We start from the raw sequence: 115,343 nt of genomic DNA on the forward strand, positions 1-115,343 counted from the left end.
CGCTTGGCGTAGGCGGTGACGTCGCCGGACGCGGTCGGCCGCAGCGGCGCCAGCAGGTGCAGCCCCTTGGATCCGCTGGTCTTGGCGTGCACCCGCAGCCCGTCCCGCTCCAGCCGCCGCCTGAGCCATCCCGCGACCCGGCAGCACTCCACGATCGTCGCGGGGCTCCCCGGGTCGAGGTCGAGCACCAGCCGGTCGGCGAGCCCGTACCCCTGGTCCTCCCGCCACATCGGCACGTGGAACTCGACGACCAGGTTGCCCGCCCAGATCAGCGTGGGCAGGTCCTGGACGAGCACCTGCCGCCCGGTGCGCCCCTCATGGCGCGGGACATCGGCGGTGGTCACCCAGCCGGGTGTGCCCGGCGGCGGGTTCTTGGTGAAGAACTTCTCCCCGTCGGGGCCGTCCGGATAGCGCAGGAACGCCAGCGGCCGCCCGCGCAGATGCGGCAGCAGCGCGTCCGCCGTCGCCGCGAGGTAGTGCAGCAGCTCGCCCTTGGTGGTCCCGGTGGCCGGATGGATGACCTTGTCGAGATTACGGAGGGCCAGTCGTCGCCCCTCCACCTCCGTGATCGGCGGCATACGATAAGAATCTCATGAAATGGTCATGAAAGGGATTGATGATGCGATCCATCTGGAATGGCACCATTTCATTCGGCCTGGTCAGCATCCCCGTCAAGATGTACGCGGCCACCGAGGAGTCCCACACGGTCTCCTTCAAGCAGATCCACACCGCCGACCAGGGCCGGATCCGCTACCGCAAGGTGTGCGAGCTGGAGAACGAGCAGGTCGGCACGGGCGAGATCGGCAAGGCGTACGAGGACGCCGACGGCAGCCTCATCCCGGTCACCGACGAGGACCTCGCCGCGCTGCCGCTGCCCACCACGCACACCCTGGAGATCGAGGCCTTCGTCCCGGCCGGCGACATCGACCCCCTCCAGATGGCCGACGCCTACTACCTGGGCGCCAACGGAGCCGCCGCGGCCAAGCCGTACGTCCTGCTGCGCGAGGCGCTCGAACGCGGCGGCAAGGTCGCGATCGCCAAGTACGCGCACCGGGGACGCGAACGGCTGGGCATGCTGCGGGTCGCCGGGGACGTCATCGCCGTGCACCGGCTGGTCTGGCCGGACGAGGTGCGCGACCGATCCGGCATGGCCCCCACCGCCAAGGTGACGGTGAAGGAAGCCGAACTCGATCTCGCGGACACCCTGATGGCGACGCTCGGCGAAGTGGACCTGGCGTCCCTGCACGACGAGTACTACGAGGCGCTGGAGGAACTCGTCGCCGCCAAGGTCTCCGGGGCCGCCCCGGCCGCCGAGCCCGCCGCCGCGCCCGGCACCGGGCAGGTGGTCGATCTGATGGCGGCGCTCCAGGACAGCGTCCGCAGCGCCCGCAGGTCCCGTGGCGAGGCACCCGCGGCGGGCGGGGCGAAGAAGGCCACGGTCACCGCGCTGCGTGGCCGCGGGGACGCGGACGAGGCGCCGGCCGGGAAGACCGCCGGAGGCACGGCCGGCAAGCGCACCGGCGGCGGGCGCGCGGCGGCCGGTACGGAGAAGGCGCCCGCGAAGAAGGCCGCGGCCGGGAAGACCGCCGGCGGGAAGACCACGGCGAAGAAGACCGCGGCCGGCAAGCCCGCCGCGGGGAAATCCGCCGCGAAGAAGCCCGCCGCCAAGAAGAGCGCCTCGGGCCGGAAGGCCAGGGAGGCGTCCTGAGCACCCGCCGGGGCCGGGCACCGGCCCGGCCCCGGCGACCGCGGCTCGCGGGCCTCACCGGCGGGCGGGTCGCCCCCGGCCGGATGCCGGCCGGGGGCGGCGCCGAGGCCGGCGGGCACCCGCCGGTACTCCGTCGGTTTCCGGCCAGGGCCGGCCGCGGCTCAGCCGAACAGCGCCGGACCGCGCTCGCCGGCCCACTGGGCGAAGGTGCGGCCCGGCCGGCCGGTGATCCGCTCGGTCTCCGGCGAGAGGGCGGCCGGGCGGTCGACCGACTCGGCGAACATCCGGAGCAGCGAGTCCGCGATCTCCGCCGTGAGGTGCCCGCCGACCATCCGCTCCAGCGCCGCCTCGGGCGGGATCTCCTCGTAGCGCAGCGGGCGGCCGATCGCCTCACCGACGAGGCGCACCTGCTCGGCCAGGGTCAGCGACTCCGGCCCGGTGAGCACCGGGGCGGAGCCGACGAGGTCGTCGGTGAGCAGGGCGCGGGCGGCGACCGCCGCGATGTCCGCCTCGTGGATCGGGGCCTGCTGGGCGCGGGCGTACGGCCCCCGGACCACGTCACCGGCGCGGATCTGGTCCGCCCAGCCCGCCGCGTTCGACGCGAACGCGCCGGGCCGCAGGTGCGTCCACTCCAGGCCGGACGCCTCGATGGCGCGCTCCAGTTCGCGGTGGTGGGCGCCGATCGGGTTGCCGCCGGGTGCGGGCTCGCCGGTGGCGGGCCCGGTGCCGGGCGGTTCGGTGACGGCGGACGACGAGAGGGTGACCACCCGGCGCACCCCGTGCCAGGCGGCCTGCCGCAGGAACTCCGCCGGGCCGCTCCCCCACACCACCACCGGGTTGAGGAAGATCGCCGCGACGTCGCACATCGGCAGGTCACCGGCGCGTACCACCTGCACCCCCGCGGGCAGTCCGGCGCGCTCGGGATCCCGGCTGAGGGCGCAGACCTTCACCCCCGCCTCGACCAGTTCGTCCACCAGATACCGGCCGACCGTCCCGGTGGCCCCGGTCACCACGATCATCACGTTCTCCCCGCTTGCAGTGCTTGGTAGGTCCCGACCATGGTTCAACCATCCGGATGAACTTGTCAAACAAATAGTTGGATAAGGAGATCAGGCGGTGGATGGCCCCGGCTACCCTGATCCGGTGACCGAAAGTCCTCGTATGCCGCAGCCGCCGAGGCGGCCCCGTCGCGCCCCCGCCCCCGAGGAGCGCAAGCTCGACGCCGAGCGCTCCCGCCGCCTGCTGCTGGAAGCGGCCAAGGACGAGTTCGCGTCGAAGGGGTACGCGGGCGCGCGGGTGCAGGACATCGCCGACCGGGCGGGGGTCAACAAGCAGCTGATCAACTACTACTTCGGCGGCAAGGAAGGGCTGTACCGGGCGCTCGCCCGGCTGTGGCAGGCCGAGGAGGAGGCGATCAACGACCCGGCGCTGTCGCTGGAGGAGGTCGTCGTCGCCTATCTGCGGCACTCCTTCACCGACCCGCGGGGGACGCGGCTCGCCGTGTGGCGGGCGCTCACCGGCGAGGCCTGGGAGGAGACGCGGGAGGACCTGAGCGACCTGCGGCGGCGCCAGGAGGAGGGCCAGGTCGGCCCGGAGCTGGACCCGGCCGCCGTGCTGCTGCTGCTCATGGGCGCCGTCTCGGTCCCGGTCACCATGCCGCACGCGGTCCGCCGGGTCTTCGGTCTCGAACCGGACTCCCCCGAGTTCCAGGAGCACTACACCGAGCAGCTGCGGCGCATCGTCCGCCGGCTGGCCCGGACGCCCCCGCCCGCCGGCCCCGGCCAGGACTGACACCACCGGCCGGGCCGGAGCCGGGGCCGCCGGCCCGGCCGGCCCGACCGGGGCCGGGACCACCGGACCCGCCACCCGGCGCCCGCCCGGGCGAGCCGCGCTCCGTCCGGATTCCGGTGATCGCCCGGCAGCCGGTGCCGCGGCTTTCGTAGACTGACCGGATGACGTCCCTGGACCCGGCAGCCGGCGGCCCCGTGACGAGTGACGCCTTGCAGGTCCTGCACCGCGTCTTCGGTTACGACTCGTTCCGCGGCGACCAGCAAGAAATCATCGAGCACGTGGCCGGCGGCGGCGACGCCCTGGTGCTGATGCCGACCGGCGGCGGCAAGTCGCTGTGCTACCAGATCCCCGCGCTGGTCCGGCAGGGCACCGGCGTGGTCATCTCGCCGCTGATCGCCCTCATGCAGGACCAGGTGGACGCGCTGCGCGCGGTGGGCGTACGCGCCGGCTTCCTCAACTCCACCCAGGACCTGGAGGAGCGCCGGCTGGTCGAGGCGGAGTTCCTCGCCGGAGAGCTGGACCTGCTCTACCTGGCGCCGGAGCGGCTGCGGGTGGAGTCCACCGTCGCCCTCCTGGAGCGGGGCAGGGTCGCGCTGTTCGCGATCGACGAGGCGCACTGCGTGGCGCAGTGGGGCCACGACTTCCGGCCGGACTACCTGGCGCTGTCCACGCTCCACGAGCGCTGGCCCACCGTCCCCCGCATCGCGCTCACCGCGACCGCCACCCAGGCCACCCACACCGAGATCGCGTCCCGGCTGAAGCTGCAGGACGCCCGGCACTTCGTGGCCAGCTTCGACCGCCCGAACATCCAGTACCGGATCGCGCCGAAGAACGAGCCCAAGCGGCAGCTGCTGGAGCTGCTGCGCGGCGAGCACCCCGGTGACGCGGGCATCGTGTACTGCCTGTCCCGGGCCTCGGTGGAGAAGACCGCCGCGTTCCTGGTGGAGAACGGGATCCCGGCGCTGCCGTACCACGCGGGGCTGGACGCGGCGACCCGGGCCGCGCACCAGGCCCGGTTCCTGCGCGAGGACGGTCTGGTGATGGTGGCCACCATCGCGTTCGGCATGGGCATCGACAAGCCGGACGTGCGCTTCGTCGCCCACCTGGACCTGCCGAAGTCGGTCGAGGGCTACTACCAGGAGACCGGCCGCGCGGGGCGCGACGGCCTGCCCTCCACCGCCTGGCTGGCGTACGGGCTGCAGGACGTGGTCCAGCAGCGCAAGATGATCAATGGTTCGGAGGGCGACGAGGCCCACCGCCGCCGGCTGACGGCGCACCTGGACGCGATGCTCGCGCTCTGCGAGACGGTCGAGTGCCGCCGGGTCCAGTTGCTGAACTACTTCGGGCAGCGCGGCGAGCCGTGCGGCAACTGCGACAGCTGCCTGACCCCGCCCGCGTCCTTCGACGGCACCGTGCCGGCCCAGAAGCTGCTGTCCACGGTGGTGCGGCTGAAGCGGGAGCGGAACCAGAAGTTCGGCGCGGGCCAGATCATCGACATCCTGCTCGGCCGGAAGACGGCGAAGGTCATCCAGTTCGACCACGACGCGCTGAGCGTCTTCGGCATCGGCACCGAGCTGGGCGAGGCGGAGTGGCGGGGCGTGGTCCGGCAGTTGCTGGCCCAGAACCTGCTGGCGGTCGAGGGCGAGTACGGCACCCTGGTGCTCACCGAGGCGAGCGGCGACGTGCTGCGCGGCGCGCGGGAGGTCCGGCTGCGCCGCGAGCCGGAGAAGCCCGCGCGGGCCGCGAAGGCGGCGAAGGCCGCCAAGGGGCGTCCGGCCGCCGACCTGCCCGAGGCGGCGGTGCCGGTGTTCGAGCAGCTGCGGGCCTGGCGGGCCGCGACCGCCAAGGAGCAGGGCGTGCCCGCGTACGTGATCTTCCACGACGCGACGCTGCGGGAGATCGCCACCACCGCCCCGGCCACCCTCGGCGAGTTGGGCACGGTCGGCGGGGTGGGCGAGAGCAAGCTGGCGAAGTACGGGCAGTCGATCCTGGACCTGCTCGCCGACGCCCCGGGCGCGGACCGGGAGCCGGACGGGGCCCCGGACGCGGAGCCGGAGGAGGACGACTGGGTGCCGCCGGAGGAGGAGCCGGACCCCTTCTAGTACCGCATCACGTTGCCGAGGGAGTGGTCGCCGACGTCGGCCACGAGGGCCTCCGGGCCCCGCTCCGCGAGGAGGGCGTCTCGTTTCGCGAAGGCGCCACCAGGGCGAACGTCGCCTGACGCGGCGGCCGGCCGCCTGACGCCCGGCCGCCGGAACGGCTTCGTGCGCCACTGACCCCGGTCAGACGCCCAGGGCACTCAAGTCGAGCCGCCAGTCGTTGGACTCCATCCAGGTGCCCTTGGGATATTCGAAAGAGTCCTTGCCGACCAGCTCGAACCCGGCCTTTCGGCATACCGCGTTCGACGCCACGTGGTCCACGTGGGGAAACGCGTGCAGGTAACGTCGTGCGCCACGCGCCGCCGCCCGATGCGCAACCAACCGCAGGGCCTCGGTCGCGTACCCGTGACCGCCGAACTCCGGGAAGATCCCGTATCCGGTCTCGTACACGTCCTCACCACCCCACTCCCGCTCCCAGTACCCGACCGAACCGATCGCCACTTCGCCGAGGCGGACGATCAGCATCTGGCCGCCCTCAAGACGCAGGTAACGCTGATGGCGATCGACGATCGCCTGCTCGGTCTCAGGCCCCCCGAGATGCTCGGTCATCTCGGGAGTGTTCTGGCGGTGCAGGATCTTCAGACCCGATTCGGACCATGCTTCCAGGTGCAGAGTGCTCATGGCGCGGACAATACGCTCTGCCACCGACATGATCGGCCGCACGGCCGCCCTGACTCACCGGGACGCACCCGCGCCACCCCGAGGTGAACGCCGGCTGACGCGGCACCAGGTGTCCGGCGGAGCGGTGGCAGGTCACACGGCCTGCCACCCCTCCACCCGACCGGACCTCGGCCCCCACCCACCCGCCCGACCGGACCTCGACCGCCAACCCTCCGCCCGTCCGGGCCTCGACCGCCGGCCCGCCGCCCGACCGGGCCTCCGCCGCCGGCCCGCCGCCCGACCGGGCCTCGACCGGCGGCACGTACGCTCACGCCTGCCGGAGACGGCTGACGGCCTTTCGGCGCCGGCTCCGGCGTGGGGAGTTCGCGGCTGACGGCGCACTCCCCGCCTTCCGAGTTGCCGGTGCCGCACGTACACTGCGCGCTCGCACGTCATGGACATGACCTTCCTAGGGAGTGCGCACCATGGACGTCACCACAGGAACAGCGGCCGGGTCCGACACCGCGACCGGGCCGGGGACCGACTCCGCCGCGGCACCCGGGGCGGCGGACGGCGCGGACGGCGCGGCTGGGCCCCGGGCGGCCGGCCGCGGCAGCCGGCGCCGGTTTCTCGCCGTCGCGGGCGGGGCCGCCGCCGCCACCGGCGCCGGCCTCGCGCTGCCCGGGCCGGCCGCGGCCGCCCCGCCCGCCCGGCGCCGCCGCGCGGCGGCCCGCAGCGTCGCGGTCTTCGGCGGCGGGGTCGCCGGGCTCACCGCCGCCCACGAACTCGCCGAACGCGGCTACCGGGTCACCGTCTACGAGCGGAAGCCCACCGGGCTCGGCGGCAAGGCGCGCAGCATGGACGTGCCGGGCACCGGCACCGGCGGACGCCGCCCGCTCCCCGGGGAGCACGGGTTCCGGTTCTTCCCCGGCTTCTACCAGAACCTCCCCGACACCCTCAGCCGGATCCCCTTCCCCGGCAACCGCAACGGCTGCAAGGACAACCTCGTCGACTCGACCGAGACACTGATGGCGCGCACCGGGGGCCGCCCCGACCTGCGGTTGCCGTTCCGGACCATCGACGCGCCACCCGCCCGGCTCACCCCCGAGGCGCTGCTGCAGATGATCACCGGGGCCCTGGGCACCCTGCTGCGGCTGCCCGCCACCGAGCTGGCGTACTTCGCGGAGCGGCTGCTGGTGTACCTGACCAGCTGCGAGCGGCGGCGCACGGAGCAGTGGGAGCGGGCCCGGTGGTGGGAGTACATCCGGGCGGAGCGGATGTCACCGGACTACCAGCGGCTGCTGGCCATCGGGCTCACCCGCAACATCGTGGCCACCAAGGCGGAGGAGGCCAGCGCGCACACGGTGGCGCACATCCTCGAGGCGTTCCTCTTCAACTTCCTGGGCCGGGGCAACGACGGCGAGCCCGACCGGGTGCTGAACGCGCCGACGAACGAGGCATGGATCGACCCGTGGGTGGCCCATCTGCGGTCCCTGGGGGTCCGGTTCGAGACCGGCGCGGCGCTCCGCGAACTCGGCTACGCCGGCGGCCGGATCACCGGCGCGGTGGTCGCCCCGCACCCGGCGGCCGGGGCGCCCCGTACCGTCACCGCCGACCACTATCTGAGCGCGCTGCCGGTGGAGCACGCGCGCGGCACCTGGGGCCCGGAGCTGCGCGCGGCCGACCCGCGACTGGCCCGCTGCGACGCCCTGCGGACGGACTGGATGACCGGCATCATGTTCTATCTGCGGGAGCCGGTCCCGATCGTGCACGGCCACGTCAACCACATCGACTCGCCGTGGGCGGTCACCTCCATCAGCCAGTCCCAGATGTGGCCGGGGCGGGACTTCGCCGCCGACTACGGGGACGGCACCGTCACCGACTGCTTCTCCACCATCGTCTCGGAGTGGGAGCAGCCGGGCATCCTGTACGGCAAGCCGGCCAAGCAGTGCACCAAGGAAGAGGTGGTGCGGGAGGTCTGGGCGCAGCTGAAGGCGGGGCTGAACGACCGCGGCCGCCCGGTGCTCCGCGACGAGCTGGTGCACTCGTGGTTCATGGACCCGGCGGTGGACGGGCTCGGCGGGCCCCACCCCACCAACGACGAGCAGCTGATGGTCCACCCGGCCGGCACCCTGTACGACCGGCCCACCGCCGGTACCGCGGTGCCCAACCTCTTCCTGGCGGGCGACTACGTACGCAACGACCTGGACCTCGCGACGATGGAGGGCGCCAACCAGACGGGTCGCGCGGCGGTCAACGCGCTGCTGGCGGCGGACGGTTCGGGCGCGAGCCGCTGTGAGATCCGGACGCTGTACCAGGCGCCGGAGCTGGCCCCGCTCAAGCGCCATGACGAGGCCCGTTTCCGGCTCGGCCTGCGCAACGTGTTCGACGTCGGCTAGCGGCCCCGCCGGACGTCCCGGGAGGCGGGTTCCGGAACCGGGCACGCCTCCCGCCGGACGCGGCGCCCGCCCGCCGCCACCGCGTCGCGGTCCCAGGGGCTCCCCCGCCACCGCGTCGCGGTCCCGGGGGCTCCCCCGCTACCGCGTCGCGGTCCCGGGGGAGCCCGCCGTTACCGCGTCGCGCTCCCCCGGGATCCGGCTCCGGCTCCGCCGTTTCCCGCCGGGTCGAGGACCGCGGCCGCCAGCCGGTCGCGGAACCAGCGGTGCGCCGGGTCGGTCGCGTTGCGGGGGTGCCAGGCCATGCCCAGGTCGAGGGGGGCGAGGTCCAGGGGGATGGGGAAGGTGCGCAGGCCCAGCGCGGCCACGGTGTCCGGGAGCCAGCCCGCCAGGCTGAGCGCCACCAGGTCGGTGTCCCGGGCGAGCAGCATCGCACTGGTGTGGCTGGGGACGACGACCGCGATCCGGCGGCGCAGGCCCCGTTCGGCGAGCGCGCCGTCGATGGGGCCGAGGCGTCTGCCGAGCCGGGAGACGCCGATGTGGTCGGCGGCGGCGAACCGGCGGGCGGTGATCCGCCCGTCGAAGAGCGGATGGCCCTCGCGGGCGACACCGACCACCGGCACCCGGACGAGCGGGCGGGTGCGGATCTCCGGGTCCAGGTGCCCGAGGACGCCCAGTTCGACGTCGATCGCGCCCTGCCGCAGCCCCGGACCTCCCTCCAGCGCCTCCGGCAGGAAGACCACGTCCACGTGCGGGGCCTCGGTGTGGATCCGGTCGGTCAGGGTCCCGGCCAGCTGGGCCAGCAGCAGATCGGTGGCCTGCACGGTGTAGGTGCGCTGGAGGTGCACGGGGTCGAAACCGGCGCCGGGCCGCAGGACCTCGTCGCAGCCCCGCAGCAACGCGCGCACCTCCTCCCGGAGTTCCAGGGCCCGCGGGGTGGGGACCATCCCCTGGCCCGCGCGGACCAGCAGCGGGTCGCCGACCGCGCGCCGGAGCCGGGCCAGGGTGCGGCTGACGGCGGCGGGTGACGTGCCGAGCCGCTCCGCGGCCCGGGTCACGCTGTTCTCCTGGAGCAGGGCGTCCAGGGCTCGCAGCAAGTTGAGATCCATCGACCCTCCTGAACTGCGTTTTTACGCTGGCGGCAAGGTATGGGTGCTGATTCTTGCATTGTCGCGGAGATCCTCGCGGACCCAGAGTGGAGGAGGCCGCGAGGCCAGGTGACGCCGTGTTCATCGGCCCACCCGTTGTCGCGCGCCCCGTTCCCCGGTGCGCCGCGCCACTCCGCGCACCCGCTCGACGGGGCGCACGGCCCGCACCGTTCACACCGTCCGCACCTTCCGCACCTTCACAGGAGTCCTCCATGCAGCAGTCCCCCCGCACCGGCCGGGAAGGCGACGTCCTGGCCGTGGTCAGCCAGAGCGGGCCCACCGTCTCGTTCTTCGACGCCGCCTCCGACCGGCTCCTCGGCACGGTGGACGTCCCCGCCGAGCCGCACGAGTTGTGCTTCGACCCGACGCAGCGGCTGCTGTGGTGCGCCACGACGTACCACTCGGGCTACTACCACGCGAACAGCGGCCGGCGTTCCGAGCTGGTCGTGATCGACCCCGACACCCGCCGCGTCGTCGAGGTCGTCGACCTCGCCCCGGAGCACGGGCCGCACGGGCTGGCGCTGGACCCGGCGCGGCAGCGCCTGTACGCCAGTGTGGAGGGGTCGGAGGACCGGCCCGGCGGGGTCGTGGTGATCGACACGGCGACCCGCCGGCCGCTGGGCAGGATCGACACCGACGCGCCCGGCCCGCACTGGTTCGCCATCGACCCGGCGGGCCGCACGGGTTACGCCACCAACAAGGAGGCGCCGTTCGTGTCGGTCGTCGACCTCGAACGGGGCGTCCTCACCGGGAAGGTGGCGGTACCGGGCAGCGAGGGGCTGGCCGTCTCCGCCGACGGCGCGCACGTCTACGTCGCGGCGCCCTACGCCGGCTTCTCCACCGCCGCCGAGGACCGGCCGGCCGCCGGGATCCGGGTCATCGACACCGCGACGGCGACGGTCGTCGACACCCTGCCCACCGAGCACGTCGTCCTGCCGGTGCACCTGACGTCGACCGGCCGGCTGCTCGCGGGCGAACTGCGGATGGCGCCGGACCCGGTGCACCGGCTCGGCCGCCAGGAACCGGGCCGCCTGTCGGTGTTCTCCGCCGGTACCCGGCGGCGGCTGGGCGAACTGGAGGTGGGGGCCGGGCCGCTGACCATCACCTCGTCGCCGGACGGCCGGATCGGCTACGTGGCCTGCGTCGTCTCCTCCACCGTCGAGATCGTCGACCTGGAGACGCTGCGGAGCCTGGGCCGGCTGGACATCGCCAAGCGCGGCGAACCCGGCGCCCACGGCCTGGCCTACCTGCCGCGCCCGGCCTGACCTCCCGCGCCCGGCCCCGCCCACGGGACGGTCAGGCGGCGCGGCACAGCGCCGCGGGGCCGGCCGGGGCGGAGGCCCGGGCCACGGCCGCGGGCACCGGACGGGCGGTGGCCGCGGCCTGCGAGCGGTTCCGCGCGAACACGACGAGGCGCAGCACCGCGAACCGGGCGACACCGGTGAGTGCCGAGGCGGACAGGTAGACGACCTGCTGGAGCACCGCGCCGGGCGCCGCCACCAGTTGCTCCAGCGCCAGCATCGCCAGGCAGGTCACCGCGTACGCCGCCGCCGCGGACCAGGCCGACTGCGCGTGCTGGCGCCAGGTCGCGCGCCCGCCCGCGCCGAAGGTGAAGCGGGCGTGCAGCTCGGTGGCGAGGAGCGTGGAGACCACCGTGACCAGGGCGTTGGCCAGGACCCAGGGGATCGAGGAAGCGAGGGCCGTCACGGCGAAGCTGGAGGCGATGCCCACCCCGCCGCCGCAGAGCACGAAGCGGGCGAAGGCGGTGAAGGCGCCGGGCGCCGCCTGCTCCTGGCTTCCTGCTGTCTCCATGGTCCGTCCCCCGTCGCCGGCTCACTCCGCGAAACGCGCACCCCTCGGCCGGTGAAACCGAGGAGTGCGCCGCCTGTGGCACCATCATGGCACACCCATGGCGCCACACGCGAGGCATTAATGGCGCCAGCCATGCCACCCACCGCGAAGGGATCCCCGAGCTCCGCGAAAAGGCAGCTCAGCGGCGAGGGTTCGGCTCCGGTGCGGGTTCGGGCAGAGCGCGGGTGGAGCCCCCGATGGCAGAACGGAGCACCCGGCGACCGCAGCACGGACGGCACTCACGCGGATAGTCCGTCGCCAGCGTGGGGGCATCGTGGCACCATCCGGAGCCATGCCGCACCGACTACGGTCGGGCGGGCCCGGGCGGGCCCGGCCGCGCCCTAGCGGCCCTCGACCACCGCGGCCAGCCGTTCGGCCAGGTGCTCCGCGATGGAGTCCAGGTCGGCACGGTCGGTCAGCAGGGCGTGCACCTCGGTTTGGATCAGCTTGGTGAAGGCCGCGTAGTACGGGGTGACCGGGCGCGGACGGGCGGCCGCCAGAGCCTCCCGGAGCGGGGCCGTGTACGGGGGCAGGCCGTCCGGTGCCCCGGCCGGGGCACCGGACTCATTGCCGCCCGTGCCGCCCCGGCCGTCGGCGTCCCCGCCCACGTCACCGCGCCCGTCACGCTCCTCGGGCAGCGAACAGCCGATGTCCGACCGGGTGTAGGTGGACTTGAGGACGGGCGCGAAGCCGGCGTCCAGCAGGCACCGCTGCTGTGCCGGCCCGGCCAGGTAGGCGAGCAGTTCCCGGGCCGCGGCGGCCTGGTCGCTGTGGGCGGTGATCGCCAGGTTCTGCCCGCCGAGGACGGACACCCCGGTCTCGCCGTCCTCCCGGCCGGGCAGTGGCACCACGCCGAAGTCGCCCTTCACCTCGGAGCCGGAGGCGTTGAGGAGGTTGTAGACGTACGGCCAGTTGCGCATGAAGGGGACCCTGCCGTCCCGGAAGGCGACCATGGCGGCGTGCTCGTCGGCGTGGCGCGCCGAGGACCTCGGCATGATCTGCCGGTACCGCCGGTACAGGTCCTCCAGCCCGTACTGCACCTCGGTGCTGTCCGCGGTGACCTCGCCGCCGGCGCCGACGAACTCGCCCCCGCGCGCCCAGACCGCCTCCTGGGCGTTGACCGTCAGCCCCTCGTACGGGGCGAGCTGGGTGATGTAGCCGTCCTCGAACGTCTCGGTGACACGCTCACTGGAGCGCGCCTCCTCCACGTACTCCTCCAACTGCTTCCAGGTGCGCGGCGGTTCCCAGTTCTCGTCCTTCCAGATGTCGGTCCGGTAGTAGAGCAGGCCGGCGTCGGTGTTGAAGGGCACCGCCCACGTCCTGCCGTCGTACCGTGCGGTGGCGGCGACGGACTCCCACATGTCCTCGGGCAGCCCGCCGGACAGCGGCCGGATCAGCCCGCCCATCGCGAACTCCGCGGTCCACGCCACATCGATGTTGATCACGTCGTAGTCGGCGCTGCCGGACTGCAGCGCCGCGGTCAGCTGGCTGCGCACCCCGTCGGCGGCGACCGGCAGCTTCACGATCTCCACGGTGTAGTCGTCCCGCTGCCGGTCCCAGGCTTCGATGAGCCGTTCCCGTACCGGTCCCACGGAGACGTCCGACGCGGTCGCCACCCGCAGCACCTGGCGCGTGGTGGCACCACCGGTGCCGCTCCGCGGCGGCGGCACGGCGTCCGGGCCGCCGGACCCGCCCGAGGTGCAGGCGGTACCGCACAGCAGCAGCATGGCGGCGGTGATCCGCCCGCCCCTCCGGCGTCCGCTCACCGGGCTCCCCCTCCTCGTACCTGACCGGCGATCTCGTCGGCCAGCAGCCGGGCGGCCTCCTCCGGGCGGCCGGCGACACAGACCTCCCCGCCCCGGTGGGCGAGGCGCCGGGTGACCGTCTCCGCACAGCCGGATTCGCGCACCGACAGCACCAGCACCTGCGGGGTGCTCGTGCGGTCCTTGGTCGTCTCCCAGGCGAGGTGCCGGTCGTCGCTGCCCGGCTCGGCACGCGGACGGTCGTCGCCGTCGGTGATGAGCACGATGAGCGGCTGGTCCTCGCCCCGCATGGTGGCGACGGCCTGCTCCAGCACCTCGTACACCGCCGCCCCCTGGGGGACCACCCGGTCCGGGGAGAGCGCCGCCAGCCATGCCTGGGCGGCGTCCTGGTCCTCCCCGCCGGTGCCGGGCGGCACCACGGTGCGCGGCGACTCCGGGTCGGCGGCGGACCCCGGATAGCTCCAGATGCCGTAACGGTCCTGCGGCCCCAGGGTCTTCAGCGCCCGGCGCAGCGCGGTGCCGGCCACCCCGAGCTTGCCGCCGGTCGCCATCGAGCCGGAGTTGTCGACCAGGAACAGCACCTGGCCCGGATCGAGCGTTTCGGCGTACGCGCCGGCGGCGGCGTCCGCGGCCGCGCCGTCGGACGGCCCGGGCACCACCGTCACCTCCTCCAGCACCCCGCTGTCCGGGTCGGCCCAGGCCTGGCCGCGCGGCTCCGCGGGCCGCTGCCCCGGCCCGACGCCGCGCACCAGCCCGTCCAGGAAGTACCGGCTGCCCGCGCCGGTCAGCCACCGGTGGAAGCGGTCCACGGCGGCGCGACGCAGCGGGCGGTCCCGCTCCCCCTCCCAGCGCACCTCGGCCAGCGGCAGGTCCAGGGCGGGCACCCCGGCCGGGTAGTAGGCGACCAGCCGTCCGCTGTCGTCGAGCGGCTTGTCGTTGTCGCAGGCCGAGTTGCGGCGCCGGCCCAGGTTGTAGTCCGCGACCGCCTTCTCCGACACCAGCGCGGCCGCCTCGCCCGGCCGGGGCAGCCCCGCCTCGCCGGTGTACTGCTCGCACAGCAGCGTGTCGGCGTCCCGTTGCAGCGGATGGCTGTTGTCCACCCGCGCCTCGGCCGGCTCCGGGTCGTGCGGCGGTCCACCGCTGAACTCGCCGTTCCAGGAGTGGTAGAGCCCGACGGTGTGCAGCAGCCCGGTGTCGGAGGACGCCGGGTCGGGCCGCAGCACCGGCAGCTCCGGGGCGGCCGCGTCCAGCGCCTCCAGCAGCTCCGCCCAGGTGCTGCCGGTCCGCCGGACGCCCTCCTTCCGCAGCTTCTCCTCCAGCCTCGCGGGCACCGCCAGCACCAGGGGCGAGTATCCGGCCGGGCCGAGCCGGGAGACCGTGACGGGCGCGCCGGCCCGCCCGACGCGGGTCTGGACGCGGCCGAGTTCGGCGCTGGAGCCCACCGCCAGGAGATCCGGCTGCGGACCCACGTCCTGCAGCGGCGCGTCCTGGCAGCGCCTCGCCTCCTCGTCCGGCCCGCCGTCCCCCGCCGGTCCGGCCGGCTCGTCCTGGGGTGTCTTCGGCGTCGCGTCGGCCGGGCAGCGGGAGCCCGGGCCCGGGGACGGGGAGGTGCCCGCCCAGGCGTCCGCCGCCGCGAACGCCTCGACGATGTCACCGGTCGGGGCGTCGTAGACGGTGAGGTTGGTCCGGCGGCAGCCCTCCGGCACCTCGTCGTCCGGTCCCAGCGGCTCCCGGTTGACCTCCGAGGCGGTGTACTCGGCGACCGCCCGGGCCACCGCCGCGCGGTTCTCGGTCGAGGCGAGCAGCCGTAACTCCAGGGGCGGGGGGCAGGCGGCGGCCGGCCGGCCGCCGGTGCCCAGCAGGTAGACGCCGGTGCCGGCCAGTACCGCGAGCACGGAGCCGACCGCCACCGCCGTCCTGGGCCGGCCACCCCACCGCCGGTCCCGCCACCACGCTGCCAGCCGGCCGGCGGGCGATCCGGCCCCGTCCACGGGTGATCCCCCGTCCGCGGGTGATCCGGCCCCGTCCGGCCCGGGTCCGTCCGGCCCGGGTCCGTCGGCGGGCCCGGCCGGACGCGGCCCGGCACCGGCCGCGCCGACCGCGGGTGCCGCTGCCGATCCGGCGGAGGCGGGCACCTCCGCCGACCCGGCGGGGGCGGGTACCGCTGCCGGGTCGGCGGGTGACCCGGCGGGAGCGGGTGACCCGGCGGGGGCAGGTGACCCGGCGGAAGCGGGTGTCGGCCCGCCGGGAGCCGGTGCCGCGGCCGACCCGGCGGGAACCGGTGCCGCGGCCGACCCGGCGGGAGCCGATGTGGTGAGCGGCTCGCCCGGAGACGCCGGGCGCCCGGTACCGGCCGTGCGCCGGGAGGCGCCGGGCACGGGCGGCAGGACCCGCGCGGACGGGTCCGGCCGGCCGGCGGGCGAGGGCGGTCGGCCGGCGGGCGGGTCCGCTCGCCCGACGGAGGGGTCCGCTCGCCCGGCAGGCGAATCCGGTCGCCCGGCGGACGGGTGCGCCGGGGCCCGGCCCACCGCACCATCCCCACTCGGGCCCGCGACCGGCCCTCCGGCACCGGCCGGCACAGCGGGCGGATCGTCCGGCGGGGCGGCGGTCGCCGAGCCGCCCTCACCGGACGGCACACCGTCATACGTGGCCCCCGAGCCGCCCCCGCCCGACGGCGAACCGCCATACGTGGTCGCCGGATCGCCCCCACCCGACGGCGAACCGTCAAACGTGGTGGTCGCCGGACCGCCCCCACTCGGGCCCGCGACCGGCCCTCCGGCACCGGGCGGTGGTTCGGCCGGGCCGCCCGCCGGGGGCGCCGGGGCGCGGGTGCGGCGGGTGAGCAGGATGTCCGGGCCGTCCCCACCGCTGCCGTTCCGGGGCCCCCACCCGTCGGTGACGTGCGGTGCGGGCCAGTCGCGCATCTCCTCGTCGAGCCGGCCGAACAGCTCGTGCAGGGTCAATCCGCCGCTCTCCGCCGACCCGCCCCGCCCGATCTCGGCCACGACCGCGTCGGTGAACGGGCTCCGCCCGTTGGGCAGCGGGTCCGAGGGCTGGGTGCGGGTGCGGGCGGCGGAGGCCAGGACGTAGTCGCCGCGCTCGCCGCTGCCGCCGTGTTCGTCGGCGGCCATCCCCGAGTAGCAGCAGTCCAGGATGAACACCGCCCGCCGCACCTTGAACCTGCGCACCGTGTCCAGCACCTGGGACCAGGCCAGCGCGGTCCCCCCGAGGTCCCCTTCCAGGTCGGCGCCCGGCGGCAGCAGGTACAGCGCGTTCTCCAGTGCGTGCCGGTAGCCGTGGCCGACGAAGTAGAACAGCAGCAGGTCGCTGGTCTCCCGGGCGGCCGTGCGCAGTTCCTCGTACCACTCACCGCGCTCCGGGGAGCGCAGCAGCCGGACCCGGTCCTCGGCGAGGACCGCGTGCGGGCCGGCGCACAGGGCGTCCCTGACCGCGTCGAGGTCGGCGTCCGTGTACCGCAGGCGCTCGAAGCCGCCGCCGCGCACCCACTCCACGCCGACGAGCAGCGCCCGCGATCCCGCGCGGTCCGGCAGCCTTCCGCCGGGCACCGCTCACTCCCCGCCGGACGTGGCGGCTTCCAGCTCCTCCCTGATCCGACGGACGAGGTCGGGCACCTTCTCAGGGGTCAGCCCGTCCTCGGTGATCTCCACCGGGTCCCGTCCCGGCACCCGGAGCACCACCACCGTCCGCTCTCCGCCGTCCAGCCGGGACCGGGTGCTCAGCCAGCCGGCCAGCGATCCGACGAGCGCCCGCGCCGCCTCGCCCAGCAGCGCCGTGGCGGCCACCAGGACCAGTTCCTGCACCACCCCGGCGGTACCCGGGGCCGGCGGTCTGGTGAAGGCCCAGTGGCGGGTGACGTCCTTCTCGTCCCGCAGCCAGCCCTCGACTCCCCGCAGTTCCGCGTCCTGGGCGTGCCCGCCCCGGACGTCGATCGTGATGCTGCTCTGTCGTGCCACAGCTCATCCCGTCCCGTCGCCGCGCACTTCTCCCCCGGCACGCGTCCGCACCGCCGATTTTCCGGCGGTGCGCGGCATTGCGCCAGGGGTCGGACGAGGCAGGGTAGCGGTCCGCACTCCGCCGGGCACATTCCGTGCCGTGCGCGGCCCGCCGGCGCACCGGGGCCGCCCGCGCGGGGCGGGCCCCGGGCCGGGCGGCCCGGTGGGCCGTCCGGTCAGTCGACCATGTCGTCCGGGCAGGGCGTGCCGCGCGGGAACTGGTAGGGCGCCGCGATCCGGTACGTGCCGGGGCTCGGGGCGTGCAGCACGGTCCACTCGTCCTCCGGCTCCCCCTCCTCGGCCTCCTGCACCTGCTTGGTCAGGCAGCCCCTGGTGTTGACCGGCGGTCCGCCGTCCACCACCGGCTTGGGGCCCTTGAGCCCTTCGCCCTCGGCATCCACCAGACCCAGCCACGGCGAGTAGGGGATGCGGATGAGCACCGGGCCCTCCGACTCCACGTCGATGACCAGCTCGTCGGCACCGGCGCGCCGCACGGTGGCGGGCGGGTCGGCGATCGGCGTCGGGTCGGCGACCTTGTACAGCTTCCAGTTGGAGTCCGACCAGACCTCGTGCAGATACGGCACGCCTGCGGTGAGCAGGTCCGCCTCCGGGTAGGCCCACACGTCCGGATCGTCCTTGGGCAGCACCACGTAGTGCACGGCCCAGCGGTGGAGCCAGTCGTGGTACTCGTCCGGGTCGAGCGGCTTGTCGTCCTCGTAGAAGATCGGGTTGCGCTCCAGGTCCGCCTGCCGGTTCCAGCCGCGGGCCAGATTGACGTAGGGCGCGAGCGCGGAGGCCTCGCGGTGACTGCGCACCGGGACCACCTCGACCCGGCCGCGGTTGGCGTCGACCCGGTCGAGCTGGTCGATCAGCGGGGCCAGCTCGCGGTTCCAGGCCGCGGCCGGCGTGGTGTGGATGATGTCGTCGACGGTCTTCACCAGCTGCCAGATGCTGATCATCGCCAGCGACAGCACCACCGCCAGCCACTTGCGGCCCTGCGGGGTGCGGCGCACCTCCTCGACGGTGGTGGGCCGCTGCTGGTCGACCAGCATGGCGCACAGCACCACACCGCCGAAGATCATGCCGAGGCGGGTGATGTTGGTGCCGATCTGCGAGGGGATCGCCCACACCAGCAGCACCCCGATGCCGTACAGCGCGGCACCGACCCGGATCGTGCGCCACTGCTTGGGCGCGCAGAAGAAGATGGCGGCGGCGGTCCAGCACGGCAGCAGCGTCGACCAGAAGATCATCGGCTGCTTCCCGGAGAACGGGAAGAGGTACGAGGACACGGCCACCACCAGCACCGGGGTGACGCCGATCGCGTACGCGGCGGGGCGGCGGCGGGTGAGCCACAGGGCGGCCGCCACCACACCGACGAAGAGCCCGGCCACCGGGCTGGACATGGTCGCCAGGGCGGCCAGCACGGCCGCCGCCAGGAACCGGCCGGCCTTGTGGCCCCAGTTCCGGCTGCGCCACTTGGTCGGCCAGGCGAAGATCACCGCGATCGCGCCCAGGCCGAACATGGTTCCCAGGCCGAAGGTGACCCGGCCGGAGATCGCGTTGCAGACCAGCGCCAGCGTCCCGTACAGGGCGGGCCACAGCGGGCGGGTGACCACCCGGGCGCGGACCAGCAGCAGCGCGAGCAGACCGGCGGAGATGGTGCCGGCGATCATCATCGTGGTCCGGACGCCCAGCACCGCCATGAGGTACGGCGAGATCACGCTGTACGACACCGGGTGCATGCCGCCGTACCAGGACAGGTTGTAGGCACGGTCCGGGTGCTGGAGGGCGAACTCCGCCCAGGCGTCCTGCGCCGCCAGGTCACCGCCGCTGTTGGCCAGCAGCGCGACCCACAGCACATGCAGCATCGCGGCGAAGATCAATGCGGCGGGCACAGGATGGAACACTACGCTCCGGATACGCCCCGGCCAGCCACGTCGGGCTTCGGTGCGCTGAGCCGCGGCCGAGGTCTCGCCGTCGGGTTCGCTCCCGCCGCTCTCCCCGTCCTGCCCCGATCTGCGTTGTGCGGGTACTCGTATTCGCCCGGCGGCGCCTTCCGCCCGGCTACCGCTCTTCTCGGCCCGTGTCGGCTCCACGGTCGTCACTGCGGCTCTCCCCGTCTTTCCCCGAGGTCTCCCCCACTGTTCAACGCTGGTCCGGTGCCCCGCGCGGACACCCGGCCGGCAGGCCGGGACGCACCAGGGGGACCTGGCGACGCTAGCACGCGTGGCGGCCCCGACGCTCCGCAGGGCGGCCTCGCCGGTGCCCCGCGGCGGGTGCGGCGTCGCCCCACCCGAGGCGGTGACCGCACGGATCCCGCAGGTATCACCCGTACGAGTGACCCTGCTCCCATCTGCCCGCGGAGTGCCGCCACGGCGGTCCGGGGAGTGGTCTCCCGGACCGCCGCGGCGGCACCGCCGGGCGGACGCGCCCACCGCGTCCCGGTCAGGAGATCCGCGTCAGCTTGGCGCCGAACGACGGCTCCGCCAGATCCTTCTGCAGCGCCACCGGCACGGTCGCCTTGCCGGGGCCGGTGCCCACGGTCAGGTGACCCACCACGGTGCCCGCCTTCGCCGAGTGCGGCAGCCCCTCGGGGCCGACCGTCAGCGTGAAGCCGGCCTTCAGCCCCGGCCACCCGGCGCCCGCCAGGTCCTTGGTGGCCACCACCGGGGTGGTGCCGCCCAGACCGTCGTCGACCTCCCCGACGACCTGGCCCTTCTTCACCAGGGTCGCGGCCGTCAGCGCCCCGCGCACCGCCCTGATCTGCTCCTCGGACTTGTCCAGGACCAGCTGCAGATGGGCGTTGGGGTCGGTGCTGCTGGTGTGCTGGTCCAGGGTGACGCCGAGCACCAGCCGGTCCTTCTCACCCACGGTGCGGTACGTCGCCCACATCAGGGCACCGCCCGCCGGGGTGCTGGACCCCGTCTTGATGCCGCGCACCACCAGGTCCGGGTCCGCCACCAGCTTGTTGTTGTTGAAGATCCGGCCCACGCCCGGGATCTCGATGTCCGGGGTCGCCACGATCTTCCGGAACGTCTCGATCTTCATCACCGCGCTGGCCAGCTTGAGCTGGTCGACCGCGGTGCTCCGGGTGGTGGACTTCAGGCCGCTGGGGTCGGTGTAGGTGGTGTGGGTCATCCCCAGCTCCTTGGCGGTGGCGTTCATCTTCTTCACGAACGCCGCCTCACTGCCCGCGTCCCAGCGGGCGAGCTGCCGGGCGACGTTGTTCCCCGACGGGATCATCGTCATCTCCAGCATCTGGCGGAGGCTGTACTTCTGCCCCTTCTCCACCGGCACCCGGGACTCGTCCTGCGCGTTCGACTCGCTGCCCGCCTGCGCGTCGATGGCGATGCTGGTGCCCTTCTCGTCCGGCTTCAGCGGGTGGCCCTTCAGCACCACGTAGGCGGTCATCACCTTGGTGACACTGGCGATCGGCACCGGCTTCTGCGGGCCGTACGCGCCCAGACTGCCCACCCCCTCGACGAGCGCCGCCGCCTGGCCCTCGCCCGGCCACGGCATCGCGAACGCGTCGCCCTCGAAGGTGAAGGAGGTCTGCCCCGCGGACCGCAGCTCCGGCTCCGGCAGCGGGCGCATCGCCTGCACCGTGCAGAAGACGATCAGCAGCAGCAGGACCAGCGGCGTCCAGATCTTGACCCGCCGGACGGCGGTGCGCACCGGGGTCTCCGGCGGCGGCGGGGTGTTGGTCAGCTGGGCCAGCAGATCCAGCGGCGCGGGCTCACCGGCGGGCGGCAGCGGCTGCTGCTTGGTCCGCTCGGACTCCGGCAGCGGCCCACCGGACGGCTTCCCGTCCGCCGCCGGCGCCGGCGCGGACGTCCCGGCCGCCGCGCCGGCCCGCTCGTTCCCGTCCGCCGGCTTCCGGCCGGTCTCCGGGTCGTCGGCCGACCGCAGCGGAACGAAGGTGCTGGGCCGGCCACCCGGTCCGGCGGCAGGTCGCGCGGGCTCGGCGGCGGAGCCGTCCGGGGTGCCCAGCGCCTTGAGCGCGGTGGTCGGCTGGTCGGCGGCCCGCTTCCCGGTGCCACCGGCCGCCTTGCCCGCGCGGTCCGTCGCCTTCTTGTCGTCGCCGGTGTCCCCGCCGTCCCGCCCGGCGGCCGCCTTGCCGACCGTCTTGCCGTCCGTGCCGCCCTTGCCGTCGCGGCCGGGGGCCTCGTCGGCGTCCTCGTCGGCACGACGGGTCTTCTCGGCACCGCGGTCGGTCTTCTCGGCCTGGGCCTTCTTCGCGGTCTCGGCCTTCTTTACGGCCTCGGCCTTGTTTGCGCCCCCGGCGTCGGCCTTGCCGCCGCCCGCGGCCTCGCCGTCCCGGTCGGCGGCGGACTCGCGGTCCCCGTCGGCCCGGTCGTCCCGCGCCGCCTCCCGCTTCCGGTCGGTGGTGCCGTCCCGGTCGGTGGAGGGCGTGCCGGTGCCGTCCGGGTCGCCGTCGCCGCCGGACCCGGGCTCACCGCCGTCCTCCGCCGGGTCGGGGGTGCGGGGCTGCCGCACCGCGCCGAAGAACGCCGTCGCCTGGTCGGTGGCACGCCGCGCGGCCGCCCCGTTCCCGGTCGTCCCGGTGGTCTCCGGTGCTTCCGCATCGGCTTCCGCTTCCGCGTCGGCCGGGGCCTTGGGCCGTACCGCGCCGAAGAAGGCGGTGGCGCGGTCCGCGGCCCGCCGCTCCGGCGAACCCGCCGCGGAACCGGTCTCCGACCCGGGCGTCCGCACCGTGCCGAAGACGGCCGTCGCCTGGTCGGCCGGGGGCTCGGCGGACTTCTGCCGCAGCGTCCCGAAGGCCATCGTCCTGGTGTCGTCACCCGGCGCGGCGTCAGCCGCCCGGGACGCCTCGGAAGGAGACGCCTCGGAAGAAGAAGAGGAGTCCCGGTCCGCCGTGGACCCGGATTCCGGCCGCTCGGCCGCGTTCCCACCCCTGGTCGACCCGTTCCCGGTTCCCTCCGGGCTGCCGGAGTCCTCCGCGTCGGCCGAGTCCTCGGACGTCCCGGAGACCCAGGCGGCCACCGCGGCCCGGAGGCGGGCGTCGCCGCCTTCGCCGGGCGGGGACGCCTTCGCGCCCTCGCCGTCGTCGGCGTCGTCGTCCGCGCCACGCGCCTCCGCGCGCTCGGCGTCCTCGCCGTCGCCGTCGCCGCCGTCCGCCGCGGCCGTGGCGTCGCTGCGGGCGCCGGGGCGCACCGGCAGCCGCCCGGCGGCCGGGCGCTCGCTGTGCTCACCGGCGTCGCCGGCCGCCGCGTCCGCCGTGCCGTCCCGGTCGGCGCCGGTCGTCGCGGATTCGCCATCGCGAACGTCGTCGCCCGGAGCGTCCGCCGAATCGGATTCCGCTTCCGCTTCCGGCCGCGGCTCGTCGGCCTCGGCGCGCGGTGCGGCGCCGTCGTCCGCCGGACCGGGGTCCGGGTCCGCGTCGCGGTCCGCCGCCCGGCCCGGCCGTACGGTCCGGAACACCGCGGTCGCCCGGTCGGCGGGCGTCCCGCCGGAGTCCGGCCCGGCACCCTCGGCCGTCCGCTCGCCGTCCGTCCCGTCGGCGGGCTCCGGCGCGTCGCCGGACGATTCCGCACCCTCGGACCGTTCCGCTTCCTGGGGCCGCTCCGCGTCAAGGGAGTCCTCCGCCTCACGGGACTCGCCCGCTTCCCGGAAGACCGCGAGCCGCGGGTCCTGTTCGCCCCGAGTCGTCTCCCCCGACGACTTCTGCTGCTCCGACGTGTCGGGGGACTCGCCCGCCACCGATGCCTCCTCGCCATGCCTCACGCGGGACGGCGCCGGTTCCTGGCGCCGTCCCGCAGTCATCCGTGTACCAGTGTCCTGTGTCCGCGCGGCACATCCGCGCAGCCGCGCTGCCCCGACGTCCGCCGAGGGCCTCGCCCCCGTGCTAGACGAGAACGACATACCTACCGGTTCCCGTCCGAACCCCCCACGCACTCTCGACAGACCAATGTGAGAGGGGTCACCCTGTCATTCATCCACGCGGGGAGGCATGGATGGGCAGGAGCCGCAGAACAATTCCGGAGGAGCTTCTGCTGCTCGCTTTGGACCCGACCACGGGTACCACGGCGCAGCCGCAGTCGCTCGACCTCGGCCTCGCCGGGGCACAGCTAGTGGAGCTGGCTCTGGCAGGACGGATAGCCCCAGACGGGGATCGTATCGCCGTGGTGCTGCCACGGCCGACCGGAGATCCGACATTGGACTCCGCGCTCGAGTTGCTGCGCCGGCGCGGCAGCCCGGTGCGGGCCGTCCACTGGATCGGCGGGCCCCGGCTGGGGCTGCGCCAGACGTACCTCACACACCTGGAGCGGTGCGGCATGGTGCATGCCGTGGCCGGGCAGATGTGCGGGGTTCTGCCGACGACTCGCTACCAGGCGACCGACACGGCCATCAGCCGGGAGATCAGGGCCCGGCTGGACAACGCGATCCGTACCGGCGTACCGCCGGACCCGCGGACCGCGGCGCTCGCCGCCCTGGCCCACGCGGTCGGGCTCGGCAAGCACCTGTATCCCGGTAACGAGGGGCGCTCCTCGCGCTCCCGGCTGCGGGATCTGATCAGGCACGACCCGATGGGCGGTCTGGTGGCGCACGCCGTCATGGACGTCCAGAACGGGGTCGCGGCCCAGCCACGGCGCGGCGCGGGCACGGGGCGTCAGAGCGCCGTGCGCGAACCGGCGGCCGGGGTTCCACAGCAGCCCATGCGGCGCGGCAGCATGGCCCGCGTCGGGGCCCGCTGAGGATCCGTCCGCGACCACGACGGGAATTCGCCGGACGTTCATCTCCAGCGCGATTCCAGGGCACTCGTGGCCCCGGACGCGGCGATGACACCGCACCGGACGTCAGTCGGCCCGCACGGCACCGCCGGGCGGCGCCGGGGCATCGGGCGCGGCGGCACGGGCCACGGCACCGCACGGACGCGGCAGCGCGACCGGGCACCCGGTGACGTACCCCCTGGCGCACGGCAGCACCACGCAGCACCACGGCACCACACGGATTTCCGCTCCACCGACCGCACCGCAGTCCCCACCGACCCGGTACGGGAGCCGCTGCACCAGCGCGGGGCGGTGGGCCGGCCGCCACGGACGACGGCCGGCCCGCCGCCCCGCGCGCATGCCCTGGTACGGCGCCCCGCCCACCGGAGCGCGCGGGCGGCCGGACCGGCCGGCCGCGCCCGCGCGGCGGCACCGGCCCGCCGCACCGCCCGCGAGGTCGCCGACCGTGCCCGCCCGGGCACCCTGTGCGGCCGTTTCCCAGCGCGGCGCGGACCGTTGGTGGCAGGCTGCTGATCAGTATCAGGCAGCAGTACGAAGCCGGAGGTGCACGTCCCGTGACGTCCAACGTCGGCCCCACCGTTCGGCGACGCCGGTTGGGCCAAGAACTGCGCAGACTCCGCCAGGAGAAGGGCATGACGGCGGAGGAGGTGGCCGAGGAGCTGATGGTCTCCCAGTCGAAGATCAGCCGCCTGGAGAACGGCCGCCGCAGCATCAGCCAGCGCGACGTGCGCGACCTGTGCCGGGTCTACAAGGTCGAGGACAAGCACCTCGTCGAGTCGCTGATGCAAATGGCCAAGGAGTCCCGCCAGCAGGGCTGGTGGAACGCCTTCGGCGACGTCCCGTACAGCGTCTACATCGGGTTCGAGACGGACGCGGCGTCGCTGCGGGTGTACGAGCCGCAGATCCTGCCCGGTCTGCTGCAGACACCGGAGTACGCCGAAGCGGTGATCGGCGGGGCGCTCCCGGAGGCTCCGCCGGACCAGCTGGCCCAGCGCGTGCAGGTGCGGTTGCGGAGGCAGGAACGCATCACCGATCCGCTGGCCCCGCTGCGCCTGTGGGTCGTGGTGGACGAGTCGGCGATGCGCCGGGTGGTGGGCAGCTCGCAGATCATGAGCGACCAGCTGGAGTATCTGGTGCGGATGAGCCACGAGCCGCATGTGACGGTGCAGGCGCTGCCGTTCGACATGGGGTCGCATCCGGGGATGAGCGGCCAGTTCACCATTCTGGAGTTCTCCGATGAGTCGGACACCAGCGTGGTCTATCTGGAAGGCGTGACCAGCGACCTGTACCTGGAGAAGCTCTCCGATGTGCAGAGCTACAGCATGATGTACGAGCATCTGCGCGCCCAGGCTCTCAACGTCGACCAGAGCAGGCAGTTCATCTCCGAGGTCGCGCGGGACCATCTGAGCCGCGCCATCTCCGGCTGACCGCCTGCCCGGTATCGGCGGCGGAGAGTACACCGGTCCGCCGCCGATGCGGAAGGGACAGGAGAGATAAGCCATCCTGTCGAGTGAACTGCCCATCCCGACACGGAAGTTGCCGAGTAGTGTCGATCACACCTCCTCACGAGGCGAAATCACACCTTTCGAACGCATCGGAGTAGACGTGTCTATTCAGCTGGGAATGCAGAACGCTTGGATGAAATCCTCCTACTCGGGCGGCAACGGCGCCTGCGTGGAAGTGAAGTCCCCCACCACCCAGGCGGTCGCCGTCCGCGATTCCAAGGACCCGCAGGGACCGGCGCTCAGCTTCGCCCCCGAGGCGTGGGCCGCGTTCGTCACGGAGGTGTCGGGCGGAGCGTTCGACATCGATTGATCTCCGCGACGCTCGCCGCAGCACCACCCGAACGGGCCCTCTCGACGGTCGCCGTCCCTGCCGAGAGGGCTCGTCGCATTTCTCCGCGGCGACACGCTCCATGGGGTGATCGCCGCCGCGCAATTCGCCGTCGTGTCACCTGCTTTCGGAAATGCGATTCCGATCGGTCGGCCGGCAGGTGGCGGGTGGGGCGCGGAATCGTTGACCACATCCCGGACAAAGTACTTGCAGGCAGCAGCTTCCTTCGTAGGCTCGGTGCACCCGAGCACCTCGACACGAGTGCCAGCGCGAAGGAGCCCACCATGCGTGCCGACGTTCCCCCTCTCGCTTCCCGTGCGACCGCGGTCGCCGGCTCCCCGGTGCGCGACATCCTCGCCCTCACCGCCCGGCCCGAGGTGATCTCCTTCGCCGGCGGCCTGCCCGCGCCCGAGCTGTTCGACACCGCCGGGATGGCCGCCGCCTTCCACGCCGTCCTCGACGAGGCGCCGCGGTCGGCGCTCCAGTACTCCACCAGTGAGGGCGACCCGGGGCTGCGGGCCGCGGCGGCGGCTCGGCTGACGGCTCGCGGGCTGCCCACCGACGCCGCCGACCTGGTCGTCACCACCGGTTCCCAGCAGGCCCTGTCACTGCTGACGGCCGCGCTGCTGGAGCCCGGTGACGTGGTGCTGGTCGAGGCGCCGACCTATCTCGCGGCGCTGCAGTGCTTCCAGTTCGCGGGCGCGCGGATCGTCCCGGTGCCGTCCGACGACGAGGGGCTGGACCCGGTGGCGCTGGAGGAGTTGGTGGTGGCCGAGCGCCCCAAGCTCCTCTACACCATCCCGACCTTCCAGAACCCCACGGGGCGCACCCTGCCCGCGGACCGGCGGCAGGCGGTGGCCTCGGTGGCGGAGCGGCACGGGCTGTGGATCGTCGAGGACGACCCGTACGGGGAGCTGCGGTTCGCCGGCGAGGCGACCCCCTGGATAGCCGCCTACCCGGAGGCGGCCGACCGGACGGTTCTCACCGGCAGCCTCTCCAAGATCATGGCGCCGGGGCTGCGGCTGGGCTGGCTGCGCGGCCCGGCGGTGCTGCGCCGCGCCTGTGTGATCGCCAAGCAGGCCGCCGATCTGCACACTCCGACGGTGAACCAGCTGGCCGCCGCGCGCTATCTGTCCGACACCGACCTCGACGCGCACCTCGCGATGGTGCGCGACGCGTACCGGGAGCGGCGGGACGCGCTGCTGGCGGGGCTGGGCGAGGCGCTGCCCGAGGGTTCGCGGTGGAACGAACCGGAGGGCGGCATGTTCGTGTGGGCGTCGCTGCCGCCGGGGTACGACGCGACCGCCGCGTTGCGTGACGCGGTGGCCCACGACGTGGCGTACGTGCCGGGGGCGCCGTTCTTCGCGAGCGACCCCGATCCGGCCACGCTGCGGCTGTCGTTCGTGACGCACACGCCGGCGGAGATCACCGAGGGGCTGCGGCGGCTGTCCAAGGCGCTCCGCGGCCACTCGGCCGGATAGCCGGAGCCAGGCCCACCCGCCGGGCTCCCGGTGCCCGGCCGCACCGCCGGCCTCCGGAGCCAGGCCGCCCGCCGGGCTTTCGGGCCGGGTGCCCGGGCCGGGTGCCCGGGCCGCGGAACGGGTATCGGGGCGGGCATGGGACCCGGCATCGGGGCGGGCACGGGGCCGGGCCGCGGAACAGGCATCCGGTCGGGTACGACGCCGGGTATCGGGCCGGGTACGGCGCCGGGAATCCGGCCCCCGGCGGGTGGGTCACACCTGGGTGGTCGGCTCCTCCTGCCGCGCGCCCTCGCCCCGCTCGTGTGCGGCCACGTTCTCCCGTACGTACGCCAGCAGTTCGCCGCCGTCCCGGCTGAGGGACTCCGTGTCCCCGGCGCGCCCGTCGCTCGGCCGGCCGGTGGCGATCACCACCGAGCGGGCGGTCGTCCCGCCCTGGAAGACACCGGGCGTCTCCGCGGTGAGCCTGGCCAGTCCGGAGCCGGTCGGCGGGGCGAGCGGCAGCACCTGGTGGCCGACCGGGTCGGTGGACGCCTTGGCCAGCACGGCCGCCAGGTCGTCCGCGCGCCGGAAGGTGAGGACCGAGACGGTGAACTGCGCCCGGTCCCGGTCGGTGTAGAGCGCGGAGGTCACCTGGAGGCAGCCCTTGCCCTCGGCGATCAGCGCGGCGAGGTTCGGGCTCACCGCCCGCCGGCAGTCGTCGGTGGTCGCCGTGGTCAGCCGTCGGTGCTCCGTACCGGAGCGGAGCCGGACCGTGCGGTCGGGGAAGGCCCGGTCGCTGGTGACCGGTGAGCTGCCGGCCGGGGAGGCCGGCCCGGTGGGCTCGTCACCGGGTTCCGGCGGGGCGGCGGCGCGCGGCCCGTCGTCGGCGGAGTCCCCGATGCCCAGCAGCGGGGAGAGCACGCCCAGTGGGTTCAGCACCAGCGCCCCGACCGCCAGGGTCAGCACGATCACGATGGGCAGCCGCCAGCGGTCCAGGAACCCCCGGTGCCGGCGCCGCTCGTGGCCCCGCCACACCGGCCGCTCCGGCTCGGTCCGCAGTTCCCGCCGCACCTTCTCGGTCCGTCGCCGCGTCCGGTAGGACGGTTTGGGTCCGGACCGCATCCGCTCGGCGCCCCGGATGGCGGCCTGCTCCTCCTCCTCCCGGAACCGGGCGGTGACCATCCGGGCCCGGGCCGACGGTTCCTTGGGCGCGGTGGCGCGTATGGACGCGAGGGTGTCGTGCTCGAACTTCTCCCATACGTCGTCCGGGAGCGAGGGCTCGTCGGGCGGCTGAGGCGTCGTGGTCACAGGGCCATCCTTCAGGGCGCGGTGGGTGGAGGCACCGTGCCTCCCGGCCCCCGCCGATCATCCTTCGGCGGCCGGACCGGCCACCGCACACCAGTTCCCTCACGTTACGCCAACCGGTCGCCGGACGTGCCGGGTGCCCGGATTCAGGTCGGGGCGGGGGCACTTGGCCGGTGCCGTCCGGTACGCCGCGCGCCGAGCCCGGCGCCCTGAGCCGTCGGTACGCCGGGCCCGCGCCGGAGCCGTCCGGTTAGCCGCGCCCGCGCACCGCGCCGGAGCCGTCCGGTACGCCGCGCCCCGCGCCGGAGCCGTCCCGCGCACCACGCTCCCGGGCCCCGCGCCAAGCGCCCCACGCACCGCACCGCCCCGCGCCGGGGCGGGCCGGGCGCGGGCGGCGGTCAGGCACGCGGGGGGTGGTGGTCAGGCGCGCGGGTAGCGCGCCAGCCAGGCCGAGGCGGAGGCGGCCGGACCGTGCAGCGCCGGGCCCTGCGTCATCTCCATGGCGAAGTCGTCCGCCAGTTCCAGGATGGTCGCGCGGCCCTCGACCTCCGCCAGCCAGGCGGGCGGCAGCGCCGTCTCGCCGTGCAGCGCCCCCAGCAGGTTCCCGCAGATCGAGCCGGTGGAGTCGCTGTCCCCGCCGTGGTTGACGGCGAGCAGCAGTCCGTGCCGTACGTCCTCGGCGACCAGGGCGCAGTAGACGCCGATCGCCAGCGCCTCTTCGCCGGTCCAGCCCTCGCCGAGGGATTCCACCCGCTCCGGGGTCGGCAGTCCCTGGCGGACCGCGCCGAGCGCGTGCTTGAGGGCGTCCGTCGTCTCCTGGTGCCCGGGCCGGGTCGCCAGCTGGGCCAGTGCCCGCTGCACCGATCCGTCCAGGTCCTCGCCGCGGGCCAGGCCGTGCACGATCAGGGCGAAGGCGCCGGCCGAGAGGTAGCCGGTGGGGTGGCCGTGGGTCTGCGCGGCGCACTCGATGGCGAGCTGGAAGACCAGTTGCGGCTCCCAGCCCACCAGCAGTCCGAAGGGCGCCGACCGCATGACCGCGCCGCACCCCTTGGAGTCGGGGTTCTTGGGCCGGTCGAGGGTGCCCATGGTGTCGTCGGCGAGCCCGGACAGGCAGGCCCGGCCGGGCGCGCGCTGGGCGTACAGCCACTCCTCGCGGGCCAGCCAGCCGTCGTCCTTCTTCCGCTCGTCGGGGCCCCAGTCGCGCTGGGTGGCGTACCAGCGGCGGTGTGCGGAGTGGATGTCGGTGGGCGGGTGCCAGGCTCCGGTGTCGCGGCGCACCTGGGCCCGGATCAGGCCGTCCACGGTGAAGAGCGTCATCTGGGTGTCGTCGGTGACCCGGCCCCGTCTGCCGTACGCCGGCAGGAAGTCGGTGACCCCCGCGGTCCCGTGCTCGGCGCGAATTTCGGCCAATGAAGCGAATTCTACGGCCGCGCCGAGCGCGTCGCCCAGCGCGCCGCCCAGCAGGCAGCCACGCACCCGGCTCCGGAAGTCCTGCTGCTCGGCACGGCCCCATACGGCGGCCGCTGCGCCCGTTGCGGTCACGACCTCGCCCCCTTTCCGCAGCACTCGCGCCCGTGAACTGGCACCGCACTGTAATGGACGGAGGAGAACGGGCAGGGACCGACCGCGGAATGTGAAAGACGTCATCACGCAGGCCACCACGGACCGTCTCATTTTGCATATCTCGCTGCAAGGGGCACGTAGCATCATGACCATGGCGCTGCAGATCTCAGTGGTGAGGCGTGACCACGTCCGCGAACTGTCCGCAGTACTCGCCCGGGCCTTTCAACAGGACCCGGTGGCGAGTTGGACCTTCCCCGATCCGACCGTCAGACGACGAGCATTACCCAAGGTGTTCGCCACCATGCTCCGCTATCAGCACATGCGGCATAAAGCCTGTGAATTCATCACCTCGGACACCGGCCGAATCATCGGCGGCGCGCTCTGGGATCCGCCGGGCCTGTGGAAACAGCCGATAGGCCAGCAACTGCTGTCGCTCCCCGCCTTCCTCCGGGCGTCCGGGCGCGCGTCGGCCCGGGCGGACAAGATGGTCAGCGCGATGGAGAAGATCCATCCCACCAAGCCGCACTGGTACCTCGCGATCGTGGGCACCGACCCCGACCCCCGCTTCCGTGGCAAGGGCCACGGCACCGCTCTGCTCCGTTCCCGTCTGAACCGCTGCGACCAGCTCGGCCTGCCCGCCTACCTGGAGTCCTCGGACCCGGAGAACGTGCCCTACTACGAGCGCTTCGGCTTCACGGTGGTCGACATGATCCCCGCCCCGCCCTCCGCACCCCGCATCCCCGCCATGTGGCGGGAGCCGGGCGCGGCCTGACCGGCCCCGGCCGCGCCGCCCGCCCCGGCCGTACCGCCGGGCCCGCCCGGGCCCGCGGCCGCGCTGTCCGGGGCGGGCGGCCGGCTCCTCCCCGGGCGGCGCGTACCGGTGCTCAGTCGCCCAGGACGGGCAGCAGCTCCGGCAGGTGGCCGTCGGAGGCGAGGGCCGCCTGCTGCCGTTCGGCGGGGACTTCGCCGTAGGTCGTGGTGCGCGGGCGGGCCGGGCGGCCCGCCGCGTCGGCGATCGCGACCAGGTCCCGGATGGAGCGGTAGGAGCCGTACGAGGAGCCGGCCATCCGGGAGATGGTCTCCTCCATGAGGGTGCCGCCCAGGTCGTTCGCCCCGGAGCGGAGCATCTCGGCCGCCCCCTCGGTGCCGAGCTTGACCCAGCTGGTCTGGATGTTGGGGATGTGCGGGTGGAGGAGGAGGCGGGCCATCGCGGTGACGGCCCGGTTGTCGCGCGTGGTGGGGCCCGGCCGGGCGATCCCGGCGAGGTAGACCGGCGCGTTGGTGTGGATGAACGGCAGGGTGACGAACTCGGTGAAGCCGCCGGTCTCCTGCTGGATCTCGGCGAGCAGCCGCAGGTGCCCCAGCCAGTGGCGGGGCTGGTCCACATGGCCGTACATCATGGTGGAGGAGGAGCGCAGGCCCAGCGAGTGCGCCGTCTTCACCACCTCCACCCAGGTGGCGGTGGGCAGCTTGCCCTTGGTGAGCACCCAGCGGACCTCGTCGTCGAGGATCTCGGCGGCGGTACCGGGGATGCTGTCCAGGCCCGCCTCCTTCGCCGCGGCGAGCCAGTCGCGGATGGACATCCCGGTGCGGGTGGCGCCGTTGACCACCTCCATCGGGGAGAAGGCGTGCACATGCATGCCGGGGACGCGTTCCTTCACCGCCCGGGCGATGTCGAAGTAGGCGGTGCCGGGCAGGTCGGGGTGGATGCCGCCCTGCATGCACACCTCGACGGCGCCCACCTGCCATGCCTGCTCGGCCCGGTCGGCGACCTGGTCGAGGGAGAGGGTGTAGGCGTCGGCGTCGGTGCGGCGCTGGGCGAAGGCGCAGAACCGGCAGCCGGTGTAGCAGACGTTGGTGAAGTTGATGTTGCGGGTGACGATGTACGTCACCTCGTCGCCGACGGTGTCCCGGCGCAGGTCGTCGGCGATACGGCAGAGCGCGTCGAGCGCCGGGCCGTCGGCGTGCAGCAGGGCCAGCGCCTGCGGGTCGGTGAGCCTGGTGGGATCGTCGGCGGCCACCGCCAGCGCGGCGCGGACGTCCGCGTCCACCCGCTCGGGCGCCATCCCCGGGGCGGCCGCCTCGCGCAGCGCGGCCCAGTCCCCGTACACCTCGTCGAAGTCCTCCCGGCGGTCGCCGGTACGGCCCTCGGTGTCGATGGTGTGGTGCAGATCGGTGCGGCCGGTGGCGGTGAACGCCTCCTCCGGCTCCTGCCAGGGGCGGCCCACCACCTCGGCGTCCTCCCGCGCCAGGCCGGTGTCCGGCTCGGCGAGGGCGGTGACGTGCGGCAGCAGGCGGGGGTCGAGCCACGGCTCACCGCGCCGGACGAACTCGGGGTAGACCGCGAGCCGTTCGCGGAGCCGGAAGCCGGCGGCGGCGGAGTGCGCGGCGAGTTCCTCGATCCGCGGCCAGGGGCGCTCGGGGTTGACGTGGTCCGGGGTGAGCGGGGAGACCCCGCCCCAGTCGTCGATGCCGGCGCCGATCAGCCGCCCGTACTCGGCGTCGACCAGGTTCGGCGGGGCCTGCAGGCAGCCCGACGGGCCCATGATGTGCCGGGCCACGGCGACGGTGGCGACCAGGTCGTCCAGTTCGGCGTCCGGCATGCCGCGCATCGCGGTGTCCGGCTTGGCGCGGAAGTTCTGGATGATGAGTTCCTGGATGCCGTGGTAGGCGCGGGAGACCCGGCGCAGCGCGAACAGCGACTCCGCCCGCTCCTCGTAGGTCTCCCCGATGCCGATCAGCAGCCCGCTGGTGAACGGCACCGAGCTGCGGCCGGCGTCCTCCAGGACCCGCAGCCGGACGGCGGGCTCCTTGTCCGGCGAGCCGTGGTGCGGGCCGCCCGGCTCGCTCCACAGCCGGGTCGCCGTGGTCTCCAGCATCATGCCCATCGACGGGGCGACCGGCTTGAGCCGCTGGAAGTCCGTCCAGCTCATCACGCCGGGGTTGAGGTGCGGCAGCAGGCCGGTCTCCTCCAGGATGCGGATCGCCATCGCCCGCACGTAGGCGATGGTGTCGTCGTACCCTTCGGCTTCCAGCCACTCGCGCGCCTCGGGCCAGCGGTCCTCGGGCTTGTCTCCGAGCGTGATGAGGGCTTCCTTGCAGCCCAGTTCGGCGCCGCGCCGGGCGATCTCCAGGACCTCGTCCGGGGACATGAACATCCCGTGCCCGGCCCGGCGCAGCTTGCCGGGCACGGTGGCGAAGGTGCAGTAGTGGCACTTGTCGCGGCACAGCCGGGTGAGCGGGATGAACACGCTCTTGGAGTAGGTGATGACGCCGGGGCGCCCGGCGGCCTCCAGGCCGGCGTCCCGCACCCGGGCGGCCGAGGCCGCGAGGTCCTCCAGGTCCGCACCGCGCGCCTGGAGCAGCACCGCCGCCTCGGCGGTGTCCAGCGCGACCCCGTCCCGGGCGCGTTTGAGGGCGCGCCGCATGGCGTTGGCGGTGGGCGCGGGCGACTGAGGTCCTTCCGGGCTCATGGTCATTCTCCGAGCATACGAGCGCCCTGTGCCATTGCGGCGTCCGAGCGGCCGGGCAGGTTGTGCGGCTTGTCACGGCGGTTCCGGGGGGCTTCGGGGAATACGGTCGGGGCGGGTGCGGCGCCCGGGCCGGCGGAGGCGGGCGACGTCGCGGCGCGCCGGGGGCGCGCGCCTGTACGCGCCCCCGTCACCGAGTTATCCACAGGCGTTTCGCTGCGCGTCGCATCGGCGTACAACGGTGTCACGCGGCACTTCCGACTCTGGGGGGCACGGATGGAACGACGCGATGTACTCAGGCTCTCGGCGCTCGCCGGCGCGGTGGGCGCGCTGACGCTGGACCCGGTGACGTTCGCGCACGCCGACGAGCGGGCGCCGGACGGCGGGGAGCGCGAGCAGACCCGCACGGTCCGCGGCCATCTGCCGACCGGTTCACCGGACTTCGTCTATCTGCCGGTGGAGGTGCCGCACGGGGTGCGCGAGATAGCGGTCTCGTACACCTACGACCGGCCCACCGTCCCCGCGGGCACCCAGGGGAACGCCTGCGACATCGGCATCTTCGACGAGCGGGGCACCGACCTGGGCGGGCGCGGCTTCCGCGGCTGGTCGGGCGGCGCCCGCACCGAGTTCGCCATCAGCACGGAGTCCGCGACGCCGGCCTACCTGGCCGGCCCGGTCAACGCGGGCACCTGGCACGTGGTGCTCGGTCCCTACACGGTCGCCCCGCAGGGCCTGGAGTACGCGGTGACGATCACCCTGCGCCACGGCAGGCCGGGGAGCACGCCGGAGCCGGTGTACCCGCCGGAGCGGGCCAAGGGGCGCGGGCGGGCCTGGTACCGGGGCGACAGCCATCTGCACACGGTCCACTCGGACGGCAAGCGGACCCCGGCCGAGCTGGTGGCCGCGGCGCGGGCCGCCGGGCTGGACTTCATCACCACCACCGAGCACAACACCACCTCCAGCCACCGCGCGTTCGAGGGGCTGTGGGGGGACGACCTGCTGATCCTCACCGGTGAGGAGGTCACCACCCGCAACGGCCACGTGGTGGCCATGGGTACCGACCCGGGGGTGTTCATCGACTGGCGCTACCGGGCCCGCGACAACGCCTTCGGCCGTTACGCCCGGAAGATCCGGCAGGCGGGCGGCCTGGTGATCCCGGCGCATCCGCACGGCGACTGCGTCGGCTGCAACTGGAAGTTCGGGTTCAACGACGCCGACGCGGTGGAGGTGTGGAACGGCACGTACACCCCGGACGACGAGGTGACGATCCAGGAGTGGGACAACACCCTGGTGGCCGCCGTCCGCGGGAACCGCCGCTGGCTGCCCGCCGTGGGGCACAGCGACGCCCACCGGGAGCCGCAGGTGGTCGGCCACCCGCAGACCGTGGTGCTCGCCGACGACCTGACGCGGACCGCGATCCAGGAGGGCATCCGGGCGGGCCGCAGCTGGATCGCGGAGTCCTCCCGGGTGCGGCTGACGTTCGGCGCGGCGGGCGGCCGCGGCCGGCACGCGGGGATCGGCGGCCGGCTGCGCGTCGCCCCCGGGGATCCGGTCACCGTCCGGCTGGAGGTGTCCGGCGTCGGCCCCGACTGCTCGGTCCGCTTCATCACCGACCAGGGCCGGCTGTACACCACCTCGCTGCCCGCGGACGGTGCGGGGACGGTGGAGTGGCAGACCACCGCCTCGTACGCGGCGTACGTCCGCGCCGAGGTCCGGCACGCCCCGGCGGACGGTGGGGCGTCGGGGATACCGGGGCCGATGGCGGCGCTGACCAACCCCATCTTCATCGGGGAGGAGTAGCCGGCCGTCGCCAGGAAGAAGGAGCCGGCCGTCGCCGGGAAGAGGTAGCCGGCCGTCGCCGGGGCGGAGCGGCCGGCACCGTGCGGATGCCGGGCCCCCGAGGCACGCGGACCGGAACACCCCGGCCTCGCCGATGCGGACGGGCCCGGAGCCTCCGGGCCCGGGACGGCGGCCGCCCTCGTCACCCGGGGGGTGGCGAGGGCGGTGGCCGGATGCGGACGCGGTGGTGCCGGGATCAGCCCTCGACGACCAGGGCGGGGGTGGAGCGGGTCAGGACCTCGCCGCGGAAGAACGCGGGGCTGCGGCGCTGCATCACCAGCATGATCACCACGCCGACCAGCAGCAGGCCGACGCCGATGACGAAGACGCTGCCGACGCCGAAGACGGAGGAGCCGCTGCCGTAGGCGGGGTCCCAGATGTCGATCAGGGTCTTGAAGAAGACGGCGGCCAGCAGCAGCCCGCCCAGGACCGGGAAGACGCCCTTGAGGAAGAGGTCCCGGACGGAGCCGCGCAGCTCCGAGCGGAAGAACCAGGCGCAGGCGAAGGCCGTGATCGAGTAGTAGAAGCAGATCATGAGGCCGAGCGCGTAGATCGTGTCGATGAGCACGTTCTCGCTGAGGAAGGTCATCACGGCGTAGAACAGGCCGGTGGCGACCCCGGCCGCGATGGTGGCGCGGCCCGGCGACTTGAAGCGCGGGTGGACCCGGGCGTACGAGGGCGGCAGGGCCTGGTAGGTGCTCATGGCCAGGACGGTGCGGGCGACCGGGATGAACGTGGTCTGCAGGCTGGCGGCGGCGGAGGCGAGGACCGCGACGAACAGCAGGACGCCGAGGACGGAGCCCATCACCGGGTCGGCCAGGGCGGCGAACACGTTGTCGGAGGTGTCCGGGTTGCCCAGGCCCAGGCCCTTGTCCCCGACGCCGGAGAACATCTGGGTGCCGATCGCGGTCAGCAGGTAGGAACCGATGAGCACGACCATGGCGAGCATGGCGGCCCGGCCGGGGGTCCTGGCGCTGCCGGCGGTCTCCTCGTTCACGGTGAGACAGGCGTCCCAGCCCCAGAACATGAAGATCGACAGGGAGAGTCCGGCGGTGAACGCCTTGAACGACTCGACGGCGAACGGGTCCAGCCAGGTCCAGGAGAACCCGATGGAGCCGGAGAAGTCGCCGGACCGGGCCTTGGTGAAGGCCATGACGACGAAGATGGCCAGCACCGTGAGCTGGAGCCCGACCAGGGCGTACTGGACGCCCTTGGTGGCGGTCATGCCCCGGTAGCTGATCACGGTGGCGATGGCGATGAACGCCAGGCAGGTCAGGACGTGGACCGGTTTGTCGCCGTCCAGCTCGGCCACCGAGGCACTGCCGGTGATCTCTCCGAGCAGCAGGTAGAAGTAGGAGGTGGCGACGCCGGCCAGGTTCGACAGCACGATGATGGTGGCGATCACCAGGCCCCAGCCGCACATCCAGCCGATCCGGGGGCCGAACGCCTTCACCGACCAGGTGAAGGAGGTGCCGCAGTCGGGGACGGCCCGGTTCAGTTCGCGGTACGCGAAGGCGACCAGGAGCATCGGCAGGAACCCGGCGAGGAAGACGGCCGGCATCTGCAGGCCGACCTCGCTGACCGTGGGGCCGAGGGTCGAGGTCAGGCAATAGACGGGCGCGACGGTGGAGACGCCGATGACGGCACTGCCGAGCAGCCCGACCGAGTTGCCGCTCAGCCCTTTGGCTCGCAGTTCGTCATCGGCGCCCGTGGCGCCGGGTATCGACTCTCCAGCGGGAGGCCGCGCTTCCACATCAACCATGAACAGGACGTTAAATGCTGCGGTTTCCACATCCGGAATGCTTGAGTCCGCCAAGTTTCCCTTCGTTTTAACGTTGAAGGATCCGACTCGATCTACGTTTCCAAAGTCCACATCGCAATCCACCTGCCGTTCGGAAGGAATCCACGGAGTCTTCCGCGATACGGGAATCGCAGCACTGTCCGGTTTGCCCGATTCAAAATTTTCCCGCGCCAGTTCCGCGACGATCCCGGACCCCACCGCGGCCACCGCCCGGACCGGCTCCACGACGACCCCCGACCCCGCCGCGGCCACCACCCGGACCGGCTCCACGACGACCCCCGACCCCACCGCGGCCACCACCCGGACCGGCTCCACGACGACCCCCGACCCCGCCGCGGCCACCACTCGGAACGGCTCCACGACGATTCCCGCCCCCACCACGGCCACCGCCCGGAACGGCTCCGCCGCCGACTCCGCGGCGCGCCGTCCCGCCTGGCACCCCGGTGCCCCGTCGGGCAGGACGGCGGACGGGGCGCCGGGCCGGACGGCGGACGGCAGCCGTCCACCGCGAGTCCCGCTCCGGCCGCGGGCCCCGTCCCCGGCCGCGCCCGCTCGCCGAAGGCCGCGCTGGAAGCCCGCGACGGGCACCGGCCAGCGGGCCCGGAGATCGCGGCGCCGGCGGCACCGCCGGTCACTCTTCGGAATGCCGCCACCACACGGCGCAGACGCGGCGGTGACCCCCGGCAACCGATGGATAACCAGCGCGGATGTTGTCCAGCCGGTTGGATGACGCCGAGGGCAGGTACAGGGCAGACTGGCCAGCGCAGCGAGACAGCATGCGCAGGGGGAAACCATGGCCCAGGACGACGGGCAGGGATTTGGGCTGCCGCCGCGATCGACGGTGCTCGGACAGGACGGGGCCTGGCCGGACGGGGACGAACCCCTCCACGGGGAGGGCCATCTTCCCCTCGTCGAGGCCCGCTTCGAACTCGCCCTGGAGCGGGGCGAGCACGCCGAGGCGCTCTCCGAGCTGACCGCCCTGACCGTCGCCCATCCGTTCCGGGAGCGGCTGCGCGAGCTGCTGATGCTCGCCCTGTACCGCAGCGGACGGCAGGCCGAGGCGCTCGCCGTCTACGCCGACACCCGCCGGCTGCTCGCCGACGAACTCGGCACCGAGCCGCGGCCCGCGCTCACCGAGCTCCAGCAGCGCATCCAGCAGTCCGACGCCCGGCTCGCGGTCCCCACCGGCTCCGGCACGGCCCGCCCGGGCCAGGGTGCCGCGCCGGTCCGCCCGGCCCAGCTCCCCGCCGGTGTCGCCGACTTCACCGGGCGCGGCACCGCCGTCACCGAGTTGCGCGGGCAGCTGGCCACCGCCCGGGAGCGGAGCTGCGCCGTGGTGGCCGTGGCCGGGACCGGTGGCATCGGGAAGACGGCGCTGGCGGTGCACGTGGCGCACGCCGCCCGCCAGGACTTCCCGGACGGGCAGCTCTATGCCGATCTGCGCGGCACCGGCAGCTCGCCGGCCGACCCGCAGACCGTGCTCAGCTTTTTCCTGCGGGCGCTCGGCGTGCCCGACACCGAGATACCCGACGGGCCGGCCGAGCGCTCCGCGCTGTACCGGGCCACCCTCGGCCGCCGGCGGGTCCTGGTACTGCTGGACAACGCCCGGGACGCCGCGCAGATCCGCCCGTTACTGCCCGGCTCCCCCGGCTGCGCGGTGCTGGCCACCAGCCGGAACCGCATGGCCGATCTGGACGGCGCCCACCTCGTGGACCTGGACGTGCTCCGGCCGGACGAGGCGTTCGGGCTGTTCGCGCAGATCGTCGGCGAGGAGCGGGCGATGCTGGAGCGCGCCGAGACCATGGACACCGTGGGGGCCTGCGGTTTCCTGCCGCTGGCCATCCGGATCGCCGCCTCCCGGCTGGCCGCCCGCCGCACCTGGTCGGTCTCGGTGCTGGCCCGCAAGCTCGCCGACGAGCGCCGCCGGCTCGACGAACTGCGCGCCGGCGACCTCGCCGTCAAGGCCACCTTCGAACTCGGCTACGGCCAGCTGGAACCCCAGCAGGCCCGCGCCTTCCGGCTGCTCGGCCTCGCCGACGGCCCCGACATCTCGCTGGAGGCCGCGGCCGCCGTGCTCGGCCTGGACCGGACCGCCGCCGAGTCGCTGCTGGACTCGCTGGTGGGCAGCTCGCTGCTGGAGTCCGCGGTGCCCGGCCGGTACCGGTTCCACGACCTGGTGCGGCTCTACGCCCGCGCCTGCGCCGAACTCGACGAGCCCCCCGCGCAGCGGGAGGCCGCGGCGTCCCGGCTGCTCGACTTCTACCTCGCCACCGCCGCCCAGGTCTACGCCCTGGAGCGGCCCGGGGACCGTACCGTCGAGCACCTGGCCGCCACCCGGTGGCCGGCCCGCGCCTTCGGCACCCCCACGGAGGCGGTGAACTGGCTCTTCGTGGAGGGCGACTGCCTGATCAGCTGCGCCCGCCGGGGGGTCACCGACGGTCTGCTGGGCCGGGCCGCCGACCTGCTGCTGGTGGCGCTCGACCTCGCCGAGTCGGGGGCGAAGCTGCTGCCGTACGAGAGCGCGGCGCGCGAGATCAGCGAGGCGGCGCACGCCGCCGGGGACGCCCGGGCGGAGGGCCGGGCCCGCTCCACGCTGGGTGTGGTGTGCGTGTTCAACGGCCGGTTCGACGAGGCGCGCCGGGAGCTGGGGCGCGCCATCGAGCTGGGCCGGCTGGTCGGGGACCCGGCGCTCGCGTCCCGCCCGCTCAGCCAGCTCGGCATCATCGCCGTGTACCAGGGGCGCCACAGCGACGCCGAGGAGCACTTCGCCCAGGCTCTGGGGGCCTTCCGTGCCATGGGCGACGAGGCGGGTGAGGCGAGCGCGCTGTCCAACCTCGCCCGGGCCAAGCTCAACCTGGGCCGGACCCAGGCGGGGGTGGAGCTGGCCGAGCAGTCGCTGGCCATCTACCGCCGGCTGGGCGGTTCGCTGCGGCTCGCCAACGGGATGTACGCGCTGGGCATCGCGCTGACCCGGGTGGGCCGCGCGGACGAGGCGGTCACCCAGCTCACCGAGGCGCTGGACATCTTCCGGGCCTGCCGGCAGCAGCGCTGGGAGGGCGTGACGCACTTCCGGTTGGCCGAAACGCACCTGGTCGCCGGGCGCCCGGCGCGCGCCGCCGAGCACGCCGAACGGTCCCTGGTGCTGGGCGGACTGGGCGGCGCGTGGCGGCGCGGCACCATTCTCACCGTCCTGGGCCGGGCGCTGGACGCCATCGGGCAGACCGACAGGGCCCGCGCATGCTGGCACGAAGCCCTCGCCATCCACCAGCGACTGGGGTCGGCGGAGTACGCGGAGGTACGCAAGCTGCTGGCCGCGCCGCCCTCCGCCGCCGGTCGCGAGCCGGCGTCCGGCGGCGACGGCAGCGACGACCAACACCCCTTACTGCGCTTGATAAAAGGCACAGAACTGATAAGCCTGCATAAACCTGACGAGCCGCCAGCTGTGTGAGTTCGGACAACTCTGGCAGGCCTTGTGCAGAGGGCAGGCCCCTACTGACGCACAGGGCCCGGACAAGGCAAACTGACCGGTGCGACTGGCAGGCTCAGGCAGGGGGATACATGACCGGCGATGTGGGTCACGGGCTGCGACTGCGCTTCGCCGTGCTCGGACCGGTCCGTGCCTGGCGTGGTGAGGAGTCACTCGGCCTGGGCTCGCCGCAGCAACGCGCGTTGCTCGCCGCCCTCCTGCTGCGCGGCGGGCGCACCGCGACCGCGCCCGAGCTGGTGGACGGACTGTGGGGCGAGGAGCCGCCGCAGGCCGCGGTCGCCGCGCTGCGCACCTACGCCTCGCGGCTGCGGAAGGTCTTCGGGACCGCCGCGGACGACCTGGTCAGCGAGTCCGGCGGGTACGCGATCCGCACCGGCCTGGGCGCCCTCGACACCGACGTGGCGGAGCAGCTGGCGGCCGAGGCGGAGAAGGCCCGCCACTCCGGAGACCGGGAGCGCGCCCGTGACCTGCTGAACGAGGCGCTGGCGCTGTGGGACGGCGAACCGCTCGCCGGGCTCTCCGGCCCGTACGCGGAGGCCCAGCGCGCCCGGCTGGAGGAGTGGCACCTGTCCCTCCTGGAGACCCGGCTCGACCTGGACCTGGAGCTGGGCCACCATGCCGAGGCGGTCTCCGAGCTGACCGCGCTCACCGCGGCCCACCCGCTCCGGGAGCGCCTCCGTGAGCTGCTGATGCTCGCCCTGTACCGCAGCGGACGGCAGGCCGAGGCGCTCGCCGTCTACGCCGACACCCGCCGGCTGCTCGCCGACGAACTCGGGGTGGACCCCTGCCCCGAGCTGTCCGAGCTCCAGCAGCGCATCCTTCAGGCGGATGCCGACCTCGCCGCGCCCGCCGGGCCCGCCGCGGAGCAGCACAGCTCCGGCGCGGGCTTCGTGCGCCCGGCCCAGCTGCCCGCCACGGTGGCCGACTTCACCGGGCGCGGCACCATCGTGGAGGAGCTGAGTGCCCAGCTCGCCACCGCCGAGGGCAGCGTCATGGCGGTGTCCGCGGTGGCGGGCATCGGCGGGGTGGGCAAGACGACGCTGGCGGTGCACGTGGCGCACGCCGCCCGCCACCACTTCCCGGACGGCCAGCTCTACGTCGACCTGCAGGGCGCCGGCCCGGCGGCCGCGGAGCCGGAGGCGGTGCTGGGCTCCTTCCTGCGCGCCCTGGGCACCGCGGACAACGCCATCCCGGACGGGGTCGAGGAGCGGGCCGCGCTGTACCGCTCGCTGCTCGACGGCCGCCGGGTGCTGGCGCTGCTGGACAACGCCCGCGACGCCGCCCAGGTGCGCCCGCTGCTGCCCGGCACCGAGGGCTGCGCCACCCTGGTCACCAGCCGGAACCGCATGGTGGACCTGGAGAGCGCGCACCTGATCGACCTGGACGTGATGAGCCCCGAGGAAGCGCTGGTGCTCTTCACCCGGATCGTGGGCGCGGAGCGGGTCGCGGCGGAGCGCGACGCGGCCATGGACGTGGTGGCCGCCTGCGGTTTCCTGCCGCTGGCCATCCGGATCGCCGCCTCCCGGCTGGCCGCCCGCCGCACCTGGTCGGTCTCGGTGCTGGCCCGCAAGCTCGCCGACGAGCGCCGCCGGCTCGACGAACTGCGCGCCGGCGACCTCGCCGTCAAGGCCACCTTCGAACTCGGCTACGGCCAGCTGGAACCCCAGCAGGCCCGCGCCTTCCGGCTGCTCGGCCTCGCCGACGGCCCCGACATCTCCCTGCACGCGGCGGCCGCCGTCCTCGACATGGACCCGGTCGACGCCGAGGAGCTGCTGGAGTCGCTGGTCGACACCAGCCTGCTGGAGTCGGCGGCGCCCGGCCGGTACCGCTACCACGACCTGGTGCGGCTGTTCGCCCGCGCCTGCGCCGAGCGCGACGAGCAGCCGCCGGCCGAGCGGGCCGCCGCGATGTCCCGGCTGCTGGACTTCTACCTGGCCAGCACCGCCCGGGTGTTCTCGCTGGAGCGGCCCGGCGACCGGCTGGTGGACCATCTGGAGCCGACCAGCTACCCGGGGCTGGCGTTCGCGAACCGCAGGGAGTCGCTGGACTGGCTGTTCGCCGAGGCCAACTGCGTACTGGCCTGTGTCGTGCAGCACGCCTCCGGCCCGACCCTGCGCCGCGCCGTCGACCTGCTGCTCACCTCGCGGGACCTGGGCGAGTCCGGCGCCAACTCACGCCAGTACGAGCTCGCGGCCGTCGCGGTACGGGACGCGGCGCACGCGGCCGACGACGCCCGGGCCGAGGGCCGCGCCCGGATGCGGCTGACCCATGTCCACATGATGGCTTCCCGGTTCGAGCAGGCGGACGAGGAGGCCCGGCGCGCCATGCTGCTGGCGCTGGCCGCCGAGGACCCGGTGCCGGCCTGTGAGGCGCCGAACGAGCGCGGCATCATCGCGCTGTACCAGAAGCGGTACGCCGACGCCGAGGAGTACCTGGCGCAGGCGCTGGAGGCCTTCCGGGCCGACGACAACCTGCCCGGCATCGCCAGCGTGCTGTGCAACACCTCGCGGACCCACGCGGCCACCGGGCGGCACGACAGCGCGATCCGGCTGGCCGCCGAAGGCACCGAGATCTACCAGAGCCTGGGGCTCGCCATGCGGGTGGCCAACGGCCGGTTCGCCCTGGGGCTGGCGCTGCACTTCGCCGGCCGGCACGCGGACGCGCTGGTCCAGCTGACCGAGGCGCTGGCCCTGTTCCGGGACAACCGGCAGCGGCTGTGGGAGGGCTCCACGCACGCCCGGCTGGCCGAGGTGCACCTGGCCGCGGGCCGGCCGGCCGAGGCCGCCACACACGCCGAACAGGCGCTGGCCCTGCGTTTCGTCGACGGCGAGTGGCGCCGCGGCATCGTCCTGACGGTGCTGGGCAAGTCGCTGGACACCATCGGCCAGCCGGACCGGGCCCGCGCCTGCTGGCACGAGGCGCTCACCATCCACCAGCGGCTGGGCGCCGCCGAGGCGGAAGAGGTCGGCCTGCTGCTGGCCCGGGCCGCCACCGTGTGACGGTCCGGGCCGGCGTCGTGCCCGCCCGTTCCCCTCTTGTCTCTCTCGTCTCCCTGTTTCCCGCGCCTCCCGCGCCTCCCGCGCGGCTCCGGCCCGGACCGGGCCCCGCCGGGCTCTGTAACAGATTCCGGCGAGCGGTGTAGCAGAACCCCTGAGAAGCGTTCATCAATCGTTTATCCCCGCCCGCCATTCTTAAGTCAGACGATCCGTCCCCGCGGGGGGCAGACGGGTCGAATGCCAGGTCCACCCCGTCACGGTGAGTGGCCCTGAAACGCAGCCCGTCCGGCGGTCCTCGGGGGAGCCGCCGGCCGGGTCTGCGCCCCACACCAGGAGTACGAGGAAGTGATCCGGATGACCCAGGACCAGAAGCCCAAGACCGACGCCTACCGGCCGCTGGACGGCGACCAGGGCGCGGGCGACGTCAAGCCCATGGACAGCCACGCCGGCAGCGTCGACGTGGCCACCATGGACAGCCACGCGGGCGGGCCCCGGCCCGTCGCGCCGACCGGCACCACGGCGGACGCGGGTGACATCACCACCATGGACAGCCACGCCGGCAGCATCGGCGTGACCACCATGGACAGCCACGCGGGCGGCGCGGCCGCCAAGCCGCTGAACGCCAAGGCGGACCCGTCCGGAGATCCCACTCCGGAGGACAGCCACGCCGGCAGCACCAAGCCGTAGGCGGCCGGCGCCGCATACGCCCCACGGGGGAGCACGGGGGAAGAACGCCCCACGGGGAAACGGGGGAGACACCTCACCGGGAACGGGGGAGCACGCCCTGGTGAGCAACGGGGGAAAGGGCCCGACGGGGGAACGGGGGAACAGGGCCCACGGGGGAACACGGGGGATATCCGGGGACCGGCGACGGTGGCGAGGAGGGGGAGCCACCGCAGCCGGTCCCTGTGACACGGGGACAGAAAGCCTTTTCTCGTACGGGACTTCGAATATCGCCAAGCCGAAGCGGCCGAACGTTCTCTGCCATACCATGATGATGGTTTCGCTTAGCAAACCCAATGTTTGCTCCCCATGGAGGAGTTGGAATGACTCGCCCCAAGAAGGTCCTGGCCACACTCGCGTTCACCGCTGCCGTGGCCGCCGGTACCGCGGTGCCCGCGATGGCCGACCATCACGTCAGCGTTACCCCTGCGGACGCGCCGCAGGACGCCCACGCCGGGCTGATTTACACCCCCACCGACGGGCACGCGGGCTCGCCCGGCCACGCCGTCACCCCGGACGACCACCACGTCTCCTGACGAGGTGCGCCCCGGGCGGGCGGGGGGCCGGGGGAGGAAACCCGGCCCCCCGTTCGCATTCGCAGCGAGACCGGCCCGGCCCTTGACCTTCCCACCGATGCCAGGGTCTACAAAGGCGGTCGGGCCCCGGACCGGCCGGGCGCGCGAAGAGTACGGGGGATCCCGCCATGGAACTGCACATCGTCCTCCCCGACGAGTCGCCGACGATGTCCGCGGCCCAACTGGCCGGACTGGCGCGGGAGGCCGAGGACCTCGGGTTCGACGGGGTGTGGCTGCCCGACCACCTGCTGCCGCCGGGTCCCTACGGGCCGGAGCAGTACGGCGGGGTCCTTGAACCGCTGATCACGCTGGCCCATCTGGCGGCCGTCACCGAGCGGGTGCGCCTGGGCACCTCGGTGCTGGTGCTGCCGCTGCGCGACCCGCTGCTGCTGGCCAAGCAGTCCGCCACGCTGGCCCGGCTCAGCGGCGACCGGTTCGTCCTCGGCGTGGGCACCGGCTGGGAGTCCTACGAGTTCGACGCGGCGAACGCCGACTTCGCCGGGCGGGGCCGGCGGGCCACCGAGGCGCTGCGGCTCATCCGCCGGATGCACACCACCGGCGGCGGTCCGTACACCGGCGAGTTCCACTCCTTCGACGAGCGGGCGGTGTTCCAGCCGGTGCCCGACCGGCCGGTGCCCTTCCTGATCGGCGGCAACTCCGGGCCCGCGCTGCGCCGCGCCGCGCAGCTCGGGGACTGGTGGCAGGGCGTGGCCCTGTCCCCCGAGTCGTTCACCGAGCACCGCGACCGGCTGCGGGCGCTCACCGACCGGCCGGTCGCGGCCGGCACCCGGATCCAGTGGGGGGACGACCGCCCGGCCACCGAGGTCGCCGAGGAGATCGCCGCCTTCGCCGCGGCCGGTGCCGACCATCTGGCCGTCTGGTGCGGCGAGGTGGACGGGTTCGCGGAGCGGATGAGGCAGCTGGTCCGCGCCGGGGCGGTGCGCCGCGCGCACGCCGCCGGCTCGTGAGGGTGCGGCCTGCCAAGGGTACTGACGCTGCGTCAGTTCGGCGGTAGCCTTCCCCGCTGTCGGCACCGGCGGGGCCTCGGAGGTGGGCGATGGGCGCGAGTCCGGCGACGTTCAAGGACGCCACGGCGATAGCGGGGATCGGCCGGACCGCGTTCGCCGGGCGGCTGCCGGACAGCGGGCGGGCCCTGGCCTGCCACGCCGTCCTGGCCGCTCTGGACGACGCGGGGATCGCCCCGCACGAGGTGGACGCGTTCGTCTCGCAGGGGGCGGAGGAGGCCGACGAGGCCGAGGTCGCCCGGTCGATCGGCTCGGGCGAGATCACCTTCGCCGGTCGGGTACCGCGCGGCGGCGGGGGCTGCTGTACCGCCGTCGCCCAGCTGGCCGGCGCGATCGTCACCGGCCGGGCGAGCGTGGGGGTGGCCTACCGGTCCCGCAAGCAGGGCGGCGGGCCCCTCCCCCGGCCGGACCGCGGCGGCGACGCCCCGGTGGCCGACCGGTGGACCGGGCCGTGCGGGCCGCTGCGCCCGGTCGACGAGATGGGTCTGCTCGCCCGTCGCTACATGCACGAGTACGGCGCCACCCGTGAGCACCTCTTCCGGGTGGCGCTCGCCTGCCGCAACCACGCCAACCGGAATCCGGCCGCGCTGCTGTACGGCCGGCCGCTGACCCGCGAGGCGTATCTGACGGCCCGCTGGATCAGCGAGCCGCTCTGCCTCTTCGACACCTGTCCGGCGGCCGAGGGGGCGGTGGCCTGCGTGGTGGTCTCCGCGCGCCGGGCCCGGGACTGCCGGCGGCGGCCGGTGTACGTGCACGCCGCCGCCCAGGGCCTGCCGGCCCCGCACCACCGGCCGGGCGCCGTCGATCCGCTGACCGGTCCGGCCTGGGCCGCCGCCCGCCGGTTGTGGGACACCGCCGACTTCGGCCCGCAGGACGTGGCCGTGGCACAGATCGACGACGCCTTCACCCCGCTGGTCCCGCTGTCCCTGGAGGGGTACGGCTTCTGCGGGCGCGGCGAGGGGGCGGCCTTCACCGAGGGCGGCGCGCTGGAGAACGGCGGGCGGCTGCCGCTCAACACCGCGGGCGGTGGTCTCGGCGAGGCGTATCTGCACGGCTTCAACCTCGTCGCCGAGGGCGTCCGGCAGCTCCGCGGCACCAGCACCGCACAGGTGCCGGGGGCCGCCACCTGCCTGGTCACCGCGGGCGAGGGGGTTCCCACTTCGGCTCTGCTGCTGAGGAGTTGACCGATGCCGGACACCGGACGCACCCCCCGGCCCACGCCCTCCCCCGGTATGGCGCGGGTGCCCACCGCCCGTCCCGGCCCCGGGGCGGGGCGCGGCCGCGGTCCCGGGGCCGGGTGGGGCCGCGGTGCGGGCCCGCTGCCCGCCGGGGTCCCGGTCGCGGGGCCCGCGGCTCCCGGCCCCGCGCCGGGCGGTGCGCCGCCGGGGGTGCCGGACGAGGACGCGGCGCCGTTCTGGGCCTACTCGGCGCGCGGCGAACTGCGGATCCAGCGGTGCTCCGGCTGCGGCGCGTCCCGCTTCCCGCCCGGGCCGTGCTGCCCGTCCTGCCAGTCCTTCCGCAGCCATTGGCGCCGCACCTCCGGGCGTGGCCGGATCTGGTCGTACGTCGTGGCACATCCGCCGCCGGTGACCGGGGACGCCGCGCCCGGTCCCCGCCATCTGGTCCACCCGGTCCATCTGGTCCTGGTGGAGCTGCCGGACACCCCGGGCGTCCGGCTGGCGGGCGATCTGGTGCCCGCCGCGGGCGCCGCGCCGGACCCGGCGGGCCCGCCGGACCCGGTGGGGCTGTGCGTCGGGGCGCCGGTCCGCGTCGTCTTCCGGGTGACGGCCGGCGGGGTCACGGTGCCGTGCTGGCTGCTGGAGCCGCCGGGCGGCGGGGGGCCGGGCACCGGCCGGCCGCGGGGCCGCCCGGAGCGGTCACCGCTTCCCGGCCGGGCCGGCCGGGACGTCAGCTGACCGGCGACTTGGTCGCCGACTTCAGGGTGCAGGTGAAGTACGTGTAGGTGTCGAGCCGGTGGATGGCCTTGGCCGTGATGGTCTGGGACGAGCCCGGCAGCACCGTGACGTACTGGGTGTCCGACCCCATGTAGCTGCCGTCGTCCTTCTTGGTCCACTCGACGTTGAGGGTGTAGCGGAAGCTCCGGGTCGAGTCGGTGTTGGAGACGGTGACGTCGTACTTGAGCATGCCGTCGGACTCGCCGTAGGCGCAGTTGCTGGTGGTGGCCTCGGCGGTCGCGTCCGGGTTGTAGGTGGGCGGCGCGGACGTCGTGTAGGACGGCGTGGGGTCGTAGTCGTCGTAGCCGGGGGTGCTCGTGGGGTAGCCGGACGGCAGGTCCGTCGGGAGTCCCGAGGGCAGGTCGGTCGGGAGGTCGGTCGGGATGCCGCTCGGCAGGTCGGTGGGCGAGTCGGCGCCGGCCCCGGCGCTGAACCCGCCGTCGCCGCCGCCGAAGCCGCCGCCTCCGCCGCGCTTCTTGCCCCCGCAACCGGTCAATCCGGTGACGGCCAGCATCCCGATGACGGCAGCGGCGAGCACCCGCTGATGGCGGCGTTGCATGAATTTACCCCCGTTGTCCAGGCAAGAACCGGCCAACTGAACCTCAGTTGACGCGTGCACGCCACCCTAGCAACGGGGGTTGCTACCCCCAAGTCACCTGTCCGGCGGCCGGACGGGACGGTCCTTCCCGCCTTCGGCGGCGGACTCGTGCCCCGTGCAGCCTTGAGACGACCACTCGGCGCCGCGCGGTTCCGCCCGGTACGGAATTCCCCGGAGCGGCCGGCTCACTGGCGCGGCTGCCGGGACTGCCCGGTGCCCTTCACCGCGTCCAGCGCGTAGACGCACCGGTCCTTGCTGCACGCGTACACCACACCCCCGGAGACCACCGGCGAGCCGGTGATCTCCCCGCCGGTGGCCAGCTTCCAGCGCAGCTGCCCGCCCGCGGCGTCCACCGTGTACAGGCAGTGGTCGGCCGAACCGAAGTGCACCCGGCCCTCGGCGACGACCGGCGACCCGATGACCTCGCCGCCCGCCGCGAAGCGCCACTTGGGCGTGCCGGTGACCGCGTCCAGGGTGTACAGCGCGCTGCCGCTGCCCAGGTGCACCGAGCCGTCGGCGATCAGCACCGGGTCGATCGCCTGCCGCGACTCGGTCGCGATCCGCCAGCGGTCCCGTCCGGTGCTCGCGTCGATCGCGTACACCGTGCCCAGGTAGTCGGCGATGTAGACGCCGCCGCCGGTCACCGCGGGACCCGGCTGGTACGCGGGGGCGCACAGGAACACCGCGGGCGCCTCGAAGCGCCAGCGCACCTCGCCGCGCGCGATGTCGATGGCGAGCACCCGGGTGCCCGCCGCCACGTACACCACCCCGTCCGGGGCCGGCAGCAGCCGGATCGGTACGCCGCCGCAGGAGGCCGCGTCGCCGACCGGGTACGACCAGCGCTCGGCGCCGGTGCGCGCCTCCAGCGCCCGCAGCCGGGCGTCGGACCACACGTACACCGTGCCGTCCTGGACGACCGGCCCGGACTCGGGGGTCTCGAAGTCGGTCTGCGCGCCGTGCAGCTCCCACAGCAGCTCGCCGTTGCCCGCCTCCCACGCCTGCACCCCGCCGCCGCGGGTACCGGTGACGACCGTGCCCCGGTCGACTTTGAGGGAGTACACCCAGCCGTCCATCGACAGCCGCCAGCGCTCCCCGCCGTCCGCCGCGTCCAGCGCGTACAGGGTGGGGCCGTCCGAGGCGTGGATCCGGCCGTCGGCGACCGCCATCGCCCAGGCCACGTCCCGGGTCTTGAACTGGCGGCGGCCGGTGGCCACGTCGAGCGCGTGCACCTCGAAGGAGGTCACGTACAGCAGGTCGCCGGCGACCGCCGGGGTGCCCCACACGTCGTTGGACATCCGGAACCGCCACGGGCGCCAGCGGGCCGGGCCGGGCGGTTCGGCGGGCGGCGGCGCGTCCGGCGCCGGGGCGGTCGGCTGCGGGGGGACGGAGGCCAGCGGCGGGGCGGGGACGCCCTCCGGCGGGCGCACCCAGTGGGTGCCCGGCGACGCGTCGTGCCGCGCCGGCGCGTCGTGGGTGTCCGCGGCCCGCGGTCCGGGGCCGATCGGCACCTGGGAGCCGGTCAGCCGCACCGGTCCGTCGGCGGCCGGCGGGGCGGTCGCGGGCAGCGGTGCCGAGCCGTGCGGGGCCGGGGGCTGTGCCGCGTGCCGTCCCGGCGGGCCGGCCGAGCTGACCTGGCTCGCCGGGCTCGCCGCCTCGGGTGTGCGCAGGCCGCCGCGCGGATCGCCGGTGGCGGAGGGCTCCCAGCCGGTGCCGCCGGCGGGGACCGGGGGCCCGGTGCGGCCGCCGCGTCCGGTTCCCGGGGCGGGGCGCGCCGCCGGTGGCCGCGGCGGGTAGCCGGGCCGGGCCTCCGAGGGCTGCGCCGGGGCCGGGCGTCCGCCGCCCGGCCCGCCCAGCGGCTGCGCGACGGAGGGTCCGGCGGCCGCGGCGGGCCGGCCGCCGCGGCGGCTCTCGATCATGGCGACCGCGCTGGTCGGCAGCCACGCGGAGGCGGTGCCGCTGTCGTCGCCGCCGGAGGCGAACAGGTGCGGTGCCAGCTGGGCCTGGAGGTCGGCCGGGCTCGGCCGCCGGTCGGCCTCCATCTGCATGCAGGACTCGATCAGCGGCCGCAGTTCCTCGGGCAGCCCGGACAGGTCCGGGCCCTCCCGCAGCAGCATGAACACGGTCTCCACCGGGTTGGCGCCGTGGTACGGGGCGTGTCCGGTGGCCGCGAAGGTCAAGGTGGAGCCGAGCGAGAAGATGTCACTGGCGCCGGTCACGCTGCGCGAGTCGCGGGCCTGCTCGGGCGACATGTACGCGGGGGTGCCGACGGCCACGTTGGTCATGGTCAGCCGGGTGCTGGAGACCCCGGAGGCGATACCGAAGTCGATCACCCGCGGGCCGTCCTCGACGACCAGGACGTTGGACGGCTTCAGGTCGCGGTGGACCAGGTTCGCGCCGTGGATGGACTGGAGCGCCTCGGCGACGCCGGCGGCGAGCCAGCGCACCGCCTGGGCCGGCAGCGGTCCGCACTCGTTGACTATCTCCTCGAGGGAGGGCGCCGGGACGTAGGCGGTGGCCAGCCACGGGACGGGGGCGCGGGGATCGGCGTCCACGACGGCGGCGGTGTAGAAGCCGCTGACCGCGCGGGCCGCCTCGACCTCACGGGTGAAGCGGACCCGGAACAGCTGGTCCTCGGCGAGTTCGGTCCGGACGGTCTTGATCGCCACCCGTCGGCCGGACGCCGAGCGCGCGAGATAGACCAGCCCCATGCCGCCCGCACCGAGCCGGCCGAGCACCTCGAACGGGCCGATCCGCCTCGGGTCGTGCTGCGTCAGCTGCTCCACCACTTGCCTGCCACCTCCCCGTAGGGCTCGAAATTAACAGCCCGGTGCAGCGTCTCACCGACAAACCAACCGGCGGCACGCAAGCTGCATTGTCTCTGCCGAAGACGGCGGTTGCGAACCCGGGGCCAATTCGTCGTGTCATTGACTGATACGTCGGGGAGTGCACCCCTCTGCGTTATGTACGGTTCTGGTGCCCTATGCGGCCATTGCCGTGTCGAGAACGGCGAAGTTCGCGCCCTGATTGTCGACAACAATCGCGAATCGGCCGTACGGCGTGTCTTGTGGCCCGGTCGCCGCCCGCCCGCCCAGCCGGCGCACCGTGGCGACCGCCTCGTCACAGTCCGCGACCGCGAAGTAGACCAGGAAGTGGGACGGCAACTCGGCCGGGAAGGTCTCGTCCAGCACCGCACGCCCGCAGACCGCGGTCCCGGGCCCGGCGGGCTTCCCGGCCGGCGACCACAGGGCGTAGTCCAGGCCGGGCACCTCGGCGTCCTGCGACCGGTAGCCGAACACCTCGCCGTAGAAGGCGTCCACCGCCTCCTTCTCCCGGGTGTACACCTCGGCCCAGACATAGGAGCCGGGCTCACCCTGTTCCTCGAAGCCGTGGTGGGTGCCCGGCTGCCAGAGGCCGAACACGGCCCCGCCCGGATCGGCGGCGGTGGCCAGGGTCCCGAAGTCGCCGACCGCCATCGGGGCGACGATCACCTGCCCGCCGGCCCCGCGGAGCCGGGCGGCGGTCGCCACGGCGTCCGGGGTCGCGAAGTAGACGTTCCACACCGTGGGCATCCGGCCGTCGGGCTTGGGCGCGAGGGCGGCGACGTTCCTGCCGTCGTGGAACGCCTGCGCGTAGAAGCCGTAGGCGGCGTCGCCCGCACCGAAGGTCCAGCCGAACAGCTCACCGTAGAAGCGTTTGCCCGCCTCGACGTCGGGGAGCGTGGCGTCCACCCAGCAGGGCACCCCTTCCGCGAACGACGGCGCGCCGCCTTCGGCTGCGGACATGGGCCGCTCCTCCCGTGGGCGAGGATGTTCCTGCCCGCCACGCTAGCGGTGCGCCCCGGATCCCGCCCCCGCACAGCGCGACCGCCGGGCACGGAGGGTCACGGGTCACGGCGGGTGTGCGATTGTCCACCGAAGTTGTCCACAGCCTGTTGATAACAGGATTCACCTGCCCGGCGGGGCCGCCCGGAAGCCCGCCGGGGCCACCGCGGGGGGCGCCGCCCGGGAGGCTCGGACGACCCGGCTCCGGGCGCGCCGGAAGCTCCGTCCCGGCCCGCCCCGGCGGCGACTCCGCCCCCGCCCCTCCGCGACCGCCGGGCCCCTCGCTGTTCGATTCCGGGCGGCGGCCCGGGGGCGCGCCACCCCTCCTCCGGGCCCGTTCGAACAGCCTCCGCGCACCCTCCGGAAGCGGACGGAAACTGCCTGCTCACGGGCGTCGCCACCACCTCTCCTCGGCCTCAAACCCATTTGCACGCAGTCGAATAGCGCTCCGATCACCCCTCGGTAAGCTGACGGCATGACAGGACAAGTACGAACCGTCGACGGCCGGGTTGCCGGGCGTCGCGGGCAGGCGACGCGGCAGAAGCTGCTCGACTGCCTCGGCGAGATGCTCAGCACTTCCCCGTACCGAGATGTCAAGGTCATCGATGTCGCGCGCAAGGCCGGCACCTCGCCCGCGACCTTCTACCAGTACTTCCCCGATGTCGAAGGGGCCGTGCTGGAGATCGCGGAAGAGATGGCCAAGGAGGGCGCGGCCCTCACCGACCTGGTCTCCGAACGGTCCTGGGCCGGCAAGTCCGGCTACCAGACCGCCGAGGACCTGGTCGACGGGTTCCTCGCCTTCTGGCGCAAGAACGACGCGATCCTGCGCGTCATCGACCTGGGCGCGGCCGAGGGCGACAAGCGGTTCTACAAGATCCGCATGAAGGTCCTCAACGCCGTGACCAACTCGCTGACCGACTCCGTGAAGGAGCTCCAGGCCAAGGGCAAGATCGATAAGGAGGTCAGCCCCGCGGCGGTCTCCGGATCGCTGGTGGCGATGCTGGCCGCGGTCGCCTCGCACCAGAAGGGGTTCCAGACCTGGGGCGTCAAGCAGGCCGAGCTCAGACCGAGTCTCGCGTGGATCGTGCATCTGGGCATCACCGGACGGAAGCCGACGAAGTAACCGGCACCGGAGCGAACGCCCGGGACGCCGGCCCGTAGCGGGCCGGGTGGCCGGGCGGCGGGACCGGTCGGCCCGGAACGGCGCCGCCTGTCGAAGGCCCGCCCACCGCTCCACGCCCGCGGCCCATGGCCGCATGGCCGCCGCGCGGACCGCGGAACCCGCGGCCGGAACGGCACCCGGCGCACCACCCGGGGGACGCCCCCGGACCCTCGCCTCGGGGCGGCTCCCGCCCGACGGCCGGCAGCGGCCCCGCACCACCCCACGGCGATTCTGCCCCCCCGCCCCACCCCACCCCACCCCGATCCCGCCCACGTCCTGTCATACGGGGGCCTGTCACCCGGGGGTGGGTCCGGGGGCCGCCTCGCCCGGGCCCACCCCGGGGTGAGGCGGCCCGGGGGCCGTGTCACCCGGGGCCGCCGGGACACCGGGTCCGGTCCGGTCCGGTGGGTACGGGTACGCGCCGGTGGCACGGATACCCCGGCGGGCACGGGTACGCGCCGGTGGGCACGGGTACGCACCGGGACGGAAGCGATCGACGGAGCACACCGAGGAAGCCGATGACCGGCGGCGAGCCATCACCCCCACCTTCTTCTCCCCCGGCCGGCGAACACCCGCCGCCGGTCCGCTCCCGGGCCCGCGGTGGCCCCGGGGACGAGCAGGAGGACCGTTCCTTCCGCGAGCTGCTGCGCTCGCTGCGGGCCGGCGGCGGCGAGTCGCCGCCGTTCGACCCGGCCACTGCCCCCGCCGAGCCGCTGCCGCTGTTCCGGCAGTGGCTGCGCGACGCGGCCCGCGCCGGGGAACCGGAGCCGCACACCATGTCCCTGGCCACCGCCGACGCGTCGGGACGTCCCTCGGTGCGCACGGTGATGCTGCACGACGCCGACGCCCGCGGCTGGCACTTCGGCACCCACCGCACCAGCCGCAAGGGGCGGGAACTGGCGCACCGCCCGTATGCCGCGCTCGGCTTCTACTGGCCGGCCACCGGGCGGCAGGTGCGGGTCGGCGGCCCGGTCACGGCGGCCACTCCGGCGGAGAGCGCGGCGGACCTGCGCGGCCGCTCCCCCGCCGCGCTGGCGGCCGCCCTGGTGGGGCGGCAGAGCGAGGTGCTCGACTCCTACCAGGAGCTGGTACGGGCCGCCGAGGCAGCCCGGGAGCGGGTGGCACGGGAGCCCGGTGCCACGGCGCCCGGCTGGACGCTCTACGTGCTGGAGCCGGAGGAGGTGGAGTTCTACCAGGGCGAGCGGGACCGGCGCCATCTGCGGTTGCGCTACCTCCGCGAGCGGGCCGGCGGCGCGGCGGGCCCGGCGGACGCGGCGGGCCCGGCGGACGCGGCGGGCCCGGCGGACGCGATGGGCCCGGTCGGTGCGGGCGGCACGGCGGGACCGGCGACCGCATCGGACGGCGCCGGCGGCACAGGCGGCGCAGGCGGCGGCAGCGGTGGAGGCGGCGCGGCGGGCGGCACCGGGCTCTGGCGGCGCGAACTGCTCTGGCCCTGAGCCGCCGGGGACTCAGCCGCGGGGCGGGGCCACCGGGGACAGCCGGGGCGTGGGGTCGACCGCCAGCCGGCCGTGCACATGGATGTCGCGCGGGGTGCCGGTGATGTCGAACATCGCGCCGCGCAGATCCCCCTCGTGGCGGTAGTGGCAGCGCTCGGCGACCGCGCACGAGGCGTCGTTGCCGATGGCGTGGCCCAGCTCCAGGCGGTACAGGCCGAGGTCCCGGAACGCCCACCGGGTCATGGCGTCCAGCGCCCGGGTCGCCACCCCGCGGCCGCGCGCCTCGGGCAGCACCCAGTAGCCCACCCGGGCGCTGCGGTGGGTGTCGAAGTCGATCATGCCGACGTTGATGTGGCCCAGCACGGCGCCCCGGCGGCTGCCACCGCCGCCCGCGCCGCGGTGGTCGGTGATGGCGAAGGAGGCCATGTCACCGCACTGCCACCCGGCGGTGCGGGTCTGCAGGAAGTCACGGGCCCCGGCCTCGTCCGGGGTCGGCACGTTGATGGTGTTCCAGCGCCGGAACTCGGGATCGGACAGCCCCCGGCGGATCGCGTCCAGGTCCCCCTCGCCCCAGGGACGGAGCAGGAGACCGTACATCTGCAGATCGACCGGTTTCAGCATCCCCGTCTCCTTCGTCACCCCACCCCTACCGGCATTCAACACGGCGCGGGCGCCGGAACGGTGATCAGGGGGTCGGCCGTCCGGGTACCGGCGCGGGCGGTCGGACGACCCGGTGACGTGCGGTCCCGCGGCGGCCGGGGCCGGGTGCCGCTCCCCCGCGGCGGGTGCGCCCGGCCGCCGTACCGGGCGGCGGTCCCGGGGCGCCCGGGCCCGGGCCGCCGGCCCGGTGCACGACTTCCGGCGCCGCCGCAAGAGGGCCGGGACCGTGACGCATCCGCAACCGATTCGGAATCCTTTTGACCGATACCCGTCAATCACCCCGCTACGCTCACCCACATGGCCGACAAATCGCACCCCCACACCGCGCCTCCCGTCTACGTCGTCGGCGGCGGACCGGGCGGGCTCGCCACCGCGGCGGCGCTGGGCGAACGCGGCATACGCACCGTGGTCCTGGAACGCTCCGACGCCGTCGGCGCCTCCTGGCGGGGGCGCTACGACCAGCTGCGGCTGCACACCACGCGCCGGCTCTCCGCCCTCCCCGGGCTGTCGATCCCGCGGTCCTGCGGACGCTGGGTCGGCCGCGACGACCTGGTCCGCTATCTCGAGCGGTACGCCGACCACCACGAGCTGGACGTCGTCACCGGGGTGGAGGTGTCGCGGGTGGAACGCCCGGAGGACGGCACCGGATGGCTGCTGCACGCCACCGGCGGCCGCCGGCTCACCGCCCCCGCCGTGGTCGTGGCCACCGGCTTCAACCACACCCCGCGGCTGCCGGACTGGCCCGGCGGCGACGGCTTCACCGGTGAACTGCTGCACGCCGCCCACTACCGCAACCCCGAGCACTACCGGGACCGGGACGTCCTGGTCGTCGGCGCCGGCAGCACCGGAACCGAGATCGCCGTGGAACTCGCCCGGGGCGGTGCCGCCCGGGTGCGGCTGGCGGTGCGCACCGTGCCGCACATCGTGCGCCGGTCCACGGCCGGCTGCTCCGCCCAGCGCGCCGGCGTCCTCGCCCGCCGGCTGCCGCGGCGCGCGGTGGACCGGGCGGCCCGGACCGTCACCAGGGTGACCGTGCCGGACCTGTCCGGGCACGGACTGCCCCGCCCCCGGACCGGTCTGTACACCCGGGCCCTGGAGGGCGCGCTCCCGGTGCAGGACACCGGGCTGCTGGCCGCCGTGCGGGCGGGCCGCGTGGAGATCGTCCCGGCGGTGGAGTCCCTGGACGGGGAGAAGGTGGTGCTGGCCGACGGTTCCCGGGTCTGCCCGGATGCCGTGATCGCGGCGACCGGCTACCGGTCCGCGCTGGACCGGCTCGTCGGGCACCTGGGGGTGCTCGACGAGCGGGGGCGCCCGCTGGCCCACGGTCCGCGCACCGTCGGCTCCGCGCCGGGCCTGCACTTCACCGGGTTCACCAACCCGGTCAGCGGCACCCTGCGGGAACTGGCCATCGACGCCCAGCGCATCGCCAGGACCCTCGCCCGCCACCTCGACCGGACGCGCCCGGCACCACGCTGAGCCCGGCGCCGGCCGGACGGCCCCGGCCGGGGGGTGACGGGGTGCGCCTCGGCCGGCCCCGGCCCGCCGGCCGCCTCGGGCCGACCCCCGGGCCCCGACCCCCGAGCCCCGGCCAGGCGTCGCGCCGGGACCGGCCCCGCACGCGAACCGGTACGTCAGGGGGCGACCGACGGCCCGGGCCGGTCCGGCCCCAGCCGCTTCAGCGGGCCCGCACGTCGGTCCGGCACCCGCGCCCCGGCCGCCTCGGGCCGACCCCCGCGCGCCGGCCGACGCCCGCGCGGACCGCCCCCCGCACGCCGGCCGGCATCCCGCTGGGCGGCCGGCAGCACATGGAGCGGCCCGCGGGTCCGGCCCGTCCGGGCCGCGGGGCGCGACCGTCCCCGGCCCCCGCCACCCGGCCGGGGCGCCTGCGCGGCCCGCAGCGGCGCAGGCGGGCGGTGGGCGGGGCGCGCCGGCGCCCGGCGCAGGCGGGCGGTGGCCGTTCCGGACCGTCGGCCGGAATCCCTCGTACCCCGTTCCTGACTGGACGTCAGTTGCGTAACGTGACTGATTGTCATGTCTTCGGCCGACCAGCAGGAGTGGGTGACAACGATGCTTGGCTCGACTCGCGGCACCCTCACCACCAGCCCCCGGGACGCTCGCGTCATCGCGTGCGGCGACCCTTCCGGCCCGGCCGTCCGCGGCCACGAGGGGGGCGGACCACCCGACGACCCGGACGTCAGCGGCCGGCCGTCGCGCAGGGCGGTGCCCGACCTCGACCGGCTGTTCCGGCCCGGGTCCGTGGCGGTCATCGCCGCCCCGGACGCCCCGGGCCCCCCGGATCCCGGCGCCGTCCGCCGACTCGTCGACTGGGCGGAGCGGGTGGGTGCCCAGGTCCATCCGGTCCACCCCACCCGCCGCGAGATGTTCGGCCTCCCCTGCCACGCCTCCGTCGCCGACCTGCCCGAGCGGCCCGACCTGGCCGTGCTGCTCGCCGACGGCCCCGTCGCCCTCGGCGCCCTCGTCGAGGAACTCGGCCCGGCCGGCACCCGGTTCGCCGTCGCGCCCGCGGGCCGCGGGCCCGGCCCGGAGGGCGCCGCCGCGGTGGACCGGCTGGCCGCGGCGGCGCGCCGCGCGGGCGTGCGCCTGCTGGGACCGGATTCCGGCTTCGGCGCCTTCGAGCGGCTCCGCGAGGATCTCGACGGCCCCGCCATCGCGCTCATCACGCAGGCGGGGCTCCCGGGGCGTCCGGTCCTGGGCCTCCAGGAACTGGGCATCCGCATCAGCCACTGGGCGCCCACCGGCGGCGAGGCCGACCTCGACTGCGCCGACTTCCTGAGCTACTTCGCCGACCGGCCCGAGGTCGGCGCGATCGCCCTGTACCTGGCGGAGCCCAGGGACGGGCGGGACTTCCTGCTCGCCGCCGACCACGCGGCACGGGCGCGGGTGCCGGTGGTCGCCGTCAAGGTCGGCCGTACCGGGGCCGGGGGCCGCGCCACCCCGTCCGGCGCCGCCGGGCTCCCCGGTCCGGACGCGGTGCTGGACGCGGCGATGCGGCAGTTCGGCGTGGTCCGGGTGGACGGCCCCGACGAACTCCAGGACACCGCCGCCCTGCTGGCCCGGGCCCGCCCGCCGCGCGCCGAGGGGGTCGCGGTGTACGCGGTGTCCGAGGGGGCCGGGGCCCACTTCGCCGATCTCGCGACCGCGGCCGGGCTGCCCCTGACCGCGCTTCCGGCGGACGCCCGGGTGGCCTCGGGCCGGTGGGCGCCGGACGGGGCGGACGCGGCCGGTCCGGTCGGCGGTGGCGGTATGCGTCCGGCGGCCGACGGGCGCGTCCGCGACGTCCTCGACGCGATCCTCGCGGACCCCGCCGTGGGCGTCCTGGTGTGCCCGATACCCGGCCCCGTCCCCCCGGTGACCGATCGCCTGGTCCGGGCCCTGGTGGCGGCGGCGGAGGAGACGGACAAGCCGGTGTGCGTGGTGTGGGGGTCGGCGCCGGGCACCGAGGACGCCTACCGCACCACCCTGCTCGGCTCGTCCCGTGTCTGCACCTTCCGCACCTTCGGCAACTGCGTCACCGCCGTCCGCGCCTATCTGGACCACCATCGCTTCGCCGCCGCCCACCGCTCCCCGTTCCCGGACGCCCCGCGCGCCCTGTCCCCCTCCGCCCGCAAGGCACGCCCCCTGCTGCGGCCCGGTCACCGGCTGAGCGAGCACGCGGCGAAGCAGCTGCTGCGGGCCTATGGCATCCGGGTGCCCCGGGAACAGCTGGTGACCAGCGCGGCCGGGGCGGTACGCGCGGCCGGCCTGGTCGGCTACCCGGTGGTGATGCGGCTGTCCGCGTCCCGTCCGGTGGGCCGGCCGGGGCCGGTCAGGGCCGGGATCACCTCGGCCGGCCAGGTCCGTGACGGCTACCGGGAACTCACCGGGACGGCCCGTTCCGAGGGCGTCGAGACGGACGGCGTCCTGGTGTGCCAGACGCTCGGGGGCGGGGTGCGGACGGTCGTCGGCATCGGCCGGGACGCCCTGTTCGGACCGGTGGTCACCGTGCGGCTCGGCGGTGACCTGGCCGGGGTCATGGACGAGGTGGCCGTCCGGGTACCGCCGTTCGGGGAGCGGGAGGCGCGCCGGATGCTCGGTGAGCTGCGGGGCCGGGCGCTGCTCGACGGGGTCGGTGGCGCGCCCCCGGCCGACCTCGACGCGCTCGTCGAGGTGGTGCTGCGGGTCCAGCGCATCGCCATGGAGCTCGGCGACGGGCTGGAGGAGCTGGCCGTCGACCCGCTGCTGGTGCTCGGGCAGGGCGCGGTGGCACTGGGCGCCCACGTCGTGTGCCGGTGATCCGCACGGCCGGGCCGGCGGCGCCGCGGGCCCGGCCGGACGGGTCCCGGGCCCGCCGTCCGGGCCGGGCGTCCGCGCGTGCCCGGCCGTTCAGACCGCCGCGGGCACCGGGTCGCCGCTTCCGGTCCGCCGGATGACCAGGGCCATCAGGGCGGCGATCGCGCACAGCGCCCCGGAGGCGTACCAGACCACGTCGTACGAGCCGAACGCGTCCCGGGCCACGCCGCCGAGGAAGGCGACCAGGCCGGCACCGACCTGGTGGGAGGCGAGCACCCAGCCGAACACGATCGCGCTGTCCTCGCCGTACTGCTCGCGGCACAGGGCGATGGTGGGCGGCACGGTCGCCACCCAGTCCAGTCCGTAGAAGACGATGAAGAAGATCATCGGTGGGTGGACGGTGTCGGCCAGGAGCATCGGCAGGAACATCAGGGAGAGTCCGCGCAGCGCGTAGTAGACGGCGAGCAGCCGCCGCGCGTCGAAGCGGTCGGTGAACCAGCCGGAGGCGATCGTGCCGATGATGTCGAAGACGCCGATCACCGCCAGCAGGCTCGCGGCCGCCGTGACCGCCATCCCGTGGTCGTGGGCGGCCGGCACGAAGTGGGTCCTGACCAGTCCGTTGGTGGAGGCCCCGCAGATCGCGAAGGTCCCGGCGAGCAGCCAGAAGGGGCCGGTGCGCGCGGCCGACACCAGCGCGCCGATCGCGCGCCGCGCCGCCTGCGGGCGGGGCCGCGGCCGCGGCTCGGGCGGCCCGTCGGCGCCGTACGCCGCCAGACCGACGTCGGCGGGGTGGTCCCGCATCAGCAGCCAGACGAACGGCACCACGGCGAGCGCCGCGAGGGCCACGGTGACGGCCGCGGGACGCCAGTCGTGCCGGTCGACGATCCAGGAGAGCCCCGGGAGGAAGATCAGCTGACCGGAGGCGCCGGCGGCGGTGAGGATGCCGGTGACCAGGCCACGTCGCTTGACGAACCACCGGTTGGCGATGGTCGCGGCGAACGCCAGGGCCATGGAGCCGCTGCCGAGACCGACGAGCACGCCCCAGCAGAGGACGAGCTGCCACGCCTCGGTCATGAAGACGGTCAGCATGGCGCCCGTGGCGATCACAGTCAGGGCGCCGGCGACCACCTTGCGGATGCCGAACCGGTCCATCAGCGAGGCGGCGAACGGCGCGGTGAGGCCGTACAGCGCGAGGTTGAGGGAGACGGCGAGGCCGATGGTCCCGCGCGACCAGCCGAACTCGTCGTGCAGCGGTTCGATGAGGAGACCGGGCAGGGAGGCGAATCCGGCCGCGCCGATGATCGTCACGAAGGCGACGGCGGCCACGAACCACGCCCGGTGGACGCGGGGGGCACGGCGGGGACGCAAGGGCAGGTCGCGCTGCTCGGGGGCTTCGGCTGTCTGGGTCACCGGATCAGGATCGTGGCCGGATCCAGCCGCTACGAGTGGCCCGAGGGACACTGTTCTTCAGGATCGGGCCAACGGCGGGCACGCGACCGGGCCGTCGACAGGCGTCAGGACTGGGCCCTCGGAGGGCGTCAGGACCGGGCCGCCGGCGGGCATCAGGATCAGGCCGTCGGAGGGCGTCGGGGGACCGGGCCGTCGACGGGCATCAGGATCAGGCCCTCGGAGGGCGTCAGGACCGCGCCGTCGACGGGCATCAGGATCAGGCCGTCGGAGGGCGTCAGGACCGCGCCGCCGGCGGGCATCAGGATCAGGCCCTCGGAGGGCGTCAGGACCGCGCCGTCGACGGGCATCAGGATCAGGCCCTCGGAGGGCGTCAGGACCGCACCGCCGGCGGGCATCAGGATCAGGCCGTCGACGGGCATGAGGCGGGGCCGTCGTCACGCTCGCTCCCGGGCCGTCCCCGCGGGTGCGGACCGGGCCGCCGTCACGGGTCAGGACCGGGCCGTCCCCGCGCACGAGGGCCGGGCCACCGCCCGGGGTGCCCGGGAATGCCTCCCGGCCCGGCCGCCTTATCCTGCACGCACTCCGGCGCCACCCGGCGGCGCCGCGGACCGACCGGCCGGAACACAGGGGGTTGCATGGCGGACACGGTGAACGGCGACCGGACGCACCGGGTCGTCGTGCTCGCGCTGGCCGGTGTGATCCCGTTCGAACTCGGTATCCCGTACCGCATCTTCGGCAAGGCCCGCGCCGCTTCCGGCCGCCCGCTGTACGAGGTGCTGACCTGCGGGGTCGAGCCGGGGCCGGTCGTCACCGACGCCGACTTCACCATCAGCGTGGAGCACGGGCCAGCGCTCCTCGCCGAGGCCGACACGGTAGTGGTGCCCGCGTCCCACGAACTCGGCCCGGCCTATGAGCAAGGGCGGCTCGACGAGCCGCTGGCCGGTGCCTTCGCACACATCCGGCCGGGCACCCGCATGATGTCCATCTGCACCGGCAGCTATGTGCTCGCCGCGGCCGGCCTGCTCGACGGGCGCCCGGCGACCACCCACTGGAGCAGCGCCGACCACTTCCAGCGGCTCTTCCCCAACGTCCGGGTCGACCCGGACGTGCTGTTCGTGGACGACGGCGATGTGCTGACCTCCGCCGGGGTGGCCGCCGGAGTCGACCTGTGCCTGCACCTGGTCCGCCGTGACCACGGGGCCGGGATCGCCAACGACGTGGCCCGGCGCAGTGTGGTGCCCCCGCACCGGGACGGCGGCCAGGCGCAGTACATCCACCGCCCGGTCCCCGAGCCGCGGATGGCGACCACCACCGCGGCCCGGGCCTGGGCGCTGGACCGCCTGGACCGGCCGGTGTCGCTGCGCGAGCTGGCCGCCCAGGAGTCGATGAGCGTCCGGACCTTCACCCGGCGGTTCCGCGAGGAGGTCGGCACCAGCCCCGGTCAGTGGCTGGTCCAGCAGCGGGTGGCGCGCGCCCGGCACCTGCTGGAGTCCACCGGCCTGTCGGTGGACCAGGTGGCCCGGGACGCGGGCTTCGGTTCGACCGCGTCGATGCGGCAGCACCTGCAGAGCGCGGTGGGCGTCTCGCCGACGGCGTACCGGCGGACGTTCCGCGCGGCCACCGGGCCGGCGACGGAGTGACCGGGCCGGCCGGGAAGCCGGTCGGCGGCCGGTGGGTTGCCGGTGGGGGCCGGTCGGATGGCGGGCCGGCTGGCCGGTCGAAGGGGCGGGCCGAGGCCGGCCGGGGAGTCGGCCGGGGCCGGACGGCGGCCGGCCGGAGCATGGGCCGGGTGGCGGATCGGGGGCGGATCGGGTGGCGGCACGCCGACGCGCGCCCCGAGCACGGCATCGCGCACCGCCACCCCGGCTCCGACGCCGAGGTCCTGGTCCCGCGCGCCGGACCGCGACCCGCACTCGCCGAGGCGCGTCCCCGCCGGTCGACTCCCGCGGAGTCCTCGGCGTCCCCTCGCGGCGGATCGCTGATTCCCAGAGTGATCAGCCCGACACGCCACGTCAACACTCGTGGGGCGGTTCGCCCTTCATGCCTGACTTGTCAGCGTGGGGGTGGTGGGTTCGAAGGCGGCCATCCGCAGCGGCGCGCACCGGTCCACCTCACACCAGATGCGCTTCCCCGCCCCCTCGCGCTGCCAGCCCCACCGGTCGGCGAGCCCGTCGACCAGTTCGAGCCCGCGTCCGCTGGTGGCGGCCTCGTCCGCGTGCCGCTGGCGGGGGGCGCGGGCACTGCTGTCGGCGACCTCGACCCGCACCGTGCCGACCGCGGCCCGGGCCGTGCCCGGGGCGCCCTTGACCGTTCCGCCCCCGGGGCGTGTGGCGACCTGCCCGGCGGTGGCCCCGGCGCGCCCCGGCGCGGCGGCGGACCATGCCGGGCCTTCCGGGCCCTCCTCGGCTTCCGGGCCTTCGACACGCCCGGGCAGCACCATACGGAGTACGGCGGGGCAGCCGGTGTGCACGACGGCGTTGGTGACCAGTTCCGAGATGAGCAGGATCAGCGTCTCCGCCAGCGGCTCATCGGCGTCTATACCGGAACCGACGAGCCGCGACCGGGCCCACCTCCTGGCGCGGCCGACCTCCGCGGGGTCGGGCCGGACCTCCATCTGCACCTGAAGCACCTGCACCGTTCACACCATCCGAACCGGCGGACACATCGCCTCGCGCCTCGAAAGGGTCACGGACCGTGACTCCCTTCCGACACAGCATGGTTGACGTACAGTCACCTCAACAAGCGCTTCGGGCATATACCCGCGCCAAGGAGTACGTCCACGGCATACTGTGCGACGCGCACCGCGGGGACTCGAACAGCGGCGGCGAAGCCGTGTCCACCCCTCGCGAGCGGGGCACATTCGATCTCCCGGCGCCATGTCACTGGCCGAACCGGGGTCGCCGCGCCTCACCACCACTCGCACCCCACGGAGGTTACCCGAGCGGCGCCGCGACTCCCCCCAGTGACGAGTCACACCTGGGCAACAAGGCGGTATCAACGCTGGGTGATCCACCGGCCCCGGCCGGCGCGGGTCAGTCCGGCGCCGCGTACGTGGCGGTGGCCTGCTCGAAGTAGCGGGTCACCGCATCCCGTTCGTCGGCCGGGCCGATCACCTGGACGACGTGGTAGCGCCCGTCCAGCAGCATGGCGAGGTTGCGGGCGCACACCTCCCGGCCGCTGCTGTCCCGCCACCGGAACTCGCCCTCGGCCATCGCGGTGCCCCCGACGTCGATCCGGCGCAGCCCGGAGGTGGAGCTCCAGGAGGAGGCGCGGAAGGCGGCCAGCTCGGGCTCCTTCGCCTGCTGGTACGCCATCGGGTCCGTGCCCAGGTCCGCGGCCTTGTCCCGGCCCGGCACCACCACCAGTTCGAACTTCCCGCCGAGGTAGCGGATCTGGCCGCGGCTGTTCGGCCCGCGGCGCGACCAGGACTCGTGCACCGCCACCCGGAAGCCGCCCGGGTCCTCGCGCACCGCGAACCCCTTGGCCAGCCCTGCGGGCTGGGTGGACTGCGGCGACCGGTCGCCGTTCCCGCCGTCGCCCTCGCCGCCCGCGCTGCCGTCGCCCGGGTCCGGCTCGCCGCCGGTCGCGCCGCCGCCGGGTGCGGCCGAGCCGCCGCGGTCCGGTCCGCCGCGCGCGTCGTCCCCGCCCTCGTCGGCCTTCGGCATGAACAGCACCGCGTACAGCACCGCGGCACCGAGCAGCAGCAGGATGGCGACCAGCAGGGTCCGGCCGAGGCTGCGCGGGCCGCGCCCCCGCCGCAGTTCCGGCTCCCGCGGACCGGGCCGCAGTTTCGGCTCCCGCGGGCCGGGCCGCGGTTTCGGCTCCCGGCGTGGCCGGGGCGGCCGCGCTTCGGCGCGCTCCCGGTGCCGGGGCGGGCCCGCGGGCACTCCGAGGCGGCCCCGCCTCCGGCGCACCAGCCAGCCGCGGCGGCGCACCACCGGCAGCCGCCGGGGGTCGGACGGCCCGGCGGAGCCCGGCGACGGCACCACGACGGTGCGGCTGCCGACCTCCGGTTCCGGCGCGGAACGTATCAGCGAGCGCAGCCAGCCGCGCAGTTCCTCGGACTCGGGCCGTTCGGCCGGGTCCTGGCGCAGCAGCGACTCGACGACCGGGCGGAGCGGCCCGCACTCCTCCGCGTACGCCGGCGCTTCGGCGCACACCAGTTGCACCAGTTCGGCCGGGTCGTCCTCGGGATAGGGGGCGTGCCCCTGCACCGCGCGGAAGAGCAGCGCGCCGACCGCCCACAGGTCGGTGGCCTCGGTGATGGGAGGGGCGAGCCGCCAGTTGGCGTGCACCGGGCCGGCCTGCTCCGGCGCCCACCGCTCGGTGACCCCGCCGACCACCGCGATCCGGGCCTGGCGCGCCCGTTCGGCGCCGAGCACCGTGGCCGGTCCGCCCCGGGAACGGCCCTCGGTGCCGCGCCTCCCGGCGGCCGGTGCGCCCGGTGACCCGCCGGCCGGGCGGTCCGGGCCGTGGCCGGCCTCGCCGCGGCCCGCCGCCCTGGCCCCGGCGTGGTAGGCGGCGACGGCGGCCCCGCGGGGGCCCCGGCCGGGACCGGTTCCGTCGGTGTCCGGGTCGGCGCCGGTGCCGTCGGCCGCGCTGCCGTCACCGCCGCCGGGGTGGGCGTCGGCCGGGTCCGGGGACCGCCGGGCCCGGGGCACCCGGGGTTCGGCGCCGGGGCGGTCGGGCTCCGCGGCGGGTGCCGGGTCCGGGGGTGACAGCGGGGCCGGCGGCTCGGTGGGCACCGGGTCGTAGCCGCACAGCGCCTCCTGGGCCGCGCCGGCCGCCAGCCCGGTGAGCATGGCCCGGCCGTCCTCGCAGATCAGGACCGTGCGGGTGGTGATGTTGCGGTGCACCCAGCCGTGCGCGTGCACGGCCCGCAGGGCGGTGAGCACATCGGCGGCGACCTCGGCGGCCCGGTGCGCGGACAGCGGCCGCTCGGCCAGCAGGGCCGCCAGCGGCCGCCCGGCCACGAACTCGCTGACTATCCACAGGCTTCCGTCCTCGGCGAAGACGTGGAAGACCTGGTCCAGCCGGGGGTGGTCGGGCAGCGACGCGGCCGCGGTCGCGGCGTCTATGGCCCGCCGTACGGCCGGGTCCTCGGCGCCGCGGGCGGGGCGCCCGTGGGGGGAGGGGTACCGGGCGTCGCCGACCACCTCCGCCTCGACGACCTCCGGCAGCGGTATCTGACGGATCAGTACCCGCTGCCCGCTGTAGGTGTCGAAGGCCGGGGCGTCGACCGGTTCGTACGCGTCGCCGGAGGGCGGCAGGGGCATGCGGTAGCGGTCGGCGAGCACCCTCCCCGCGTAGTCGTCCATGACGCCTCCCCAGTGCGCGCCCGGCCCACCGCGCAATTCCGGTCGTTCTTCCGCCTGTCACGGTCGCGTGCGGTCCACGGCTTCTCACCATACGGCCCGGGGCCGCACGGTGCCGAGCGGACGAACCCACTCGACCGGTGGTCGGTTCCCGGCCGTTTCCGCCGGGCGCCGTCCGCCGCCGCGTGGCCGGGCGCCGTCCCGCCGCCGCGACGTTCCGGTGGTGCCGGTCCGCCCGGCCGGGCCGGACGGCCGCTCAGCCGGTGGGCTTGAAGGTCTTGAAGGCGGTGTTCCGGAGGGTCTTGCACTCCGGCTCGTCCCACTTGTCCTTCTCGCAGGTGATCATGATGGCGTAGCCCTGGTCACCGTCCTTCTTGAAGCCGCGGTTCACCACGCGCACCGTCTGCCCGCCCTGCCGGCGCTCGAACCGCCAGTCGGCCACCGTCGGGTAGCCGCGCCAGTCGACGGTGGCGATGCCCAGGCCACGGTAGCCCGGCATGGAGCCGCGGGCCCCGCCCTCCGCCGCCCGCCAGGCCGCCGCCGCGTCGGACCGCGGGGAGCTGTTGAAGTCCACCTGCACGCGGGGGAACTCGGCGGCGCCGCGGTAGATCCGGCCACCGTCGTAGACCTGGCCGTTGACGCTGATGGAGTGCGCCTTCCAGCCTTCGGGCAGCGCCATGGTGAAGTGGTGGCGCCCGTAGGACAGCGGCGCGTACCCGTCCGGCAGCCGGTTCTTCTCCTTGCCGTCGTCCTTGCCGTCCTTGCCGTCGGCGTCGGCGTCGTCGTCGTTCCGCGGCTCGTCGGACGGCTTGGTGGACGGGGACTGCTGCCCGGTGGGCTGCTCGGAGCCGTCGGCGTCCGGGTCGGAGCCGGTGCCGCCCGGCTCCCGGCCGGCCGCCGCCCCGGACTCCCGGCCTCCCGCGTTCTTGCCGCCGGCTTCCCCGTCGTCGCCGTTGAGGGCGACGGCGAGCACGGTGCCGAGCACGGCCAGCGCGACCACCACGGCGATGATGATCAGGGTGCGGCGCGGCACCACATCGGTGATCGAGGCGCGCGGCGGCGCCGGCGGCGCGGACTGCGGGCCGGCCGACGGGCTCGGCTTCCGGTTGCCGGCCGCGGCCGCGTTCCGGGTGGAGCGCAGCGCGTTGCGCATCCGGTCCGCGGTCTCCGGCGGGACCGGGGTGCGGGCGGTGCCGGCCGGCCGGGCCGTGCTCCGGGGGCCGTTCTCGGGCCGCCGGGGCGGCGCGGCCGGGGGCTCCGGCGGCAGGGCCATGGTGCGGGTCGGCTCGACGGCGACCGGCCCGGCGGGGGCCTCCGGGGCGCTCAGGGCCGCGGTGAGCAGGGCGCGGGCGCCCGCGTCGTCCAGGCGCCGCCCGGGGTCCTTGTCGAGCAGCCCGTAGATGACCTCCTCCAGCGGGCCCGCGTTCTTCGGCGGGTCGAGCGGCTCGGTCATCACCGCGGTGAGGGTCGCGATCGCGGTGCTCTTGTCGTACGGCGGGACGCCCTCCACCGCCGCGTACAGCAGGCCGCCCAGCGACCACAGGTCGGCCGGCGGCCCCGGCTTGTGGCCGCGGGCCCGTTCCGGGGAGATGTAGGACGGCGCGCCGACCAGCATGCCGGTGGAGGTGACCGACGGGTCGCCCTCGACCTGGGCGATGCCGAAGTCGGTGAGCACCACCCGGCCGTCGTCCGAGATCAGCACGTTCGACGGCTTCACGTCGCGGTGCAGGATGCCCTCGCGGTGCGCGGCGCGCAGCACGTCGAGGACGGCGATGCCGACCTCGGCGGCGCGGCGCGGGGTCAGCGGACCGTCGTCCCGGACGGCGTCGGCGAGCGACCGCCCCTCGATCAGCTCCATGACGATCCACGGCCGGTCGTCCTCGTCGACCACGTCGTAGACGGTGACGGCGCCGTTGCTCCGGATCCGGGCGATGGCCTTGGCCTCGCGCAGCGTCCGGGTGATGAGCCGTCGCTTCTCGTCCTCGTCGACGCTGGAGGGGAAGCGCAGCTCCTTGACCGCGACGGTACGGCCGAGCGTCTCGTCCCGGGCGCGCCAGACCGTGCCCATGCCGCCTCGGCCGAGGACCTCACCGAGCCGGTACCGCCCTGCGAGGAGGCGCCCGGTCGTGTCCTGCGTCTGCTCCGCCTCCGACATGCGACCCCTCTGAAATTTCTGCGAATCAACCCACCCTGGCAGAGCGCCCATTGTCTCTCATCCGCGGACCGGGGGAAGTCCCGGGTCCGCCCCCGGGCGAGCCGCGGCGGAAGGACCTGGCACCATCGGGGAGTTCATCGCCGGACGTGTCGCCAGGACGGGTACCGGACACGGAATCCGTACCGGAGGCGAACGGAGGACCACTGTGCCGATCAGCACCCGCGCGCCGCTGGCGGCGGCGCTGGCGATGGCGGCCGTGGCCGCGGTGGCCGGGTGCGGCGGGATTCCGGCGGCCCCGCGCCACCTGCCGTACGGGGAGCGCGACACGGCCCGGGGGCCCGCGGACGTCACCGCCGAACTGCGGCGGATCCTGCGCCGCGGCCCGGCGCCCGGTGGCGCGGTGCTGGTCACTGCGGGCGGGCGCGTCCGGTTCACCGGCGCGGGGGTGTCGGACCTGCGCACCGGACGGCCGGTCGGGCGGGACGACCGCTTCCGGGCCGGCTCGCTGACCAAGACCTTCCTCGCCACCGTGGTGCTGCAACTGGCGGCCGAACGCCGGCTCGGCCTGGACGACCCGGTCGAGCGGTACCTGCCCGGACTGGTCCGGGCCCCGGGGCGCGCCGACGACGGTGACGGCGGTGCGCGCGGCGACGGCGGTCACGACGGCCGGGCGATCACCATCCGTCAGCTGCTGGCCCACACCAGCGGGCTGTACGACTACACCCGGGACCCGGAACTGGCCCGGCGGGTGTTCGGCACCGGCTTCCCCGAGCACCGGCTGGACCGGCACACCCCGCGGGAGCTGGTGGCCACCGCGCTGGCGCACCGCCCGGTGTTCCGCCCGGGCGCCGGGTGGGGCTACTCCAACACCGACTACGTCCTGCTGGGCATGGTGGTGGAACGGGTCACCGGGCAGGGCTACCCGGCCGAGGTGCGGCGCCGGATCATCGAGCCGCTCGGGCTGGCCGGCACCTCGTTCCCCGGCCACCGGGCGGCGCTGCCCGCTCCGCACGGGCGCGGCTACTCCTCGCCGGTCGGCGCCGGCGGCCCCCGGCGCGACGTGACCGAGTTCGATCCGTCCTTCGCCGGGGCGGCGGGCGAACTGGTCTCCACGCTGGACGACCTGTCCCGGTTCTACGGGGCGCTGCTCGGTGGCGAGCTGCTGCCCGAGGCGCTGCTGGAGCGGATGCGGAGCACCGGGGGGACGGGGGGCCGGTACGGACTGGGCATCCATCCGGTGGCGCTGCCCTGCACGGTCGTCTGGGGGCACAGCGGCACCATCAACGGCTCGTCGGTGCTGGTCGTCGGCTCCCGCACCGGTCGGCATGTGCTCGCCTACCGGCTGAACCACGAGGCGGGCGTGGACCGGGCCGCGGAACGGGCGCTGCTGCGGGAGGAGTTCTGCCGGCGGGTGCCGGCCCCGCCGTCCACCGCCCGTCCATAGCGCCGGCCTCCCCGGTCCGGCGGTATCTCGTGGCCGTCCGCGGAAGCCGGTAGCGTCCGGACGCGCCGGGCCGCCGGTCCGCGGCCGGCGAAGGGGGGACGGCGTCGGGCGAGGGGGTAGCGGTGGTGGCGTGCCGGGAGCAGGGGTCGCGGGACGGGTTCGGGGACACGGTGCCGCTGCACCAGCTGATGGTGCCCGACCGGGGGGTGCTGCCGTTCGCGATGGGCACCTTCGACACCATCGGGCCGCTGTCCCGGGCGGAGTTCCCGCACCGGCACACCTTCCACGAGATCGTGTTCGTCACCGGTGGCCGGGGCGCCCACGTCATCGACCTCGCCGCCTGGCCGCTGGACCCGCCGCAGCTGGGGTTCGTCGTCCCCGGCCGGGTGCACCACTGGGAGCGGGTCTCCGGTCTGGAGGGGCGGGTCGTCCTCTTCAACGACGACTTCCTGCTCAACCATCCGGAGGACCGGGACGCGCTGCGGCGCCTGGGCGACCGGCCGTTCCTGCGGCCGCCGGAGGACTCGGCACGGGCGATCGGGGCGCTGCTGGCGGAGATGGACCGGGAGTACCAGGCGCAGGCGCCCGGCTTCATCTCGGTGCTCCAGGCGTATCTGCACGTGCTGATCGTGCGGGCCGGGCGGCTCGCCGGGGCGGTGCCGGGGCCGGCCGCCGTGGCCGCCGCGCGGCCGCCCGCCCCGGGGGGCCCGCTGCGGCCCGCCGGGGCGGCCTCGGAGTCGGCGGACGCGGTGGCGTTACGTTTCGCCGGGCTGCTGGCCCGCCCCGACGGGCCCGCCCGGTCGGTGCGGGACTGCGCCGCGCTGCTGGGCGTGTCGGCCGGCCGGCTGCACCAGGCGGTGAAGGAGGCCACCGGCCGCACCCCCGGCGGGATGATCCGGCAGGCCCGGGTGCTGGAGGCCAAGCGGCTGCTGGCGGGCACCGGGTTGTCGGTGGGCCAGGTGGCCCGGCAGACAGGTTTCGCCGACCCCGCGTACTTCTGCCGGTTCTTCCGCCGCGAAACCGGCAGCAGCCCCGGGGACTTCCGCCGCACGGTGCGCGGAAAACACCACGATCGGGTACTTGTGTCCATCGACCCCCCGGACCCGGCCGCATAGTTTCTGTCCCGGATCGATCCACCCTCTTCCCCAAGCGAGTCGGCGTCTCGTGGCGCGACCGACCCGTGGAGCCGCCGGCGCAGCCGGTCACCCGGCCCACCGGGTCCGCGTCCGGCGCGTCGCCGGCTTTCCTACCAGAGGAGATCCCCCGTGGCAGACGAGCATCCCCCAGGCTCTCCGGGCACCTCGGACTCACCGGATTCCCCGAGCCGCCCCGGCTCCCGGCACATCAGCCGCAAGCGGCTCATCCAGGCGGCCCTGGTGGCCGCGCCCGCGGCCATGCTGCTCGGCAGCGCCCCGGCGCTCGCCCGGAACCAGTCGGCGTCCGCGGACCGGCCGCTGACGCCCACCCCGTACTGTGACGACGGCGACGACCCGACGCCGCCGCAGATGGAGGGCCCGTACTTCAAGCCCAACTCCCCGCGCCGCACCTCGCTCGTGGAGCCGGGCACGGTCGGCACCCGGCTGACCGTCAGCGGTTACGTGTTCGGGCTGGCCTGCAAGCCGGTCGCGGGCGTACTGCTGGACTTCTGGCAGGCGGACAACCGGGGCAACTACGACAACGTGGGCTTCCGCTTCCGGGGGCACCAGTTCACCGACTCCACCGGCGCGTTCCGCCTGGACACGATCGTGCCGGGCCTGTACCCGGGCCGCACCCGGCACATCCACGTCAAGGTGCAGGCGCCCAACCGGCCGGTGCTGACGACGCAGCTGTACTTCCCGGGCGAGCCGGGGAACTCCAGCGACTCCATCTTCGATCCCCGGCTGCTGATGACGATGAGCGGCGACGGCACCGGCCGGAAGGGGGCGTACGACTTCGTCCTGAACCTGCCGCAGGGTCCGACCGATCCGCCCGACCCCGGTGGCAGCTGGCAGGCGGGGAAGGTCTACGCGGCCGGTGACCAGGTGACCTACGGCGGTGCGACGTATGTGTGCCTGCAGGGGCACACGGCGGTGGCTGGGTGGGAGCCGCCCGTCGCGGCCGCCCTGTGGCGTCGGGTCTGAGGCGGATCCGACGCCGGGTGCGGGGCCCTCGTCGGCGGGCCCCGCACCCCTGCCGGCCGGCGGTCCGGCCGGCCGGCCGCCCCCGGCGCCCCGGGGCCGGCACGAAGGCCCCGGGGCGCCGCCGCGCGGTCACACCGGCTGGATGTCCGGGGCGCCCAGCCGGGCCGCGTCCGCCGTCAGGTCGTCCGGCTGGCGCTGCGACTCGCGTTCGGCCTCCACCCGCTTCTCGTAGTGCTCGACCTCCTTGTCGATCTGCTCGCTCCCCCAGCCCAGCACCGGGGCGATCAGTTCCGCGGCCTCGCGGGCGCACCGGGTGCCGCGGTCGAAGGTCTCGATGGAGATCCGGGTGCGCCGGGTGAGGATGTCGTCCAGGTGGCGGGCGCCCTCGTGGGAGGCGCCGTAGACCACCTCGGCGCGCAGGTAGTCGTCGGCCCCGGTGAGCGGTTCGCCCAGTGCGGGGTCGGCGGCGATCAGTTCCAGGAGTTCCTCGGTGAGCGAGCCGTACCGGCCCAGCAGGTGCTCGATGCGCACGACGTGCAGACCGGAGCGCCGGGCCAGCCGGGCGCGGGTGTTCCACAGCGCCGGGTAGCCCTCGGCCCCGGCCAGCGGCACCTCCTCGGTGCAGCAGTCGGCGACCCGGCGGTCCAGGCCGTGCACCGCCTCGTCCACCGCGTCCTTGGCCATCACCCGGTAGGTGGTGTACTTGCCGCCCGCGACCACCACCAGGCCGGGGGCCGGGTGGGCGACGGTGTGCTCCCGGGAGAGTTTGCTGGTGGCGTCGGACTCGCCGGCCAGCAGCGGCCGCAGGCCCGCGTACACGCCCTCCACGTCCTCCCGGGTCAGCGGCACCCGCAGCACGGAGTTGACGTGCTCCAGCAGGTAGTCGATGTCGGCGCTGGACGCGGCCGGGTGGGACTTGTCCAGGTCCCAGTCGGTGTCGGTGGTGCCGACGATCCAGTGCCGGCCCCACGGGATGACGAACAGCACGCTCTTCTCGGTGCGCAGGATCAGCCCGGTGGTGGAGTGGATGCGGTCCTTGGGGACGACCAGGTGGATGCCCTTGGAGGCGCGGACGTGGAACTGTCCGCGTTCGCCGATCATCGCCTGGGTGTCGTCGGTCCACACCCCGGTGGCGTTGACCACCTGCCGGGCCCGGACCTCGAACTCGCCGCCCTGTTCCAGGTCGCGGATCCGCGCGCCGACCACCCGTTCGCCCTCCCGCAGGAAGCCCACGGCCCGGGCCCGGTTGGCGACCTGGGCGCCGTAGCCGGCGGCGGTGCGCACCAGGGTGGTGACGAAGCGGGCGTCGTCCATCTGGGCGTCGTAGTACTGCAACGCCCCGACCAGCGCCTCCTTGCGCAGGCAGGGGGCGACGCGCAGGGCGTGGCGGCGGGTGAGGTGGCGGTGGACGGGCAGGCCGCGGCCGTGGCCGGAGGAGACCGACATGGCGTCGTAGAGGGCGACCCCGGAGCCCGCGTACAGCCGCTCCCAGCCGCGGTGCCGGAGCGGGTAGAGGAAGGGCACCGGCCGGACCAGGTGCGGGGCGAGCCGTTCGAGCAGCAGTCCGCGTTCCTTGAGCGCCTCCCGCACCAGCGCGAAGTCCAGCATCTCCAGATAGCGCAGGCCGCCGTGGATGAGCTTGCTGGAGCGGCTGGAGGTGCCCGCGGCCCAGTCCCGGGCCTCGACCAGGGCGGTGGACAGGCCGCGGGTGGCCGCGTCCAGGGCGGTGCCCGCGCCGACGACCCCGCCGCCCACCACCAGCACGTCCACTTCCTGCTCGGCCATCCGGGCCAGCGCCTGGCCGCGCTCGGCGGGGCCGAGGGTGGGTGTCCTCACAACTGCCTCCCAGTGTGATCGCGGTCACATTCCCTGTCCGTCGATTCTGGCGGCGCACCGACCGGACAGCCAGGCCGCCCGGCTCCGGGGCCCCGGCCGGCGACGCCCGCCGCCGGCGGCACCGGCCCCGCCGGCCCCGGCGCCGGGCGACCCCGGGCACGCGCCCGGCGCCGGGCGGGACTCCGGCATCGGGGCCGACATCGCCGCCCATGGCGCCGCCAATACTGAATACGAGTCATATTTCCGCTTAGTCTGCATTTGCGCCATCCGGAATCGTCCCGGGAAGGACGGCACGACGCCATGCCCGCAGCCATGCCCGCAGACCTCGCCGTCATCGGCCTCGGCCACCTCGGCCTCCCGCTCGCCCAGGCCGCCACCGCCGCAGGCATCACCACCGTCGGCTACGACCCCGATCCGGCGGCCGTCGCCGAGCTACGGGCCGGCCGCCCCCCGGTGGAGGGCGCGCTGCCCGCCGCCGCCGTCCGCAGAATGGTCTCCGCGGGCTTCCGGGCCACCACCGACCCGGCCGAGCTGGGCCGCGTCCGCACCGCGGTGATCTGCGCGCCGACCCCGCTGGGCGAGGACCGGGCGCTGGACCTGAGCGCGGTCGGGGAGGCCGCCCGCGCGCTCGCCGCCCGGCTGCGGCCGCGCACCACCGTGCTGCTGGAATCCGCCGTCCACCCCGGCACCACCGAGGACCTGGTGCGGCCGATCCTGGAGGAGGGCTCCGGGCTGCGCGCCGGACGGGACTTCCACCTCGCCTACTCGCCCTGCCGCCTGGACCCCGGGAACCGGACCTACACCCTGGCCAACACCCCCAAGGTGATCGGCGGCCTCACCCCCGCCTGCACCGAGGCGGCCGCCGCGTTCTACGGGCGGCTGACCGAGAAGGTGGTGCGGGCCCGGGGGCCCCGCGAGGCCGAGACGGTGAAGGTGCTGGAGACCAACTACCGGCACGTCAACATCGCGCTGGTCAACGAGATGGCGGTGTTCTGCCACGACCTCGGGGTGGACCTGTGGGACGTGGTGCGCTGCGCGGAGACCAAGCCGTTCGGCTTCCACGCCTTCCGGCCCGGGCCCGGCGTCGGCGGCCACGGCGTGCCCATCGACCCCAACTACCTCGCGTACCGCAGCCGCAGCCTGGGCTACCCGCTGCGCATGGTGGAGCTGGCCCAGGAGGTCAACGGCCGGATGCCGCGCTACGTCACCCAGCGCTGCGCCACCCTGCTCAACGAGCACGGCAAGTCGGCGCGGGGCGCGCGGGTGCTGCTGCTCGGCGTCGGTTACAAGCCGGACGTGGGCGACCAGGAGGGCGCGCCCGCCCGGGAGATCGCCTCCCGGCTGATGGAGCTGGGTGCCCAGCTGAGCTTCCACGACCCGTACGTCATGCAGTGGCGGGTGCTCGGCCAGCCGGTGCCGCGCGCCGACGCGCTGTACGAGGCGGCGGCCGCCGCGGACCTGACCGTGCTGCTCCAGCACCACCGCACCTACGACCTCCAGGGCCTGGCCGTGAAGGCGCAGCTGCTGCTGGACACCCGCGGGGCGAGCCCGGCGGGGGCCGCCCACCGGCTGTGAGGGGAGCGGCTGCCCGGCACGGCCGAGGACCTCACGCCGCACGGCGGGACCGGCGCCCCGGTCGAGACGGCGGAGCACCTCCACCGCACCCGGGACCCGCCGAAGCCCACCGTCACCGGCTGGGGCGAGGCGGTCCGCTCCCCGGAGCCGGCCGCCGGGTACGAGCCGTTCGCCACCCGGCCGCGCCGGCTGCCGACCGAGGGCGGCGAACGGCCCCGCCGGGCGGACCGGCTGCCCGCGGGGACCGCCCCCGCGGGGGCTCGCGCGCGCGGCCTCCGGCGCGCCGCGGGGCGACCTCCGCCGGCGCGCCCCGCTCGACGACGCCGATCCGGTCGACTTCCGGACCGATCCGCACGCCCCGCTGCCGGCGGCCACCCGGTCCGACGTCGCGGTATCCGCCCCGGGCCGGACCCGGGCGCCCGGCCGGGCCGGCGCGAGGCCGAAAGGCGCCGTTGCCGACCCCGGTCACCGGGTGTAAAATTCAGTACCAGATGAATTACTCATCGCGATGAAACATCCGTGAGGTACTACCGGACGACCGCCACCCCGGCGGGGAAGGTACCGACACGATGGACTGGCTGAGCGACCTGCTGCTGACGCTTCCGGGGTGGACGGTGCTCACCCTGGTCTTCCTGGTACCCGCCCTCGAGGCCGCGGCCTTCCCCGGAGTCCTGATGCCGGGCCAGTCCACGATGCTCATCGGCGGCGCCCTCGCCCACCTCGGGCGCGCCCCGCTCGCCTCGGTGCTCACCGCCGCCGTGCTGGGCGCCCTCGTCGGCCCCAGCATCGGCTATCTGATCGGCCGCCGCTGGGGCCACCGGATGACCGCCCGGCTCCCGCACCGCCTGGTCCGGCCCACCGACGTGGAACGCACCCTGGCGCTGGTCCGCAAGCTCAGCGGCCCGGCGCTGGTCGCCGCCCGATTCGTCGCCCTGCTGCGCACCCTGGTGCCCGCGCTCAGCGGCGTCGCCGGCGTGCCCTACCGCCGCTTCCTGCTGTGGAACGCGGTGGGCGGCGTCATCTGGGCCGTCTGCAGCACCCTCGCCGGATTCCAGCTGGGCGGCAGCTGGCAGCACCTGCGCTCCGGGGTCACCGCGGCGGGCTGGCTGGCGCTCGGCGCGCTGGTGCTGCTGCTCGCCGCCGGGTACACCGTTCACCGGGTGCGCCTGCGGCGCGCCCGGCCCAGCTGAAACACCACCGCCAGCACGATCAGCAGCACCCCGCCGGCCACGATGGTGACCGCGCCGGAGGACACCGAGCGCACATCGGCCCGGAAGGTGATCGGCGCGCCCCAGGGCCGCCCGTCCGAGGTGGTGAACAGCTGGGCGGTCAGCCGGACCGGCCCGTTGGCGTGCGCCCGCACCTCCACCCGTACCGTGCGGCTCGCGGTCCGGGACGCCTCCGCCGCCACCGAGCCGTCCACCACCGTCAGCCGCTCGGGCCGGCCGGAGACCACCCGCACCTCGATCCCGGACACCGCCTGCTGGAGCGCGTTCTCGACGGTGACCGGGATGGTCGCGGAGTCCCCGGCCACCGTCACCGTCGACTTGGGCACCAGCCGTACCGACTCCATCGACGTGCGCAGGAACTCCGTGGTGCCGTGCACATACGCCCGGTTCCCGGCCGGCCGACCGCGCCAGGCGGTGGACACCGAACGCGCCAGCGCGGCCCGCACCGACGCGTCGGTGTACCCGGGGTCGGCCAGCACCTGCACCAGCGACCGCAGCAGGCGCCCGTCCCGGGCCACCGCCCGCAGCCGCGCGGGCGGCAGCTCGGTGTCCCGGAGGACGGCCGGATACTCCGCCACCGGCCCGGCCCGCCCGGCCACCGGGTCGCGCAGCGCGGCGGCCGGCGACACCGGCTCCAGCCAGCCCGACTCCATGCCCTCGGCCAGCGTGGCGGCCAGCGCCCGGGCCGTGGTGCCCGACATCCGGCGCGGCGGCAGCACCACCAGTCCGCGCGGCGCGTTCGGCGCCTCGCCGACCGCCGTGAGGGTCTCCGCCAGCAGCCGCTGCCGGAGCGGCGCCACCGGCCGGGCCGCGCCACCGCCGTCCAGCAGGTCCGCCAGCGTGGTGTCGTACGTCAGCGCGGCCAGGCCACCGCCCAGCGCCACCGGCCCGTCGTCGGTGGGCCCGGCGGCCCCCCAGCCGCCCGGCGCCCCGCTCAGCCCCACCCCGGAGGCCAGCACCGCACGCATCCGCAGCCGCTGCGCCAGATGGACGATGGAGGTGTCCAGCGCGCCGGCCTCCGGCCAGCCCAGGTCCTGGCGCGCCCGCACCCCCAGCGCCTCGTCGACCACCGCCCGGCCCCGCCGGGCCTGCCGGGCCTGCTCGCTGCGGCCGGAGTGGGCCAGCGAGGCGAGGTCGGGGTCCGCGTACGGCAGCGCCTCCACCTCCCGTCCGCGCACCGCGGCCCGCAGCGCGGCCAGCCAGTCGGCCGCGTCGTCCCCGCCGCGCCCCTCGGTGCTGTCCTGGGGGTCGGTGGTGTCCGGGGTGCGGGCCACCCGGTAGCCGTCCACCATCGCCTGCGCCTCGACGATCAGGTCCGGATCGACCAGCCAGGTCACCGGGCGCCCGCGGCCCGCCTCCACCAGCCGCCGCAGCCGGCCGCCGGGGGCGAACGAGGCGGCCAGCGCGTCGTTCCGGAAGACCGGCTGCGCGGCGTCCCCCGACCCCAGCGTCAGCGCCTGCATGTGCGGCACGTCGGTCAGCGGCCAGAACACCGTGGTGCGCAGCGGCTCGGCGTCCGTGCCGGCCGGATACCAGGGCAGGAAGGTACGGGTCAGGCCGTACACGGCACCGCCCCGCCCGGTCAGCGCCACGGTGAGCGGGTACGCCCCCGGGGTCCGCGGACCGAGGACCTCCACCGGCACCCGGAGGCGGAACTCCCGCCTGCCCCCGGCCGCCAGCCGGTCGACCGGTTCGGTGGGCTCGTCGGCCGCCGCGCCGTCCGGGGCCGCCAGCGGGCCGCGGGCCTCCACCGCGGCCACCTCGCTGCGGGTCGCCACCGCGCCGCCGGCACCGACCCGCGCCCCGAGGTGCGCCTTGGTGACGGCCTCGTCGGAGTGGTTGGTCAGGGTGCCGGTCAGGGTCACGGTGTCGTCCTCGGCGGGCACGGCCGGGGACACCCCCGCGAGGTCGACCCGGACCGGATACGTCCGCGGTGCCGCGGGGGCCGGGCGGGGCGGGGCCGGCACCGGCCCGGGCGGGGCGGGGGCGGCACGGCCCACCGGCACGACCTGCGACGGGTGGTACGAGGCGGGGTGCCGGGGCGCCGGATGCTGCGGGGCCGGGTGGTACGGGGCGGGCTGGTGCGGCGCCGGGTGCCGCGGCGCGGGCTGGTGCGGCGCCGGGTGATGTGGCGCGGGGTGCCGGGACGCGGGCTGGTGCGAGGCCGACTGGTGCGAGGCGGGGTGCCGGGGCGACGGCTGGTGCGGGGCGGGGGCGCCGGTGGCCGCCGCCGGCAGCAGCAGGAGCAGCGCGAAGGCCGCGAGCACCGCCCGCGCGTGCGCCCCGCCGCGTGCCATCGCCGTCACCTCGACGTCCGTCGTCCGTCCGGCCCCCGTCCGCCCGCTCCCCGGCCCCGCCCCACCCGCTCCGGGCCGGGCCCGCCCCGCTCAGGTTCCGGGCCGGCCCGGGGCGGGGCAGGCCCGGCCCGGGGCGGGGCCGCGTCGGCCCGGTGCGGGACGGGAGCCCGCCGGGCCGCACCGGTGGGTCCCGCTCCTCGGGTCGAGCATGGCCAACGGGCGGGCGGGACGCGCGCCGGCCGCGGCAAACGCCATGCCCGCGCCGCGCCCGGCGGCCACCCGCCCGGTCCCGCTCACATCCGCGCGGCGATGCCCGTGCGGGGCTTGGCGTCCAGCATCGTCCGGAGCGCGGAGAAGTCCTCCACGCACCGGCCGGTGCCCACCGCCACGCAGTTCAGCGGGTCGTCGGCGACCAGCACCGGGATGTCCAGTTCCCGCGCGATCCGGGTGTCGAGCCCGCGCAGCAGCGCGCCACCGCCGGTCAGCACCACGCCGCGGTCCATGATGTCGCCGGCCAGTTCCGGCGGCGTCTCGTCCAGCGTCTCCCGTACCGCCGCCACGATCGCGTCGACGGGCTCGGCGAGCGCGTGCCGCACCTCGTCCGCGGAGAGTTCCAGCAGCTTGGGCAGCCCGCTGGCCTGGTCCCGGCCGCGGACCGTGCAGCGCTCCGGCGGCAGCAGCCCCTGGGTGCGCTCGCCGTCGGGCCCACCCGCGGCGTCCGCCCCGTCGGCCTCGCCGCCGGACGCGATCGTGCCCGGACCTGCGTCCACCAGGGTGACGTGCCGGGACGCGGTGAGCCGGCCGAGTCCGGCGGTCGCCCAGGTCCCGCCCGGGGCGGCCGAGCCGATGGCCATCTTGATCTCCTCGGCGGTGCGTTCCCCGATGGCGAGGGCGTAGCGCTTCTTGACGTACGCGGTGATCGCCGCGTCCATCGCGTCCCCCGCGGTGCGCACCGACCGGGCCGTGACGATCCCGCCCAGCGAGATGACCGCGACCTCGGCGGTGCCGCCGCCGATGTCCACCACCATGCAGCCGGTCGGCTCGCTGACCGGCAGCCCCGCGCCGATGGCGGCCGCCATCGGCTCCTCGACCAGGTGCACCTGACGGGCTCCCGCCTGCGAGGCCGCCTCGATCACCGCGCGCCGTTCGACGCCGGTGATGCCGGACGGGACGCAGACCACGACCCGTGGCCGGGACAGCATCCGGTTGCCCGCCACCTTGCGGATGAAGTGCCGCAGCATCCGCTCGGCGATCTCGAAGTCCGCTATCACGCCGTCCCGTAGCGGACGGACCGCGACGATGTTGGACGGGGTGCGGCCGATGGTCTCCTTCGCCTCCGCCCCCACCGAAAGCACACTGCCGTCGACCGCGTTGACCGCGACCACCGACGGCTCGTTGAGCACAACTCCCTTCCCCCGTACGTACACCAGCGTGTTGGCGGTGCCGAGGTCGATGCCCATGTCTCGTCCGCTGAACGACTTGCTTTGCGCCATAAGTTGGCATTATTGCTTATGCCCGATTCATATCCGGCCCCGACCTCCCCCTCGGAGTGGCCAACTCCCCCGTCCGATGGGGTGAACGGGCCGACGGGCGACGAAACGGGCGCCGCCCGCGCCCGTCCCGAGCGGTCGCCGCCGTCTTGAACTCGCCGGTGTGAGAGACAACGCTCCGGGTAAAGATCGCGTCTCCCTCTACGGGCCGCCATGAGTGCGAAGCCCTCCCGTAACCCGGTCGGCGGCCGAATGGGCCCACTGAATCCCTATATAGCGGACACCTTGTCTCCATCCGGTCCCAGGCATGTCACGGACGACGGATACGACTTGTTGGATTGTCATGCCCTCCTGTTAATTTGTGGCACGCAGTTCGCGCCGCACTCCAGAAGTACCTGTCCCCGGAGCGCGGTCCATCACCTTCATCCCCGGGGGATCACTCATGAGCCAGAACTGGCAGCAGCCGCCGCAGCAGCCGCAGCAGCCGGGCGGCTACGGCTACCCGTCCCAGCAGCCCCAGTACGGCGGCGGCTTCCCGCCGCCCCCGCCCCCGGCCCCGCAGGGCAACGTGGGCCTCGCGATCGTCGCCGCCTTCGTCGCGGCCGTCATCGCCGGCCTCATCTACGGCGGCATCTTCTACGGCCTGTTCGACGAGGACTCGGGTGAGTACGTCGAGGTCGGCTACGTCGGTCTGCTCGTGGGTGCGCTGGTCGGCGCCACGGCGGGCAAGCTCGCCCCCCGGAACGTCGGTGCGTACATCGCCGCCGCGGTGTTCGCCGCCTTCGGTGTCGTCTTCGGCCAGTACTTCGGCATCGCGCTGATCATCAGCGAGTACAACCCGATGGCGCCGGGCGTCATGGAGCTCTTCACCGACCACTTCGACTACCTGAAGACGGCGTGGGAGGACCTGGAGGCGCTCAGCTTCGTCTTCATCGCCGTCGCCGCGGTCGAGAGCTTCCTGGTCTCCAAGAAGCTCGGCGGCTGAACCGGGTACGCACCAGCTGTCACCGCTCCCAGGCGGGCCGGGGATCCCCCGGCCCGCCTGACGCGTGTCGGGGCGCCTTCCGGCCGCGTGCCGCCGCGGCACGTCGGCGCGGCGCACCGGACGCACGGGCGTGCCACGGCGCACCGGACCCCGGGGCCCTGCCGCATGTGCTGCGGCCCGCGGGCGGCAGCACACGCGAGCGGGGCCCCGGCCGCCATGCGGCCGGGGCCCCGCTCGCGTGCCGGGGAACCCGGTCAGCGCTTGTCGTGCTGGGCCGACGGCGCCACCGTCACCTCGACCCGCTGGAACTCCTTGAGCTCGGAGTAGCCGGTGGTGGCCATCGCACGGCGCAGCGCACCGAAGAAGTTCATCGAACCGTCCGGGGTGTGCGAGGGGCCGAGCAGGATCTCCTCGGTGGTGCCCACCGCGCCCAGGTTCATCCGCTTGCCGCGCGGCACGTCCTCGTGGATGGCCTCCATGCCCCAGTGGTGGCCGCGGCCGGGCGCGTCGGTGGCGCGGGCCAGCGGGGAGCCCATCATCACCGCGTCGGCGCCGCAGGCGATGGCCTTGGGCAGGTCCCCGGACCAGCCCACCCCGCCGTCGGCGATGACGTGCACATAGCGGCCGCCGGACTCGTCCATGTAGTCGCGGCGGGCCGCGGCCACGTCGGCCACCGCGGTGGCCATCGGCACCTGGATGCCCAGCACGTTGCGGGTGGTGTGCGCCGCGCCGCCGCCGAACCCGACGAGGACGCCGGCCGCGCCGGTGCGCATCAGGTGGAGGGCGGCGGTGTAGGTGGCGCAGCCGCCGACGATCACCGGCACGTCGAGTTCGTAGATGAACTGCTTGAGGTTGAGCGGCTCGGCCGCGCCGGAGACGTGCTCGGCGGAGACGGTGGTGCCGCGGATGACGAAGATGTCGACACCGGCGTCCACCACGGCCTTGGAGAACTGGGCGGTGCGCTGCGGGGAGAGTGCCGCGGCCGTGACCACCCCGGAGTCGCGCACCTCCTTGATCCGCTGGCCGATCAGCTCCTCCTTGATCGGCTCGGCGTAGATCTCCTGCATCCGGCGGGTGGCGGTGCGCTCGTCCAGCTCGGCGATCTCGGCCAGCAGCGGCTCGGGGTCCTCGTACCGCGTCCACAGACCTTCGAGGTTGAGCACGCCGAGGCCGCCCAGCTCGCCGATGCGGATGGCGGTCTGCGGCGACACCACGGAGTCCATCGGCGCGGCCAGGAACGGCAGCTCGAAGCGGTACGCGTCGATCTGCCAGGCGATCGAGACCTCCTTCGGGTCCCGCGTGCGGCGGCTGGGGACGACGGCGATGTCGTCGAACGCGTACGCCCGGCGGCCGCGCTTGCCGCGCCCGATCTCGATCTCAGTCACGTTGTGTGGCCTTTCCCTGATGTGTCTGCGGTTCCAGTATCCCCGACAGACGTGCGGGAGCCCGCGACTGTCCACAGCCGCGGGCTCCCGGTCGTACGGTCATGCGGTCTCACGGACCGTGGCGACGGCCCGTCTCAGCGGCGCGAGTAGTTCGGCGCCTCGGTGGTCATCTGGATGTCGTGGGGGTGGCTCTCCTTGAGCCCGGCCGCGGTGATGCGGACGAAGCGGCCCTTGTCCTGGAGCTCCCGCACGGTGGCGGAGCCCACGTACCCCATGGAGGCGCGCAGCCCGCCGACCAGCTGGTGGGCGACCGAGGCCAGCGGGCCGCGGTAGGGCACCTGGCCCTCGATGCCCTCGGGGACCAGCTTGTCCTCGGAGAGCACGTTGTCCTGGAAGTAGCGGTCCTTGGAGTAGGAGCGGGCCTGGCCCCGGGACTGCATGGCGCCCAGCGAGCCCATGCCCCGGTAGGACTTGAACTGCTTGCCGTTGATGAAGACCATCTCGCCCGGCGACTCCTCGCAGCCGGCCAGCAGGCTGCCCAGCATCACGGTGTCCGCACCGGCCGCGATGGCCTTGGCGATGTCGCCGGAGTACTGCAGGCCGCCGTCGCCGATGAGCGGCACGCCGGCCGCCTGGCAGGCGCGCGCGGCCTCGTAGATCGCGGTGACCTGCGGGACGCCGATGCCGGCCACCACCCGGGTGGTGCAGATCGAGCCCGGGCCCACGCCGACCTTGACGCCGTCCGCGCCCGCGTCGATCAGCGCCTGGGCGCCGTCCCGGGTGGCGACGTTGCCGCCGACCACGTCGACGCTGATGTTCGACTTGACCTTGGCGATCATGTCCAGGATGCCCCGGCTGTGGCCGTGCGCGCTGTCCACCACCAGGAAGTCCACGCCCACCTCGACGAGCGCCTGCGCCCGCTCGTAGGCCTCGTCGCCGACCCCGACCGCCGCGCCGACGATCAGCCGGCCCTCCGCGTCCTTGGCGGCGTTCGGGTACTGCTCGGCCTTGACGAAGTCCTTGACCGTGATCAGGCCCTTGAGCACCCCGGCGTCGTCGACCAGCGGCAGCTTCTCGATCTTGTGGCGGCGCAGCAGCTGCATCGCGTCCTCGCCGGAGATCCCGACCTTGCCGGTGACCAGCGGCATCGGGGTCATGACCTCGCGGACCTGGCGGCTGCGGTCCAGCTCGAAGGCCATGTCGCGGTTGGTGACGATGCCCAGCAGCTTGCCCGCCGGGTCGGTCACCGGGACGCCGCTGATGCGGAACTTCGCGCACAGCGCGTCCGCCTCGTAGAGGGTGGCGTCCGGGCGGACCGTGATCGGGTCGGTCACCATGCCGGACTCGGACCGCTTGACCAGGTCGACCTGGTTGGCCTGGTCCTCGATGGACAGGTTGCGGTGCAGCACACCGGCGCCGCCCTGGCGGGCCATGGCGATCGCCATCCGGGACTCGGTGACCTTGTCCATGGCCGCGGAGAGCAGCGGGACGTTGACCCGAACGTTCCGGGAGATACGGGACGAGGTGTCGACCGCGTTCGGCAGCACCTCGGAGGCGCCCGGCAGCAGCAGCACGTCGTCGTACGTCAGCCCGAGCATGGCGAACTTCTCAGGCACTCCGTCGACGTTGTCAGTCATGACACCCTTCCAAATGGTCTTGCCCGGACGCGGACTCCCATGCTAACGGCCACCACAGGTGTCTCATTCCACGACCGCTGAGGACCGCGTCACTTGTAGGTTCGTATGGTTCGCGCGCCGGGCACCGCCGGGCGGCCTCCGTCGCGCTACTGCTCGGCGAGGGCGCGCAGCCTGCTCAGCGCCCGGTGCTGGGCGACCCGTACCGCGCCCGGCGACATCCCCAGCATCTGTCCGGTCTCCTCCGCGGTGAGACCGACCGCCACCCGCAGCAGCACCAGCTCGCGCTGGTTCTCCGGCAGGTTGGCCAGGAGCTTCTTCGCCCACTCCGCGTCGCTGCTGAGCAGCGCCCGCTCCTCCGGGCCGAGCGAGTCGTCCGGCTGCTCCGGCATCTCGTCCGAGGGCACCGCGGTGCTCCCCGGACGGCGCATGGCGGCGCGCTGGAGGTCGGCGACCTTGTGCGCGGCGATGGCGACCACGAACGCCTCGAAGGGGCGGCCGGTGTCCCGGTAGCGGGGCAGCGCGCAGAGCACCGCGAGGCAGACCTCCTGGGCCAGGTCGTCCACGAAGTGCCGCGCGTCGCCGGGCAGCCGGGACAGCCGGGTGCGGCAGTAGCGCAGGGCGAGCGGGTGCACATGGGCGACGAGCAGATCGTGGGTGGCGCGCTCGTCCCCGTCGACAGCGCGGCTGACGAGGGCGCCGATCTCGTCCGGGCCCGAGGCCGCGGACCCCGGGTTCTCGTCGTCACGCATCGGTCCATGGTGCCTTGGCATCAAACGTTCCACGGCACCGCCCTCGTAGTTGTGCACCGAACCGTTACGCGCCGGTGTCTTCGCACTCACGTCCCGCGCCTCCCCCTTTCGGGTATGCCCAACCCAGCGCCCGAAACTCCACCGACGGCGTGCGGCCATGCCACGCTCCGTCGGACAGGGCCCGTCCGTCATGAGGTCCGTCCGGCCGGGCGGCGCGCCTCGGCCGGTGCCGGGGAGGGGTCACACCTCAAGGATGCGGCATCCGAGAAGGTTTCGGAGGGTGTGGCCGGCGCGGACGGGGACGCGGCGCCGGCCGGCTCGCCGGCGGTTCGCGTCGCGGCCCCGCCCCCGGGTGCCCGGGGCGGCGTCCGCCGGGGCCCGGGGACCACCGCGGGGTCCGGGGGCGCCGGGGGCGCTTGGCCGGCTTCGGGGTCCGGGCGCCGCCCGGGTCCGGCGGGCGGCGCGGGTGCCACGGGGCCGGGCCGCCGGTCCGGCGGCCCGGGCTCCGGCGGCGGTCAGCGGACCAGGCCCCAGCGGAAGCCGAGGGCGACGGCGTGCGCCCGGTCCGAGGCGCCCAGCTTCTTGAAGAGCCGCCGCGCGTGGGTCTTCACGGTGTCCTCGGAGAGGAACAGCTCGCGGCCGATCTCGGCGTTCGACCGGCCGTGGCTCATGCCCTCCAGCACCTGGATCTCGCGGGCGGTCAGGGTCGGCGCGGCACCCATCTCGGCGGAGCGCAGCCGCCGCGGGGCCAGCCGCCAGGTCGGGTCGGCGAGCGCCTGCGTCACGGTGGCCCGCAGTTCGGCACGGGACGCGTCCTTGTGCAGATAGCCGCGGGCTCCGGCGGCGACCGCGAGCGCGACCCCGTCCAGGTCCTCGGCGACCGTCAGCATGATGATGCGGGCGCCCGGGTCCGCGGAGAGGAGCCGGCGCACCGTCTCCACGCCGCCGAGCCCGGGCATCCGTACGTCCATCAGAATCAGGTCCGAGCGGTCGGCGCCCCAGCGGCGGAGGACTTCCTCGCCGTTGGCCGCCGTGGTCACACGCTCGACGCCGGGCACGGTCGCGACCGCGCGCCGCAGCGCCTCTCGGGCAAGCGGGGAGTCGTCGCAGACGAGGACGGATGTCATGGCCGCCCTCCGCAGCTGATGCGCGTCACCTTGAGCCTCCAGGCTGGTACGTATCGTCACCTGAGCGATTGACCGCTTCGGACACCCGTCCGAGAGCTTTACTCATCAACCGCCTCCGCACTCTCAACGACGGTCACCCGAAAGAGTTACGGGATTCGGCGGCCACCTCGGACACTCTACGTGAGGGGCCGGACACAGAGCAGCTTCATCGCGCCTGTCGCCCTACTTCCTGAGACATGCCCTGTTCAGCGGCATTTGACGAGTTTGCTTCCCATCTGACGTCATGTGTGGCTAGATTCGCAATGAGTCATATTTTCATCTGCTTACACAATGGATGTACGGTCTTGAGGAATGCGTCCACACCAGATCGCATCGAGGGGATAAGAAGCAATGGCCGATTTCTCCCGCCTGCCCGGTCCCAACGCCGACCTCTGGGACTGGCAGCTCCTCGCCGCGTGTCGCGGGGTCGACAGCTCACTGTTCTTCCACCCCGAAGGAGAGCGCGGCGCCGCCCGGAGCGCCCGTGAAAACTCGGCCAAGGAGGTCTGCATGCGCTGCCCGGTACGCGCCCAGTGCGCGGCGCACGCCCTCGCCGTCCGGGAGCCCTACGGCGTCTGGGGCGGCCTGACCGAGGACGAACGCGAAGAACTCATGGGACGCGCCCGCCACCGGGTGATCGCGGCGTCGGGCGTCCACAACCCCTGACGGTCCGCCCCCGGAGCGTCCACCCCCGGAGCGCCGCGCCGAGGAATCCCCGCCGAACCGCCGCGCGCGCCCGCCATCCCCTCCCGCACGGACCGGCCCCGGCCGGAGGGTCAGCGAACGGCGGCCTTCTCCAGCCGCTCCAGAGTCGCCGCCACGGCCGGCACCCGCTCCAGGTCCGGCAGCGTCAGCGCCACCACCTCCCGCTGCACCACGGGCTCGACCCGTACCGTGCGGGCGCCCTTGACCCGCACCGACTCCAGCGTCAGCTCGGGCAGCACCGCCACCCCCAGCCCCGCCCCGACCAGCCCGATCACCGCCGGGTAGTCGTCCGTGGCGAAGTCGATCCGCGGCGTGAAGCCCGCGCTCTCGCACACCCGCACCAGATGACGGCGGCACCGCGGGCAGCCCGCGATCCACGACTCCCCGGCGAGGTCGGCGATGTCCACCGAGTCCGCCCCGGCCAGCCGGTGGCCCGCCGGGACGACGCCGACCAGCCGGTCGGCGAGCAGCGGGCGCACCACCAGGTCGTCCCACTCGGTCTCGGCCGCCGGGTCCGGACCGGGCACGTCGGGGTAGCGGAAGGCCAGCGCGATCTCGCAGTCACCGGCGCGCAGCATCTCCGCGGAGCGCGGCGGCTCGGCCTCGACCAGCGACACCCGGGTGCCGGGGTGCGCCGCCCGCAGCTCGGCGAGGGCGGTCGGCACCAGGGTCGAGCTGCCGCTGGGGAAGGAGGCCAGCCGGACCCGGCCGGCCCGCAGCCCGGCGATCGCCGCGACCTCCTCCTCCGCCGCGGTCAGCCCGGCCAGGATGCCCGCCGCGTGCCGGACCAGGGACTCGCCGGCCTGGGTGAGCCGCATCTCCCGCCCGGTGCGGACCAGCAGCGGGGTGCCCACCGACTGCTCCAGCGCCTTCATCTGCTGGCTGACGGCGGGCTGGGTGCAGCCGAGGTCGCGGGCCGCGGCGGAGAAGGAGCCGGTGGCGGCGACCGCGCGCAGCACCCGGAGATGACGAGCCTCGATCATGCTTCGAGCATAAGCACACCTTGGGGGGCTACCGGAAACCACCGGCGCCGCTTTGACGCCGCCGACCGCCCTCCGTCCCCGTTCCCCCGCACCGCCCGCACCGCCCGCACCGCCCGCACCGCCGGCACCGCCGGCACCGCTCGCACCGCCGGCAGCCCTCCGCCCCGGCTCCCCCGCACCGCCGGCCCTGCCCGCCCCAGGCGCCCCGCCCGCCCCGGACGCGCCGGCGGCCCGGCCCGCACCGGACGCCCCGCCCGCCCCCGGCCCGGGCGTCCCCGCACCGCCCGCACCGGACGCCCCGCCCGCACCGGCGGCCCGGCCGCCGGGAACCCGTTCGCCGCCGCTGGGCGGCGTGGCCTACCGTGCCGCTCATGCATCTGCTTTCCGTGAACCGCGCCCGCCCGCTGCCCGCCGACTACACCGACCGGCCCTTCACCGGGATCGACAAGCGCCCGGTCGCCGGTCCGGTGGCGGTGGCCGCGCCCGGCCCGAAGGGCACCGGCGGCAGCGGGGTGGCCGGGGACACCATCGGGGACCTGCGGCACCACGGCGGTGACGACCAGGCCGTGTACGCGTACGCGCGGGAGGACCTGGACGAGTGGGAGCGGGTGCTCGGCCGGGAGCTGCCCGCCGGCGTCTTCGGCGAGAACCTCACCACCGTCGGCGTCGACGTGAACGGCGCCCGGATCGGTGAGCGCTGGCGGATAGGGGCGGACCTGCTGCTGGAGGTGACCTCCCCGCGCATCCCGTGCCGCACCTTCGCGGGCCGGCTGGAGGAGGGCGGCTGGGTGAAGCGGTTCACCGAGGCCGCCGTGCCGGGCGCGTACCTGCGGGTCCTGGCGCCGGGTGAGATCCGGGCCGGGGACCCGGTGGAGATCGTGCACCGGCCGGACCACGAGGTCAGCGTCTCCTTCATGTTCCGCGCCCTCACCACGGAGAAGCACCTGCTGCCCCGGCTGCTGGCGGCCGGCCCGGCACTGCACCCGCAGAGCCGGGCGAAGGCCGAGGAGTACCTGGAAAAGCACGGAAGCTGACGGACCACCACATCCTCCCTGGTGGGCGGCTTCCGCACCGGCCCTGACCGGCCGGGCGCGGGACGGGCACGGCTACCGTGCGTCCATGACGACTGCACTGATTACGGGTTCCACGGCGGGCATCGGCGCCGCCTTCGCGCGCCGGCTCGCCGCCCGGGGCACCAGCCACGCCCAGGGCCACGGCGGCGGGCTCGACCTGGTGCTGGTGGCCCGGGACGAGAAGCGGCTCCGCGAGCAGGCGGCCGAACTGCACGACCGGCACCGGGTGGAGGTCGAGGTGCTCCGCGCCGACCTGTCCCAGGAGGAGGGGATCGCCGCCGTGGAGGCCCGGCTGGCGGACCCCAGGCGGCCGGTCGACCTGCTGGTGAACAACGCGGGCTTCGGTCACCGCGGCGCCTACCTCGACGTGCCCATGTCGGAGGAGCTGACGATGCTCAAGGTGCACTGCGAGGCCGTGCTGCGGCTGACCACGGCGGCCGTCCGGCCGATGGGCGAGCGGGGCCGGGGCGGAGTGATCAACGTCGCCTCGGTCGCCGCGTTCCTGCCGCGCGGGACCTACGGCGCGAGCAAGGCGTGGGTGGTGCAGTTCACCCAGGGTGCGGCGCGGGACCTGGCCGCCTCGGGGGTGCGGCTGATGGCACTGTGCCCCGGCTTCGTGCGGACCGAGTTCCACCAGCGCGCCGGCATGGCCACCGACAACGTGCCCGGCTGGATGTGGCTGGACGCGGACCGGCTCGTCACCGCCGCGCTCAAGGACTTCAACCGCGGGCGCACCGTCTCCGTGCCCGACCCGCGGTACAAGGCGCTGATGGGGCTGGCGAAGCTGGCGCCGCGGAACGCGCTGGGCGGGATCAGCGCGCGCACCGGCCGCCGGTACGGGCCCCGCTGAGGCGCCGGCCCGGCCGGGCGGGGCGCCGGGCCGGGCGGAGCGGGACGCGGCGGGGCGCCGGGCCGGTCCCGGTGCCCGGTCAGTCCCGGTGCCCGCGGCGCACAGGCGGACCCGACGCCACCGGCATACCGCCATAAACTGACCATGAGGCCTCTACGCGAGGAGGTGCCATGACCTTCGTACAGATCATCGAGTGCAAGACCGACAAGGTCGAGGACCTCAACCGGCTCATGGACAGCTGGGTCGAGCAGACCCGCGGCAAGCGGACGGCCACCCACTCCGTCGTCGGCCGGGACCGTTCGGACCGCTCACACGTCGTGGAGATCGTGGAGTTCCCGTCCTACGAGGACGCGATGCGGAACTCGCAGATGCCGGAGACCGACCGGATCTTCCGCGAGATGGTCGCGCTCTGCGACGAGATGCCCACGTTCACCGACCTGGACGTGGTCCGCGACGAGCAGCTCAACAAGGCGACCGCCCGGCGCTTCTACCAGGAGGTCGCGGTCGGCGGCGACCTGGACCTGATCGACGAGCTGCTGACCGAGGGCTACCGCGACCACGACCCGATCAAGGACCGGGAGACCACCGTCGGCCGGGAGGCCATACGGCAGGACGTCACCGGCTGGCGGTCGGCCTTCGACTTCGACTTCACCATCGACGACCAGCTGGCCGAGGGCGACCAGGTGGTCACCTGCTGGACCTGGCGGGGCACCCACCACGGCGAGTTCATGGGCCTGGCCCCCTCCGGCAAGCGGTGCACCATGACCGGCACCACCCAGTTCCGCTTCGCCGACGGCAGGATCGCCGAGGGCCGGTGGAACTACGACCTGTTCGGGCTGATGCGGCAGCTGGGTCTGGTGGCGAGGTGACCGGGTAGCCCCGGCCCCCGCCCTCGGCGACCGGCTCGCGGCGGGCCGTCGCGTGGCAGGCCCCCGCCCCGCGGCGGCCTGCCACGCCGGGCCCGGCCCCCCGCGCGCCCCGGCGCGCCGGGGTGTCCGCACGGCGGGTCGGGCGCGCCGCGGCCCGCTACGCGACAGGCCCGGTGCCCCCGCGACGGGGGCACCGGGCCTGAACGCTCGCTCGCGTCACCTTCTCCGGCGTCAGCCGGTCCGGTTCTCCGGCGTCAGCCGGTCCGGATCAGTGCGAGTGGCCGTGACCGTGGCCGTGACCGGCCTCAGCCTCTTCCTCTTCCTTCTTCTCCACCACGAGGGTCTCGGTGGTGAGCAGCAGGGAGGCGATGGAGGCGGCGTTCTCCAGGGCGGAGCGGGTGACCTTGACCGGGTCGATGACGCCGGCCTTGACCAGGTCGCCGTACTCGCCGGTGGCGGCGTTGAAGCCCTGGCCCTTGTCGAGCTCGGCCACCTTGGAGGTGATCACGTAGCCCTCGAGGCCGGCGTTCTCGGCGATCCAGCGCAGCGGCTCGACGGCGGCGCGGCGGACCACGGAGACACCGGTGGCCTCGTCGCCGGAGAGGCCCAGGTTGTCCTCCAGCACCTTGACGGCGTGGACGAGCGCGGAGCCACCGCCGGAGACGATGCCCTCCTCGATCGCGGCGCGCGTCGCGGAGATGGCGTCCTCCAGACGGTGCTTCTTCTCCTTGAGCTCGACCTCGGTGGCGGCACCGACGCGGATCACGGAGACACCGCCGGCCAGCTTGGCCAGGCGCTCCTGGAGCTTCTCGCGGTCCCAGTCCGAGTCCGTGGCCTCGATCTCGGCCTTGATCTGCGCGACGCGGCCGGACACGTCGTCCGTGTTGCCCGCACCGTCGACGATGGTGGTGTCGTCCTTGGTGACGGTCACGCGGCGGGCGGTGCCCAGCACGTCCAGACCGGCCTGGTCGAGCTTGAGGCCGACCTCCTCGGCGATGACGGTGGCACCCGTGAGGGTGGCGATGTCACCGAGGATCGCCTTGCGGCGGTCGCCGAAGCCGGGGGCCTTGACGGCCACCGCGTTGAAGGTGCCGCGGATCTTGTTGACGACCAGCGTGGACAGCGCCTCGCCGTCGACGTCCTCGGCGATGATCAGCAGCGGCTTGGAGCCACCCGCCTGGATGACCTTCTCCAGCAGCGGCAGCAGATCCTGGATGGAGGAGATCTTGCCCTGGTTGATCAGGATGTACGGGTCGTCCAGGACGGCCTCGAGGCGCTCCTGGTCGGTAACGAAGTACGGGGACAGGTAGCCCTTGTCGAAGGCCATGCCCTCGGTGAAGTCCAGCTCCAGACCGAAGGTGTTGGACTCCTCGACGGTGATCACACCGTCCTTGCCGACCTTGTCGATCGCCTCGGCGATCAGCTCGCCGACCTGCTTGTCCTGGGCGGACAGCGCGGCGACGGCGGCGATGTCGGACTTCTCGTCGATCGGGCGGGCGGTGGCGAGGAGGTCCTCGGACACGGCCTTGACCGCGGCGTCGATGCCCTTCTTCAGGGCGGCCGGGGAGGCGCCGGCGGCGACGTTGCGCAGGCCCTCGCGGACCAGCGCCTGGGCCAGCACGGTGGCGGTGGTGGTGCCGTCACCCGCGATGTCGTTGGTCTTGGTCGCCACCTCCTTCACGAGCTGGGCGCCCAGGTTCTCGTACGGGTCCTCGATCTCCACCTCACGGGCGATGGTGACGCCGTCGTTGGTGATGGTCGGGGCGCCGAACTTCTTGTCGATGACGACGTTGCGGCCCTTGGGGCCGATCGTCACCTTCACGGTGTCGGCAAGCTTGTTGACGCCACGCTCGAGGGCGCGACGGGCGTCCTCGTCGAACTTCAGGATCTTCGCCATGGGAGCTCTCTTCGGGTCCTCTTCTTGCGGTTCCGGCCGCGGCAGCGGCGGCCGTCACCGCCTCGGAACGCGAACTGCGCCCCGGCCCCGGCCACGCAGTGAGTGAACACAGCAGACGCAGGGACCAGGGGCGCAGTTCAGGGCAGTCTTCGGTGACTTACTTCTCGATGATCGCGAGCACGTCGCGAGCCGAGAGGACGAGGTACTCCTCGCCGTTGTACTTCACCTCGGTGCCGCCGTACTTGCTGTAGAGCACGACGTCGCCGACGGAGACGTCGAGCGGAAGACGGTTGCCGTCCTCGAAACGGCCCGGGCCCACGGCGAGGACGACGCCCTCCTGGGGCTTCTCCTTCGCGGTGTCCGGGATGACCAGGCCAGAGGCCGTGGTCTGCTCGGCGTCGAGCGGCTGGACCACGATGCGGTCCTCGAGCGGCTTGATGGCAACCTTGGAGCTGGCGGTCGTCACGATCCGACCTCCCCCTTCGGAGATCTCACGGGGTTAACTGATCTGAGGTGGCGACCAGGTGGATCCGTCGTCGCGGGTGCCGGACCTGCCCGTCGCTGTGTTTGGCACTCCCCACTGAGGAGTGCCAGCCCTGAGCCTAGGACGCGGTTAGCACTCAGTCAACTAGAGTGCCAATTCGCCGGGCGCGTCTTTCGAACCGCGCGCCCCCGGGACGCGCCGCGCCGGCCGCCCCGTCGGCCCCCACCTGCGGGAACGGCGGCCGCGGCGGGCGATCGGGCGGTTCACCCGGAGGAACGCGGGAGTCGGCGGCCGGGTTCCGGGCGGGGAGAATGACGGGGTGGATGTTGACGCCTTCGACCAACTGCTCACCGCCGACGGGCAGCGGCTCCTCGCCGAACTGCGGGACTACGACCCGGCGGGCGAGCTGGCCACCGCCACCCGGCTGCGCCGCGACCACCCGGCCGGGCTGGTCTCCGCGGCGCTCACCCAGGCCCGGCTGCGGCAGCGGGCGGCGGCGAAGTTCGGCCCCGACGCGTACCGCATGTACTTCACCCCGGACGGGGTGGAGCAGTCCACCCGCGCCTCGGTGGCCGCCTACCGGGCGGCCCGGTTCACCGCCCTGGGCCCCGCCAGCGTCGCCGACCTGTGCGGCGGCATCGGCGGCGACGCCATCGAGCTGGCCCGGCGCGGCATCCGGGTCACCGCCGTCGACCGCTCCCCGCTGACCTGCGCGGCCGCCCGCGCCAACGCCGCGGCGCTGGAGCTGTCCGAGCTGCTGACGGTCGAGTGCGCGGACGTCCTGGAGTTCGACACCGGCGGTCACGAGGCGGTGTTCGTGGACCCGGCCCGCCGGGCCGGCCGGCAGCGGGGCGGCGGCCGGATCTTCGATCCGGAGGCGTACTCGCCGCCGCTGTCCTTCGCCGTCGGGGCCGCCCGGTCCGCGCGCTGGGCGGCCATCAAGGTCGCCCCGGGCATCCCGCACGAGGCCGTCCCCGAGGACGCCGAGGCGGAGTGGATCTCGGACGGTGGGGACGTGAAGGAGGCGGTGCTGTGGTTCGGCACCGAGCCGGGGGTACGGCGCGCCACACTGCTGCCGGCCGGGGTCTCGCTGACCGGCCGCGGACTGCCCGACCCACCGGTCCGCCCGGTCGGCCGCTACCTCTACGAGCCGGACGGCGCGGTGATCCGCGCGCACCTGGTCGCCGAGGTGGCCGAGGAGGTCGGCGGCGGTCTGCTCGACCCGACGATCGCCTACGTGACCGCCGACGACGCCGTCCCGACCCCGTTCGCCACCGCCTACGAGATCACCGATGTGCTGCCGTTCCACCTGAAGCGGCTCAAGGCGCTGCTGCGGGACCGCGAGGTGGGGGTGGTGACGGTGAAGAAGCGCGGCTCGGCGGTGGAACCGGAGGAGCTGCGCCGCAAGCTGAAGCTCGCCGGGCCGCACTCCTGCACCGTCTTCCTCACCCGGGTGGCGGGTGCCCCGAGCATGCTGCTGGGGCACCCGGTGCGGGCCTGACCGGCGGCCCGCGGGGTCGGCCGGCCCGCGGGGTCGGCCGGCCCGCCGGGTCCGGGCGGCCGTCCGGGTCCGGGAGGTCGTCCGGGTCCGGGAGGTCGTCCGGGTCCGGGAGGTCGTCCGGCGACCGCCGCCCGGGGCCGCTACCGCCCGCGGTCCGCGGCGCGCGGGGAGCCCGGCAGCAGCAGCCAGGCGACGAGCGCCGCGGCCAGCAGCAGACCGCCCGCCACCCCGTAGGCCGTGGCGTAGCCGTGGGTGAGGGCGGCCGGGCCGTCGCCGCCGGCCGCCTGGGCGGCGACGGTGGCGAGCACGGCGAGTCCCAGCGAACCACCGATCTGCCGGGAGCTGTTGAGGACTCCGGAGGCCATGCCCGCCTCCGCCGCGCCGACCCCGGTGGTCCCGGCCGTGCCCAGCGGGACCACGCACAGGCCGATGCCGACGCTCGCCGTCAGCGAGGGCCCCAGGATCGAGTCGGAGAATCCGGCGTGGACGTCGACCGCCAGGCCGAACCAGCCGAAGCCCGCCGCGCCCAGCAGTCCGCCCGCCACCAGCAGCGGGCGCGGGCCGAAGCGGCCCACCAGCCGGGTCGCGGCGAGCGAGCCGACGACGATGCCGGCACTGAACGGCAGGAACGCGAGGCCGGTGGGCACCGGTCCGTATGCCAGGACCCGCTGCAGGTACAGCGAGGTGAAGTAGAACGCGGCGAACTGCCCGGAGAACAGCAGCAGGGTGCACAGGTTCGCGGCCAGCACCGGCCGGTGCGCCAGCAGGCCGATGCGCAGCAGCGGCTGCGGTACCCGCAGTTCCACGGCGACGAAGGCGGCCAGCAGCAGCGCCGCCGCGGCCAGGGTGCCGACCGTGGCGGTGGAGTTCCAGCCGGCCGACTCGGTCCGCACCAGGCCGAGCACCAGGGCGCTCATCCCGGCGGTCACCAGCAGCGCCCCCACCAGGTCGAAGCCGGGCGGCGGGCCGTCGCCGCGCCGGGTCCGCGGCACCCACCGCACCGCGCCGGCCAGCGCGAACAGCACGATCGGCACATTGACCAGCATGACGGCCCGCCAGCCCGCCCAGTCGGTGAGCAGGCCGCCGGCCAGCACCCCCAGCGCCCCGCCGGCCGCACTCGCCATGCCCCACAGGCCCAGCGCCCGGGAGCGCGCCGGGCCGGGCGGGAAGGTGAGGGTGATCAGGGCGAAGGCGACCGGTGCCAGCGCCGCCGCGCCGACGCCCTGCACCGCCCGGGCGGTGATCAGCGCGCCGGGTGACCGGACCAGTCCGCCGGCGAGGCTGGCGGCGCCGAAGAGGACGAGGCCGTACAGCAGGGTGCGGCGGCCCCCGATGATGTCGGCGAGCCGTCCGCCCAGCATCAGCAGTCCGCCGAAGGCGAGCGCGTAGGCGTTGACCACCCAGAGCAGGCCGCTGTCGTCGAAGCCGAGGCCGGCGTCCATGTCGGGCAGCGCCACGTTCACCACGGACATGTCGAGCGCCACCATGAACTGCACGGTGAGGGCGACGGTGAGGAGCCCGCGCGCCCGGCCGGGCCGGGCGGCTCCCGCCGGGGGCCGCGGGCCGTCCGCGCGGTCCGGCCGCCCGGCGGGTGCCGCCTGACGCCCCGTGGGCCATGGCCCGTCCGCATGATCCGCATGATCCGGATGATCCGGGTGCTCCGGAGGTCCGGTGCGGCGGGCCCAGTCGGCCCGCTCTGTCCGATGCTGCATCTCTCCCCTTCCCCGTGGCTGTCTCCGGCGCGTCCCGAGGCAGCGTCAATCCCCGGCCCAGCAACCGGTATACGCGTACACAAATAAAAAGTGTACGCGTATACAGAAGGGCCCGGGAAGGGTCCGCCGGCGCCCGCCCGCAGCGGCGGGACGCCCCTCGGGCGGGGCACAATGAGCCGGTGAGCAGCGAGCAGAAGAGCGCGGACGGCCCTCGCGCCGGGGCCCGGCCGCCCGGCCGGCCACCCCGGCTGGAGCTGGCGACCATCGTCGGCGCGGCGCGGCACATCCTGGAGACCGAGGGCCCGGCGGGGCTGAGCATGCGGCGCCTGGCCAAGGAGGTCGGCAGTACGCCGATGGCGCTCTACCGCCACGTCCGCGACAAGGACGAGCTGATGCTGCTCGCCGTCGACGGCCTCGCCGCCACCGTCCCCCGGCCCGAACTCCCCGCCGACCCGCGCGAGCGGGTCCACGTCACCGCGCTGCACATGCACGACGTGCTGTGGGAGATGCCGTGGGTGGTGGACATCATCAGCCTCGGCGAACTCACCGACCGGCACGCGCTGTGGATGGTCGAGGAGATCGTGGACTCGGCGATGGCCTGCGGCCTCGGCGAGTCCGACGCGGTGCACGCCTACCGCTCGATCTGGCACTTCGTCCTGGGCACCCTGGTCTTCCGCTCCGCGATGGCCCGGCGGGCCCGGCAGCCGGACCGGCCGCGCTACTTCATGGAGATGCTCCGGGAGGCGGATCCGGCCGAGATGCCGCGCCTGGCGGCCCTCTCGGACCGGTGGCCGGAGGTGCTCGACGGCTACGACGTGGCGCGCGAGCTGCGGGCGGTGGTCGACGGGCTGCTGGACCGGCGGCCGGCCCGCTGAGGCGACCGCCGGCCGCCGGCGCGCCCCGGCCCGGACGGCGTGCCGCACCGCGCCGAGGGCGGCGTCCCCCGGATCGTGCCGGGGGACGCCGCCCTCGGGCGGACGGCGCCGCGGAGGGACGCCGGCGCGGTCATTTCGGGTCGCGGTCGAACACCGCCTTGGACCAGCGGTAGCCGAGCGCCGTCAGACCCAGGCACCACAGGACGGCGATCCACCAGTTGTGGCCGATCTCGGTGCCGAGCAGCAGGCCGCGCAGGGTCTCGATGGCCGGCGTGAACGGCTGGTACTCGGCGATCGGCCGGAACCACCCCGGCATCGCGTCGACCGGGACGAAGGCGCTGGAGACCAGCGGCAGGAAGATCAGCGGCAGCGCGTTGTTGCTGGCCGCCTCCGCGTTCGGGCTGACCATGCCCATCCCGACCGCGATCCAGGTGAGCGCCAGGGCGAACAGCGCGAGCAGTCCGAACGCCGCGACCCACTCCACGAACGTGGCGTCCGTGGAGCGGAAGCCGATGGCCACGCCGACGGCACCGACCAGGACCACGCTGGCGACCGCCTGCAGCAGGCTGCCGACGACGTGTCCGATGAGCACCGAGCCGCGGTGGATCGCCATCGTGCGGAAGCGGGCGACGATGCCCTCGGTCATGTCGTTGGAGATGGACACCGCGGTCCCGACCACGGTGCCGCCGATGGTCATCAGCAGGATGCCCGGGACGAGGTACGCGATGTACTCGGAGCGGTCGGCCCCGCCGCCGCCGATGCCGGCGCTCATCACGTCGCCGAAGATGTAGACGAACAGCAGCAGCAGGACGATCGGCGTCAGCAGCAGGTTCAGGGTCAGGGACGGGTAGCGGCGCGCGTGCAGCAGGTTGCGCCGCAGCATCGTGGACGAGTCGCGTACCGCGAGGGCGAGGGGGCTCATCGGACGGTCTCCTTGGGCTGGTTCGGAACGGTGGCGCCACCGGTCAGGGCGAAGAACACGTCGTCGAGGTCGGGGGTGTGCACGGTGAACTCGTCCGCCTGGACGCCGACCGAGTCCAGCCAGTCGAGGATGGCGCGCAGTTCGCGCTGGCTGCCGCCGCAGGGGATCTGCAGCGCCAGCGCCTCGTCGTCGGGGGCGCCCCCTGTGCGAGCGGAGCCGAGAAGGTGGGGGAGGGTGGCCTCGCGCAGGGCGGAGGCGGCCGACCGGTACGCCGGCTCCGCGGAGAACCGGAGCCGGACGAACCCGCCGGGGACCATCCGCTTCAGCTCGTCGGCGGTCCCCTCGGCGGCGATCCTGCCGTTGTTCAGCACCGCGATGCGGTCGGCCAGCTCGTCGGCCTCCTCCAGGTACTGGGTGGTGAGGAAGACGGTGACGCCGCCCGAGACCAGTTCGCGGATGATCCGCCACATGTTGTGGCGGGAGCGCGGGTCGAGGCCGGTGGTGGGCTCGTCGAGGAAGATGATCCGCGGGTTGCCGACCAGGGTCATGGCGATGTCGAGGCGGCGCTTCATACCGCCGGAGTAGCTCTGCGCGGGCTTCCGGGCGGCCTCGACGAGGTCGAACCGCTCCAGCAGTTCGGTGGCGGTGCGCCGCCCCTCGCGCTTGGACAGGTGGTGCAGGTCCGCCATGAGGAGCATGTTCTCCTCGCCGGTGATCAGGCCGTCGACGGCGGAGAACTGCCCGGTGACGCCGATCGCGGCGCGCACTCCGCCCGGGGAGGTGGCGATGTCGTGGCCCGCGACCTGGGCCTGCCCGCCGTCGGCGGTGATCAGGGTGGAGAGGATCTGCACGGTGGTGGTCTTGCCGGCGCCGTTGGGGCCGAGCAGCGCGAACACCGATCCGGCCGGGATGCGCAGGTCGATGCCGTCGAGCACGGTCTTGTCGCCGTACGACTTGCGCAGACCGACGGCGGAGATGGCGGCTGGCGGCCGCGGTCCACCGTCGCTGGGCATGGGCATGACAGAACTCGGCATGAGGTCCTCCCTTTCGAGGGCTGGGGCGACTGGGCGGGTGGAGTGGCTGGGCGGGTGACGGGACGGGCGGGCGAGGGCGTGGGCGGGTGAGGGGGCGGCGGCCGGTTCCGCCGCGGGTCAGGCCCTGGCGCGGAGGATGTCGATGTTGCCGAACCGGGTGCGGGCCCGGATCTTGACGGTTTCCTCGGGGCCCTCCGGCGCCTCGGAGGCGGTGAGCATGTTGCGCACCTGCCCGGTGTCCGAGCTGGCGTCGAGCCAGGCGGCCGTGCCCTGGCGGATGCCGACCTCGATGGCGCCGTAGGAGGTCTCCAACTGGACGGTTCCGCGCGCCACGTCGGCCGCGCGCACGGTGCCGTGGGCGGTGGTCGCGGTGACCGAGGCCTCGGCGCGCAGGATGTCGATGGCACCGTTGGCGCCGGACACCCGCAGATCGCCCCCGGCGGTCCCGACGGTCGTGGTGCCGTTCGAGTTCTTCAGGACCGCGGTGCCGGTGACGGTGCCGACCCGCACGGCGCCGGTGCTGGTGCCGATCTCGGCCGTGCCGTCCACCCGGTCCACGACGATCGAGCCGTGCGACGCGGTCAGCCGCAGCGGTCCGGTCTCGTCGAGGCGGACGTCGCCGGACGAGGTCTTCACCCGGACCTCGCCGAGCCGGCCCTCACCGAGCACCTGGGCCCAGGCGCCGGTCATGTCGACACGCGAGCCGGTGGGCAGTTCGACGGTCACGTCGACGGTGCCGGTGCGCCCGACGAGGTAGCGCGGCTTGGGCGTCCTGACGGTCAGGACGCCGCTCGCGTAGCCGACCTCGGTCTGCTCGGCGGCCCGCACGTCCTGGTCCTTCTTCGGGTCGCGGGGCCGCACCTCGACGACGGTGTCGACGCGGTCCGCCGCGGTGAAGCGGATGGAGCCGGCCTCCACGTGGGCGGTGACGGAGATCGCTTCGGGAGTGTCGAAAGCAGGCATGGCTGTACCGTCCTCTTGGGTCTTGTGGGCGTCCCCGCTGGTGGGACGGGGTGTGGGTGAACCGGTGCGGCCGGGGGCGCGGCTAGCGCACCCAGCCGGTGACGCTCTGCCCGACGGTCTGGAACTGCTCCGTCGCACGCGGCCGGGCGCCGCCCTCGACCGCGACCGACACGGCCCGCACCAGCCACGCGTTGACCGACAGGCCCTCGCGGCTCGCGGCCTCCTCGGCGCGCGCCTTGAGGTGGGCCGGCAGCCGCAGGTTGACGCGGGCGGTGCCGCCCTCGTCGCCGCCGGCCGGGGCCGGAGGAGCTTCGGCGGGCGCGGCCGGCGCGGCGGGGGCGCCGCCCTGGGCGGGCGGCAGCGTCACCAGGAAGTCGGGGTCGAGTCCGCGCAGCCGCACGTCGACCGAGCCGGGGGCGAGCTCGCGGGTGATCTCGTCCATCGCGGCGGAGAGCACGTTGAGCAGCGTCAGCCGGGTCGCCGACTCCAGCGGAGCGGTGAGCCGCTCGGCCAGCTCGCGGGCGTCCTGGCCGCCGGCTTCGGCGGCCACCGCGAGTTCGCGGCGGAGGGTGTCGACATAGGGGGTGAGGTCCATGACGCCATCATGGCATCACAGTGGCGCCATACGCAAGCGCGAGTGGCACCCCACGGGGACGAACCCGGACCGAAGACCTTACGGACACCGGACATCCCGGCGCTGACCTGGGTCGTTGCCGCGCCACACGCTTCACCCACCTCTCCGAACGCGCAGTGACACCGGATGGCACCAGGTGGCACCGAGTGGCCCCGCATGGCACTAAACGGCACCACGCAGCGCCACCCGGCGCCACCCGTCGCCAGTCAGTCCCCGGTCAGCCCCCGGTCACTCCCCGAGCAGCGTCGGCAGCACCGCAGCGCCGTCGGTGCCGAGCAGGGCCGTACGACGCCGCGTCCGACCCATTGCCCTCGCGTCACCGGCCCCACCCGGACGCCGACCGCGGTCCCCAAAGCCGACCGCCACCAGGGGCGGGCAACCCGGCCCGCCCGGTCCGTGCGCCCGCCACTCCCCCGTCCCCGATAGCAGGAACATGCCAGCCTTTACCGCCACGTTGGCACTTTGCTGCCTCACCCGTACTGGTGTATGAACCCACCGTTACCGTGCGCATCATGGTCGCAATCACCGGAACCGCCCCGGAGTCGTCCCTGGTCAGCGAAGTCTCGATCGGCGATCCGGCGCTGGCAGCCCGGCTGGTCAGCGGTATGGAGGGCGCGGAGCAGCGGCTCCGGGGGTACGCGGCGGGCGCGTCCGATCCCCGTGTCGCCGACCTGGTGGGCCATCTGATCGGTACCGGGGGCAAGCGGCTGCGCCCGCTGCTGGCGCTGCTCGGCGGCGAGTTCGGCACCCCGGATCCGGTGGTGACCGTCAAGGCGGCCGCGCTGGCGGAGATCGTCCACGTGGCCTCGCTCTACCACGACGACGTGATGGACCAGGCGCTCACCCGGCGCGGTGTCCCCAGCGTCAACGCCCGCTGGGGGAACCGGACGGCCGTGCTGGCCGGCAACTGGCTGCTCGCCAAGGCCGCCTGGCTGTCCGCCGAACTCGGGGCGGAGACCGTCCGGTTGCAGGCGCGGGTCACCAACCGCCTGGTGCACGGCCAGGTGCGGGAGCTGGCCGGCTCCTACGACGGGCAGGACGCGCTGTCCCACTACTTCAACGTGGTGTCCGGGAAGTCGGCGGCGCTGATAGCCATGGCGCTGCAGACGGGTGCGGTCCACTCCGGTGTCCCGGAGAACCACGTCCAGGCCCTGGCGGAGTACGGCGAGCACCTCGGCGTCGCCTTCCAGATCGCCGACGACATCCTCGACGTGACGTCCTCCTCCTCCGTCCTCGGCAAGGAGCAGGGCAAGGACCTGGCCATCGGCGTCGCCAGCCTGCCCGTCCTGATCGCCCTGGCGGACGACCGCCCGGAGACCGAGGAGCTCCGCGCGCTGCTCGGCGCCGGCCGGGCCCCCGCCCCGGACCCGGACCTCCCGCCCGCCGGCGCCGAGGCGCCGCCCCGCGGCCGGCCGGGCCGGGCCGCCGCCCTGCCGCGCACCGTCGGCCTGCTGGAGAGCACCGGGGTCCTGGACCGGGCCCGGTCCCTGATGGACGACCACCTGAGCCGCGCCCGGCTCTCCCTCGCCCAACTCCCGGACGTGCCGGCGAAGGACGCGCTGCGCTCGCTGTGCGACTTCGTGGCCCGGCGGGACCACTGACCCCGGGCGGACCGGCGGGCCGTGCCCGGCCCGCCGCCGGTCCGCGGCACCCCGTACCGTCACCGGTATGACCAACGCATCCGTATCCGCGAGCACCGCCGACGTCTCGGGGCTGGACCTCGACGCCTACCTCACGCGCACCGGCTGGGCGGGCGAGCGCCGGGCGACCGCGGAGACGCTGCGCTCGCTGCACCGCGCGCACGTCGAGGGCATTCCGTTCGAGAACCTCCAGCCGCTGCTGGACACCGCGCCCTCGCTGGCGCTGCCGGACCTCCAGGCCAAGCTGGTCCGCAGCCGGCGCGGCGGCTACTGCTACGAACAGAACACCCTCTTCGCCGCGGTGCTGGAGGCGTTCGGGTTCGGCGTCACCCGGCTCGCCGCGCGGGTGCTGCTGGGCGCCCGCCCGGGGGACGTCCGCCCGCGCACCCACAAGCTGCTCATGGTCGAGGTGCCCGACGACGGCGCCGGGACGTACGTGGCCGATGTCGGCTTCGGCAGCGTCGGCGGGCTGTACGAGGCGATCCCGATGGTCGAGGACGCCGACGTCCGGGACGGTGTCCGCCGCCACCGCCTGGTGCGCCGGCCGGACGACGGCCTGGAGGACCTGTGGGTCCTCCAGGCGCACCAGGGCGGTGCCTGGGTGGACCAGTACTCCTTCACCCGCGAGCCGGTCGCGCAGCCCGACTTCGAGGTCGTCAACTGGCACATCGCCACCAACCCGCGCTCCCCGTTCCAGCACATCCTCTTCGCCCAGCGGACCTTCCCCGAGACCCATCTGGCGCTCACCGGCCGCACCCTGGTGGAGACCCGCGCCGACGGCTCCGCCACGGAGCGGCAGTTGGCCGAGGACGAGGATGTGGTGGCCCTGCTGGCCCGGGACTTCGGCATCGAACTGCCTGCGGGCACCCGCATCCCGGCCACCCGCCCCGCCTCCTGAGCCGGGTCCCGGCACCGGCGGCGGGCCGTCGCCGGTGCCGGGACGGGCCGCGCGGCGGGAGCACGCCGCGGACAGGCGGCGGCACGCCGGGGACGGACGGCGGCGAGAGCACGCGGGCGTCAGCGGGCGCACGCCGGGGACGGACGGGGTGGGCTCAGCGGTGGGCGCCGCCCGCGGGGCGCGCCGGAACGCTGAGTTCGCGGGCCACCAGCCGGTAGTAGTCGAGCGCCTTGACCATGCCCAGCGCGCCGCAGGCGGTGAGGATGCCGCACAGGCCGAGCAGGACCGGGTGGGTGCCGTCCGCCGCGGTGACGGCGCCGAGGACCAGCCCGGTGCAGCAGACCCCCAGGGCGGGCAGCGCGAGGAAGAGGGCGCGGGCCGGGGCGTGCCAGGCGGCGCGGGCCACCGGGTCGCGGTCCAGCCGGGCCCACCCGTGCAGCACCCCGCGGGTACGGAGGTCCTCGCGTACCGCACCGCCCAGGGCCAGCACGGAGGGGACCATCAGCACCACGGCTATCAGCAGCAGCGCCCCGCCGAGGGCGGTCCCGAACAGGTCGCCCTCCAGGAGGTACTCCACGCCCGGGGCGGCGATCGCCCAGCCCAGGCCGAGCAACCCGGTCACCAGCCACAGCAGCATCGTGCGGCGCCCGTCCAGGTAGTGCCGGGACAGGTCCGCCAGCGCCCGGCTCCGCTCGGCGCGCAGCGTCTGCCGGTCGGTCCAGGCCGAGGCCGGTCCGGGCGCGGACGGCAGCGGGGGCGGGGGCGTCGTCGTACGGGCGCTCATACGATCAGTGTGCCGGGTGCCCGGAACGGGGTGCCGGGCAGGGCGGCCGTCGGCGCAGCAGCCGGCGACCGCCCGGCAGACCGACGACTCCCGGGCCGGGCGGGGTCCCGGACCCGTCAGGGCCCCGGGTCGGCGCCGACCTGCTCGAACCGCCAGCGGTGCACCGCACGCGTGATCAGCTCACCGGGGGGCTCCGGCAGTTCCGGGAGATCCGCGTCGTAGGCCGCGTCCCACCAGGTGATGACCAGGACGCGGTCCTGCGGGGCGCGGAAGGTCTCCCGGCGCGGCGGTGCGGGGGCCAGGTCCTGGCGCCGCGCCCAGGCGAGCAGTTCGGCGCCCCGGCCGTCCGCCGCCCGGGCCTCCCACATCAGGGCTACCGTCACGGGTCACGCGTCCTTCAGGAGTAGAGGTTGTCCTTGCTCAGCTCGTGGAAGTGGTCGTGGGAGTGCGGCACGGCCGCGCCGCCGGCCCCGTGACCGTGCCCGTGGTCGGGCCCGTGGTCGTGGTCGGGTGCCGGGACGTGCGGGTCGGTGACCGGCAGGGAGGAGTCGGCCGACAGGTCCCAGCCGGAGGCCGCCCGGTTGCGGGCGACCATCTCGGCGCCGAGGGCGGCGACCATCGCGCCGTTGTCGGTGCACAGCTTGGGGCGGGGCACCCGCAGCACGATGCCCGCGTCCTCGCAGCGGCGCTCGGCCATCGCACGCAGCCGGGAGTTGGCGGCGACGCCGCCGCCGATCATCAGGTGGTCGACGCCGTGGTCCTTGCAGGCGCGGACGGCCTTGCGGGTGAGCACGTCGACGACGGCTTCCTGGAAGGAGGCGGAGACGTCGGCGACCGGGACGTCCTCCCCGGCCGCGCGCTTGGCCTCGATCCAGCGGGCGACGGCGGTCTTCAGCCCGGAGAAGGAGAAGTCGTAGACCGGGTCGCGGGGGCCGGTCAGACCGCGCGGGAACCTGATCGCGTCCGGGTCGCCGTCGCGGGCGATGCGGTCGATGACCGGCCCGCCGGGGAAGCCGAGGTTGAGCACCCGGGCGATCTTGTCGAACGCCTCACCGGCCGCGTCGTCGATGGTCGATCCGAGCGGCCGGACGTCGGCGGTGATGTCCGGGGCGAGCAGCAGCGACGAGTGCCCGCCGCTGACCAGCAGCGCCATCGTCGGCTCCGGCAGCGCGCCGTGTTCGAGCTGGTCGACGCAGATGTGCGAGGCGAGGTGGTTGACCCCGTACAGCGGCTTGCCGAGCGCGTAGGCGTACGCCTTGGCGGCGGAGACGCCCACCAGCAGGGCGCCGGCCAGGCCGGGGCCCGCGGTGACGGCGATGCCGTCCAGGTCGGAGGCGGCGATCCCGGCGTCCTTCAGGGCCCGCTGGATGGTGGGGACCATCGCCTCCAGGTGGGCGCGGCTGGCGACCTCGGGGACCACGCCGCCGAACCGGGCGTGCTCGTCCACGCTGGAGGCGATGGCGTCGGCGAGCAGGGTGTGGCCGCGGACGATGCCGACGCCGGTCTCGTCGCAGGAGGTCTCGATGCCGAGGACGAGCGGTTCGTCGCGCGAGGCGCGGGGGCCGCGGGAGTCAGCCATGGGTCCGGGTTCCTTGGGTTCCGTGTGTTCCTGGTGTTCCTTGGGCGGGCAGCGGGGCCGGGGGCGCCGCGGGGTCCGCCGGGTGCCCCCAGCCGCCGGGGGTGCCCTCGACCGGTGAGCCCAGCCGCATCACGAGCGCGTCCACGTTGCCCGGCTGGTAGTAGCCCTTGCGGAAGCCGATGGGCTCGAAGCCGAAGCGTTCGTAGAGGCGCTGGGCGCGGGTGTTGTCGACCCGTACTTCGAGCAGCACCTCGTGGCATTCGAAGGAGGTGGCGGCCTGCAGCAGGTCGGCGAGGAGGCGGGCGCCCAGGCCGGTGCCCCACTGGTCCCGGGCGGCGGCGATGGTCAGCACGTCGCCGGTGCCGCCGATGGCGGCGAGCCCGGCGTAGCCGACGATCCGCTCCCCGCTCACCGCGACCGTGTAGTGCCGGGTCGCGTGCGGGCCGCGGGCCTGCGCCAGGTCGGACCAGAACATCCCGGCCGACCAGGCGTCCTCGGGGAACAGGTCCCGCTCCAGCTCCAGCACCGGCTCGATGTCCCACCAGCGCATCTCGCGCAGCACCGGTCCGGGCGGGGCGGCACCGTCCGCGGCCGGGCCGTGCGGGCCGGCGGGTTCCTCGGCGTTCACCGGGTTCACGAGGGGGTGACCACCTTGTAGTTGGCGGGCACCTGCGCGTCCGGGCGGCGCAGGTACAGCGGCCGGTCCGGCAGGAAGCCGCCCGACTCCACCGTCTCGCCCGCGGCCAGCCGCTCCGCCGCCAGGGCGGCCAGCGCGCCCGCCGACTGGTGTTCCGGCATGCCCGGCGGCACCTCGCCGAAGGCGTCCGGGTACAGCAGCGCGCCGGCGCCGACCGCTGGCAGGTCCGCGAGCCGCTCGGCGATGTCGGCGGGCCGGTCCACCGCCGGTTCGGTGACGCGCTCGCGCGGGGAGTCGTAGCGGGCCCAGTAGACCTCCTTGCGCCGCGCGTCGGTGGCGACGGCGAAGGGTCCGGTCAGACCGGCCCGGCCGGCGGCGTACGCGATGCCGTCCAGCGTGCACAGGCCGTGCACCGGCACGTCCAGCGCCGCCGCGAAGGTCGCCGCGGTGACCAGGCCGACGCGCAGCCCGGTGTAGGGGCCGGGGCCGACTCCGACGACGATCCCGGTGACGTCTCCCAGCCGCCGTCCCGCCTCCGCCAGCACCCGGTCGACGGCGGGCAGCAGGAGTTCTCCGTGGCGCCGGGCGTCGACCCGGGTCGACTCGGCGATCACCTCGGTGCCGTCGTGCAGGGCGGCGGTCACGGCGGGGGTGGCGGTATCAAGGGCGAGCAGCAGCACAGGAACAGCCTACGGCGCGCCGCGCGCCGCCGGTTCCCGGGCACCGGCCCCGCCCGGCCGCCGCACCCGCCGCAGGGGCTCGCCGCACACAAGCCGTACGAGGACATCGGCGGGGCGGTCGGGTGCTACGGTCACCGTTACGGGAGTTCGGGTGCACGGCCGTACGAGAGGTGACGCAGCGTGGCACGCAGGAGCGCCGGACCGGCCGTGGCGGGACTCACCGCGGCAGCCCTCGCCGTGGTCGGCTTCCTCGCCTACCAGGCGTCGGCCACCGCGCCGGACCACAGGACGCAGCAGCGCGGCGACACGGCGCACAGCGGCTCCAGGGACGGCGGCAAGGAGAAGCCCGCGAAGGCGTCGACGAAGGTGCCCGCGGACTCGGGCTCCGGGCGCCGGGTGGTCTACAAGCTGGACTCCCGGCGGGTGTGGCTGGTCGGTGCGGACGAGCGGCCGATCCGGTCCTTCGTGGTGTCGCCCAGTTCGGTGGACCCGGACCCGGGCGCGTACGGCGTGACCTCGCGGGTGCTGGGGCTGACCGGTTCCGACGGGGTGCAGGTCGAGCACGTGGTGATCTTCCATCAGGAAGACGGAATAGTGTTCGGCTTCAGTGCGGCGCTGGACGGCTCCACCCCCAACCCCAGCGCGCGGAAGAAGACCGGTGCCGTCCGGGAGTCCCGGAAGGACGGCAAGGCGATGTGGGACTTCGCGCTGGTCGACACCAAGGTGGTCGTGGTCCGCTAGCAGCGGGCCCGCGCGACTCCGACGCATGCGGCTCCGGCGTACGTGGCTCCGGCCCGCGTGGCTCCGCCCGCGCGACTCCGACGCATGCGGCTCCGGCATACGTGGCTCCGCCCGCGCGGCACCGGCCCGCGCGGCTCCGGCGTACGCGGCTCCGGCCCGTGCCGGAGGGGTGCCGCCGTCGCCTCACGCGGCTGCCGGCGCCCGGTCGGCCCGGCCCGGAGAATCGCCCGGACGGGTGACGGCCGAAACGGCTCAGGCCGCGTCCCGGTCGGGGGTCACCGCCGTGCCGGGGGCCCGCTCGTCGCGTTCCGCGGGCTCGGCCGTCTCCTCCGGAGCGGTCCGGGGCGGGGTGGACACCGCGTTGGCCGCGGCACAGGAGGCCAGCAGGTCACGCATCGACGGCTGTTCGTCACGCCGGACCGGCGCGGCAGGGGGCTCTTGCGCCGACATGGATGCCTCCTGTGGGGCCTGGGAGTCCTGAGGGCGTCCGGGCACGCATACCGAGTTAGGTACACCTAACCAGCCCTCTTCCTCCATGTGACCACGCGCGGCACCCACCGCGCAACATCTTGCCGACGGCTTGTCGGAATCTATGAGAGGGGGCGGGCGGGGGCGCCCGCCCCGGTCAGCCGGCCAGCGCCGACAGGTCCACTCCGGACCAGCGCGTCCCGATCCCGGTCACCGTCACCTGGCGGACGTCCTCGGGCACCGCGGCCCCGGTCTCCGGGTCGTCGAGCACCGTGGCGTCGGCGCCGACCGCGCGCTCGATGACCACGTGGAGGCGGTCGTCGGACAGCTCCTCCACCTTGCCGTCGCCCCACTCCACGGCCACCACCGAGTCCGGCAGCGACACGTCCAGGTCCAGGTCCTCCATCTCGTCCAGCCCGCCGCCGAGCCGGTAGGCGTCGACGTGGACCAGCGGCGGGCCGTCGCCGAGGGACGGGTGCACCCGGGCGATGACGAACGTCGGCGAGGTGACCGCGCCGCGGACCCCCAGTCCCTCGCCCAGGCCCCGGGTCAGCGTCGTCTTGCCCGCCCCCAGCTCACCGGTGAGCAGCACCAGGTCGCCGGGGCGCAGCAGCTTCGCGATGCGGCGGCCGAGTTCCCGCATGTGCTCCGGGGTGGAGACGGCCGCCTCGGCGCGGGCGGCGACCCGCTCCGCGGTCGGATGCGGCCGGCCGGGGTGGTCGGCGTGCGGGGGCGTGGTGGGAACGGCGGGCGCGACGGGGGGGACGTGCGCGGCCGCGGCGTGCGGGTCGTTCATACCGGCCGATGGTACGGGGCGCCGGTGTGCCGCGGAGCGGCGTACGACCCGGCCCGCGCGAGCAGTTCGGCCAGCCGGCCGTCGACCAGCTCCGGGTACTCCAGCATCACCATGTGCCCCGCGTCCGGGACGATGACCAGTTCGGCGCCCGGCAGCGCCTCGGCGATGGCCTCGCTGTGCTCGCTGGGGGTGATCATGTCCTTGTCGCCCGCCAGCACCAGCGCCGGCACCCCGTCGAAGGCGGGCAGCGCCGCGGACTTCTCGTGTTCCACGAACGCCGGGTAGAACTCCGCGACCACGTCGATGGGGGTCGCCTCGATCAGCCGCTCGGCGAACCGGGCCACCCCCGGGTCGACCTCCCCGGACCCGAACGAGTAGCGCTTCACCAGCCCGGCGAACAGGTCGGCGGTGGCCCGGCGGCCCCGTTCGACCAGCTCCACCTGCGAGCCCAGGGTGCGCAGCAGCCCGGGCAGCACCCGGCGGACCGCCTTCACTCCGGCCACCGGCAGCCCGAAGCTGACCTCGCCGAGCCGGCCCGCGGAGGTGCCGACGAAGGCCACGCCGACGACCCGGTCGCGCACCAGCTCGGGGTAGTGGGCGGCCAGCGCCATCATGGTCATGCCGCCCATCGAGTGGCCGACCAGCACCAGCGGCCCGTCCGGCGCCGCGGTGTCGATGACCGCCTTCAGGTCCCGGCCCAGCTGGTCGATGGTGACCGGGGTGCCCGGCTCCAGCTGGGCGCGCCCGCGTTCGGACCGGCCGTGGCTGCGCTGGTCCCAGTGGACGGTGCGGACCACCCCGCGCAGCGCCGCGCGCTGGAAGTGCCAGGAGTCCTGGGTCAGGCAGTAGCCGTGGCTGAAGACCACGGTCGGCGGGCCGGCGGCGAGGGCCGGCCCGGGCCGCCGGCCCGGCACCTCGTCGACCTCGTCGACCTCGTAGTACAGCTCGGTGCCGTCGTCGGCGACGGCCGTCCCGGGGGTGCCGCGCAGGGTGCCGAACGGACCCGCCGCGTCCAGCTCCAGCCGGGCCTTGCGGCGCACCCCGCGGCTGACCGTCAGCCGCTCCAGGGCGACTCCGGCCGCGGCCCCGGCGGCGACCACGCCGATCGCGGCACCGGCCACCGAGGCACCGCGCCGCCAGCCGCCGGCCCCCGCCGCCCCGGTCGTGCTGTCGCCCATGCTCAAGCCCCCGTGGCCTGCTGTTCGTCGAGGTAGACCCGCGGCACCCGGGCACCGATCCGGGTGACGATCTCGTAGCCGATGGTACCGACGGCCCGTGCCCAGTCCTCGGCGGTCGGCTCGCCCCGGTCGCCGGGGCCGAAGAGCACCGCCTCGTCGCCCGGGGCCGCGGTGTCCCCGCCCAGGTCCACCACGAACTGGTCCATCGCGACCCGGCCGGCGATCGTCCGCCACTTGCCGGCGACCAGTACCGGACCGGTGCCCGAGGCGTGCCGGGGGATGCCGTCGGCGTACCCGACCGGGACCAGCGCGAGGGTGGTCTCGCCCGGGGTGGTGTAGTGGTGCCCGTAGCTCACCCCGTGGCCGCCGGGCACCCGCTTGACCAGCGCGAGGGACGCGGTGAGGGTCATCACCGGGCGCAGCCCGAAGTCGGCCGGGACGCCGAGCTCCGGGCTCGGCGAGATGCCGTAGACGGCGATGCCGGGGCGCACCAGGTCGAAGTGGGAGTGCGGCAGGGTCAGGGTGGCCGGGGAGTTGGCGATGTGCCGGACCTCCGGCTCGACACCCTGTGCCTCGGCGTGCGCCACCATCTCCCGGAACACCGTCAGCTGGCCCTCGATCGAGGGGTGGCCGGGCTCGTCGGCGCAGGCGAAGTGGGACCACAGTCCGGTGACCCGGACGCTGCCGTCGGCCTCGGCGGCGCGGGCGGCGGTGACGAGTTCCGGCCAGTCGGCGGGCTGGCAGCCGTTGCGGCCCAGGCCGGTGTCCGCCTTGAGCTGGATCCGGGCCGGGCGGCCGGCGGCGCGGCCGGCGGCGGCCGCCTCGCGCAGCGCCCACAGGTCGCTCACCGACACGTCGATGTCCGCCTCGACCGCTTCCCGCCACGGCCCGCCGGGGGTCCACAGCCAGCACATCAGCCGGCCCTCGTCCCCGGCCGCACGCAGGGCCAGTGCCTCCTCCGGCGTCGCCGTGCCGAGCCAGGCCGCGCCGGCCTGCCGGGCGGCGCGGGCGCAGCGGACCGCGCCGTGCCCGTAGGCGTCCGACTTCACCACGGCCATCACCTGGACCCGTGGCCCCACGCGTTCCCGCAGCGTGCGCACGTTGGCCCGCAGCGCGGCCAGGTCGATCTCGGCGCGGGCGCGCAGCTGCCCGGCGGAGGCGGAGGGCGTACTTCCGGAAATCGCAGTCATCCCCGCCAGTGTCTCAGGGCGCCCGGCCGGCGGGTCTCCGGCGTACCGGTCGGCGGGGCCGGCCCCCGTCCGGGGCCCCGGCGGGCGGCGGCCCCGCCGGGCGGGGAGACCCCCCGGACGGGCCGTCCGCGGCGGCCCCGCCGGGCGCGTTCGAGTGAGGCTGCACCACGGCTGTATCCGGCAGGAGAAGAGTCGACGGGGCACGTCGTGGCCGCCCCGGCTCCCGCCGGCTCCGGCCGCTGCCATCCACCGTGCGCGAGAGATCCGCCGCCTTCCGCAGTGCCCGCGAGGAGTGCTCATGAACGTCCCCCCCACCTCCGCCGACGTCGAGGCCGGGCAGTCCTCGTACAACCCCGTGAGCCTGCGGCTGTACGACACCGTGGTGTACGGGCTGACCTGCCCGCTGTTCTGGAAGGTGCCCGGCGGCGCCCTGGTGCGGATGTACGAACGGAACATCTCCGGGCGGCACCTGGACATCGGGGTGGGCACCGGCCGGCTGCTGGACCGCTGCGCCATGCCGGTGGAGCGGCCGCGCATCACCCTGTTCGACCTGAACCCGCACTGTCTGGCCTACGTCTCCCGGCGGCTGTCCCGGTACGAGGTCGCCACCTGCCGGGGCAGTGTGCTGGAGCCGTTCGCGCTCCCGGGCCGTTCGCACGGGTCGGCCGCGCTCAACCTGATGCTGCACTGCGTCCCGGGCGACATCCCCGCCAAGTCCGTCGCCTTCGACCACGCGGCGGCCTGTGTGCGTCCCGGCGGGAAGCTCTTCGGCAGCACGGTGCTCTCCCTCGGGGTCCCGGTCACCCGCCGCGCCCGGTTTCTGCTGAATCGTTTCAACGCGGTCAGGGAGTTCAGCAACGCCAAGGACAGCCTGGAGGACCTGCACCAGCAGCTGGCCGAGCGGTTCTCCCGCTACCGGGTGACGGTGTACGGCTGCGTGGCCCTGTTCGAGGCCACCGTGGAGTGAGCGCCCGCCGCCGTCCGTCCGGGACCCGGCGCCGGATCGGGGACGGGGATCGGGGACGGGGATCGGGGACGGGGATCGGGGACGGGGATCGGGGACGGGGATCGGGGACGGGGATCGCGGCCCGGCCCGCATCCGGGCCGCGCGGGGCTGGGCCCGGCCGCGGTCCGGGCCGCGCGGGGCGGGCACCCGCCGGGACCCGGGGCGTTCCCGGGACGCGGAGTGATCCGTTGGGGAGACTGTGGGCATGAGGACCGCCTACCGCGTCGAGACCGTACGGGCCGCCGAGCGGGCGCTGATGGCGCAGCTGCCGGAGGGCGCCCTGATGCAGCGCGCCGCCGCCGGACTGGCCGCCGCCTGCACCGATCTGCTCGGCCCGCCGCCGGGCCGGCCGGGCCCCGGCGGCCGTCGGCGCCGCGGCGGGCCGGCCGCGCCCGGCGGCACCTACGGCGCCCGGATCACGCTGCTCGTCGGCAGCGGGGACAACGGCGGCGACGCGCTGTACGCCGGGGCCCGGCTGGCCCGCCGGGGCGCCGGGGTCACCGCCGTGCTGCTGGCGCCGGACCGGGCGCATCCGGGCGGCCTGCGGGCGCTGCGTGCCGCGGGCGGCCGGACCGTGCCCGCCCCGGCCGCGGACGACGCCGGTGGAGCGGCGGTGTCCGACGCGGCGGCGGCCGCGGTGGCCCGGGCCGACCTGGTGGTCGACGGCATCGTCGGGATCGGCGGCAAGGGCGGGCTGCGCCCGGCCGCCGAGCGGCTGCTGGAGTCGGTACGCGGCCTGCTGGTCGCGGTCGACCTGCCGAGCGGCGTGGACGCCGACAGCGGCGAGGTGCGGGGCGCGGCGGTGAGCGCCGACCTCACCGTCACCTTCGGGGCGTACAAGCCGGGGCTGCTCATCGACCCCGCGCACGAGCACACCGGATCGCTCCGGCTGGTCGACATCGGGCTGGACCCCTGGCTGCCGCCGGAGCCGGAGGTGACGGCGCCGCAGCACGCGGATGTCGCACGGCTGCTGCCGGCCCCGGCGCCGGAGAGCGACAAGTACCGGCGGGGTGTGGTGGGGGTGGTGGCGGGTTCGGCGCGCTACCCCGGCGCCGCGGTCCTGGCGGTGGCCGGCGCGCTGCGCGGCGGCGCGGGCGCGGTCCGGTACGTGGGGCCCGCGGCGGACGCGGTGATCGCCCGCTTCCCCGAGACCCTGGTGCACGCCGGGCCCCCGCACAAGGCCGGACGCGTCCAGTCCTGGGTGGTCGGGCCGGGGCTCGGCGACGACGGCGAGGCCCGCCGCGCGCTGGCGGACGTGCTCGACTCCGACGTCCCGGTGCTGGTGGACGCGGACGGACTGCGGCTGCTGCCGCGCGGTGTGTCACGGGGCGCGCCCACGCTGCTCACCCCGCACGCCGGGGAAGCCGCCGCGCTGCTCGGCAGGTCCCGGGAGGAGGTGGAGGCGAACCGGCTGCGCTCGGTGCGCGAACTGGCCGAGCGGTACCGGGTCACCGCGCTGCTGAAGGGGTCCACCACGCTGGTCGCCCCGGACGCCGGCCCGGTCCGGGTCAATCCCACGGGCACCGGCTGGCTGGCCACCGCGGGCAGCGGCGATGTGCTGTCGGGGCTGATCGGCGCGCTGCTGGCGACCGGTCTGCCGGCCCCGGACGCGGCCATGGCGGGGGCGTATCTGCACGGTCTGGCCGCCCGACGGACCGCCGGCCGGCCGGGCGCGCCGATCACCGCGTACGAGGTGGCGGCGGCCCTGCCGGACGCGTGGGCGGACGTCCGGACGGAGTGACGGGGCCGGGCCCGGGCGGTGCGGACCCGGCGACCGCCCGCACGGCGTGGCGGGGGGCGCACGGTGCGGCCGGGGCGCACCGACGGGGTGCTCCGGAGGCGCCCGGCGGCTGGGCCACCGCCGGGGCGGAGTCGTCGCGCGACGGGTGGGTGCCCCGGGCCGGTGCACCCGGCCGGAGGCACCGGCGCGCTATCGGGTGGGCGCGGTCCGCTCGACGAGCGCCGCCAGGCCGTCGAGCATCGACTGCAGCCCCCGCTCGAACAGCTCGTCGAGGCGCAGGTCGTAGCCGCTCTCGCCGACGGCCGCCAGCACCCGGCCGAGGGTCGGGTATGCGCCGGAGCCGACGATCGCGGCGAGGGCCGGCGCCTGGGAGTCCATCCACTCCTCGTCGGACACACCGGTGGCGCCCTGCGCCTGGTTCTCCCGCTCCCACTGCACCGCGATCCCCTGGACATGGCTGTACAGCAGCACGTTGACGTCGAGCATGGTCGCCGCGTCGAGGCCGTGTC

87 protein-coding genes and 1 pseudogene (2 of these 88 only partly in view) are annotated in these 115,343 nt (G+C 74.8%); 40 read left to right on the forward strand and 48 right to left on the reverse strand.

Annotated features, from left to right (window positions below; genetic code table 11):
- A protein-coding gene (gene ligD, locus ACH4B3_RS04440) for a non-homologous end-joining DNA ligase (protein WP_398461195.1) crosses the window boundary here: on the reverse strand, positions 1–578 show its 5' portion. It extends 316 nt beyond the left edge of the window; the window shows 578 of its 894 coding nt (coding positions 1–578); it begins with the start codon at positions 576–578; its stop codon lies beyond the left edge, outside the window.
- A gap of 41 nt (positions 579–619) precedes the next feature.
- Between ligD and ACH4B3_RS04445 the strand changes: the two genes are divergently transcribed.
- Positions 620–1,708 carry a Ku protein gene (locus tag ACH4B3_RS04445; protein ID WP_398461196.1) on the forward strand — a complete coding sequence of 363 codons (1,089 nt, stop codon included), beginning with the start codon at positions 620–622 and terminating at the stop codon, positions 1,706–1,708.
- 161 nt (positions 1,709–1,869) lie between these two features.
- Here ACH4B3_RS04445 and ACH4B3_RS04450 read toward each other — a convergent pair whose 3' ends face one another.
- Positions 1,870–2,727, reverse strand: coding sequence for an SDR family oxidoreductase (locus tag ACH4B3_RS04450; RefSeq protein ID WP_398461197.1), 858 nt, complete (start codon positions 2,725–2,727; stop codon positions 1,870–1,872).
- A 124-nt stretch (positions 2,728–2,851) separates the two neighbouring features.
- On the opposite strand from ACH4B3_RS04450, the gene ACH4B3_RS04455 reads away from it, so the two are divergent.
- Complete coding sequence (locus tag ACH4B3_RS04455; protein ID WP_398461198.1) at positions 2,852–3,499, forward strand: TetR family transcriptional regulator; 648 nt, start codon at positions 2,852–2,854, stop codon at positions 3,497–3,499.
- Positions 3,500–3,660: 161 nt separating this feature from the next.
- Positions 3,661–5,601 carry a DNA helicase RecQ gene (gene recQ, locus ACH4B3_RS04460; RefSeq protein ID WP_398461199.1) on the forward strand — a complete coding sequence of 647 codons (1,941 nt, stop codon included), beginning with the start codon at positions 3,661–3,663 and terminating at the stop codon, positions 5,599–5,601.
- A 180-nt stretch (positions 5,602–5,781) separates the two neighbouring features.
- Here the strand turns inward: recQ and ACH4B3_RS04465 are convergent, their stop codons facing one another.
- Complete coding sequence (locus tag ACH4B3_RS04465; protein WP_398461200.1) at positions 5,782–6,279, reverse strand: GNAT family N-acetyltransferase; 498 nt, start codon at positions 6,277–6,279, stop codon at positions 5,782–5,784.
- Positions 6,280–6,743: 464 nt separating this feature from the next.
- Between ACH4B3_RS04465 and ACH4B3_RS04470 the strand changes: the two genes are divergently transcribed.
- On the forward strand, positions 6,744–8,657 hold the full coding sequence (locus ACH4B3_RS04470) for an FAD-dependent oxidoreductase (protein ID WP_398461201.1): 1,914 nt from the start codon (positions 6,744–6,746) through the stop codon (positions 8,655–8,657).
- A 170-nt stretch (positions 8,658–8,827) separates the two neighbouring features.
- On the opposite strand, the gene ACH4B3_RS04475 is transcribed toward ACH4B3_RS04470, so the two are convergent.
- Positions 8,828–9,763, reverse strand: coding sequence for a LysR family transcriptional regulator (locus tag ACH4B3_RS04475; RefSeq protein ID WP_398461202.1), 936 nt, complete (start codon positions 9,761–9,763; stop codon positions 8,828–8,830).
- 251 nt (positions 9,764–10,014) lie between these two features.
- On the opposite strand from ACH4B3_RS04475, the gene ACH4B3_RS04480 reads away from it, so the two are divergent.
- Positions 10,015–11,067 (forward strand): YncE family protein, encoded by a 1,053-nt coding sequence (locus tag ACH4B3_RS04480; protein WP_398461203.1) that lies wholly within the window; start codon positions 10,015–10,017, stop codon positions 11,065–11,067.
- A 31-nt stretch (positions 11,068–11,098) separates the two neighbouring features.
- Here ACH4B3_RS04480 and ACH4B3_RS04485 read toward each other — a convergent pair whose 3' ends face one another.
- The 6 genes from ACH4B3_RS04485 to ACH4B3_RS04510 form a co-directional block, all read right to left on the reverse strand.
- Entirely contained in the window at positions 11,099–11,614 is a 516-nt protein-coding gene (locus tag ACH4B3_RS04485) for a hypothetical protein (RefSeq protein WP_398461204.1), read from the reverse strand.
- A 380-nt stretch (positions 11,615–11,994) separates the two neighbouring features.
- The gene (locus tag ACH4B3_RS04490; RefSeq protein WP_398461205.1) at positions 11,995–13,419 is read right to left on the reverse strand and encodes an extracellular solute-binding protein; all 1,425 of its coding nucleotides are present in this window, start codon (positions 13,417–13,419) and stop codon (positions 11,995–11,997) included.
- Entirely contained in the window at positions 13,416–16,982 is a 3,567-nt protein-coding gene (locus tag ACH4B3_RS04495; RefSeq protein WP_398461206.1) for a VWA domain-containing protein, read from the reverse strand. Before ACH4B3_RS04495 ends, ACH4B3_RS04490 begins: the two co-directional genes overlap by 4 nt.
- Before the next feature lie 3 nt (positions 16,983–16,985).
- The gene (locus ACH4B3_RS04500) at positions 16,986–17,390 is read right to left on the reverse strand and encodes a hypothetical protein (protein ID WP_398461207.1); all 405 of its coding nucleotides are present in this window, start codon (positions 17,388–17,390) and stop codon (positions 16,986–16,988) included.
- A gap of 215 nt (positions 17,391–17,605) precedes the next feature.
- Complete coding sequence (locus tag ACH4B3_RS04505; RefSeq protein ID WP_398461208.1) at positions 17,606–19,534, reverse strand: MFS transporter; 1,929 nt, start codon at positions 19,532–19,534, stop codon at positions 17,606–17,608.
- Positions 19,535–19,874: 340 nt separating this feature from the next.
- Positions 19,875–23,150 (reverse strand): D-alanyl-D-alanine carboxypeptidase, encoded by a 3,276-nt coding sequence (locus tag ACH4B3_RS04510; protein WP_398461209.1) that lies wholly within the window; start codon positions 23,148–23,150, stop codon positions 19,875–19,877.
- A gap of 254 nt (positions 23,151–23,404) precedes the next feature.
- Between ACH4B3_RS04510 and ACH4B3_RS04515 the strand changes: the two genes are divergently transcribed.
- From ACH4B3_RS04515 to ACH4B3_RS04530, 4 genes are all read left to right on the forward strand, one after another.
- Positions 23,405–24,145: a GPP34 family phosphoprotein gene (locus tag ACH4B3_RS04515; RefSeq protein WP_398461210.1), complete on the forward strand. Its 741-nt coding sequence runs from the start codon at positions 23,405–23,407 to the stop codon at positions 24,143–24,145.
- Positions 24,146–24,735: 590 nt separating this feature from the next.
- Positions 24,736–25,608 (forward strand): helix-turn-helix domain-containing protein, encoded by an 873-nt coding sequence (locus ACH4B3_RS04520; protein ID WP_398461211.1) that lies wholly within the window; start codon positions 24,736–24,738, stop codon positions 25,606–25,608.
- 178 nt (positions 25,609–25,786) lie between these two features.
- Positions 25,787–25,996, forward strand: a complete 210-nt coding sequence (locus tag ACH4B3_RS04525; protein ID WP_398461212.1) for a DUF397 domain-containing protein — start codon at positions 25,787–25,789, stop codon at positions 25,994–25,996.
- Positions 25,997–26,298: 302 nt separating this feature from the next.
- Positions 26,299–27,495, forward strand: coding sequence for a PLP-dependent aminotransferase family protein (locus ACH4B3_RS04530; protein ID WP_398461213.1), 1,197 nt, complete (start codon positions 26,299–26,301; stop codon positions 27,493–27,495).
- 252 nt (positions 27,496–27,747) lie between these two features.
- Here ACH4B3_RS04530 and ACH4B3_RS04535 read toward each other — a convergent pair whose 3' ends face one another.
- Together ACH4B3_RS04535 and ACH4B3_RS04540 are read right to left on the reverse strand one after the other, a co-directional pair.
- Positions 27,748–28,782 carry a hypothetical protein gene (locus ACH4B3_RS04535; RefSeq protein WP_398461214.1) on the reverse strand — a complete coding sequence of 345 codons (1,035 nt, stop codon included), beginning with the start codon at positions 28,780–28,782 and terminating at the stop codon, positions 27,748–27,750.
- A 417-nt stretch (positions 28,783–29,199) separates the two neighbouring features.
- On the reverse strand, positions 29,200–30,321 hold the full coding sequence (locus tag ACH4B3_RS04540; RefSeq protein WP_398461215.1) for an ADP-ribosylglycohydrolase family protein: 1,122 nt from the start codon (positions 30,319–30,321) through the stop codon (positions 29,200–29,202).
- 172 nt (positions 30,322–30,493) lie between these two features.
- Between ACH4B3_RS04540 and ACH4B3_RS04545 the strand changes: the two genes are divergently transcribed.
- Positions 30,494–31,114, forward strand: coding sequence for a GNAT family N-acetyltransferase (locus tag ACH4B3_RS04545; protein ID WP_398461216.1), 621 nt, complete (start codon positions 30,494–30,496; stop codon positions 31,112–31,114).
- 112 nt (positions 31,115–31,226) lie between these two features.
- On the opposite strand, the gene ACH4B3_RS04550 is transcribed toward ACH4B3_RS04545, so the two are convergent.
- A complete protein-coding gene (locus tag ACH4B3_RS04550) occupies positions 31,227–33,815 on the reverse strand; it encodes a bifunctional FO biosynthesis protein CofGH (RefSeq protein ID WP_398461582.1) in 2,589 nt (862 codons plus the stop codon).
- Between the two features lie 273 nt (positions 33,816–34,088).
- Here ACH4B3_RS04550 and ACH4B3_RS04555 point away from each other — a divergent pair, with 273 nt between their 5' ends.
- The gene (locus tag ACH4B3_RS04555; RefSeq protein ID WP_398461217.1) at positions 34,089–35,612 is read left to right on the forward strand and encodes a CehA/McbA family metallohydrolase; all 1,524 of its coding nucleotides are present in this window, start codon (positions 34,089–34,091) and stop codon (positions 35,610–35,612) included.
- Positions 35,613–35,847: 235 nt separating this feature from the next.
- Here ACH4B3_RS04555 and ACH4B3_RS04560 read toward each other — a convergent pair whose 3' ends face one another.
- On the reverse strand, positions 35,848–37,413 hold the full coding sequence (locus ACH4B3_RS04560) for an APC family permease (RefSeq protein ID WP_398461218.1): 1,566 nt from the start codon (positions 37,411–37,413) through the stop codon (positions 35,848–35,850).
- A gap of 832 nt (positions 37,414–38,245) precedes the next feature.
- Between ACH4B3_RS04560 and ACH4B3_RS04565 the strand changes: the two genes are divergently transcribed.
- The 7 genes from ACH4B3_RS04565 to ACH4B3_RS04595 all read left to right on the forward strand — a co-directional run bounded on the left by ACH4B3_RS04565 (position 38,246) and on the right by ACH4B3_RS04595 (position 48,174).
- Positions 38,246–40,900 carry an ATP-binding protein gene (locus ACH4B3_RS04565; protein WP_398461219.1) on the forward strand — a complete coding sequence of 885 codons (2,655 nt, stop codon included), beginning with the start codon at positions 38,246–38,248 and terminating at the stop codon, positions 40,898–40,900.
- Positions 40,901–41,010: 110 nt separating this feature from the next.
- Positions 41,011–43,938 carry a BTAD domain-containing putative transcriptional regulator gene (locus tag ACH4B3_RS04570; protein ID WP_398461220.1) on the forward strand — a complete coding sequence of 976 codons (2,928 nt, stop codon included), beginning with the start codon at positions 41,011–41,013 and terminating at the stop codon, positions 43,936–43,938.
- A gap of 351 nt (positions 43,939–44,289) precedes the next feature.
- The gene (locus tag ACH4B3_RS04575; RefSeq protein ID WP_398461221.1) at positions 44,290–44,622 is read left to right on the forward strand and encodes a hypothetical protein; all 333 of its coding nucleotides are present in this window, start codon (positions 44,290–44,292) and stop codon (positions 44,620–44,622) included.
- Positions 44,623–44,981: 359 nt separating this feature from the next.
- Entirely contained in the window at positions 44,982–45,194 is a 213-nt protein-coding gene (locus ACH4B3_RS04580; RefSeq protein ID WP_398461222.1) for a hypothetical protein, read from the forward strand.
- A gap of 167 nt (positions 45,195–45,361) precedes the next feature.
- Complete coding sequence (locus tag ACH4B3_RS04585) at positions 45,362–46,201, forward strand: TIGR03619 family F420-dependent LLM class oxidoreductase (RefSeq protein ID WP_398461223.1); 840 nt, start codon at positions 45,362–45,364, stop codon at positions 46,199–46,201.
- An 89-nt stretch (positions 46,202–46,290) separates the two neighbouring features.
- Positions 46,291–47,442 (forward strand): thiolase C-terminal domain-containing protein, encoded by a 1,152-nt coding sequence (locus tag ACH4B3_RS04590; protein WP_398461224.1) that lies wholly within the window; start codon positions 46,291–46,293, stop codon positions 47,440–47,442.
- A 204-nt stretch (positions 47,443–47,646) separates the two neighbouring features.
- The gene (locus ACH4B3_RS04595) at positions 47,647–48,174 is read left to right on the forward strand and encodes a Zn-ribbon domain-containing OB-fold protein (protein WP_398461225.1); all 528 of its coding nucleotides are present in this window, start codon (positions 47,647–47,649) and stop codon (positions 48,172–48,174) included.
- Here ACH4B3_RS04595 and ACH4B3_RS04600 read toward each other — a convergent pair.
- From ACH4B3_RS04600 to ACH4B3_RS04610, 3 genes are all read right to left on the reverse strand, one after another.
- On the reverse strand, positions 48,167–48,772 hold the full coding sequence (locus tag ACH4B3_RS04600; protein ID WP_398461226.1) for a hypothetical protein: 606 nt from the start codon (positions 48,770–48,772) through the stop codon (positions 48,167–48,169). The genes ACH4B3_RS04595 and ACH4B3_RS04600 overlap by 8 nt on opposite strands.
- A gap of 224 nt (positions 48,773–48,996) precedes the next feature.
- Positions 48,997–51,597, reverse strand: coding sequence for a PQQ-binding-like beta-propeller repeat protein (locus ACH4B3_RS04605; RefSeq protein WP_398461227.1), 2,601 nt, complete (start codon positions 51,595–51,597; stop codon positions 48,997–48,999).
- 192 nt (positions 51,598–51,789) lie between these two features.
- Complete coding sequence (locus tag ACH4B3_RS04610) at positions 51,790–52,593, reverse strand: VOC family protein (RefSeq protein ID WP_398461228.1); 804 nt, start codon at positions 52,591–52,593, stop codon at positions 51,790–51,792.
- A gap of 514 nt (positions 52,594–53,107) precedes the next feature.
- Between ACH4B3_RS04610 and ACH4B3_RS04615 the strand changes: the two genes are divergently transcribed.
- Together ACH4B3_RS04615 and ACH4B3_RS04620 are read left to right on the forward strand one after the other, a co-directional pair.
- Positions 53,108–53,755, forward strand: a complete 648-nt coding sequence (locus ACH4B3_RS04615; protein ID WP_398461229.1) for a TetR family transcriptional regulator — start codon at positions 53,108–53,110, stop codon at positions 53,753–53,755.
- Between the two features lie 557 nt (positions 53,756–54,312).
- Positions 54,313–55,044: pseudogene (locus ACH4B3_RS04620) on the forward strand (pyridoxal 5'-phosphate synthase); the annotation flags it as partial.
- Between the two features lie 219 nt (positions 55,045–55,263).
- Here the strand turns inward: ACH4B3_RS04620 and ACH4B3_RS04625 are convergent.
- Positions 55,264–55,872 carry a GNAT family N-acetyltransferase gene (locus ACH4B3_RS04625; protein WP_398461230.1) on the reverse strand — a complete coding sequence of 203 codons (609 nt, stop codon included), beginning with the start codon at positions 55,870–55,872 and terminating at the stop codon, positions 55,264–55,266.
- Positions 55,873–56,208: 336 nt separating this feature from the next.
- Between ACH4B3_RS04625 and ACH4B3_RS04630 the strand changes: the two genes are divergently transcribed.
- Positions 56,209–57,387: a flavin-containing monooxygenase gene (locus ACH4B3_RS04630; protein WP_398461231.1), complete on the forward strand. Its 1,179-nt coding sequence runs from the start codon at positions 56,209–56,211 to the stop codon at positions 57,385–57,387.
- 591 nt (positions 57,388–57,978) lie between these two features.
- Positions 57,979–60,204: an acetate--CoA ligase family protein gene (locus ACH4B3_RS04635; RefSeq protein ID WP_398461232.1), complete on the forward strand. Its 2,226-nt coding sequence runs from the start codon at positions 57,979–57,981 to the stop codon at positions 60,202–60,204.
- A gap of 90 nt (positions 60,205–60,294) precedes the next feature.
- Here the strand turns inward: ACH4B3_RS04635 and ACH4B3_RS04640 are convergent, their stop codons facing one another.
- Positions 60,295–61,611, reverse strand: a complete 1,317-nt coding sequence (locus ACH4B3_RS04640) for an MFS transporter (RefSeq protein WP_398461233.1) — start codon at positions 61,609–61,611, stop codon at positions 60,295–60,297.
- 158 nt (positions 61,612–61,769) lie between these two features.
- On the reverse strand, positions 61,770–62,030 hold the full coding sequence (locus ACH4B3_RS04645) for a hypothetical protein (protein WP_398461234.1): 261 nt from the start codon (positions 62,028–62,030) through the stop codon (positions 61,770–61,772).
- 216 nt (positions 62,031–62,246) lie between these two features.
- On the opposite strand from ACH4B3_RS04645, the gene ACH4B3_RS04650 reads away from it, so the two are divergent.
- Positions 62,247–63,251 (forward strand): GlxA family transcriptional regulator, encoded by a 1,005-nt coding sequence (locus ACH4B3_RS04650; protein ID WP_398461235.1) that lies wholly within the window; start codon positions 62,247–62,249, stop codon positions 63,249–63,251.
- 398 nt (positions 63,252–63,649) lie between these two features.
- Here ACH4B3_RS04650 and ACH4B3_RS04655 read toward each other — a convergent pair whose 3' ends face one another.
- The 3 genes from ACH4B3_RS04655 to ACH4B3_RS04665 all read right to left on the reverse strand — a co-directional run bounded on the left by ACH4B3_RS04655 (position 63,650) and on the right by ACH4B3_RS04665 (position 69,081).
- The gene (locus tag ACH4B3_RS04655) at positions 63,650–64,246 is read right to left on the reverse strand and encodes an ATP-binding protein (protein WP_398461236.1); all 597 of its coding nucleotides are present in this window, start codon (positions 64,244–64,246) and stop codon (positions 63,650–63,652) included.
- 397 nt (positions 64,247–64,643) lie between these two features.
- Positions 64,644–66,929, reverse strand: a complete 2,286-nt coding sequence (locus tag ACH4B3_RS04660) for a protein kinase (RefSeq protein ID WP_398461237.1) — start codon at positions 66,927–66,929, stop codon at positions 64,644–64,646.
- 253 nt (positions 66,930–67,182) lie between these two features.
- The gene (locus ACH4B3_RS04665; protein ID WP_398461238.1) at positions 67,183–69,081 is read right to left on the reverse strand and encodes a protein kinase; all 1,899 of its coding nucleotides are present in this window, start codon (positions 69,079–69,081) and stop codon (positions 67,183–67,185) included.
- Positions 69,082–69,286: 205 nt separating this feature from the next.
- On the opposite strand from ACH4B3_RS04665, the gene ACH4B3_RS04670 reads away from it, so the two are divergent.
- The 3 genes from ACH4B3_RS04670 (at position 69,287) to ACH4B3_RS04680 (ending at position 72,645) form a co-directional block, all read left to right on the forward strand.
- Entirely contained in the window at positions 69,287–70,525 is a 1,239-nt protein-coding gene (locus ACH4B3_RS04670) for a serine hydrolase domain-containing protein (protein ID WP_398461239.1), read from the forward strand.
- Positions 70,526–70,713: 188 nt separating this feature from the next.
- Positions 70,714–71,640 carry an AraC family transcriptional regulator gene (locus ACH4B3_RS04675; RefSeq protein ID WP_398461583.1) on the forward strand — a complete coding sequence of 309 codons (927 nt, stop codon included), beginning with the start codon at positions 70,714–70,716 and terminating at the stop codon, positions 71,638–71,640.
- A gap of 150 nt (positions 71,641–71,790) precedes the next feature.
- Positions 71,791–72,645 (forward strand): carbohydrate-binding protein, encoded by an 855-nt coding sequence (locus ACH4B3_RS04680; protein ID WP_398461240.1) that lies wholly within the window; start codon positions 71,791–71,793, stop codon positions 72,643–72,645.
- Between the two features lie 129 nt (positions 72,646–72,774).
- Here the strand turns inward: ACH4B3_RS04680 and ACH4B3_RS04685 are convergent, their stop codons facing one another.
- On the reverse strand, positions 72,775–74,481 hold the full coding sequence (locus ACH4B3_RS04685; RefSeq protein ID WP_398461241.1) for a glycerol-3-phosphate dehydrogenase/oxidase: 1,707 nt from the start codon (positions 74,479–74,481) through the stop codon (positions 72,775–72,777).
- Between the two features lie 312 nt (positions 74,482–74,793).
- Between ACH4B3_RS04685 and ACH4B3_RS04690 the strand changes: the two genes are divergently transcribed.
- Positions 74,794–76,056, forward strand: a complete 1,263-nt coding sequence (locus tag ACH4B3_RS04690; RefSeq protein ID WP_398461584.1) for a nucleotide sugar dehydrogenase — start codon at positions 74,794–74,796, stop codon at positions 76,054–76,056.
- A 569-nt stretch (positions 76,057–76,625) separates the two neighbouring features.
- Positions 76,626–77,246, forward strand: coding sequence for a DedA family protein (locus ACH4B3_RS04695; protein ID WP_398461242.1), 621 nt, complete (start codon positions 76,626–76,628; stop codon positions 77,244–77,246).
- On the opposite strand, the gene ACH4B3_RS04700 is transcribed toward ACH4B3_RS04695, so the two are convergent.
- Positions 77,210–79,582: a DUF6049 family protein gene (locus ACH4B3_RS04700; protein ID WP_398461243.1), complete on the reverse strand. Its 2,373-nt coding sequence runs from the start codon at positions 79,580–79,582 to the stop codon at positions 77,210–77,212. The two genes, ACH4B3_RS04695 and ACH4B3_RS04700, sit on opposite strands and share 37 nt — an antisense overlap.
- A 293-nt stretch (positions 79,583–79,875) precedes the next feature.
- Complete coding sequence (locus tag ACH4B3_RS04705; RefSeq protein ID WP_398461244.1) at positions 79,876–81,075, reverse strand: rod shape-determining protein; 1,200 nt, start codon at positions 81,073–81,075, stop codon at positions 79,876–79,878.
- 439 nt (positions 81,076–81,514) lie between these two features.
- On the opposite strand from ACH4B3_RS04705, the gene ACH4B3_RS04710 reads away from it, so the two are divergent.
- On the forward strand, positions 81,515–82,057 hold the full coding sequence (locus ACH4B3_RS04710; RefSeq protein WP_398461245.1) for a hypothetical protein: 543 nt from the start codon (positions 81,515–81,517) through the stop codon (positions 82,055–82,057).
- A 254-nt stretch (positions 82,058–82,311) separates the two neighbouring features.
- On the opposite strand, the gene ACH4B3_RS04715 is transcribed toward ACH4B3_RS04710, so the two are convergent.
- From ACH4B3_RS04715 to ACH4B3_RS04730, 4 genes are all read right to left on the reverse strand, one after another.
- On the reverse strand, positions 82,312–83,442 hold the full coding sequence (locus tag ACH4B3_RS04715; protein ID WP_398461246.1) for a GuaB3 family IMP dehydrogenase-related protein: 1,131 nt from the start codon (positions 83,440–83,442) through the stop codon (positions 82,312–82,314).
- A gap of 134 nt (positions 83,443–83,576) precedes the next feature.
- Positions 83,577–85,079, reverse strand: coding sequence for an IMP dehydrogenase (guaB, locus tag ACH4B3_RS04720; protein WP_398461247.1), 1,503 nt, complete (start codon positions 85,077–85,079; stop codon positions 83,577–83,579).
- 146 nt (positions 85,080–85,225) lie between these two features.
- A complete protein-coding gene (locus tag ACH4B3_RS04725; RefSeq protein ID WP_398461248.1) occupies positions 85,226–85,828 on the reverse strand; it encodes a sigma-70 family RNA polymerase sigma factor in 603 nt (200 codons plus the stop codon).
- A gap of 515 nt (positions 85,829–86,343) precedes the next feature.
- Positions 86,344–86,955, reverse strand: coding sequence for a response regulator transcription factor (locus ACH4B3_RS04730; protein ID WP_003948568.1), 612 nt, complete (start codon positions 86,953–86,955; stop codon positions 86,344–86,346).
- Positions 86,956–87,345: 390 nt separating this feature from the next.
- On the opposite strand from ACH4B3_RS04730, the gene ACH4B3_RS04735 reads away from it, so the two are divergent.
- A complete protein-coding gene (locus ACH4B3_RS04735; RefSeq protein ID WP_398461249.1) occupies positions 87,346–87,660 on the forward strand; it encodes a WhiB family transcriptional regulator in 315 nt (104 codons plus the stop codon).
- 110 nt (positions 87,661–87,770) lie between these two features.
- On the opposite strand, the gene ACH4B3_RS04740 is transcribed toward ACH4B3_RS04735, so the two are convergent.
- The gene (locus ACH4B3_RS04740) at positions 87,771–88,682 is read right to left on the reverse strand and encodes a LysR family transcriptional regulator (protein ID WP_398461250.1); all 912 of its coding nucleotides are present in this window, start codon (positions 88,680–88,682) and stop codon (positions 87,771–87,773) included.
- A 371-nt stretch (positions 88,683–89,053) separates the two neighbouring features.
- Here ACH4B3_RS04740 and ACH4B3_RS04745 point away from each other — a divergent pair, with 371 nt between their 5' ends.
- From ACH4B3_RS04745 to ACH4B3_RS04755, 3 genes are all read left to right on the forward strand, one after another.
- Complete coding sequence (locus tag ACH4B3_RS04745) at positions 89,054–89,716, forward strand: MOSC domain-containing protein (protein WP_398461251.1); 663 nt, start codon at positions 89,054–89,056, stop codon at positions 89,714–89,716.
- Between the two features lie 85 nt (positions 89,717–89,801).
- Positions 89,802–90,605, forward strand: a complete 804-nt coding sequence (locus ACH4B3_RS04750; RefSeq protein WP_398461252.1) for an SDR family NAD(P)-dependent oxidoreductase — start codon at positions 89,802–89,804, stop codon at positions 90,603–90,605.
- A gap of 170 nt (positions 90,606–90,775) precedes the next feature.
- Positions 90,776–91,474, forward strand: a complete 699-nt coding sequence (locus ACH4B3_RS04755; protein ID WP_398461253.1) for an ester cyclase — start codon at positions 90,776–90,778, stop codon at positions 91,472–91,474.
- A gap of 268 nt (positions 91,475–91,742) precedes the next feature.
- On the opposite strand, the gene groL is transcribed toward ACH4B3_RS04755, so the two are convergent.
- Positions 91,743–93,371 carry a chaperonin GroEL gene (groL, locus tag ACH4B3_RS04760; RefSeq protein WP_398461254.1) on the reverse strand — a complete coding sequence of 543 codons (1,629 nt, stop codon included), beginning with the start codon at positions 93,369–93,371 and terminating at the stop codon, positions 91,743–91,745.
- 157 nt (positions 93,372–93,528) lie between these two features.
- A complete protein-coding gene (gene groES / locus ACH4B3_RS04765; RefSeq protein WP_014178834.1) occupies positions 93,529–93,837 on the reverse strand; it encodes a co-chaperone GroES in 309 nt (102 codons plus the stop codon).
- A gap of 337 nt (positions 93,838–94,174) precedes the next feature.
- On the opposite strand from groES, the gene ACH4B3_RS04770 reads away from it, so the two are divergent.
- On the forward strand, positions 94,175–95,356 hold the full coding sequence (locus tag ACH4B3_RS04770) for an SAM-dependent methyltransferase (protein ID WP_398461255.1): 1,182 nt from the start codon (positions 94,175–94,177) through the stop codon (positions 95,354–95,356).
- 140 nt (positions 95,357–95,496) lie between these two features.
- Here ACH4B3_RS04770 and ACH4B3_RS04775 read toward each other — a convergent pair whose 3' ends face one another.
- A complete protein-coding gene (locus ACH4B3_RS04775) occupies positions 95,497–96,843 on the reverse strand; it encodes an MFS transporter (protein ID WP_398461256.1) in 1,347 nt (448 codons plus the stop codon).
- A 404-nt stretch (positions 96,844–97,247) separates the two neighbouring features.
- Here ACH4B3_RS04775 and ACH4B3_RS04780 point away from each other — a divergent pair, with 404 nt between their 5' ends.
- Positions 97,248–97,943, forward strand: coding sequence for a TetR/AcrR family transcriptional regulator (locus tag ACH4B3_RS04780; RefSeq protein WP_398461257.1), 696 nt, complete (start codon positions 97,248–97,250; stop codon positions 97,941–97,943).
- A gap of 130 nt (positions 97,944–98,073) precedes the next feature.
- On the opposite strand, the gene ACH4B3_RS04785 is transcribed toward ACH4B3_RS04780, so the two are convergent.
- The 4 genes from ACH4B3_RS04785 to ACH4B3_RS04800 all read right to left on the reverse strand — a co-directional run bounded on the left by ACH4B3_RS04785 (position 98,074) and on the right by ACH4B3_RS04800 (position 101,457).
- Positions 98,074–98,865 carry an ABC transporter permease gene (locus tag ACH4B3_RS04785; protein ID WP_398461258.1) on the reverse strand — a complete coding sequence of 264 codons (792 nt, stop codon included), beginning with the start codon at positions 98,863–98,865 and terminating at the stop codon, positions 98,074–98,076.
- Positions 98,862–99,899, reverse strand: a complete 1,038-nt coding sequence (locus ACH4B3_RS04790; RefSeq protein WP_398461259.1) for an ATP-binding cassette domain-containing protein — start codon at positions 99,897–99,899, stop codon at positions 98,862–98,864. Before ACH4B3_RS04790 ends, ACH4B3_RS04785 begins: the two co-directional genes overlap by 4 nt.
- A 117-nt stretch (positions 99,900–100,016) precedes the next feature.
- Complete coding sequence (locus ACH4B3_RS04795) at positions 100,017–100,862, reverse strand: DUF4097 family beta strand repeat-containing protein (protein ID WP_398461260.1); 846 nt, start codon at positions 100,860–100,862, stop codon at positions 100,017–100,019.
- Between the two features lie 82 nt (positions 100,863–100,944).
- Positions 100,945–101,457: a hypothetical protein gene (locus tag ACH4B3_RS04800; RefSeq protein WP_398461261.1), complete on the reverse strand. Its 513-nt coding sequence runs from the start codon at positions 101,455–101,457 to the stop codon at positions 100,945–100,947.
- Between the two features lie 551 nt (positions 101,458–102,008).
- Between ACH4B3_RS04800 and ACH4B3_RS04805 the strand changes: the two genes are divergently transcribed.
- Positions 102,009–103,097, forward strand: a complete 1,089-nt coding sequence (locus ACH4B3_RS04805) for a polyprenyl synthetase family protein (protein ID WP_398461262.1) — start codon at positions 102,009–102,011, stop codon at positions 103,095–103,097.
- A gap of 67 nt (positions 103,098–103,164) precedes the next feature.
- Positions 103,165–104,034, forward strand: a complete 870-nt coding sequence (locus ACH4B3_RS04810; RefSeq protein ID WP_398461263.1) for an arylamine N-acetyltransferase — start codon at positions 103,165–103,167, stop codon at positions 104,032–104,034.
- Positions 104,035–104,188: 154 nt separating this feature from the next.
- On the opposite strand, the gene ACH4B3_RS04815 is transcribed toward ACH4B3_RS04810, so the two are convergent.
- The 5 genes from ACH4B3_RS04815 to tsaB all read right to left on the reverse strand — a co-directional run bounded on the left by ACH4B3_RS04815 (position 104,189) and on the right by tsaB (position 107,714).
- Positions 104,189–104,818: a hypothetical protein gene (locus ACH4B3_RS04815; protein WP_398461264.1), complete on the reverse strand. Its 630-nt coding sequence runs from the start codon at positions 104,816–104,818 to the stop codon at positions 104,189–104,191.
- Positions 104,819–104,934: 116 nt separating this feature from the next.
- Positions 104,935–105,201: a hypothetical protein gene (locus tag ACH4B3_RS04820; protein ID WP_398461265.1), complete on the reverse strand. Its 267-nt coding sequence runs from the start codon at positions 105,199–105,201 to the stop codon at positions 104,935–104,937.
- 14 nt (positions 105,202–105,215) lie between these two features.
- Entirely contained in the window at positions 105,216–106,397 is a 1,182-nt protein-coding gene (gene tsaD / locus ACH4B3_RS04825) for a tRNA (adenosine(37)-N6)-threonylcarbamoyltransferase complex transferase subunit TsaD (RefSeq protein ID WP_398461266.1), read from the reverse strand.
- Entirely contained in the window at positions 106,390–106,947 is a 558-nt protein-coding gene (rimI, locus tag ACH4B3_RS04830; protein WP_398461585.1) for a ribosomal protein S18-alanine N-acetyltransferase, read from the reverse strand. The genes tsaD and rimI overlap by 8 nt, the downstream gene beginning before the upstream one ends.
- Before the next feature lie 83 nt (positions 106,948–107,030).
- Positions 107,031–107,714 (reverse strand): tRNA (adenosine(37)-N6)-threonylcarbamoyltransferase complex dimerization subunit type 1 TsaB, encoded by a 684-nt coding sequence (gene tsaB / locus ACH4B3_RS04835; RefSeq protein WP_398461267.1) that lies wholly within the window; start codon positions 107,712–107,714, stop codon positions 107,031–107,033.
- A gap of 180 nt (positions 107,715–107,894) precedes the next feature.
- Here tsaB and ACH4B3_RS04840 point away from each other — a divergent pair, with 180 nt between their 5' ends.
- Positions 107,895–108,455, forward strand: a complete 561-nt coding sequence (locus tag ACH4B3_RS04840; RefSeq protein WP_398461268.1) for a hypothetical protein — start codon at positions 107,895–107,897, stop codon at positions 108,453–108,455.
- A gap of 252 nt (positions 108,456–108,707) precedes the next feature.
- Here ACH4B3_RS04840 and ACH4B3_RS04845 read toward each other — a convergent pair whose 3' ends face one another.
- The 4 genes from ACH4B3_RS04845 to alr form a co-directional block, all read right to left on the reverse strand.
- Entirely contained in the window at positions 108,708–108,905 is a 198-nt protein-coding gene (locus ACH4B3_RS04845; RefSeq protein WP_398461269.1) for a hypothetical protein, read from the reverse strand.
- Between the two features lie 175 nt (positions 108,906–109,080).
- Positions 109,081–109,719 (reverse strand): tRNA (adenosine(37)-N6)-threonylcarbamoyltransferase complex ATPase subunit type 1 TsaE, encoded by a 639-nt coding sequence (gene tsaE / locus ACH4B3_RS04850; RefSeq protein ID WP_398461270.1) that lies wholly within the window; start codon positions 109,717–109,719, stop codon positions 109,081–109,083.
- Positions 109,716–110,897 carry an alpha/beta fold hydrolase gene (locus ACH4B3_RS04855; protein WP_398461271.1) on the reverse strand — a complete coding sequence of 394 codons (1,182 nt, stop codon included), beginning with the start codon at positions 110,895–110,897 and terminating at the stop codon, positions 109,716–109,718. Before ACH4B3_RS04855 ends, tsaE begins: the two co-directional genes overlap by 4 nt.
- 2 nt (positions 110,898–110,899) lie before the next feature.
- A complete protein-coding gene (gene alr / locus ACH4B3_RS04860; protein ID WP_398461272.1) occupies positions 110,900–112,087 on the reverse strand; it encodes an alanine racemase in 1,188 nt (395 codons plus the stop codon).
- A gap of 298 nt (positions 112,088–112,385) precedes the next feature.
- Here alr and ACH4B3_RS04865 point away from each other — a divergent pair, with 298 nt between their 5' ends.
- The gene (locus ACH4B3_RS04865; RefSeq protein ID WP_398461273.1) at positions 112,386–113,054 is read left to right on the forward strand and encodes a class I SAM-dependent methyltransferase; all 669 of its coding nucleotides are present in this window, start codon (positions 112,386–112,388) and stop codon (positions 113,052–113,054) included.
- 244 nt (positions 113,055–113,298) lie between these two features.
- Positions 113,299–114,834, forward strand: coding sequence for an NAD(P)H-hydrate dehydratase (locus ACH4B3_RS04870; RefSeq protein WP_398461274.1), 1,536 nt, complete (start codon positions 113,299–113,301; stop codon positions 114,832–114,834).
- 189 nt (positions 114,835–115,023) lie between these two features.
- Here the strand turns inward: ACH4B3_RS04870 and ACH4B3_RS04875 are convergent, their stop codons facing one another.
- On the reverse strand, positions 115,024–115,343 hold the end of the coding sequence (locus tag ACH4B3_RS04875; protein WP_398461275.1) for a TetR/AcrR family transcriptional regulator C-terminal domain-containing protein. 676 nt of this gene lie beyond the right edge of the window; the window shows 320 of its 996 coding nt (coding positions 677–996); its start codon lies off the right edge, out of view — the gene reads right to left on this strand; the stop codon is at positions 115,024–115,026.

This window comes from Streptomyces sp. NPDC018031 (genome assembly GCF_044327625.1).
In the GTDB taxonomy this organism is placed as follows: Bacteria; Actinomycetota; Actinomycetes; order Streptomycetales; family Streptomycetaceae; genus Streptomyces.

Excerpts from the sequence above, each read along its gene's own strand:
- ACH4B3_RS04445 (WP_398461196.1), top strand. The coding sequence starts at position 620 with ATGCGATCCATCTGGAATGGCACCATTTCATTCGGCCTGGTCAGCATC.
- ACH4B3_RS04450 (WP_398461197.1), bottom strand. The coding sequence starts at position 2,727 with ATGATCGTGGTGACCGGGGCCACCGGGACGGTCGGCCGGTATCTGGTG.
- recQ (WP_398461199.1), top strand. The coding sequence starts at position 3,661 with ATGACGTCCCTGGACCCGGCAGCCGGCGGCCCCGTGACGAGTGACGCC.
- ACH4B3_RS04465 (WP_398461200.1), bottom strand. The coding sequence starts at position 6,279 with ATGAGCACTCTGCACCTGGAAGCATGGTCCGAATCGGGTCTGAAGATC.
- ACH4B3_RS04470 (WP_398461201.1), top strand. The coding sequence starts at position 6,744 with ATGGACGTCACCACAGGAACAGCGGCCGGGTCCGACACCGCGACCGGG.
- ACH4B3_RS04475 (WP_398461202.1), bottom strand. The coding sequence starts at position 9,763 with ATGGATCTCAACTTGCTGCGAGCCCTGGACGCCCTGCTCCAGGAGAAC.
- ACH4B3_RS04480 (WP_398461203.1), top strand. The coding sequence starts at position 10,015 with ATGCAGCAGTCCCCCCGCACCGGCCGGGAAGGCGACGTCCTGGCCGTG.
- ACH4B3_RS04485 (WP_398461204.1), bottom strand. The coding sequence starts at position 11,614 with ATGGAGACAGCAGGAAGCCAGGAGCAGGCGGCGCCCGGCGCCTTCACC.
- ACH4B3_RS04515 (WP_398461210.1), top strand. The coding sequence starts at position 23,405 with ATGGGCAGGAGCCGCAGAACAATTCCGGAGGAGCTTCTGCTGCTCGCT.
- ACH4B3_RS04530 (WP_398461213.1), top strand. The coding sequence starts at position 26,299 with ATGCGTGCCGACGTTCCCCCTCTCGCTTCCCGTGCGACCGCGGTCGCC.
- ACH4B3_RS04545 (WP_398461216.1), top strand. The coding sequence starts at position 30,494 with ATGGCGCTGCAGATCTCAGTGGTGAGGCGTGACCACGTCCGCGAACTG.
- ACH4B3_RS04550 (WP_398461582.1), bottom strand. The coding sequence starts at position 33,815 with ATGAGCCCGGAAGGACCTCAGTCGCCCGCGCCCACCGCCAACGCCATG.
- ACH4B3_RS04555 (WP_398461217.1), top strand. The coding sequence starts at position 34,089 with ATGGAACGACGCGATGTACTCAGGCTCTCGGCGCTCGCCGGCGCGGTG.
- ACH4B3_RS04560 (WP_398461218.1), bottom strand. The coding sequence starts at position 37,413 with ATGGTTGATGTGGAAGCGCGGCCTCCCGCTGGAGAGTCGATACCCGGC.
- ACH4B3_RS04565 (WP_398461219.1), top strand. The coding sequence starts at position 38,246 with ATGGCCCAGGACGACGGGCAGGGATTTGGGCTGCCGCCGCGATCGACG.
- ACH4B3_RS04570 (WP_398461220.1), top strand. The coding sequence starts at position 41,011 with ATGACCGGCGATGTGGGTCACGGGCTGCGACTGCGCTTCGCCGTGCTC.
- ACH4B3_RS04575 (WP_398461221.1), top strand. The coding sequence starts at position 44,290 with ATGACCCAGGACCAGAAGCCCAAGACCGACGCCTACCGGCCGCTGGAC.
- ACH4B3_RS04580 (WP_398461222.1), top strand. The coding sequence starts at position 44,982 with ATGACTCGCCCCAAGAAGGTCCTGGCCACACTCGCGTTCACCGCTGCC.
- ACH4B3_RS04585 (WP_398461223.1), top strand. The coding sequence starts at position 45,362 with ATGGAACTGCACATCGTCCTCCCCGACGAGTCGCCGACGATGTCCGCG.
- ACH4B3_RS04590 (WP_398461224.1), top strand. The coding sequence starts at position 46,291 with ATGGGCGCGAGTCCGGCGACGTTCAAGGACGCCACGGCGATAGCGGGG.
- ACH4B3_RS04600 (WP_398461226.1), bottom strand. The coding sequence starts at position 48,772 with ATGCAACGCCGCCATCAGCGGGTGCTCGCCGCTGCCGTCATCGGGATG.
- ACH4B3_RS04610 (WP_398461228.1), bottom strand. The coding sequence starts at position 52,593 with ATGTCCGCAGCCGAAGGCGGCGCGCCGTCGTTCGCGGAAGGGGTGCCC.
- ACH4B3_RS04615 (WP_398461229.1), top strand. The coding sequence starts at position 53,108 with ATGACAGGACAAGTACGAACCGTCGACGGCCGGGTTGCCGGGCGTCGC.
- ACH4B3_RS04625 (WP_398461230.1), bottom strand. The coding sequence starts at position 55,872 with ATGCTGAAACCGGTCGATCTGCAGATGTACGGTCTCCTGCTCCGTCCC.
- ACH4B3_RS04630 (WP_398461231.1), top strand. The coding sequence starts at position 56,209 with ATGGCCGACAAATCGCACCCCCACACCGCGCCTCCCGTCTACGTCGTC.
- ACH4B3_RS04635 (WP_398461232.1), top strand. The coding sequence starts at position 57,979 with ATGCTTGGCTCGACTCGCGGCACCCTCACCACCAGCCCCCGGGACGCT.
- ACH4B3_RS04645 (WP_398461234.1), bottom strand. The coding sequence starts at position 62,030 with ATGCCCGTCGACGGCCTGATCCTGATGCCCGCCGGCGGTGCGGTCCTG.
- ACH4B3_RS04650 (WP_398461235.1), top strand. The coding sequence starts at position 62,247 with ATGGCGGACACGGTGAACGGCGACCGGACGCACCGGGTCGTCGTGCTC.
- ACH4B3_RS04660 (WP_398461237.1), bottom strand. The coding sequence starts at position 66,929 with ATGGACGACTACGCGGGGAGGGTGCTCGCCGACCGCTACCGCATGCCC.
- ACH4B3_RS04665 (WP_398461238.1), bottom strand. The coding sequence starts at position 69,081 with ATGTCGGAGGCGGAGCAGACGCAGGACACGACCGGGCGCCTCCTCGCA.
- ACH4B3_RS04675 (WP_398461583.1), top strand. The coding sequence starts at position 70,714 with ATGGTGCCCGACCGGGGGGTGCTGCCGTTCGCGATGGGCACCTTCGAC.
- ACH4B3_RS04690 (WP_398461584.1), top strand. The coding sequence starts at position 74,794 with ATGCCCGCAGACCTCGCCGTCATCGGCCTCGGCCACCTCGGCCTCCCG.
- ACH4B3_RS04695 (WP_398461242.1), top strand. The coding sequence starts at position 76,626 with ATGGACTGGCTGAGCGACCTGCTGCTGACGCTTCCGGGGTGGACGGTG.
- ACH4B3_RS04700 (WP_398461243.1), bottom strand. The coding sequence starts at position 79,582 with ATGGCACGCGGCGGGGCGCACGCGCGGGCGGTGCTCGCGGCCTTCGCG.
- ACH4B3_RS04705 (WP_398461244.1), bottom strand. The coding sequence starts at position 81,075 with ATGGCGCAAAGCAAGTCGTTCAGCGGACGAGACATGGGCATCGACCTC.
- ACH4B3_RS04710 (WP_398461245.1), top strand. The coding sequence starts at position 81,515 with ATGAGCCAGAACTGGCAGCAGCCGCCGCAGCAGCCGCAGCAGCCGGGC.
- guaB (WP_398461247.1), bottom strand. The coding sequence starts at position 85,079 with ATGACTGACAACGTCGACGGAGTGCCTGAGAAGTTCGCCATGCTCGGG.
- ACH4B3_RS04725 (WP_398461248.1), bottom strand. The coding sequence starts at position 85,828 with ATGCGTGACGACGAGAACCCGGGGTCCGCGGCCTCGGGCCCGGACGAG.
- ACH4B3_RS04730 (WP_003948568.1), bottom strand. The coding sequence starts at position 86,955 with ATGACATCCGTCCTCGTCTGCGACGACTCCCCGCTTGCCCGAGAGGCG.
- ACH4B3_RS04735 (WP_398461249.1), top strand. The coding sequence starts at position 87,346 with ATGGCCGATTTCTCCCGCCTGCCCGGTCCCAACGCCGACCTCTGGGAC.
- ACH4B3_RS04740 (WP_398461250.1), bottom strand. The coding sequence starts at position 88,682 with ATGATCGAGGCTCGTCATCTCCGGGTGCTGCGCGCGGTCGCCGCCACC.
- ACH4B3_RS04745 (WP_398461251.1), top strand. The coding sequence starts at position 89,054 with ATGCATCTGCTTTCCGTGAACCGCGCCCGCCCGCTGCCCGCCGACTAC.
- ACH4B3_RS04750 (WP_398461252.1), top strand. The coding sequence starts at position 89,802 with ATGACGACTGCACTGATTACGGGTTCCACGGCGGGCATCGGCGCCGCC.
- ACH4B3_RS04755 (WP_398461253.1), top strand. The coding sequence starts at position 90,776 with ATGACCTTCGTACAGATCATCGAGTGCAAGACCGACAAGGTCGAGGAC.
- groL (WP_398461254.1), bottom strand. The coding sequence starts at position 93,371 with ATGGCGAAGATCCTGAAGTTCGACGAGGACGCCCGTCGCGCCCTCGAG.
- ACH4B3_RS04775 (WP_398461256.1), bottom strand. The coding sequence starts at position 96,843 with ATGGTGGCGCTCGACATGTCCGTGGTGAACGTGGCGCTGCCCGACATG.
- ACH4B3_RS04785 (WP_398461258.1), bottom strand. The coding sequence starts at position 98,865 with ATGAGCCCCCTCGCCCTCGCGGTACGCGACTCGTCCACGATGCTGCGG.
- ACH4B3_RS04790 (WP_398461259.1), bottom strand. The coding sequence starts at position 99,899 with ATGCCGAGTTCTGTCATGCCCATGCCCAGCGACGGTGGACCGCGGCCG.
- ACH4B3_RS04795 (WP_398461260.1), bottom strand. The coding sequence starts at position 100,862 with ATGCCTGCTTTCGACACTCCCGAAGCGATCTCCGTCACCGCCCACGTG.
- ACH4B3_RS04800 (WP_398461261.1), bottom strand. The coding sequence starts at position 101,457 with ATGGACCTCACCCCCTATGTCGACACCCTCCGCCGCGAACTCGCGGTG.
- ACH4B3_RS04805 (WP_398461262.1), top strand. The coding sequence starts at position 102,009 with ATGGTCGCAATCACCGGAACCGCCCCGGAGTCGTCCCTGGTCAGCGAA.
- ACH4B3_RS04810 (WP_398461263.1), top strand. The coding sequence starts at position 103,165 with ATGACCAACGCATCCGTATCCGCGAGCACCGCCGACGTCTCGGGGCTG.
- ACH4B3_RS04815 (WP_398461264.1), bottom strand. The coding sequence starts at position 104,818 with ATGAGCGCCCGTACGACGACGCCCCCGCCCCCGCTGCCGTCCGCGCCC.
- tsaD (WP_398461266.1), bottom strand. The coding sequence starts at position 106,397 with ATGGCTGACTCCCGCGGCCCCCGCGCCTCGCGCGACGAACCGCTCGTC.
- rimI (WP_398461585.1), bottom strand. The coding sequence starts at position 106,947 with ATGCGCTGGTGGGACATCGAGCCGGTGCTGGAGCTGGAGCGGGACCTG.
- ACH4B3_RS04845 (WP_398461269.1), bottom strand. The coding sequence starts at position 108,905 with ATGTCGGCGCAAGAGCCCCCTGCCGCGCCGGTCCGGCGTGACGAACAG.
- tsaE (WP_398461270.1), bottom strand. The coding sequence starts at position 109,719 with ATGAACGACCCGCACGCCGCGGCCGCGCACGTCCCCCCCGTCGCGCCC.
- ACH4B3_RS04855 (WP_398461271.1), bottom strand. The coding sequence starts at position 110,897 with ATGGGCGACAGCACGACCGGGGCGGCGGGGGCCGGCGGCTGGCGGCGC.
- alr (WP_398461272.1), bottom strand. The coding sequence starts at position 112,087 with ATGACTGCGATTTCCGGAAGTACGCCCTCCGCCTCCGCCGGGCAGCTG.
- ACH4B3_RS04865 (WP_398461273.1), top strand. The coding sequence starts at position 112,386 with ATGAACGTCCCCCCCACCTCCGCCGACGTCGAGGCCGGGCAGTCCTCG.
- ACH4B3_RS04870 (WP_398461274.1), top strand. The coding sequence starts at position 113,299 with ATGAGGACCGCCTACCGCGTCGAGACCGTACGGGCCGCCGAGCGGGCG.